The organism is Agrobacterium genomosp. 2 str. CFBP 5494 (genome assembly GCF_900013495.1).
Taxonomy (GTDB): Bacteria; Pseudomonadota; Alphaproteobacteria; order Rhizobiales; family Rhizobiaceae; genus Agrobacterium; species Agrobacterium pusense.
Genome location: NZ_LT009719.1, coordinates 571,016 through 662,846, shown reverse-complemented (window position 1 = coordinate 662,846; position 91,831 = coordinate 571,016). Strand labels below are relative to the sequence as shown.

77 protein-coding genes, 1 tRNA gene, 2 rRNA genes and 2 pseudogenes are annotated in these 91,831 nt (G+C 59.4%); 45 read left to right on the top strand and 37 right to left on the bottom strand.

Annotation, left to right across the window (positions count from 1 at the left end; translation table 11 throughout):
- Nucleotides 1-30 precede the first annotated feature (30 nt).
- From AGR2A_RS17860 to AGR2A_RS17850, 3 genes are all read left to right on the top strand, one after another.
- Nucleotides 31-2,829 (top strand): 23S ribosomal RNA (locus AGR2A_RS17860).
- A gap of 264 nt (nucleotides 2,830-3,093) precedes the next feature.
- Nucleotides 3,094-3,208 (top strand): 5S ribosomal RNA (gene rrf, locus AGR2A_RS17855).
- Nucleotides 3,209-3,427: 219 nt separating this feature from the next.
- Nucleotides 3,428-3,504, top strand: a tRNA-Met gene (locus tag AGR2A_RS17850).
- On the opposite strand, the gene AGR2A_RS29895 is transcribed toward AGR2A_RS17850, so the two are convergent.
- The 7 genes and pseudogenes from AGR2A_RS29895 to AGR2A_RS17815 form a co-directional block, all read right to left on the bottom strand.
- A complete protein-coding gene (locus tag AGR2A_RS29895; RefSeq protein WP_045535705.1) occupies nucleotides 3,483-3,680 on the bottom strand; it encodes a hypothetical protein in 198 nt (65 codons plus the stop codon). The two genes, AGR2A_RS17850 and AGR2A_RS29895, sit on opposite strands and share 22 nt — an antisense overlap.
- A gap of 25 nt (nucleotides 3,681-3,705) precedes the next feature.
- A pseudogene (locus AGR2A_RS29155) lies at nucleotides 3,706-4,731 on the bottom strand (IS3 family transposase); the annotation flags it as partial.
- Nucleotides 4,732-4,923: 192 nt separating this feature from the next.
- Nucleotides 4,924-5,974, bottom strand: a pseudogene (locus tag AGR2A_RS17835) (ABC transporter ATP-binding protein).
- Nucleotides 5,974-7,020, bottom strand: a complete 1,047-nt coding sequence (locus AGR2A_RS17830; protein WP_004438046.1) for an NAD(P)-dependent alcohol dehydrogenase — start codon at nucleotides 7,018-7,020, stop codon at nucleotides 5,974-5,976. The pseudogene AGR2A_RS17835 and the gene AGR2A_RS17830 overlap by 1 nt, the downstream one beginning before the upstream one ends.
- 7 nt (nucleotides 7,021-7,027) lie before the next feature.
- The gene (locus AGR2A_RS17825; RefSeq protein WP_072493662.1) at nucleotides 7,028-7,846 is read right to left on the bottom strand and encodes a carbohydrate ABC transporter permease; all 819 of its coding nucleotides are present in this window, start codon (nucleotides 7,844-7,846) and stop codon (nucleotides 7,028-7,030) included.
- Nucleotides 7,843-8,706: a carbohydrate ABC transporter permease gene (locus AGR2A_RS17820; protein ID WP_004438055.1), complete on the bottom strand. Its 864-nt coding sequence runs from the start codon at nucleotides 8,704-8,706 to the stop codon at nucleotides 7,843-7,845. Before AGR2A_RS17820 ends, AGR2A_RS17825 begins: the two co-directional genes overlap by 4 nt.
- A 67-nt stretch (nucleotides 8,707-8,773) precedes the next feature.
- Entirely contained in the window at nucleotides 8,774-10,024 is a 1,251-nt protein-coding gene (locus AGR2A_RS17815) for an ABC transporter substrate-binding protein (protein ID WP_004438056.1), read from the bottom strand.
- A 135-nt stretch (nucleotides 10,025-10,159) separates the two neighbouring features.
- Here AGR2A_RS17815 and AGR2A_RS17810 point away from each other — a divergent pair, with 135 nt between their 5' ends.
- The 3 genes from AGR2A_RS17810 to AGR2A_RS17800 all read left to right on the top strand — a co-directional run bounded on the left by AGR2A_RS17810 (nucleotide 10,160) and on the right by AGR2A_RS17800 (nucleotide 12,489).
- Nucleotides 10,160-11,092, top strand: coding sequence for an AraC family transcriptional regulator (locus AGR2A_RS17810; protein ID WP_072493661.1), 933 nt, complete (start codon nucleotides 10,160-10,162; stop codon nucleotides 11,090-11,092).
- Nucleotides 11,093-11,244: 152 nt separating this feature from the next.
- Nucleotides 11,245-11,775 carry a lipocalin family protein gene (locus tag AGR2A_RS17805; RefSeq protein ID WP_072493660.1) on the top strand — a complete coding sequence of 177 codons (531 nt, stop codon included), beginning with the start codon at nucleotides 11,245-11,247 and terminating at the stop codon, nucleotides 11,773-11,775.
- 12 nt (nucleotides 11,776-11,787) lie between these two features.
- Nucleotides 11,788-12,489, top strand: coding sequence for an SDR family NAD(P)-dependent oxidoreductase (locus AGR2A_RS17800; RefSeq protein ID WP_034498453.1), 702 nt, complete (start codon nucleotides 11,788-11,790; stop codon nucleotides 12,487-12,489).
- Nucleotides 12,490-12,593: 104 nt separating this feature from the next.
- On the opposite strand, the gene AGR2A_RS17795 is transcribed toward AGR2A_RS17800, so the two are convergent.
- Nucleotides 12,594-13,745, bottom strand: coding sequence for a glucoamylase family protein (locus AGR2A_RS17795; protein WP_072493692.1), 1,152 nt, complete (start codon nucleotides 13,743-13,745; stop codon nucleotides 12,594-12,596).
- A 325-nt stretch (nucleotides 13,746-14,070) separates the two neighbouring features.
- Here AGR2A_RS17795 and AGR2A_RS17790 point away from each other — a divergent pair, with 325 nt between their 5' ends.
- From AGR2A_RS17790 to AGR2A_RS17780, 3 genes are read left to right on the top strand one after another with little or no spacing between them, the layout of a single operon-like run.
- The gene (locus AGR2A_RS17790; protein ID WP_034498451.1) at nucleotides 14,071-14,730 is read left to right on the top strand and encodes an ABC transporter ATP-binding protein; all 660 of its coding nucleotides are present in this window, start codon (nucleotides 14,071-14,073) and stop codon (nucleotides 14,728-14,730) included.
- The gene (locus AGR2A_RS17785) at nucleotides 14,727-17,135 is read left to right on the top strand and encodes an ABC transporter permease (RefSeq protein ID WP_072493659.1); all 2,409 of its coding nucleotides are present in this window, start codon (nucleotides 14,727-14,729) and stop codon (nucleotides 17,133-17,135) included. The genes AGR2A_RS17790 and AGR2A_RS17785 overlap by 4 nt, the downstream gene beginning before the upstream one ends.
- Entirely contained in the window at nucleotides 17,125-18,192 is a 1,068-nt protein-coding gene (locus AGR2A_RS17780) for a lipocalin-like domain-containing protein (protein WP_072493658.1), read from the top strand. Before AGR2A_RS17785 ends, AGR2A_RS17780 begins: the two co-directional genes overlap by 11 nt.
- Nucleotides 18,193-18,259: 67 nt before the next feature.
- Here AGR2A_RS17780 and AGR2A_RS17775 read toward each other — a convergent pair whose 3' ends face one another.
- On the bottom strand, nucleotides 18,260-19,201 hold the full coding sequence (locus AGR2A_RS17775; protein ID WP_234797359.1) for a GlxA family transcriptional regulator: 942 nt from the start codon (nucleotides 19,199-19,201) through the stop codon (nucleotides 18,260-18,262).
- A 121-nt stretch (nucleotides 19,202-19,322) separates the two neighbouring features.
- Here AGR2A_RS17775 and AGR2A_RS17770 point away from each other — a divergent pair, with 121 nt between their 5' ends.
- On the top strand, nucleotides 19,323-20,117 hold the full coding sequence (locus AGR2A_RS17770) for an SDR family NAD(P)-dependent oxidoreductase (RefSeq protein WP_072493656.1): 795 nt from the start codon (nucleotides 19,323-19,325) through the stop codon (nucleotides 20,115-20,117).
- Between the two features lie 53 nt (nucleotides 20,118-20,170).
- Here AGR2A_RS17770 and AGR2A_RS17765 read toward each other — a convergent pair whose 3' ends face one another.
- From AGR2A_RS17765 to AGR2A_RS17740, 6 genes are all read right to left on the bottom strand, one after another.
- The gene (locus AGR2A_RS17765; protein WP_234825317.1) at nucleotides 20,171-20,683 is read right to left on the bottom strand and encodes a 2'-5' RNA ligase family protein; all 513 of its coding nucleotides are present in this window, start codon (nucleotides 20,681-20,683) and stop codon (nucleotides 20,171-20,173) included.
- Between the two features lie 71 nt (nucleotides 20,684-20,754).
- Entirely contained in the window at nucleotides 20,755-21,879 is a 1,125-nt protein-coding gene (locus AGR2A_RS17760) for a zinc-dependent alcohol dehydrogenase family protein (RefSeq protein ID WP_072493654.1), read from the bottom strand.
- A 458-nt stretch (nucleotides 21,880-22,337) separates the two neighbouring features.
- A complete protein-coding gene (locus AGR2A_RS17755) occupies nucleotides 22,338-23,942 on the bottom strand; it encodes a gamma-glutamyltransferase family protein (RefSeq protein ID WP_080823252.1) in 1,605 nt (534 codons plus the stop codon).
- 63 nt (nucleotides 23,943-24,005) lie between these two features.
- On the bottom strand, nucleotides 24,006-25,028 hold the full coding sequence (locus tag AGR2A_RS17750; protein WP_037090967.1) for an ABC transporter substrate-binding protein: 1,023 nt from the start codon (nucleotides 25,026-25,028) through the stop codon (nucleotides 24,006-24,008).
- 29 nt (nucleotides 25,029-25,057) lie between these two features.
- A complete protein-coding gene (locus AGR2A_RS17745) occupies nucleotides 25,058-25,831 on the bottom strand; it encodes an ABC transporter permease (RefSeq protein WP_006698710.1) in 774 nt (257 codons plus the stop codon).
- Nucleotides 25,832-25,834: 3 nt separating this feature from the next.
- Nucleotides 25,835-26,674, bottom strand: a complete 840-nt coding sequence (locus AGR2A_RS17740) for an ABC transporter ATP-binding protein (RefSeq protein WP_072493653.1) — start codon at nucleotides 26,672-26,674, stop codon at nucleotides 25,835-25,837.
- Nucleotides 26,675-26,906: 232 nt separating this feature from the next.
- Between AGR2A_RS17740 and AGR2A_RS17735 the strand changes: the two genes are divergently transcribed.
- Nucleotides 26,907-27,611 (top strand): GntR family transcriptional regulator, encoded by a 705-nt coding sequence (locus tag AGR2A_RS17735; protein WP_006698708.1) that lies wholly within the window; start codon nucleotides 26,907-26,909, stop codon nucleotides 27,609-27,611.
- 23 nt (nucleotides 27,612-27,634) lie between these two features.
- Here AGR2A_RS17735 and AGR2A_RS17730 read toward each other — a convergent pair whose 3' ends face one another.
- Nucleotides 27,635-28,033, bottom strand: coding sequence for a nuclear transport factor 2 family protein (locus AGR2A_RS17730; protein ID WP_072493652.1), 399 nt, complete (start codon nucleotides 28,031-28,033; stop codon nucleotides 27,635-27,637).
- An 81-nt stretch (nucleotides 28,034-28,114) separates the two neighbouring features.
- Here AGR2A_RS17730 and AGR2A_RS17725 point away from each other — a divergent pair, with 81 nt between their 5' ends.
- Nucleotides 28,115-29,353, top strand: coding sequence for an amidohydrolase family protein (locus AGR2A_RS17725; protein ID WP_072493651.1), 1,239 nt, complete (start codon nucleotides 28,115-28,117; stop codon nucleotides 29,351-29,353).
- A 110-nt stretch (nucleotides 29,354-29,463) separates the two neighbouring features.
- On the opposite strand, the gene glgX is transcribed toward AGR2A_RS17725, so the two are convergent.
- The 3 genes from glgX to AGR2A_RS17710 form a co-directional block, all read right to left on the bottom strand.
- Complete coding sequence (gene glgX / locus AGR2A_RS17720) at nucleotides 29,464-31,539, bottom strand: glycogen debranching protein GlgX (RefSeq protein ID WP_072493650.1); 2,076 nt, start codon at nucleotides 31,537-31,539, stop codon at nucleotides 29,464-29,466.
- Between the two features lie 280 nt (nucleotides 31,540-31,819).
- Nucleotides 31,820-32,008, bottom strand: a complete 189-nt coding sequence (locus AGR2A_RS17715) for a DUF2934 domain-containing protein (RefSeq protein ID WP_004438121.1) — start codon at nucleotides 32,006-32,008, stop codon at nucleotides 31,820-31,822.
- Between the two features lie 318 nt (nucleotides 32,009-32,326).
- Nucleotides 32,327-33,163 (bottom strand): helix-turn-helix domain-containing protein, encoded by an 837-nt coding sequence (locus tag AGR2A_RS17710; protein WP_006698704.1) that lies wholly within the window; start codon nucleotides 33,161-33,163, stop codon nucleotides 32,327-32,329.
- Between the two features lie 134 nt (nucleotides 33,164-33,297).
- On the opposite strand from AGR2A_RS17710, the gene AGR2A_RS17705 reads away from it, so the two are divergent.
- Both AGR2A_RS17705 and AGR2A_RS17700 read left to right on the top strand, forming a co-directional pair.
- Entirely contained in the window at nucleotides 33,298-34,332 is a 1,035-nt protein-coding gene (locus tag AGR2A_RS17705; protein WP_072493649.1) for a fatty acid desaturase, read from the top strand.
- Between the two features lie 20 nt (nucleotides 34,333-34,352).
- Nucleotides 34,353-35,099, top strand: a complete 747-nt coding sequence (locus AGR2A_RS17700) for a phosphate/phosphite/phosphonate ABC transporter substrate-binding protein (RefSeq protein ID WP_072493690.1) — start codon at nucleotides 34,353-34,355, stop codon at nucleotides 35,097-35,099.
- 64 nt (nucleotides 35,100-35,163) lie between these two features.
- Here AGR2A_RS17700 and AGR2A_RS17695 read toward each other — a convergent pair whose 3' ends face one another.
- The 7 genes from AGR2A_RS17695 to AGR2A_RS30450 all read right to left on the bottom strand — a co-directional run bounded on the left by AGR2A_RS17695 (nucleotide 35,164) and on the right by AGR2A_RS30450 (nucleotide 41,436).
- A complete protein-coding gene (locus AGR2A_RS17695) occupies nucleotides 35,164-36,651 on the bottom strand; it encodes an HAL/PAL/TAL family ammonia-lyase (RefSeq protein WP_072493648.1) in 1,488 nt (495 codons plus the stop codon).
- An 88-nt stretch (nucleotides 36,652-36,739) separates the two neighbouring features.
- The gene (hutC, locus tag AGR2A_RS17690) at nucleotides 36,740-37,480 is read right to left on the bottom strand and encodes a histidine utilization repressor (RefSeq protein ID WP_022563531.1); all 741 of its coding nucleotides are present in this window, start codon (nucleotides 37,478-37,480) and stop codon (nucleotides 36,740-36,742) included.
- A 100-nt stretch (nucleotides 37,481-37,580) separates the two neighbouring features.
- Nucleotides 37,581-38,495: an ABC transporter substrate-binding protein gene (locus tag AGR2A_RS17685; RefSeq protein WP_022563532.1), complete on the bottom strand. Its 915-nt coding sequence runs from the start codon at nucleotides 38,493-38,495 to the stop codon at nucleotides 37,581-37,583.
- A 61-nt stretch (nucleotides 38,496-38,556) separates the two neighbouring features.
- Nucleotides 38,557-39,228, bottom strand: a complete 672-nt coding sequence (locus AGR2A_RS17680) for an ABC transporter permease (RefSeq protein ID WP_034498423.1) — start codon at nucleotides 39,226-39,228, stop codon at nucleotides 38,557-38,559.
- On the bottom strand, nucleotides 39,225-39,875 hold the full coding sequence (locus AGR2A_RS17675) for an ABC transporter permease (RefSeq protein WP_006698697.1): 651 nt from the start codon (nucleotides 39,873-39,875) through the stop codon (nucleotides 39,225-39,227). Before AGR2A_RS17675 ends, AGR2A_RS17680 begins: the two co-directional genes overlap by 4 nt.
- Nucleotides 39,872-40,984 carry an ABC transporter ATP-binding protein gene (locus AGR2A_RS17670; protein WP_072493647.1) on the bottom strand — a complete coding sequence of 371 codons (1,113 nt, stop codon included), beginning with the start codon at nucleotides 40,982-40,984 and terminating at the stop codon, nucleotides 39,872-39,874. Before AGR2A_RS17670 ends, AGR2A_RS17675 begins: the two co-directional genes overlap by 4 nt.
- 314 nt (nucleotides 40,985-41,298) lie before the next feature.
- Complete coding sequence (locus AGR2A_RS30450; protein ID WP_157952767.1) at nucleotides 41,299-41,436, bottom strand: hypothetical protein; 138 nt, start codon at nucleotides 41,434-41,436, stop codon at nucleotides 41,299-41,301.
- A 195-nt stretch (nucleotides 41,437-41,631) separates the two neighbouring features.
- On the opposite strand from AGR2A_RS30450, the gene AGR2A_RS17665 reads away from it, so the two are divergent.
- The 4 genes from AGR2A_RS17665 (at nucleotide 41,632) to AGR2A_RS17650 (ending at nucleotide 46,441) form a co-directional block, all read left to right on the top strand.
- A complete protein-coding gene (locus tag AGR2A_RS17665; RefSeq protein WP_080823251.1) occupies nucleotides 41,632-43,251 on the top strand; it encodes an FAD-dependent oxidoreductase in 1,620 nt (539 codons plus the stop codon).
- 112 nt (nucleotides 43,252-43,363) lie between these two features.
- Nucleotides 43,364-43,543 carry a hypothetical protein gene (locus AGR2A_RS17660; RefSeq protein WP_004438143.1) on the top strand — a complete coding sequence of 60 codons (180 nt, stop codon included), beginning with the start codon at nucleotides 43,364-43,366 and terminating at the stop codon, nucleotides 43,541-43,543.
- A 78-nt stretch (nucleotides 43,544-43,621) separates the two neighbouring features.
- Entirely contained in the window at nucleotides 43,622-44,479 is an 858-nt protein-coding gene (locus tag AGR2A_RS17655; protein WP_034498416.1) for an SDR family oxidoreductase, read from the top strand.
- A 180-nt stretch (nucleotides 44,480-44,659) separates the two neighbouring features.
- A complete protein-coding gene (locus tag AGR2A_RS17650; protein WP_072493645.1) occupies nucleotides 44,660-46,441 on the top strand; it encodes a thiamine pyrophosphate-binding protein in 1,782 nt (593 codons plus the stop codon).
- Nucleotides 46,442-46,603: 162 nt separating this feature from the next.
- Here AGR2A_RS17650 and AGR2A_RS17645 read toward each other — a convergent pair whose 3' ends face one another.
- The 3 genes from AGR2A_RS17645 to AGR2A_RS17635 all read right to left on the bottom strand — a co-directional run bounded on the left by AGR2A_RS17645 (nucleotide 46,604) and on the right by AGR2A_RS17635 (nucleotide 50,165).
- Entirely contained in the window at nucleotides 46,604-46,918 is a 315-nt protein-coding gene (locus AGR2A_RS17645; protein ID WP_004438151.1) for a hypothetical protein, read from the bottom strand.
- 349 nt (nucleotides 46,919-47,267) lie between these two features.
- A complete protein-coding gene (locus AGR2A_RS17640; RefSeq protein ID WP_072493644.1) occupies nucleotides 47,268-48,863 on the bottom strand; it encodes an EAL domain-containing protein in 1,596 nt (531 codons plus the stop codon).
- A 453-nt stretch (nucleotides 48,864-49,316) separates the two neighbouring features.
- Nucleotides 49,317-50,165 (bottom strand): LysR family transcriptional regulator, encoded by an 849-nt coding sequence (locus AGR2A_RS17635; protein WP_072493643.1) that lies wholly within the window; start codon nucleotides 50,163-50,165, stop codon nucleotides 49,317-49,319.
- A 103-nt stretch (nucleotides 50,166-50,268) separates the two neighbouring features.
- Between AGR2A_RS17635 and AGR2A_RS17630 the strand changes: the two genes are divergently transcribed.
- Complete coding sequence (locus tag AGR2A_RS17630) at nucleotides 50,269-51,603, top strand: aspartate aminotransferase family protein (protein WP_072493642.1); 1,335 nt, start codon at nucleotides 50,269-50,271, stop codon at nucleotides 51,601-51,603.
- Between the two features lie 30 nt (nucleotides 51,604-51,633).
- Here the strand turns inward: AGR2A_RS17630 and AGR2A_RS17625 are convergent, their stop codons facing one another.
- Both AGR2A_RS17625 and AGR2A_RS17620 read right to left on the bottom strand, forming a co-directional pair.
- Nucleotides 51,634-52,260, bottom strand: a complete 627-nt coding sequence (locus AGR2A_RS17625) for a GDSL-type esterase/lipase family protein (protein ID WP_072493641.1) — start codon at nucleotides 52,258-52,260, stop codon at nucleotides 51,634-51,636.
- Between the two features lie 55 nt (nucleotides 52,261-52,315).
- The gene (locus AGR2A_RS17620; RefSeq protein WP_072493640.1) at nucleotides 52,316-53,227 is read right to left on the bottom strand and encodes a 2-dehydro-3-deoxygalactonokinase; all 912 of its coding nucleotides are present in this window, start codon (nucleotides 53,225-53,227) and stop codon (nucleotides 52,316-52,318) included.
- Nucleotides 53,228-53,343: 116 nt separating this feature from the next.
- On the opposite strand from AGR2A_RS17620, the gene AGR2A_RS17615 reads away from it, so the two are divergent.
- From AGR2A_RS17615 to AGR2A_RS17575, 9 genes are all read left to right on the top strand, one after another.
- Complete coding sequence (locus tag AGR2A_RS17615; protein WP_072493639.1) at nucleotides 53,344-54,252, top strand: dihydrodipicolinate synthase family protein; 909 nt, start codon at nucleotides 53,344-53,346, stop codon at nucleotides 54,250-54,252.
- Nucleotides 54,249-55,415, top strand: coding sequence for a mandelate racemase/muconate lactonizing enzyme family protein (locus tag AGR2A_RS17610; RefSeq protein WP_072493638.1), 1,167 nt, complete (start codon nucleotides 54,249-54,251; stop codon nucleotides 55,413-55,415). The genes AGR2A_RS17615 and AGR2A_RS17610 overlap by 4 nt, the downstream gene beginning before the upstream one ends.
- A 24-nt stretch (nucleotides 55,416-55,439) precedes the next feature.
- Nucleotides 55,440-56,711 carry an ABC transporter substrate-binding protein gene (locus AGR2A_RS17605; RefSeq protein WP_060942174.1) on the top strand — a complete coding sequence of 424 codons (1,272 nt, stop codon included), beginning with the start codon at nucleotides 55,440-55,442 and terminating at the stop codon, nucleotides 56,709-56,711.
- Nucleotides 56,712-56,777: 66 nt separating this feature from the next.
- Nucleotides 56,778-57,704 carry a carbohydrate ABC transporter permease gene (locus AGR2A_RS17600; RefSeq protein WP_006698684.1) on the top strand — a complete coding sequence of 309 codons (927 nt, stop codon included), beginning with the start codon at nucleotides 56,778-56,780 and terminating at the stop codon, nucleotides 57,702-57,704.
- Between the two features lie 10 nt (nucleotides 57,705-57,714).
- Entirely contained in the window at nucleotides 57,715-58,545 is an 831-nt protein-coding gene (locus AGR2A_RS17595; RefSeq protein ID WP_004438176.1) for a carbohydrate ABC transporter permease, read from the top strand.
- 2 nt (nucleotides 58,546-58,547) lie between these two features.
- Nucleotides 58,548-59,630, top strand: coding sequence for an ABC transporter ATP-binding protein (locus tag AGR2A_RS17590; RefSeq protein ID WP_072493637.1), 1,083 nt, complete (start codon nucleotides 58,548-58,550; stop codon nucleotides 59,628-59,630).
- Nucleotides 59,627-60,607, top strand: coding sequence for an NAD-dependent epimerase/dehydratase family protein (locus AGR2A_RS17585; protein WP_072493636.1), 981 nt, complete (start codon nucleotides 59,627-59,629; stop codon nucleotides 60,605-60,607). Before AGR2A_RS17590 ends, AGR2A_RS17585 begins: the two co-directional genes overlap by 4 nt.
- Complete coding sequence (locus AGR2A_RS17580; protein WP_172965675.1) at nucleotides 60,535-62,286, top strand: SMP-30/gluconolactonase/LRE family protein; 1,752 nt, start codon at nucleotides 60,535-60,537, stop codon at nucleotides 62,284-62,286. The genes AGR2A_RS17585 and AGR2A_RS17580 overlap by 73 nt, the downstream gene beginning before the upstream one ends.
- A gap of 3 nt (nucleotides 62,287-62,289) precedes the next feature.
- Nucleotides 62,290-63,051 carry an SDR family NAD(P)-dependent oxidoreductase gene (locus tag AGR2A_RS17575; RefSeq protein WP_004438185.1) on the top strand — a complete coding sequence of 254 codons (762 nt, stop codon included), beginning with the start codon at nucleotides 62,290-62,292 and terminating at the stop codon, nucleotides 63,049-63,051.
- A 93-nt stretch (nucleotides 63,052-63,144) separates the two neighbouring features.
- Here the strand turns inward: AGR2A_RS17575 and AGR2A_RS17570 are convergent, their stop codons facing one another.
- The gene (locus AGR2A_RS17570) at nucleotides 63,145-64,371 is read right to left on the bottom strand and encodes an MFS transporter (protein ID WP_006698679.1); all 1,227 of its coding nucleotides are present in this window, start codon (nucleotides 64,369-64,371) and stop codon (nucleotides 63,145-63,147) included.
- Nucleotides 64,372-64,491: 120 nt separating this feature from the next.
- Here AGR2A_RS17570 and AGR2A_RS17565 point away from each other — a divergent pair, with 120 nt between their 5' ends.
- Entirely contained in the window at nucleotides 64,492-65,085 is a 594-nt protein-coding gene (locus AGR2A_RS17565) for a TetR/AcrR family transcriptional regulator (protein ID WP_004438189.1), read from the top strand.
- A gap of 38 nt (nucleotides 65,086-65,123) precedes the next feature.
- Here the strand turns inward: AGR2A_RS17565 and AGR2A_RS17560 are convergent, their stop codons facing one another.
- Both AGR2A_RS17560 and AGR2A_RS17555 read right to left on the bottom strand, forming a co-directional pair.
- Nucleotides 65,124-67,232 (bottom strand): sensor histidine kinase, encoded by a 2,109-nt coding sequence (locus AGR2A_RS17560; protein ID WP_072493635.1) that lies wholly within the window; start codon nucleotides 67,230-67,232, stop codon nucleotides 65,124-65,126.
- Nucleotides 67,229-67,969, bottom strand: coding sequence for a response regulator transcription factor (locus AGR2A_RS17555; RefSeq protein ID WP_004438193.1), 741 nt, complete (start codon nucleotides 67,967-67,969; stop codon nucleotides 67,229-67,231). The genes AGR2A_RS17560 and AGR2A_RS17555 overlap by 4 nt, the downstream gene beginning before the upstream one ends.
- Before the next feature lie 239 nt (nucleotides 67,970-68,208).
- Between AGR2A_RS17555 and AGR2A_RS17550 the strand changes: the two genes are divergently transcribed.
- The 12 genes from AGR2A_RS17550 (at nucleotide 68,209) to AGR2A_RS17495 (ending at nucleotide 83,130) form a co-directional block, all read left to right on the top strand.
- Nucleotides 68,209-69,207, top strand: a complete 999-nt coding sequence (locus AGR2A_RS17550) for an ABC transporter substrate-binding protein (RefSeq protein ID WP_072493688.1) — start codon at nucleotides 68,209-68,211, stop codon at nucleotides 69,205-69,207.
- A 114-nt stretch (nucleotides 69,208-69,321) separates the two neighbouring features.
- Nucleotides 69,322-70,347, top strand: a complete 1,026-nt coding sequence (locus AGR2A_RS17545) for an ABC transporter substrate-binding protein (RefSeq protein WP_003503939.1) — start codon at nucleotides 69,322-69,324, stop codon at nucleotides 70,345-70,347.
- 85 nt (nucleotides 70,348-70,432) lie between these two features.
- The gene (locus tag AGR2A_RS17540; protein ID WP_072493633.1) at nucleotides 70,433-72,664 is read left to right on the top strand and encodes an ABC transporter permease; all 2,232 of its coding nucleotides are present in this window, start codon (nucleotides 70,433-70,435) and stop codon (nucleotides 72,662-72,664) included.
- Nucleotides 72,661-73,722 carry an ABC transporter ATP-binding protein gene (locus tag AGR2A_RS17535; protein WP_072493632.1) on the top strand — a complete coding sequence of 354 codons (1,062 nt, stop codon included), beginning with the start codon at nucleotides 72,661-72,663 and terminating at the stop codon, nucleotides 73,720-73,722. Before AGR2A_RS17540 ends, AGR2A_RS17535 begins: the two co-directional genes overlap by 4 nt.
- A gap of 306 nt (nucleotides 73,723-74,028) precedes the next feature.
- A complete protein-coding gene (locus AGR2A_RS17530; RefSeq protein ID WP_072493631.1) occupies nucleotides 74,029-75,066 on the top strand; it encodes an NAD(P)-dependent alcohol dehydrogenase in 1,038 nt (345 codons plus the stop codon).
- A 374-nt stretch (nucleotides 75,067-75,440) separates the two neighbouring features.
- Complete coding sequence (locus AGR2A_RS17525; RefSeq protein ID WP_004438205.1) at nucleotides 75,441-76,325, top strand: AraC family transcriptional regulator; 885 nt, start codon at nucleotides 75,441-75,443, stop codon at nucleotides 76,323-76,325.
- A gap of 97 nt (nucleotides 76,326-76,422) precedes the next feature.
- A complete protein-coding gene (locus AGR2A_RS17520; RefSeq protein ID WP_080823249.1) occupies nucleotides 76,423-77,334 on the top strand; it encodes an ABC transporter substrate-binding protein in 912 nt (303 codons plus the stop codon).
- 71 nt (nucleotides 77,335-77,405) lie between these two features.
- Entirely contained in the window at nucleotides 77,406-78,908 is a 1,503-nt protein-coding gene (locus AGR2A_RS17515) for a sugar ABC transporter ATP-binding protein (RefSeq protein WP_006698672.1), read from the top strand.
- Nucleotides 78,898-79,875 (top strand): ABC transporter permease, encoded by a 978-nt coding sequence (locus AGR2A_RS17510; RefSeq protein WP_004438211.1) that lies wholly within the window; start codon nucleotides 78,898-78,900, stop codon nucleotides 79,873-79,875. Before AGR2A_RS17515 ends, AGR2A_RS17510 begins: the two co-directional genes overlap by 11 nt.
- Before the next feature lie 39 nt (nucleotides 79,876-79,914).
- A complete protein-coding gene (locus AGR2A_RS17505) occupies nucleotides 79,915-80,646 on the top strand; it encodes an SDR family oxidoreductase (RefSeq protein WP_004438213.1) in 732 nt (243 codons plus the stop codon).
- An 88-nt stretch (nucleotides 80,647-80,734) separates the two neighbouring features.
- Complete coding sequence (locus AGR2A_RS17500; protein WP_072493630.1) at nucleotides 80,735-82,345, top strand: FGGY-family carbohydrate kinase; 1,611 nt, start codon at nucleotides 80,735-80,737, stop codon at nucleotides 82,343-82,345.
- Nucleotides 82,346-82,404: 59 nt separating this feature from the next.
- Nucleotides 82,405-83,130, top strand: a complete 726-nt coding sequence (locus AGR2A_RS17495) for an SDR family oxidoreductase (RefSeq protein ID WP_072493686.1) — start codon at nucleotides 82,405-82,407, stop codon at nucleotides 83,128-83,130.
- 104 nt (nucleotides 83,131-83,234) lie between these two features.
- Here the strand turns inward: AGR2A_RS17495 and proP are convergent, their stop codons facing one another.
- Together proP and AGR2A_RS17485 are read right to left on the bottom strand one after the other, a co-directional pair.
- Nucleotides 83,235-84,755, bottom strand: coding sequence for a glycine betaine/L-proline transporter ProP (proP, locus tag AGR2A_RS17490; protein ID WP_072493629.1), 1,521 nt, complete (start codon nucleotides 84,753-84,755; stop codon nucleotides 83,235-83,237).
- A 166-nt stretch (nucleotides 84,756-84,921) separates the two neighbouring features.
- Nucleotides 84,922-85,218 carry a PRC-barrel domain-containing protein gene (locus AGR2A_RS17485; protein ID WP_004438228.1) on the bottom strand — a complete coding sequence of 99 codons (297 nt, stop codon included), beginning with the start codon at nucleotides 85,216-85,218 and terminating at the stop codon, nucleotides 84,922-84,924.
- Between the two features lie 232 nt (nucleotides 85,219-85,450).
- On the opposite strand from AGR2A_RS17485, the gene AGR2A_RS17480 reads away from it, so the two are divergent.
- The 4 genes from AGR2A_RS17480 to AGR2A_RS17465 all read left to right on the top strand — a co-directional run bounded on the left by AGR2A_RS17480 (nucleotide 85,451) and on the right by AGR2A_RS17465 (nucleotide 90,355).
- Nucleotides 85,451-86,290 (top strand): inositol monophosphatase family protein, encoded by an 840-nt coding sequence (locus AGR2A_RS17480; RefSeq protein WP_072493685.1) that lies wholly within the window; start codon nucleotides 85,451-85,453, stop codon nucleotides 86,288-86,290.
- A 48-nt stretch (nucleotides 86,291-86,338) separates the two neighbouring features.
- On the top strand, nucleotides 86,339-86,947 hold the full coding sequence (locus AGR2A_RS17475; RefSeq protein WP_006698666.1) for a dual specificity protein phosphatase family protein: 609 nt from the start codon (nucleotides 86,339-86,341) through the stop codon (nucleotides 86,945-86,947).
- Nucleotides 86,941-88,626, top strand: coding sequence for a metallophosphoesterase family protein (locus tag AGR2A_RS17470; protein ID WP_072493628.1), 1,686 nt, complete (start codon nucleotides 86,941-86,943; stop codon nucleotides 88,624-88,626). The genes AGR2A_RS17475 and AGR2A_RS17470 overlap by 7 nt, the downstream gene beginning before the upstream one ends.
- Before the next feature lie 82 nt (nucleotides 88,627-88,708).
- Nucleotides 88,709-90,355, top strand: coding sequence for a Na/Pi cotransporter family protein (locus AGR2A_RS17465; RefSeq protein WP_072493627.1), 1,647 nt, complete (start codon nucleotides 88,709-88,711; stop codon nucleotides 90,353-90,355).
- Here AGR2A_RS17465 and AGR2A_RS17460 read toward each other — a convergent pair.
- Nucleotides 90,352-91,338, bottom strand: a complete 987-nt coding sequence (locus AGR2A_RS17460; protein WP_004438242.1) for a LacI family DNA-binding transcriptional regulator — start codon at nucleotides 91,336-91,338, stop codon at nucleotides 90,352-90,354. The genes AGR2A_RS17465 and AGR2A_RS17460 overlap by 4 nt on opposite strands.
- Nucleotides 91,339-91,831 lie beyond the last annotated feature (493 nt).

Here is a 91,831-nt window from a genome sequence, read left to right as displayed (position 1 = left end):
CGGCTATGGATGAGCATAGACAATGAGAACGAAGAAGTGAATTAAGGGCATTTGGTGGATGCCTTGGCATGCACAGGCGAAGAAGGACGTGATACGCTGCGAAAAGCCGTGGGGAGCTGCGAATAAGCTTTGATCCATGGATCTCCGAATGGGGCAACCCACCTTAAATGCTTGGAAAATCCAGTCTGTTTTAACGAACGGCCTTTTCCAAGCATTGTGATAAGGTATCTTACTTTCGAATACATAGGGGTAAGAAGCGAACGCAGGGAACTGAAACATTCTTAAGTACCTGCAGGAAAGGACATCAACCGAGACTCCGCAAGTAGTGGCGAGCGAACGCGGACCAGGCCAGTGGCAATGATGAATAAAGCGGAACGATTTGGAAAAGTCGGCCATAGAGGGTGATAGCCCCTTACGCGTAGAACAGTCATTGTCCTTGAGTAGGGCGGGACACGTGAAATCCTGTCTGAACATGGGGAGACCACTCTCCAAGCCTAAGTACTCGTGCATGACCGATAGCGAACAAGTACCGTGAGGGAAAGGTGAAAAGCACCCCGACGAGGGGAGTGAAATAGAACCTGAAACCGGATGCCTACAAACAGTCGGAGCCCGCAAGGGTGACGGCGTACCTTTTGTATAATGGGTCAACGACTTAGTGTAACTAGCAAGCTTAAGCCGGTAGGTGTAGGCGCAGCGAAAGCGAGTCTGAATAGGGCGATTGAGTTAGTTGCATTAGACCCGAAACCGAGTGATCTAGCCATGAGCAGGCTGAAGGTTGGGTAACACCAACTGGAGGGCCGAACCCATAACTGTTGCAATAGTTCGGGATGACTTGTGGCTAGGGGTGAAAGGCCAATCAAACTCGGAAATAGCTGGTTCTCCGCGAAATCTATTTAGGTAGAGCGTCGACCGAATACCCTCGGGGGTAGAGCACTGGATGGGCTATGGGGACTCACCGTCTTACTGATCCTAACCAAACTCCGAATACCGAGGAGTACTAGTCGGCAGACACACGGCGGGTGCTAACGTCCGTCGTGAAAAGGGCAACAACCCTGACCTCCAGCTAAGGTCCCCAAGTCATGGCTAAGTGGGAAAGGATGTGAGGATCCCAAAACAACCAGGATGTTGGCTTAGAAGCAGCCATCATTTAAAGAAAGCGTAACAGCTCACTGGTCTAAATAAGGGTCTTTGCGCCGAAAATGTAACGGGGCTAAAGCCATGCACCGAAGCTGAGGATTTGCAGCAATGCAAGTGGTAGCGGAGCGTTCCGTAAGTCTGTGAAGGCGGACCCGTGAGGGCTGCTGGAGATATCGGAAGTGCGAATGTTGACATGAGTAACGATAAAGGGAGTGAGAGACTCCCTCGCCGAAAGACCAAGGGTTCCTGCTTAAAGTTAATCTGAGCAGGGTTAGCCGGCCCCTAAGACGAGGCGGACACGCGTAGTCGATGGGAACCACGTTAATATTCGTGGGCCTGGTGGTAGTGACGGATCTCGTGTGTTGTTCAACCTTATTGGATTGGTTGGGCGGCGAAGAGGTTCCAGGAAATAGCTCCACCGTATAGACCGTACCCGAAACCGACACAGGTGGTCAGGTAGAGTATACCAAGGCGCTTGAGAGAACTATGTTGAAGGAACTCGGCAAATTGCACGCGTAACTTCGGAAGAAGCGTGACCCTTTTGTACGCAAGTATGATGGGGTGGCACAGACCAGGGGGTAGCGACTGTTTATCAAAAACACAGGGCTCTGCGAAGTAGCAATACGACGTATAGGGTCTGACGCCTGCCCGGTGCTGGAAGGTTAAAGGGAGGGGTGCAAGCTCTGAACTGAAGCCCCAGTAAACGGCGGCCGTAACTATAACGGTCCTAAGGTAGCGAAATTCCTTGTCGGGTAAGTTCCGACCTGCACGAATGGCGTAACGACTTCCCCGCTGTCTCCAACATAGACTCAGTGAAATTGAATTCCCCGTGAAGATGCGGGGTTCCTGCGGTCAGACGGAAAGACCCCCGTGCACCTTTACTATAGCTTTACACTGGCATTCGCCAAGGCATGTGTAGGATAGGTGGTAGGCTTTGAAGCAGGGACGCCAGTTTCTGTGGAGCCATCCTTGAAATACCACCCTTATCTTCGTGGATGTCTAACCGCGGTCCGTTATCCGGATCCGGGACAGTGTATGGTGGGTAGTTTGACTGGGGCGGTCGCCTCCGAAAGAGTAACGGAGGCGCGCGATGGTTAGCTCAGACCGGTCGGAAATCGGTCGTCGAGTGCAATGGCATAAGCTAGCCTGACTGCGAGACTGACAAGTCGAGCAGAGACGAAAGTCGGTCATAGTGATCCGGTGGTCCCGTGTGGAAGGGCCATCGCTCAACGGATAAAAGGTACGCCGGGGATAACAGGCTGATGACCCCCAAGAGTCCATATCGACGGGGTTGTTTGGCACCTCGATGTCGACTCATCGCATCCTGGGGCTGGAGCAGGTCCCAAGGGTATGGCTGTTCGCCATTTAAAGCGGTACGTGAGTTGGGTTCAGAACGTCGTGAGACAGTTCGGTCCCTATCTGCCGTGGGTGTAGGAATATTGACAGGATCTGTCCCTAGTACGAGAGGACCGGGATGGACGTATCTCTGGTGGATCTGTTGTCCTGCCAAGGGCATAGCAGAGTAGCTATATACGGAATGGATAACCGCTGAAGGCATCTAAGCGGGAAACCAACCTGAAAACGAGTGTTCCCTATCAGAGCCGTGGAAGACGACCACGTTGATAGGACGGGTGTGGAAGCACAGCAATGTGTGAAGCTTACCGTTACTAATAGCTCGATCGACTTCTTCGTTCCCATTGTTCATGCTCATCAAGCGAAGCTTGATGATCTGTTCTGTCTTCACGCTGACGTGGCCTTCGGCCACTACGCTGCAGACGGCGCGCCAAACGATTGGCGACGGACTAGCGTCCTGTATGGGCGCCACGCTCGACCTCGAGCAAGGCAACATACGGATAAGTCACAGAAACGACGTGTAAATTAAATAGAGCCTTGAGCTCTCCAGCTTCTCGAAAACAACGTTCATGTGAAAACATGAACAATGTTGCGTTTTGCCGACCTGGTGGTTATCGCGGGGCGGCTGCACCCGTTCCCATTCCGAACACGGCCGTGAAACGCCCCAGCGCCAATGGTACTTCGTCTCAAGACGCGGGAGAGTAGGTCGCTGCCAGGTCTGCAAAACGCATCAAAATCTTCTCATCACATCCCTCGGCCCAGCCGAAAAAAAAGGGCCGCCAAAAGCGGCCTTTTGCAGTTTAAGACAAAACTTAAGGAAAACGCCAAGTGCGTCCCTTACAGGAGATAAATTGCTCCGCAATTTACTCCGGCAAAGATCCGTCGTCGCTAAAGCAACGACGTAACCGCGACATTCGGCCTTGCCGAATGCGCTGGACGCGGGGTGGAGCAGCCCGGTAGCTCGTCAGGCTCATAACCTGAAGGCCGCAGGTTCAAATCCTGCCCCCGCAACCAATACAACAATCCAAAACAAAACAGATAAACCACACCCAAAGCCACCCTTCACGCACAAGCACCCGCACTGAAACTTGCAAATTCGCCCATTCAAGTCGCTTCTCAAAAAGCTCCTCCGCGTAGCCGTCGAGGAGCTTTTTTTGTTTTTGCTGCGTGTCGATCTCCCCAGCTTCCATGACCTTTGACCTTGCCCCCCAAATTTTATCCAGTGTTGGGTTTGCTCCAACGTTTTTGGGTTGCTGTATTCTGGGAGGTAGCGGCGGGTTGCGGTGCGGAGCCATTCCGGCTGCGCAGCACCGCATCACGTCGCGTCGCGGGTTGATTGTCTGAGCGAAGAACTCGGCGGGTGTCAGCCACACGAGTCCAGAGTTTAGTCGATGATCGTTGTAATCGCTGCGCCAGTTTGAAGACCCAGATCGGGCCTGGATCAGTGACGAGAAGAGCGTTTCATTCAAGAACTCGTCTCGCAGCCGCCCATTGAAGCTCACGGATGAAGGCGTACTGGATCGGTTTGCCTGGCGCGATATAGTGAGGCAGCCTTGGTCCGATCTGTCCATTGCAGGATCGCCTTGCCGGTGAACTCGCTGCCATTGTCGCTGACGATCATCTTCGGCTTGCCCCGTCCCTCGATTATCTGCTCCGCCTCACGAGCGACCCTCAAGCCGGAAAGAGAAGTATCGGCGATGAGTGTCAGGCACTCCCTGGTACAATCGTCGACGACGGTCAGCACCCGGGACCTGCGGCCATCGGTGAGTTGAGCCGAGACGAAGTCCAGCGACCAGCGATCATCGGCGGCAAACGGGATCAGCATCGGTGCACCTGCACCGATCGCGCGCTTGCGGCCACCGCGCTTGCGCACGGTCAGCTTCTCCCCCCGATAAAGCCGGAAGAGCCGCTTGCGGTTGACAAGGTACCCCTTCTGCCTGAGCAGCACATGAAGCCGCCGATACCCAAAACGGCGGCGTTCATTCGCCAGCGCCTTCGCTGCGCTTGGTTTCGAAACGGGTCGTCATTCGGCAGAAGCCCACGGCTTTACACGTCCGCCATTCACTCATCTCGTGGTGATCAATGAGATTTCAATAGCTTTCCGGCTCGCTGCGGGCGTCACACTTCTTTGCCAAAAGGTCTTTCAAAGCCGCATTGTCTAGCATCGCATCCGCCAGGAGCCGTTTCAGCTTCGTGTCCTCGTCTTACAGCGTCTTTAGCCTTGGCTTCGGATACATCCATGCGTTCCCTGTGCGCCCGGACGACGCTTTCGCTTTTCGCTCTTTCTGCGTCACTTCGTTGAAATCCGGGTGCTTTCCGGGTGATCGACCGACGGATGGATGGGAGAAAGTGGAACCCGATGGACCGCCTGAGCTGCATCACAGGCGTTCCATTGCGCGGCACGCCGCCATCCTGGGGCCAGTCTCACCACGGTTAATTCAGTCTCAGGCCCGATCCGGGATCAAAGACGTGAATATCAGAAGAGGCGACTTCGACTCCGATTATTTCGCCAATTGCTGGTCGTATCTCGGCGGGCACGGAAATGTTGATCTCGTGGCGATCATTCTTGAGGCAGATAAGGCGTGTCTCGCCGTGGAACTCATTGCGCTCAACGGTTCCACGAAACGCTTTGGCATCGTGGTTCAAGCGGAATGATCCCGGCCTGACCCCGACGGTGACCTCACCCGAGCGCAGACCGGCAGGGGCAGCAAACTTCACGAGATCGTCGCCGACGCCCTCCGGCGTCATCTGCAATTGCAGGAAATTCATGTTCGGAGTGCCAATGAAGCCTGCGGCAAAGATGGTTCGCGGTGTCTGGTAAAATCTCTTCAGGCGTGCCCATCTGCTCGATCCGTCCGTCTTTCATGAGGACGATACGATCGGCAAGCGTCATGGCTTCGAGCTGGTCATGAGTGACGTAGATGCTCGTCGTTTTCAGGTCCCTGTGGAGCCGTGCGATCTCAACACGCAGACTGCCCCGGAGCTTGGCGTCGAGGTTCGAAAGCGGCTCGTCGAAGAGAAAAACTTCCGGCGTCTTGATCATGGCGCGGGCAATCGCCACACGCTGTTGCTGTCCGCCCGACAGTTCCGTGGGCTTGCGCGCAAGGTAGACGCCAAGTCCCAGCGCATCGACCACGGGTGCAAGACGCTGATCGATTGCAGACTTTCCAATACCGGCCCTCTCGAGCCCGAAGGTGATGTTGTCCCGTACGCTCATATGAGGGTACAGCGCATAATTCTGAAACACCATGGCGATGCCCCGGTCGCCGGGGTCGCGGTCGTTCATCCGCTCGCCGCCGATGAGAAGATCTCCGCCGGAAATTTCCTCAAGCCCGGCAATCATTCGCAGCATGGTGGATTTCCCGCAGCCTGACGGTCCGAGAAAGACGACGAATTCGTGGTTATCGATCTTGAGGTCAAAATCCCGCATGACCTCCAGCGAACCATAGACTTTCCGGATTCCCCGGCATTCGACGGTGGCCATCAATGCGTCTCCCCATTCATCACGATCTGCAGCTTCACATCTTCCGGCCGGCCTTCGGCCGCCCTCTCGAAAGCGGCAATCGATTGATCGAAGGCATAGGTGCCGGAGACCAATGGTTTCAGGTCAACCTTGCCGGCGGCAATCAGCGCCAAAGCGCGATCGAATACGTTGGCGTAGCGGAAAACCGTCTCGATACGGCATTCGCGGAAGCAGGCTGCTGCAAGGTCCACGGCGACGGGTTCCGGCGGCAGGCCGACGATAACAACCGTTCCGCCTGGGCGGACGACCTTGAAGAGATCCCGGACCGCAGCCGGCGCGCCCGAGCATTCGAAGACTATGTCCGCTCCCCAACCTTCGGTTTCCTCATTGACCGTCTGAACGAGATCAACCTCCTTCAGGTTGACACCGGTTATGCCACCATAGCTTTCGGCAAGTTTGAGCTTGGTCGCGGAAATGTCCGAAATGAACACCCGAGAGCAGCCACCGGCCAGAGCGGCGAGCGCCACCATGATGCCGATCGTCCCGCAGCCGGTAACGACCGCGGTATCGCCAGGCGTGATGTTGGCCCGGGCGGCCGCCTGCATGCCCACGGCAAATGGTTCGACCATCGCCCCTTCGGCAAAGGAGACATTGTCCGGCAGCTTGTAGGTGAAACTCGCCGGATGAACCGTTTCGGGGCAAAGCACACCGTGCACCGGTGGCGTCGCCCAGAAGGTGACAGCGGGATCAACATTGTAGAGGCCGAGCCGCGACGCGCGAGATTTCGGATCGGGAATGCCGGGCTCCATGCAGACGCGGTCGCCGGGCTTCAAATGCGTTACATTGGCTCCGGTCTCGATGACAGTCCCCGCGGCCTCGTGGCCGAGCACCATTGGCTCATTGACGACGAAGTCACCGATGCGCCCGTGCGTATAATAATGCACGTCGCTGCCGCAGACACCGACGGTATGCAGACGAATGCGAACGTCATCCGGCCCCAATTGCTGCGGAATTTCGATGTCGCGCAGGGAGAGTTCGCCGACACGTTCGAGGACAAGTGCTTTCATGGGTCAGTCAACCTCGATCAGTTTTCTTGGAAAATGCGGCATTGAGGCCACCTGCAAGCACGCCGAGCAGGATCAGTGGCGGCAGCGACAAGAGGACGACGGCAGCGTTGAGGATACCCCACGGCACGTTCATGCCGAGCTGCGACATTTCGGACGCGATGATCGGCAGGGTTTTCGCCTTCGAGGTCGTGAGCATCATGGCAAGCAGGAACTCGTTCCATACAAGAACGAATGAGAAGGCGACCGCGCCAAAGACCTGGAAACGGGCAATTGGCAGGGCGATGCGGAAGAACGTCGCATAGGGACCAAGTCCATCCACCCGGGCAGCCTCTTCAACGTGAAGGCTGACGCGCTCAAAAGCCGGCACGGAAAGCCATATGGTTATTGAAGCGGTGACGATGAGATAGGTCACGATCAGCGACAGTCTCGTGTCGTAGAGATCAAGACCAAGCCAGATGACCAGCATGGGAATGGCGATTGCGACGGGCGGCAGGAAACGGAGCGACAGGACAAAAAACTGCGCCTCCGCCGTGATCCTGTTCTTGAATCGGGCAATCACATAGGCGGCGGGCACACCGAGTACTGCGCCGAGGACGACCGCACTCGAGCAGATGATCAACGAGTTGGTGAGCGCGCGCGCGACCGAACGGCGATTGAGCACATAGCTCATATTGTCGAGGACAGGCTGGAAGACGAGTTTGGGCGTCGATACCAGCAGGTCGGCATTGGTCTTGAAAGCGTTGAGCAGGGTCCAAAGCAGCGGCAGCACGACAAGTGCGGCGGCCAGAACCAGCAACACCCTGAGGAAGAAAGTGGAGACTTTCATCGGTTCAGCCTCTTCCACGTAAAGGTAAAAGTGACGATCGTCAGGACCATCATGATGACAGCCATGGAGGAGGCGTACGAAATCTTGCCGGCTTCGATGAAGCCCTGAGAATAGGCGTACATGTCCAGCGTCTCGGTAGAGATGCCGGGACCACCGCGCGTCATGACGTAGACGAGATCGAAGGAGCGCAGGCTCTCGATAGCCTTAACGAGGAGCAGGCTGATCAAGGGCGCTTTCAGCATCGGAAGCGTTACGAAACGATGGATTTCGAAGCGGCTCGCGCGATCGATACGTGCGGCTTCCAGCGGCTGCGGCGGCAGGGATTCCAGAAGCTTCAGGATGATGACTGCAAAGAACAAACCCCACTGCCAGACATCAACGAAGGCAACGGCAAGAAGGGCGCCGAGGGGTGTCGACAGAATATCGGGCGTAATGCCGGTGAGTTCCCTGACCGGCCAGGTCAAGGCGCCGTAGAGCGGATGAAAGGCGAATTTCCAGACGAAAGCGGCGCAAACCCGTGGCAAAAGAACGGGAATGATGAAAAGCACGCAGAGAACGTTTCGTACGCGAGGGCTTGCGGCCTCGAACATCGCAATCCCGAGAGCAAGCCCGGTCACCATGGTCATTGAGACGCTGATGACCTCCCACTTGAAGGACACCCAAAGCGCGTTCAGAAAACGTGCATCTGAAAACAGCGCGGCATAATTGGCAAACCAGACGTAGTCCGCGTCGGGCGCAGACAGCGTGCGGTTTTGCAGGGAGATGTTGATGGCGTAGACCGTCGGCACGAGCGCCAGAACGATCAGGATGCTGAGAGTGGGTCCAAGAAAGACGTAAGGCAGCGAGCGGCCGCGGCGCATGGCAGATCCTCGGGTGGGGAAAAGGGGGCGCGTCACTGGACGCGCCCGTCAGACGGCTTGGGAGGCGTCAGAGTTTGGCGGCGAAAGCTTCGAGTTCGTTGAGCGTCGCCTTGATATCGGTGCGGCTGCCGGTGATCAGCTCTTCGAGCATGATGCCCCACTGGTTGCCCAGTTCCTGCCAGCGCGCATCCTGCCAGAAGGTCACGGTGGTCTTTTCACCGGTCGCGGCCATGGCATCGGCAAGGTTCTGGCCGAAGGTCTTGGCATATTCCGGGCTCTGGTAGGTGCTGGTGCGCGTCAGTTCGCCCGGCTGGCCGGCGGCGAGGCGGCGTGCTTCCTGTTCCTTGGATGTCGCCCAGGCAACGAAGAGACCGGCGCAGGCCTTCTCCTCGTCAGTCTTGTTGGCCTTGGAAGCAATCGCAAAACCATGGGCGTAACCGGCGCCGGGCAGCGGCGACGGCGGAACCGAGAAAGCCACCTTGTCCGCAACCTGGCTCTGGGCCTTATCGACGGACATGCCGCCAAGAGGTGCGGATTCGATGATGATCGCCACCTTACCGGAGCGGAAAGCGCCGGTGGACTCGTCCCAGGAGCCGGTCTGCGTGCCCGGTGCGGAATATTTGAAGAGCTCGAGATAGGTCTCGGTCGCCTTTACGGCCGCATCGGAATTGAAGGCAGGCTTGCCATCCTTGAACCACTCGCCGCCATTTGCCTTGAAGAAGGGCATCCAGCGCCAGACATTGGCGCCTGAACCGCGCTGACCGCGCAGGGCAGTGCCGTAGACGCCATTGGCCGGGTCATGCAGCTTCTTCACGGCGGCAAAATATTCGTCCCATGTCTTTGGCGGGGCGATGCCCGCCTTTTCCAGAAGGTCGGTGCGATAGACCATCAGGTCGCCGCCGCCCTGTACCGGTGCAAACCACTCCTTGCCGTCGTAGGTCGCAGCGGCGCGCATGCCGGCGTCGAAGTCCTTGTAGTCGTATTCTGCCGGGTAAAAGCCTTCGAGCGGAACGATCCACTTTGACGAGGCAAAAAGCGCCAGATTGGCTTCGTCAACGTAATAGACGTTGAAGCTACCGACTGTCGAGGCGTCGGCCTGCGACTTTGCGCGGCGATCATTCTCGTTGAGATAGCTGATCTCGAAGCCTGCGCCGGATAGTTCTTCGAACTCGTCGACATATTTTTCGAGAAGGGTCAGTCCGTCGCGCGGCTGTGCCAGAACACGCACGTCGCTCGTGCATTGTGCGGCGGCAAACGCGCTGGACGCGGCAAATAGGGCAACAACCGCGCAGCCTGCGCGGAGAGCATTGAGTGTCATGATGTCCTCCCTTGGTGGCAACTCCCGTGCCATCGACGCGTCCAGATTTGCGCAAGCGACGGGCGCAAACTAGTTGGCGTCAGTCACAGAACTGGTATTATCTTGACATTTGTGCGCCATAACATGAGCAGATGAATGCGTATTGCATCAGACTTTCCTCAATCAGTATCTGAGACCTTCACCGCTACGCGCGAGCAGATCGTCTTGCCCCGAGGCGCTTCCTATCTGATCCGCCGGGACGACTATCCCAACCCGATCTGCATCTGGCACTATCATCCCGAATGGGAAATTCACTTCATACCTGATGCTACCGGCTTCGCTTATGTGGGAGACTACATCGGTTCGTTCCGTCCGGGGCATCTGGTGCTCACGGGGACAAACCTTCCCCATAACTGGATTACACCGGGCGCGCCGGCCTTGCCCGGCCGTGACATGGTCCTGCAGTTCGACGCGGATGCCTTGATTGGCGTCCGCTCGGTCTGTCCGGAGTTTGACGTGCTCTACCGACTGAAACCCCTGGCGCAACGCGGGATCGAGGTTCTGGGGGCAGACGCGTTTATTATTGGGGCGAAGATCCTCAGGCTGCATTCGGCAGGACACCGCGGCGGACTGGGCCTTTTTCTGGAAATCCTCGAGGATATCGAAACAGCCGCCGAGAAGCGGCTGCTCGCCAGCGAACACTTCATATCCGTTTATAATCAGGTGTCTGACCGCAGACATCGCAGGATCGATCAGGCGATCCAGATACTGCAATCGAATCCTGCCGCGCAAATGCAGGAAGTGGCAGAACTGGTCGGCTTCGAGCCCTCCGCATTTTCGCGTGCCTTCCGGCGCCTGACCGGCATGAACTTCTCCGACTATAGCCGTTCGGTGCGTGTGTGGCGCGCGAGAACCCTGCTTGCGGAGACCGAGACATCGATTACGGATGTCTGTTTCGAGGCGGGCTTCAACAACTTGTCGAACTTCAATCGTTACTTTCGGATGGAGATGGGGCTTACACCTCGAGCCTACAGAAAGGCCGCTCGCATCAGGGCGAAATCCGTTATCCCAGGACCATCAGCGAAATAGGGTTTGCCGATGGCCTGAACGGGCCTGCGTGTGCAACGCTTTCTGACGCGGATGCGTTCTATGCCGCCAGCGTTCGTCTTTCATCGCTGTGGGGTATGCCGCAAAGGCGGGCGGATACCTGGACCTATGGGCGCCATCAACAGGAGGAGTTCATGCACACAGGTGTCAAGCAGCTGATCGGAGCGCTAACGCTTGCGGTTGCGCTATCGGCGCAATCCGCTTCCGCCGCCAGCCCAAAGCCGGTGCCGGTTGGGAGCGATCATTACCGCGGCAAGTGGCTTGAGATTGGCCGTATGCCGATGCTGCTCACGGACGGCTGCGTCGCCGGCTATTCGACATACCGGCAGGGCAGGGCTGCAAACGAGGTTCTGGTGGAAGACGGCTGCCGGGTCGACACTCCGCAGGGCCGGCTGAAAACCATCAGGGGCGTCGGCAAGATAGAAGACTTCGGTTCTGCGAATGCAAAGATGCGGGTTCGCTATCCTCTCCTCATCACTTTCAACTATTGGGTCCTGTATAAATCCCCGGACAAATCGTGGTTCATCAGCGCCAATCCCTCCACGGATGACGTGTGGATCTACGCCAGAAGCGTTCCCTCCAAAAGCAAACTTCAAAGAATGATCGCAGAAACGCGCAAGCTGGGTTACGACGTCAACAAGCTTGAGTTTCCAGCTCAGCGCTAAAGGACCCTGACGATGCTGCATTCCCTCGCAAATGGTTACAGGGCGATCGTGATAGGGGCATCCGGCGGCATAGGAGGGGCTTTGCTGTCTCTTCTTCAGACAGATCCTCGTTGCGCGCTCGCCCTGCCACTCTCGCGCAGCGGAGGTGATCTTGATACCATCGACGAGGCGAGTGTCGCCGGGGCTGTCAGCCGTCTGTCAGATCAGCGCGGCTCGTTCGATCTGGTCTTTAATGCAACGGGTGCGCTGACGATCGATGGCGTCGGACCGGAAAAGACGATCAAGGCGATTGATCCTTCCCAAATGGCCAAACAGTTCGCTGTCAATTCGATCGGACCAGCCCTGCTGCTGAAGCATTTTGCGCCGCTTCTGAAACGGGAGGAACGGTGCGTTTTTGCCTCGCTGTCCGCACGCGTCGGATCGATAGGAGACAACAGACTGGGCGGCTGGATTTCCTACAGGGCATCGAAGGCCGCCCAGAACCAGATAATCCGAACGGCGGCGATCGAAATCGCGCGTACCCATCCGCAGTCCATCGTGGTGGCGCTCCATCCGGGCACGGTGGATACTGACCTCTCGCAGGCCTTTTCAAAGGGCCGGGAGCGCTTTTCACCGAAACACGCCGCAGAAAGTCTCCTGGCAACGATAGATGGACTTACGCCCGCCCAGACAGGGCAGTTCTTCGCCTATGACGGCCGCAGGATAGAGTGGTAGGGCCGTGACAGCGGCGAAGGGAGGCGCAAAACACCTCCGTCAAGTGATTAAACTCTACCTCCCGGGGTCCGCTGCAGCCGATCATAGGAACTGGCAGGTCTCCGTTACCGCGACGCCAGGAGATCATCTGTTTCCCGGTACCTGTCCGTGTGAAAGCCCAGCTTTATCAAGCCACGGCTGACCTCCGCCGCATTCATGAATAAATCCCAGATCAGGCCGCTGCGATAGTTTTCCATCATAGCAACCACAGGCCCCTGATCGATGGCGAGATGGGTTTTTGAAACCCAGCCGGTGGACGGCTGGAAGGAATCCATCAGGCCGAAACGACCCCTTAGTGCGCCGCCACGCCACTGCAGAAAGCGCACAGCCGCCCGTATCGATCGAACCGGCAGGAACGGCATGCTGGAGAGCGCAGCCGTCGTGGCAATGATGCCATGGTCATCGGTTGGAGAATTGACGGCATACCCCTTCGGCCCGTCGCAGGCCGATAGACCCCATCCGTCTTCCGGCGCATAACGGGTGCTGCAATACCGATAGTTGATGAGGCTATGGGCATGGACCTGCTCGAGATAATCACTGCAATAGGCATCACCCAAACCGCGCGGATCGAGAGTGCAGAATGAATATTGCGACAGGAAGAGCGGACCTCCATACGGCTCGCCGAGCGGCAGCCTGACGCCAAGATATCTCGCGCCGTTTCTGATCTCGCCATCGCGCGCCCAGCCGGAGTGGTAGGAGACCGGGTTTATTGCATGCGCGGCCGATCCTGCCGCAAGAACGTAAGTGACCAGAGCCTCGTTCCATCCCGCAATCGGCAGGTTCTTCGCCCAGCCGAAGCGGGGGCTCCAATGCCAGTAGAGAGGACCGGGCTTTCCCTGTGTAAACCAGTTCCACTCCACTGCCTCCACGATGTCGGTAACCGACCGGCGCAGATCCATTTCCGTTGATGTCGGCTCGTCAAAGAACTCGCGGGCGCAGATCAGTGCCTGAACCAGAAGTGCAGTCTCAACGAGATCGCCGCCGTCATCGAACTTCGCAAATGGAATTGTCTTTCCGCCGGAGCTGTGGACAAAATGCGGAAAAGCGCCGTGAAATCGCTTCACCGCGCCGAGAGATCGCAGCATAAGGTTCGCCCGATCGATCGCCTCCTGCCGCGTAATCCAGGACCGGTGAACGCCGACAATGAGCGCAAGAAATCCGAACCCCACCCCCGATATGGATGTGATTTCGTGGATCGTCTGACCATCTGATCCCATGCGGTCCCTCGGAAGTCCGCTCTCGGGATGGCTGCCGGACCAGAAGTAGTCGAAGGTAGTGCGATGCAAGTCATCAAGTTCAGCAGAAAATTCGTCCGTCACCTCAAACCTCGAATGATCCGCAGCAAATCGCAACCACATCCGCAAACAGGCTTATCCGACTTGGTCATTGATTCCAAATACCCGTGGAAGTGGTGGACATCGTATTGGTAGACAAAATCGGGGCCGGCTTCTGTCTCGCGCCAAGGGAACATCGTCGGGTCAGCTTGGTTGAAATCTGTGACCACATCCGATCATATAAGATCAGTTAGAGACCAAAGCTCCCATGATCCTATCAATTTCCGGCCTCAGAAAGACCTATCAGACCGCCGAAGGGACGATACCGGTTCTCAATGGCGTTGATCTGAGCGTTGACGCGGGAGAGAGCCTTGCATTGACGGGAGAATCCGGCAGCGGCAAAAGCACGCTCCTGCATCTTGTTGGCGGCCTTGATCTGCCCGACAGCGGCACCGTCAGGGTGAACGGCCGTACGATCACCGATCTTAACGACAGAGACCGCGCAACATTTCGCCGGCATGACGTCGGTTTGATTTTTCAGCAGTTCAATCTGATTCCGAGCCTCGATGTCGGCTCCAATGTCTCTTTCCACGCAAAGCTCGCGGGCCGTTTTGATCGGACGTGGGAAAAGACACTGGTCGAAGCCCTGGGAATTGCGGCGCTCCTCGACCGTTATCCCGAGCAGCTCTCGGGAGGGCAACAGCAGCGGGTTGCGATTGCAAGGACGCTTGCGGCCCGGCCGCCGCTGATCCTTGCCGACGAACCGACCGGCAATCTCGACGAGAACACCGCAGATATCGTTATCGACATCATGCTGCGACTGACGACGTCAGCGAAAATCGCGCTTCTGCTCGTCACCCATTCCAGCCGGCTCGCCGCAAAACTTGATCGGCGCATTGCCCTCAGCGGCGGAAAGGTGTCGCAATGAACGCGACCGCCTTCAGTGCGCTGCTCTCGCACTGGCGCTACAGACCACTGCAATTCTTGATGCTCGTCATGGGCGTGGCGCTCGCGACAGCGCTATGGTCTGCCGTACAGGCCATCAATTCCGAAGCGCGTGCCAGCTATGACAGGGCGGCCTCGCTATTGTCTCAAAACCAGCTGGATCAGCTGGTCGCCAAAGACGGCGGCATGATTGCCTTGGAAACCTACGCCAGACTTCGCCGGGCCGGCTTGGATGTCTCTCCGGTCATCGAAGGTCAACACCGGTTCGGGGCGACGCGTATCAGGCTGATCGGCATTGACCCGTTGACGATGCCCTCGGATGGTTCGTTACTTCCCCCTTCGGACCGATCCGGCCTTATAGACTTCATGACGGCGCCCGGCGTTATGATCGTCTCACCGGCGACGGCCAGCGCCTTAAAGGATACGGCGGGTCTTGCCGTCAGACCGACGGCCAATATTCCCGACGGGGCGGCTTTCGTCGACATTTCCACTGCCGCCCGCATCCTCGAACGCAAAGGAGATCTCAGCCGGATCGTCATTTCACCCTCACAAGCAGTGGATCGTCAGGCAATCGCGGTTGCCGCACCGGACCTGACAATAAGAGAAGCGGGCGGGCGATCGGAGGTTGCGCGGCTCACCGACAGTTTTCATCTCAACCTCACGGCATTCGGCTTCCTTGCTTTTGTCGTTGGTCTGTTTATCGCCTATTCCGCAACCGGTCTGTCATTCGAGCAGAGGCGAGGCACCTTCAGAACCTTGAGATCGCTCGGCATCTCGCTCGGCTCACTCACGGTGATGCTCGTTTTTGAAATTACGCTTTTTGCCCTCTTGTCCGGCGCCTTTGGCGTCGTTCTCGGCTATGTCATCGCTTCTGCACTTCTGCCAGGGGTTGCCGCGACGCTCAGTGGGCTTTACGGGGCGAGCGTTTCAGGCTCACTTTCCATCAGGCCTGAATGGTGGCTGGCTGGTCTAGGCATGGCGCTGATCGGGACGTGGCTTTCCTCGCTGCAACATCTATGGCGTGTCTGGCGGATGCCGATATTGTCCGCGGCGCATAGCCGGGCATGGACAATGGCATCGGTCAGGGGGCTGGTGCTACAGGCAACAATCGGCACATTTCTGATCGTGCTGTCCGGCCTGCTTGTCTGGACTGGCAGTGGGCTCCTATCCGGATTTGCGGTTCTGGCCGCGCTCCTGCTCGGCGCGGCGTTCATTCTTCCTCCTTTTCTCTCCTTTGCCATGAAGACAGGCGAACACGTTTCCCGACACATACTGGTGCGATGGTTCTTTGCAGATACGCGTCAGCAATTGCCCGGGCTCTCCCTTGCTTTGATGGCATTGCTGCTTGCGCTATCGGCCAATATCGGCGTCGGCACGATGGTCTCGAGCTTTCGAGAGACATTTCTGGGTTGGCTCGATCAGCGACTTGCAGCAGAGGTTTATGTGACAGCGCGAGACGAGATGGAAGCCGAGAAGCTACGCCAGTGGTTGCCTCAACATACACGCGCGGTTCTGCCCATCTGGAGCAGCCGTGGTGACGTCTCAGGCGAACAGGTCCAGATTTTTGGTGTCGCCGATGATCCTACCTACAGGGATCATTGGCCGTTGATCCTTCGCTCGCCCACGACCTGGGATGAAATTGCGAGCGGCCGGGGCGCAATCGTCAATGAGCAGTTGTGGCGGACCGGCAAGGCTTCACCTGGCCAGAAAGTCCAATTGCCAGGTGGCTGGAGCGCTACCGTCGTCGGCGTATTTTCGGATTACGGCAATCCGTCCGGACAGGTGATTATCGGCATTGATGCTCTTGTTGAGCACTATCCGGATGTCGAAAAACTGCGATATGGCCTTCGCCTTGCGCCGGAGGAGGTGGCGGATTTTCGACGCAGCCTGATGGACGAGTTCGGCCTGCCGGAAGCCAATATCGTTGACCAGACATCTCTTAAGCGGCAATCCGCAGCCATTTTCGAGCAGACCTTTGCGGTGACGGGCGCCCTGAACGTCCTGACGCTCGGCGTTGCCGGTTTTGCGATGTTTTCAAGCCTCTTGACGCTCGCCTCACTCCGGTTGCCGCAACTGGCCCCGGTCTGGGCGCTCGGACTTCGCCGTCGTGATCTGGCGTGGCTGGAGTTTATCCGCACACTCGCTTTGTGGTTCATAACTTTCGTGGCCGCCATTCCCGTCGGGCTTGCTTTGGCCTGGGTTCTCCTCGTGATCATCAATGTGGAAGCGTTCGGATGGCGGCTGCCGATGATCCTCTTCCCGATGGAATGGCTGAAACTGGGCCTTGTCGCCCTCGTGGCCGCCATCATGTCGGTTTTGATCCCGGTCCGGCGATTGGCGAAAACGACACCCACGGACCTTCTCAGGATATTTGCCAATGAACGCTAGGCCCATCATTCGTCTTTTTTTCGTCTGTTGTCTTCTCGCGCCGGCGGCATCGGTAGCGCAGGGTTTCGCCGGACTGGGGTCGAATGCGGAAGGCTTCAGCGTTCCACGACGAGGGGTGCCGCTTGTTTTTCCACGGGAGCATGGGCCGCATCCGGACTTCAGGATCGAATGGTGGTACGTCACCGCAAACCTCCAGACCGCCGATGGCGAGCAGCTAGGGGCTCAATGGACGCTTTTTCGTTCGGCGCTCCAGCCCGGCGAGAGCGCCGGATGGGCGGATCCGCAGATCTGGCTGGGCCACGCCGCCGTGACAACCGCCAGCCGCCATTATGCTGCCGAAAGACTGGCGCGCGGCGGCATTGGACAGGCGGGTGTCGGGGTCGCTCCTTTTAAGGCGTGGATAGATAATTGGGAGATGAAGACGGCAGTGACTGGACATGCCGACCCTCTCGATAAAATTGATTTGAACGCCAGCGGCAAAGGTTTTCATTATCAGCTCAAACTTCAGGCGAACGGCCCGTTGGTTCTGCAGGGGGACAGGGGCTTTTCGGTCAAATCAGCCGCCGGGCAGGCCAGCTATTATTATTCCCAGCCCTTCTACGAGGTCAGCGGCAACGTCGTTCTTGAGGGCCGGGTCCTGCAGGTGACAGGCAAAGCCTGGCTCGATCGTGAGTGGTCATCCCAGCCCCTCGCTTCCAATCAGACGGGGTGGGACTGGTTTTCCCTCCACCTCGCATCCGGCGAAAAGGTGATGGCGTTCCGGCTGAGAGATGACGAAGGAGCTTATACTTCTGCCAACTGGATTTCGGCCGATGGCACGACCTCGCCGGTCGATCCCCGGGAGATACAGATTTCGCCCTTGCGGACCGCAACGGTGAACGGCAAGGCGGTTCCGGTAGAATGGAACCTGAAGATTCCAAGCCGGGGTCTCGAGATCAAAACGATGGCGCTGAACGAGCAGGCATGGATGGCGACTTCGACCCCTTACTGGGAGGGACCAGTCGAATTTACGGGAACGGCCTCGGGACGAGGCTACCTGGAAATGACCGGTTATTGAACTCGGCTCTTAAGCGTCGGGGGTCTCACCCGGGGGAAAGGGCACCTATCTCTCTTCAGACTATTAATCAGACGGTCCTTGCAAGCCGCCTGATGGTTTGCGGCGGTTGTCCATACTGCCGCATGAAGGCATCGCGCATGCGCCGAAGATCGACAAAACCACTTTCGCGCGCGATCTGATCCATCGGGTGCCGGGTCTCCTCGATCATCAGGCGGGCTGCCTCAAGGCGGATTTGCTCCACGGCCTTGGCGGGTGTCTGGCCGGTTTCGGCATGAAACGCACGGCTGAACTGGCGGGGCGAGAGTGCCGCGACCTCAGCCAGTTCCTCGACGGTCAAAGGGTTGGCAAGATGTGTCTTTGCATGGATCAGCGTCTTCTGGATGCGGTCACTGCTGGGTGCAAGTTGGAGCAATTCAGAATGTTGCGACTGACCGCCGGCACGGCGATGATGCATTACAAGTCTTCGGGCTATCGCGCCTGCCACATCGCGTCCCAAATCTTTTTCGATCAGTGCCACTGCGAGATCCAGGCCGGCGGTCAGGCCGGCCGATGTCCAGACCGGTCCCTCGTTGATGAAGATGCGATCGTCTTCAACGCGCACCTTTGGGAAGGACCTGCGCATCTCCTGCGCATAGGACCAGTGGGTGGTTGCGCGCCGTCCGTCGAGAAATCCCATTTGCCCAAGCAGAAACGATCCGGTGCAGAGCCCTGCGACCCGCCGCGATGCCCTGGCCATTGCGCGCAAGGTGGCAAGCGTTGCTTCATCCTGCTGCGGAGGCGAAAGGAGGCCTGCCAGAAGAAGCAGTGTATCCACCTGTCCCACCTCATCGAGTTTTGTGGTCGGTACGGAAAAACCGCTGGACGACATGACAGGGCCACCTTCGACCGAGGTGATCGAGAGCGTATAATAGGCTTCATCCCTCAACACATTGGCCAACTCGAAAGCAGCTTGGACGCCCAGCGCGAGAAACTGGAAACCCGGCGTCAGCACCATGGAAATATGAGGCACCCGTTCCTCCTATCCTGTGTCTTAAAAACGTAGTTTATACGTCATATCGGACAAATGTCATCTGGTCCATAACGTCCGTGTCGAAAGCGATGGCGCTTTCCCCCGAACAAGGAACAGACCAATGACCACAAAGGGAACTGCACTTATCACCGGCGCCTCAACCGGCATCGGCGCGATCTACGCTGACCGTCTAGCCGCGCGCGGTTATGACCTGATCCTTGTAGCCCGAAACGGGGACAAGCTGCAGTCGCTCGCCTCTGAGATATCGAACAAGACGGATCGTGTGGTTGAAGTGCTTGCCGCCGATCTGGGCGATACGGCCGATCTTGCCCGCGTTGAAAAAGTGCTGCGTGAAGACGCCAACATCACGGCGCTGGTCAACAACGCCGGTATCGGCACCCACACGACGCTGCTGGAAAGCGATGTCGATCGCATGGAAGCCATGGTCCGGCTCAACGTGACCGCTTTGATGCGCCTGACATACGCGGCAGTGCCAGGCCTGGTGGCGCGCGGCGGCGGCACGGTGATCAATATCGCTTCGATCGTTGCGGTTGCGCCAGAACTGCTCAACGGCGTTTACGGTGGTACCAAGGCTTTTGTGCAGGCGTTTACCACATCGCTCAATCACGAACTCGCGGACCGTGGCATCCGGGCGCAGGCCGTCCTGCCCGGTGCCACCCGGACCGACTTCTGGGCAATCGGAGGCCTGCCGGTCGAACATCTTCCCGACGAGATCGTCATGCAGGCCGAGGATATGGTCGATGCCGCGTTGGCCGGGCTCGATCAGGGGGAAACCAGCACCATTCCCGCGCTCAGGGATATCGAGCTATGGCACGCCTATGAGGCGGCACGTCTCGCGCTCGGCCCTCAGCTTTCCGCCACCCGGCCGGCAACGCGTCTGATCGCGGCAGCCTGAAACGTCCGCGCCCTTTATGGTTTGAGACAATCGGAAATCTTCGCCGCAGCGTATCAATCGGCGAACGGCACGGTGGCCTCGCTTGCCCATGGACCACCGAGATATCTCCACAGGTCAAGCCCTACAATCGTGATGTCGTGGGGAGAGAAGCCATCTGCAAGCGTGCGATAAAGCTCGTTCGCCTTCGCTCGCGAAGCCTTGTTTTGAACCGTGATGTGCGGTCGCCACGCCTGCATGTCTTGGGAGCCAAGCCATTGGACGAAATCGCTCCGCATGGCACCACGAACCGAGTTCAGCGTCGCGCTTTCGATCGTGAACGCGACGCCAGCACCGAGGTGACGGACACCGCTGACTTGTGCCGAGATCACGCTGGTACCTTTCGCAATGGATCGTAGGCTCTCGCCAATTACGTCCACGTATTCGCCTGGCAGGCGGTGAAACATCGTCAGATGCGCCCGCAGGAAATTCCGGTCCTGGGGGAAATATTGCTGACGAAGCAGATCGAAGGGCATGAGATCGTGCTCTGCGATGCGGGCTGTCAGGATCATCGGATGGCGTGTCTTCAAATTAGCGGATCCGGGCTTGTCGCCCGGGTTTCCGAAGCGATCTCGGTGGCAGTGGCATCCCGTTGCAGCTCCTAGAACTCGATGACCTGGCGTACGGCGCTTCCGTCATGCAGGCGGTCGAAACCTTCGTTGATATCCTCGAGCTTGAGCCTTGCACTGAGCAAACGGTTCACCGGCAGCCGCCCATCACGGTAAAGCGCGATGAACCGCGGAATATCGCGGACGGGCACACAGGTGCCGATGTAGCTGCCTTTGAGTGTCCTCTCCTCGGCAACCAGTTGCACGATGTTCACCGGCAGGGTCGCGGACGGCGGCGGCAGGCCTGCGGTCACGGTCGTGCCGCCGCGTTTGGTCATCCTGAAGGCATTTTCGAGAGCGCGAATGGAACCGGCCATCTCGAATGCATAGTCAGCGCCGCCGGAGGTAAGCTGTCGAACCTGTTCGACGGCATCTTCATCGCGTCCGCTCACCACTGCTGTCGCGCCAAGTTCAACGGCAAGCGCCAGCTTTTCCTCTGAAAGATCGACGGCGACGATCTTGCTGGCGCCAGCCGCCCGGGCTCCCAGCACTGCGGCAAGACCGACGCCACCCAGCCCGATGACGACGGCAGTTGAGCCGGCCTTTATCTCGGCCGTATTCACGACTGCGCCCACGCCCGTCAGAACCGCGCAGCCGAAAAGCGCGGCTTCCACAAATGGCAGGTCGCGGTCGATCTTGATAAGCGAATTGCGCGAAACGACGGCATATTCGGCAAAAGCGGATACCCCGAGATGATGATGGACGGTTTGACCGTGATAATTCAGCCTCATCGCGCCGCCGACAAGTGTTCCTGCTGCGTTGGCCGCAGCACCCGGTTCGCAAAGCGCTGGCCGACCTTCCGCACAAGGCAGACAATGCCCGCAGCTCGGCATGAAGACCATTACGACGTGATCACCCGGTTCGAGGTCCCGGACCCCATCCCCAAGGGCCTCGACAACGCCGGCTGCCTCGTGCCCCAGCGCCATCGGCATTGGCCGGGGCCTGTCACCGTTGATGACGGAAAGATCGGAGTGACAAAGGCCGGCGGCGCGGATGCGAACGAGGACTTCGCCGGGGCCGGGCGGCGAAAGTTCGATTTCCTCAATCGCAAGAGGCCTGCTTTCGCGGTAAGGAGGAGACACATTCATCCTCTGCAACACAGCTGCTTTGACCCGCATTATTCCCTCCTTCACCGAGTTTCCCCAGAAATACAAGATATCCGTCCACCAGTAATGCAAGGAGTGGCATAAACTGTTTTGAATTGGATTGACCAACCCGTCCGGCGTGCAAAAACCGCCGAGGAGCGTCGTCTTGTCCCGTATAGCCAGCGCGGTTTGAACGCGATGGTGTCGACGGCGAAACGCGCTCCGCGCGGCCTTTGCGCGTGGACGCGACGGCGATGGCCAGATGCTACAGACCTGCCTTGGAGCAACCCTGTGAACACTCCGCTCGATATCGACGGATACGGCGGTAGAACTGGGTGCGCTCGATCCCGAAATGAGCGCCCGCTCAATCACGAGTTTCGACGAACAGTGGGAAGATCAGGATTTGCTCTTCACGAAAATCGCGCCGATGGCAGGAAAACCATTCGATACTCTTTGAGACCAAGGAGGACGCCATGAGAGCTGCTGCTTGATCACGGAAACCACGTTGCTGATTTTCGATCGGTGGAAACACACATGGCAACGCCTTCACCACGTGGATCGTGGGATCCGAGAATCGTTTCTTGATCCTGGATGCAGATGACGCCCGCCTGTCCGAAAATCGGCGACAGTGCCGGCAGTGGCAAGACGTCATGCCCAAGCGCAGTCAGTCCCCCGATAATGTTCGCGTCAGGCGACTGCTCGACTTTCAGGCTGTGATGCACGTCGGAAAATGTCTTGCCAAGCAGAAAACGAGGTTGTGCCAAAGCCTGTTCGGGCGTCATGCCGTAGTCGAGCAGGCCTGTGAGCACCAGCGACAATGTCTGCGGCTGGCCATCTGCCCCTTGCGTTCCGTAAAGCAAATAGGGGGATCCATCCTTGAACGCGATGCCCGGGTTGAGGGTATAGAAGGGCCGCTTTCCAGGCTTTATGGCGTTCGGATGGCCGCTTGCAACCGAAAACGCCGCGCCGCGGTTCTGCCAGATGACGCCGGTGTCGCCAACGACCACGCCGCTGCCCCAGTCGAAATATGTGCTCTGAAGCACGCTTGCACAGCGCCCCTGCTCGTCGGTTGCCGCGAAGAAGACCGTGTCACCATGCTGGTAAGCATGAGGCCATTCGAGCGCCCGTTCGTGGTCGATGGCCTGAGCTTTCTTCTCAAGCCGGGTTGGGTCAAGAAAGCCGGGAGAGTTGCCGTCGGCGAAATCCGGGTCGGCGATATGCTCGCGATCGAGGAACGCCTGTTTCACGGCTTCAACCAAAAGATGGTAACGCGCTGCGCTTGATGGCGGTAGTGACGCCAAATCCAGCCGGGACAGAATGCCAAGGATTGCAAGTGTGGAAAGCCCCTGCGTCGGCGGGGGCGGGGCGAAAAGCGCTACGCCGCGATAGTCCTGCGACATGGGTTCCGCATCGCGGGTGCGGGTGAGTTGCAAGTCGACAGCAGTGATCGGCGAGCCCAGCGAAGCCATCGCCTCTCCAAGGCGGCGCGCCAACTCTCCCTCATAAAAGGACCGATAGCCATGCTCGGCGATGTGCCGAAGGGTTCGAGCAAGCGGATGTTGCGTGAAAATGCCCATGCTTGCTGGATGATCAAACGCGGCTGCGAAACCCGGCCATTGGGCTATTTCGGGGCGTCTGAATTCAAGCCAGAAATCTTGTGTGTTGCCCGGCTGGTATCCGCTTTCCGCAAAAGCTATTGCGGGCATCAGAAGATCGGGAAGCTGCTCGCGGCCTTGCCAATGCTGCTGTCCAAACGCCAGGGCATGACCCCAGCTATCTACCGCGCAGGCGGTCGTTATCATGGAAGAGGGGCCGCGCAGCGGGATTGCCGTCTGATAGTCGGGAAGGACCGCCGCGGCCTGACCTATTCCCAGAAAGGACCGGCAGAGGCCCTGCTTGTCGGCGACCAGCCATACGGCATCGCCGCCCAGACCGCAAAAATGCGGCATCACCACCGCAAGTGTCGCAGCGATCGCAACGGCCGCCTCGATAGCATTGCCGCCACGTCTTAGTACCGCTGCGCCGGCTTCGCTTGCAAGGGGATGTGGACTGGTGACCATTCCCGGCAGGGCAGCTTCCGGCACAGGTAGCGACATGATATTTCCTCTCTTGACGGACTGGCCGGAAACTTCCGGCCAGGGATGCACATCGTGGCTCGCTCAGTCGATCTTGTAGGCGAGCTTGCGGTCGTCCAAGGACGGCAGGAACTGGCGGGTGAATACCTGGTCGGGCTTTGGCTTGGAAGGCAGCTGATAGCCTTCGGCCACGATATCGATCGAACGCGCAAGACGAGCGTCATCAACGTCGCCGAGGCCGAGCCTTTCGACTTCCGGCGAGATGATCAGGTTCTCGTACGAGAATTTCATGCGCGCAAGTTCGAGTTCTTCCTTGGCAAGATTGTCGTAGGCCAACACGGCCTCTATGCCTGCCCTGGAATTTTCGGCGATTTCCCTGGTGGCCTTGTTCACCGCGCGTACCAGTCCTTCCACCGCTTTCGGGTTTTCCTTGACGAGTTTCTGCGACACCATCATGCCGTTGGCGTAGAGATCAAGGCCATAATTGCCGAAGGACAGCCAGTTATAGTCCTTTGCCGGGTCCTGGCGATTATTGATGAGGTTGAACCAGCTGGTGATGTTGAACACGAGGGCGCCGTCGATATCGCCCTTGATGAGCATCGGCTCCTGCAGGTTGGGACCCATGTTCTCGATCGCGACCTTGGTCATGTCAACCTTGTTGATCGTACCCAGCACGTTGACGAGGCGGGTTGTAGGTGTGCCCTGCGCACCGCCCAGCTTCTTGCCTTCCAGATCGGCCGGCTTGGTGATGTTGGTTTCCTTCTTGCTGACGATGGCGAAGGGCGGCTTGCTCCAAAGCTGGTAGACCATGACGGGCACGTCGTTCGGCCGTGTGGCGGCATTCTGGATGATGGCATTGATATCGCCGAAGCCGGCATCGTAGACGCCCGACATGATACGCGTGACCGTTGCCGCCGAACCCTCGCCCTGATCGATGGTGACATTGAGGCCCTCGTCCTTGAAGTAGCCCTTCTGCAAGGCGAGCAGGAAGGGGGCGTCCGAGCCTTGCGTCTTCCAGCCGAGGGTGAACTTGATATCCGTGTCAGCTCGGGCGACACCGCCGAGGCAAAGGCTAAGTGCAAGAGTCGAGATCAGTTTCTTCAGCATGTCTGGCTCCATTTGTTTTGAGTAGATGTTCAGGCGGCAGTGAAATCCTGGCCGCGGGCGGCCCAGCCCGTGACGCGTGCCTCGATAAGGGAGAAGGCGACGTAGAGAAGCACACCCAGAAGGGCGAGGATGAAAAGGCCGGCAAAGACCAGCGGCACATCGAAATTGGACGAGGCCGACATCATGACATTGCCGATCCCGCGGTTGGAGGCCACGGTTTCCGACAGGACAGAGCCGACGAAGGCGAAGGTGACGGCGATCTTCAGCGAGGCGAAAAAGAAGGGCATCGTGCGCGGCAGTCCGACATTCCAGAGGATGTCGAGCTTGCTTGCGCCCAGCGATTTAAGCACGTCCTCCAGCTCCGGCTCGGTCGTTGCAAGGCCGGTAGCGATGTTAACGACGATCGGGAAGAAGCACATGGCGAGCGCAGTGAGAATTGCCGGCACGGAGCCGGAGCCGAACCACAGAACGAAGATTGGCACAACCGCTACCTTGGGGATCGACGAAAAACCGATCAACAGGGGGTAAGCCGTATCGTAAGCCACGCGCGACACGCCGATTGCAGCCCCGATGGCAACGCCGACCGCCACTCCGAGGACAAAGCCAACCATCGTCGTCCAGAGTGTCTGTATTATATGTGGCACGAGGATCGGAAAGCGCTCGACAAGCGTCTGGAAGACCTGGCTTGGACGAGGCACGACGAGATCGGACACCTGCAAGGCGATACAGAGGATTTCCCAAAGGACGAAGAACGCGAGGATGAGAGCGGCGGCCCAGAAGCGGCGGCGCAATTCGTAGGTCATGGGTCAGGCTCCCTGGATAGCGGTGTCAGACCGGGCATCGATGATGAGTTCGCGCAGGCGCTGGTTGAGCGCGACGAAATCGTGCTCGAAGGTCATTTCGATTGTGCGGGGACGCCGGAAATCGACGGGGCTATCATCGATAATGCGACCGGGCCGCGCACTCATGACGCAGATGCGGGATGCCAGGAAACCTGCTTCCTTCAGGTCATGGGTGATGAGCAGGACGGTCGGCTTGCGCTTCATCCAGAGCGACTGCATCGTGCCCCATAGTTCTTCGCGGGTAAATTGATCGAGCGCGCCAAAGGGTTCGTCGAGCAGAAGCAGGCTGGGTTCGTGAACGAGCGCTCGGCAGAGATTGGCGCGCTGGAGCATTCCACCGGAGAGCTGCCATGGGTAATGGCTGGCGAACTTGTCCAGGCCGACATCTGCAAGCAAGACGCGGACCCGGTCGCGGAATTCACCGTTTTTCTTCGCTCGGTATTCGGCACGGAACGGCTTCACGATCTTGAGTGGCAACATCACGTTGCGCTCTATCGTCAGCCAGGGAAGCATGGTCGGGTTCTGGAAGGCCATGCCGATGCGCAGCGCCTTGGCGCCAACTTCTCGCCCGCCAACGATGACCGCGCCCCTGGTCGGCTGCAGCAGGCCGGCGGTAAGCCGCATGATCGTTGACTTGCCGCAGCCGGAGGGGCCGACGAGTGCCACAAATTCCCCGTCGGCAATGCGCAGATTCGTCTCTTGCAGCGCAACGACTGCCTGTTCCTTGCGGCCGAAGGAAACCGCGGCTTGCGAGAGCTCCACGGCGGGAGCGGCGGATGTCGTCAGTTGAGGCATAGTCAGCATTAGGTCACCGTGAAAAGCGTTTCGATAACTGTATGCAATCTACGTGCCAAAATACATGCATGCTCAATTGTCTTGTTCTGCATTCGATATCTCCGGCGTGTAAAATGAATGCACTAATTGTATGCATGTGTTTTGGGCATTTTTGATTTGCCTTGCATTTAAATGCGGCAGCGCGCCGAGTTGATTTTCCCCGTCGCCTCGCTTATCGATTGGCCGGAGAAGAGGGTTGGCAATGACCGGCAGTAAACGTTCGGTAAGAGGTGAAGGGGATCGCGTCGCAGCGATTTGTACGGCTCTGCGCCGTGCCATCATCGAGCGGGCGCTGCAGCCGGGTGACCGGCTGCCGGAGGATGCGCTCGGTGAGCGATTCGGTGTCAGTCGCACTATTGCCCGTCACGCGCTCGGCCAGCTTGCGGCCGAAGGTCTCGTCGACCTTCGGCGAAACCGTATCGCCGTGGTCGCTACGCCATCCTTCGAGGATGCCCGGGATATTTTTGACATCCGCCTTGATCTGGAAAAGCAGGTGGTGAGACGTCTCGCGGGCAAGTTGACGGACGCGCAGGCCAAGCAGCTGAAGGCAATCGTCGAGGCCGAGCATGAGGCCCGGCACGGGCCTGAAGGCGCTTCGATCCGCCTCGCCACAGACTTCCACGTGCTTCTGGCAGAGATGACCGGCAAGCCTATCCTGATCCGATATGTCACGGAAATCTGTTATCGTGCAGGCCTGTCGCTTGCTGCCTTCGGGCGGCCACACTCCTCCGACTGCGCGGTCAGCGAGCATCTTGACCTGATCGAGGTGATCCGCACCGGGCCGGCGGAGAAGGCTGAGGCGATGATGGTCGAGCATCTCGAGGCGGTTGCCTCGCGGGCGCTGTTGCAAAGCTCAGGCGCCAAGCCACGCGACCTGATGGATATCCTGGCGCCTTATGCAGACTGAAAGGAGCCGGGCTCCTCTGACGTTTAGCGGGCGATGGATGGGTCGAGTATCCATTCGGCGCTGTCGTTCCAGACGTCCGTATCCAGGATCAGGCCGTCACGCACGGTGAATCGGTCGATATATCGGTTGTTGTCGAAAGGGGTGCCGTCCGGCCATTCGCCGTAGAGATAGCCGAGGCTATAGATGATGGTTTCCGTTTCGCCAGGCACGACGTCGTAACGCTCGATACGCTTCTTCACCCATTTATAGCGAGCCGCGTTGAAGTCGGTTGGGCCGCTCGGTGTGTCAAAAAGCCGATTGCCGGTAAAGCGGCAGATGAAGCCCGGGGCGACATAGGTCGCGGCGCGAGCAGGATCGCGCGCCATTGAGGCATCGAGATAGTCCTTCACCGATTGCAGATCGCGTTCTGTTGCCTCGTTCATGGGAATCTCCAAATCTGTTGCGAATGTTTCGTCAAAAGTGCATACATTTATTGTTACGCAAACTACCCATCGAGTTGCAATATGTCATTTCAAGAATCCTTCGATCTTGTGCTGCGCGATGCACGCGTGAAAGGATGCGCCGCGCTGCAGGATATAGGCGTCACCAATGGCCGCATTGCCGCTATTGGTCAGATCGCGACGGGAGCAGGCCGGAAGGATGAGGCAGTCGGTGGGAGGCTGGTGCTGCCGGGTTTCGTCGATACCCATGTTCATCTCGACAAGTCGTGCCTCTTGTGCCGTTGCAGCGATGCAGGAGGCGGGCTGAAGGGCGCGATTGCCGCGGTTGCCCGTCTGAAGCGGGACTATACGGTCGAGGACGTCTATGCCCGCGGAGCCCGGACGATAGAGATGGCAATTGGCAAGGGTACGATGCACATGCGCACCCATGTGGAGGTTGATCCGCGGGTGGGCTTGCGCAGTTTCGAGGCGATGAAGCGGTTGAGACAGGATTATGCTTTTGCACTTGATCTTTCCATCTGCGTGTTTCCGCAGGAAGGGCTGACCAATGATCCGGGCACGGAGGAATTGCTCGAACAGGCGCTTGCCGAAGGTGCGGACCTTCTCGGCGGCTGCCCCTATACAGACAGCGATCCGTCTGGCCAGATGGAACGTCTTTTCGCCTTGGCCACGCGACATGACGTGGACCTGGATTTCCATCTGGACTTTGACCTCGATCCAAGCTGGGGGCATCTTGAGGAGATTTGCGACCGGACGGAAAAGGCCGGTTGGGGCGGGCGGGTGGCTGTCGGCCACGTGACCAAACTTGCAACCATGAACGAAGCAATATTTGAACGTCGGGTCGCGCGGTTGTCCCAAGCGGGCGTCGCGGTAACGGCGCTGCCTTCGACCGATCTCTATCTGAACGGTCGGGAAGCCGGTTTTCGCGCCGTGCGAGGCATAGCACCCGTGCATATCCTCAAGGATCGGGGTGTCACGGCATCGATCGCCAGCAACAACATACTCAACCCGTTCACGCCCTTTGGCGACTGTTCACTTCTGCGCATGGCCAATCTCTACGCCAATGTGATGCATCTCGGGCCGGAGGATTTCGCGGCCTGCCTGGATCTCGTCTCGGAGGATGCAGCCCGGCTGATGCGGATCGACGGTTACGGGCTGGATGTCGGCGCGATGGCCGACATCCTCGTAATGGAAGGCGAAGACGAGACCGAGGTCTTCGGCGGGTTGGGCGAGCCCGTCATGGGTTTCAAGCGGGGGCGCAAGAGTTTTGTCAGGCCAGCCGCTACGGTGCTCCGGCCTTGACATTTTTGGAGCACCGCTGCGTCGTTCTGGTTCTCCTCCGACCTGCGGTCCCGGTGGGCCGGCGCCGGCCCCGAACAGGATACTATCCTGCGAAGCGCTCTTATTCCGCTTTAAGGTTGTTTTCCCGCACGCAATAGCACGAGGCTACGGTCGATCAGAACATATTCGGCGGCTTCGATTTTTCGGTCAGTCGCTTCGGGATCGACTGTCGTGAGGACTTCCACCCATCCTCCGCTTACCTCCGGAAGAGCGAATGGAACGGACCCGTCATGGGGATTGAACAGGATGAGGATATCATCCCAACCTTCTTCCTCATCGTGATCGCGGCCAACACGCAGCCCGATGGTGGTGGCGCCGGGATCATCCCATTGCTCCCGGGTCTGCTCGCTGGCCGCCGGATTGTACCACGTTATGACCATTCCGTCGCGCCAGTCGTCGCGCCTCAAAATCGAATGTTCATGACGCAGCGAAATCAATCTGCGGGTGAAATCGCGCAGTTGTGCGGCGCTTGCGGGTAGATCCTCCCAATGCACCCAGCTCAGTTCGTTATCCTGGCAGTAGGCATTGTTGTTGCCCATCTGGCTGCGGCCAAACTCGTCGCCAGCCAGAAGCATCGGTGTTCCATGAGAAAGAAAAAGCGTCGCAAGAAAATTTCGCTTCTGACGGTCGCGGAGAGTAATTACTCCCTCGTCATCGGATGGTCCTTCCACGCCAAAATTAAAGCTTCGGTTGTCGCCATGACCGTCCTTGTTATCCTCGCCGTTCGCCTCATTGTGCTTGTCGTTGTATGAAACGAGGTCGTTGAGCGTGAAGCCGTCATGCGCTGTCAGGAAATTTACGCCGGACCAGGGACGACGGCCGCGCAAGTCATAAACATCGCCGGAGCCGAGGATACGGGCCGCGAAATCCCTGGTCGTGCCATCCCTGTTTCTCCAGTAATCCCGCACGGTATCGCGGTACTTGTCGTTCCACTCTGCCCACCCTGGCGGAAACCCGCCGACTTGATAGCCGCCTGGCCCAATGTCCCATGGTTCTCCAACAAGCTTCAGACGTGACAGCACGGGATCCTGCCCGACGGCATCGAAGAATCCGCCGCGCTGGTCGAACCCTTCCGGCTCGCGTCCCAGGATCGTGCCGAGATCAAATCGGAACCCGTCGATCTCCATCTCCTGCGCCCAGTAGCGCAACGAGTCCGTAACCATCTGCAAAACGCGCGGGTGGGAAGTGTTTACCGTGTTTCCGGTGCCGGTGTCGTTGATGTAGTAGCGCGGCTCGTCCGGCATTGTGCGGTAATAGGAGAAGTTGTCGATGCCTCTGAAAGAGAGGGTTGGTCCCATCTCATTGCCTTCGGCGGTGTGATTGTAGACGACGTCCAGGATGACCTCGATCCCGGCGCCATGGAAAGCGCGAACCATGTCCCGAAAGCCCTGGATGCCCCGCGGACCCATGTAGCGGTTCGCCGGAGCGAAGAAGGCAAGCGTATTATATCCCCAATAGTTTTTCAGACCTTTTTCCAGCAAATGGGCGTCGTCCGGAAACCAATGTACCGGAAGCAGCTCAATGGAGGTAACCCCCAAACTTTTGACGTAGTCGACGATCTCTTTCTCCCCAAGGCCCTCAAATGTGCCTCGGAGAGCTTCCGGAACAGCGGGGTGAAGCTGCGTGAAACCCTTGACGTGGGTCTCATAAAATATTGTCTTCGACCAGGGAACGTCGGGGCGCTGTTGACCCCTTGGCGCGTCGGACCTGGCGACCACGCGAGCCTTTGGCACAAACGGCGCGCTGTCAGTGTCGTCGAAGGACAAGTCCTTGTCCGGACTGTCTGTCACGTAAGCAAATTGCGGCTGGCCCCACTCTATGTCGCCCACGACTTCGCGCGCATAGGGATCGAGCAGAAGCTTGTTAGGGTTGAACCGGTGCCCGCTTTCGGGTTCGAACGGCCCGTAAACGCGGTAACCGTAAAGTGCGCCTTCTTTCAGGCCCGGTACATAGCCGTGCCATACCTCGTTGGTGTATTCCGGAAGCTCGAGGCGTTCGATCTCCGCGGTCCCATCGCTTGAAAACAGGCAGAGTTCCACCCGCTCCGCATGGGCGCTGAACAGCGCGAAATTTACGCCATCTCGGTCCACAGTCGCGCCGAGTTGACGGTGGTCACCGGCGAGAATACGGGAGTTTCTGCTGATCATGGATGCCTCTGGAAAACGGGTGGGATCTTGCGGGTGAGTGGAGACGCGGTGTTTTCGTCGCATGAGAAACACGGATGCGTCAGGAACGTTCCCTCCCGTATGGCGACAATCTTGCAGCCAGAGGCATGGGCCATTCGGTTTCGCGAGTGAGTTCTCCGATGTCGGCCGGAACAGACAAAGACCTACGGGCGCTAATATTAGCCCCGGCGATGAGCGACTGTTCAGGACGTTGCGCCGCTCCTGAACAGTCTGGCAGTTTTGTGGTGAAATCGAGCTTCTGTTACGTTTGCGGTGACAGGTTTTCCTCCGCTGCGCCGTCCGGGACCGGGGCGTCGACCGGACCGAATTCACTTTCCCACTCGGCACTTGCGGCATGCCACTGCTCTTCGTCCTGACCTTCCGGACGACCGGCCTGCTCCCACAGTTCGTAAGCGCGCTTCGAAATCCATTCCTCGCGATCGGTGCCCATTTCATTCTCCCTTTGAGGTGTGAAGCAATATTGTCCTGCCCCAACCTTCGCCACCAACGAAAGTTCCGGTGGCGCCGCGTGGGCATCAGGCAACCGTCACCATTGTTGTCCGCGAACATGGCGATCTCACTGAGGCGGACGGCGCGCCCGGTATTTTGGGAACAGGGCGAGCCCGGAACGGCGGAAGCAGCCGGAGTGTGTGAGGATGATCCCAAAGGCGGGCATAGCGTGAACGACGCGGCGGCTCAGTCCGGATTTAGACGGCGTTGCAGGCCTTGTGTCGGATGATTTCTGGACGGCGGATGCCGAGGGCTCGCTTCACGAAACTTCGAGCGTTCTGACGAAGTCGGCAGTCTGATGTGCGTGAACACGCGTGAAGCGGATTAACTCATCGAAGTGCCGCTGCATCTTTCGGATGGATTCAGCATTGTTCAGCACCAGATACATGCCGCCGACGAAAATCGCAGCGCGTTGCGATCCAAAGATCGTATAGGGCACAGAAAACCGTTCTTTCTCATTAAACAGGAACAATCTGAACGACGGATAGAGTTCATTGATCAGGTTTGACATGTACTGAAGCTGCTCGGCACGTATTTCCCTTTTCAGTCCCCGCCACATGCCGCTCCCCTGGGCAAAGGCCTCAAGTGTCTCGCGTGGCATGCACACTTCCATGTCCGTGCCGGGTTGACGATTGTAATCGAGCCTGAATGCCGTTTCGCTTGCTTGCGCCTTGACGCTTTGATGCGCGGATCTCGCCTCGAATGCGATGATCTGTGGCGTGCGGAGCAGGTCGGGAATACGGGCCGGCACGTAGCGTATCTTGGAGCCCGCGGCCTCTGCATGCCATTTCATCAGGAGGGTATCGGTGTAGTCTTCGCCACCTTCCTCTATCTCGAAGCTCGGGCGCAGTTCGCCCATCAGCCCCGGATCGTGCGAAATGCCAAGCAGCCAGTCCAGTGAAACGGAATGACGTTCGGCAATATTCAGAAGCGTTTCAACGCGCGGCAGCCGCGCCGAATCGCTTGATAGAAGCTGCGACAGAGCCGATCGGTCGATCCCGATCTCGGCTGCAAAGGCCGAATGACTTAATCCGGAGCGGGAAACCAGCTCCGTCAGCCTGATGCGAAACAGGTTGGAAAGCGCGCGCTTGTCCACTTTTCACCTCGTTGTTTACAATTATCACCATATTCTACTTTTTGTGATCAAAATCAACGGTTGGTAACCATAATCCCGTTGTGTACCGCGCCCTGGGGTGAAAATCTCTCATTACATTCTAATCGAGGGATATTATGAGTGACATTGCCAGTGAATCCAACGCAGTAGGCCGGCCTCGCCCGAAGTCGCTCAGGATCGAGTGGCCGACGATAGGATTGCTGATCGTCTGTTATGGTCTCTGGGCCGGCGCTGGTTACGCCCTCTATCCGCTTTATCCGTTTGCAGCGCTTGTCGTGATGGGCATCGCTATCGCGTTGCATTCATCACTTCAGCACGAGGTGCTGCATGGGCATCCGACCCGCAACGCAAGGCTCAATGAAGCGCTGGTGTTTGCCCCGCTTGGGATTTTCTATCCCTACCGCAGCTACAAGCGGACACATCTGCAGCACCATGCGGATGAGCGGCTGACGGACCCGTTCGATGACCCGGAAAGCTATTACCGCGCCATGGGCGACTGGGAGACTTTGCCTGGATTTTTAAAGACATTGCTCGGATGGAACAACACGCTTATTGGACGCCTTCTGATCGGTCCGCCGCTGATGGTCGTCGGATTCACGATATCGGAGTGGCGAAAGATCGCCAAAGGTGACCGGCGGGTCATCTATGCCTGGGTTCTGCATATGGCTGGTCTCATTCCCACGTTGCTGGCCATATCCCTGATGTTCGGTATTCCGCTCTGGCAATATATCGGTGTCGCTGCCTATCTCGGCATTTCCATCATCGCCATCCGCTCCTATTGTGAGCACCAGTGGGCCGAGCGGCCGGACGGGCGGACGATCATCGTCGAGAACTCCGTTCTGGCCCCCCTGTTTCTCTACAACAACCTGCATTTCGTGCATCACAAGCTGCCGACTGCGGCGTGGTATAAGCTGCCATCGCTTTATAAAGCCAGACGCGCCGAATGGCAGACGATGAACGAGGGCTATGTTTTTGCCAATTACTTCGAGGTTTTCCGCGCTTTTGCATTCCGTGCGAAAGAGCCGGTAGTGCATCCCGTATTGGGACGGCCCGAATTGGTTCCCGCAACAACGGCCGTGACCTATGTGCCAACTGATTTCGTAGCCTACGTGATGCCCGATAATTCCTTGAGATCGGACGCCTCGACGTGACCTTGATAGCGGCGCTGCCGATGTATGACTGGCCAGAATTGCGTGCTGAGACCGATGCCGTGTGGGCGGGAATGCGCGTAAGATTTCTTGCGCAAGGCATCGATGCTCCCGAGCGCCTTGTCCGGCGCAACGCAGATATGCCGCCCGTTCCCGGTGGCATTCGTGATGAGGCAGGATCCGTCATCGCTCCGGATCCTGCCACGCTTGATCCTTTCTCCCTCGATCTTGCAGTCTTGTGGCGCCATCCAAACCTTCTCGTTTCCCAGACATGCTGGGGTCCTATGGAGCTTGGCCTCGAAGATCACGTCGAGGTCATCGGTCAGGGCAATTATGACGGGATCACAGGCGGCGCGGGTGCATTTTACTCAAGTGCCCTCATCGCCCGCATTGGTGAAGGCGGCGGCGACGTCGCCCCGTCCGAGGAAGGCGAGGCAATTCTGCCGCTCGGATTTTTCAGTCAGAAAAGGCTGGCGTTTAATGAGCACCGGTCCTTGTCCGGTTATCTCAGCCTCAAACGCGATTTACAGGCGGCCGGTCAAGGCCTCGATATGTTCCGGGAACTGGTTGAGACTGGCTCGCACCGCGCTTCGGTGATTGCCGTTGCCCACGGTGATGCCGATATTGCCGCGATTGATTGCAAATCCTGGATGATTGCCCAACGATATGAGCCGGCAGCAGCAGGCCTTCACGTTGTCGGCTGGACCGCGCGGCGCAGAGGCCTTCCCTTCATCCGCGCTAAGGGTATGGATATTAAACTCGCGATGTGACGGAGAAGCTGGAAACAGTGTGGCCGTCAATCGGTTTTGCATGTGCCTGTAGCGCCGCCTGATATCAGTTTGGCGGCGTGTTTTGCGACATAAGGGATCGGATAGCCTCGATGTCCGCCGAGGGCGGCCGGTCATCCGAGTAAGGGGCGACATGGGTGCGGAGCAGGCCGTAGAGCGCGTCGGTACCGGGCGCCCTTGCCGCAACGGATTGAATGAAATCATGCGCCTGTGTCGCCGCCATCCATTCTATCGACAGGATATATTCGGCATTTTCGATAATTGCGAGGAGCTTGTTGGCGGCGGCGGTTGGATGGGCCAGGAAGTCTTCCTGCAGAGCGGAGGTCAGCCCGCCATCGGTGGAAGCGGGCGCCGCAAGGCGCCGGTTTTCGTTGGACAGCGCAGCTGCGGTATATTGCGCGATCATGAAACCGGAATGGCTGCCGGGATCGGAAGCGAGAAATGGAGGAAGCCCGCTCACGAGAGGGTTGACGAGCCTGTCAATCCGTCGTTCGCTCATCGCCGCGATCTGGGAGAGTGCGATGGCAAGACTATCGGCTGCCTGTCCAAGGGCCGGGGCCACCGCGTGAGCCTGCGACCATACGATGGGCTCTTCCGGTGACCCGGCGAGCGCCGGATTGTCTGTCACGGAGGCCAGTTCTCGGTCAATGATGGTCGCGCAGCTATCGAACACATCGCGTGCCGCGCCATGCGCGTGGGGAATGGCGCGCAGGCTGAGGGCATCCTGTGTACGCTTGCCAAACGACGCTTCGATGAGACCGCTGCCTTCAAGACGCGTCCTGAGGGCTTTTCCCACCGTTGCCATGCCCAGTGAGGAGCGTAGCGAGAGCACGGCTTCTTCGAAGGCCGACATCTGGCAGCCGACCGCTTCCAGCGTCAGCGCGGCAATGGCATCCGCCCAATCAAGCAGCCGTGCTGCGCGTGCCAGAGCGACACTGGAGAGGCCCGTCGCACATGACGTGCCATTGACGAGGCTCAAACCTTCCTTGGCGCCAAGAACGAGCGGTTGAAGGCCCATTTCCGCCAAAGCGTCCCGACCGCTGAATGATTTGCCACCGAGCTTTGCCCTGCCTTCGCCAATCAACACGAGCGCAATATGGGCATTATGTATCAAATATCCGGCTGACCCTTTTGAGGGCACATCAGGGATACAGTCGCATTCCAGGAACCTCGTCAGATGGGCAACGATCTCCCTGCGGACACCGGAGTAACCATGGGCGAAGTTGGCTATTTGTGAGGCAATGATTGCGCGTACCTCGTGACGGCCAAGCAATGGGCCGACGCCGCAGGCGTGACTGAGAACGATACTGCGGGAAAGCTTTCCCTGGGCAGCGCGATCGACCACCGTGTCAGCCAGAGCGCCAACACCTGTGTTGACGCCATAGGCACGGATACCGTTTTCAACGATGCCGTCGACAATTCGGCTTGCCCTTTCGATCCGCCGGTAGGCTTCGTCCGAAAGGACGAGATGATCGCCTTGGCTCACAAGGGCGACATCGTGCCAGCTCAGGGCCTTGTCCAGCATGACCGTCATGAGGTTCTCCTCGAGGAACGCCGTCTAGACGGAAGACGACGACATTGTGTTGCCATTGACTGATCCGGTTTGTACGCCTGCCTGTGTATCAGGTGCTGTAAAGGCGGTAGCGGCTTCCGGGATAGAGCAGGCGCACCGACGAGATGACGCCAACGTCAGACCATGTCCGGCGTCGCACCAGAAGGCAGGGCTCTGCTTTGGAGATCGCCAAAAGCTTGCATTCCCACGGCTGCGCCGTAACGGCCTCGATATGTTGTTCAGCCCTGATGATCGGTGCCACGGCGGTGAGATAGCCGTTCGGCGTTCTGGTGCTGAAGTCCTGATTGACGTAATCCGGAACGATCCCGTGGTTTACGAAACGATCTTCGATCTGCATCGGGACGGAATCTTCCGCGTGGACGATAATCGAATGAGCAACCGTCGCGCCCACATCGACAGAGAGCGCTTCGGCGAGTTCGGCATCGCATGTCTCCGTGCGAAGCAGAACGATCTTTGCCGTGTGAATGCCGCCATTCTGGTTGATCTCGTCGGCAATATTGGGAACACTTTGGAATTGGGACGTTCGCTTTTTACTTGCAACGAACGAGCCTTTGCCTCGGACACGAACCAGAAATCCTTCGTCCGCCAGTTCGCGCAGCGCCCGGTTGGCGGTCATGCGGCTGACACCGAGCATGTCCACCAGTTCATTCTCCGATGGTACACGCTGGCCGATCGACCATTCGCCCGTTTCGACGCGGCTGCGAACGTAGTCCTTGAGTTTGACGTAAAGCGGCGGGGAAATTGCCGCTTCATCCTGCCGATTTTCGACCTGTTTCTTTACCGTGTGCATGGGTTCCAAGTCGCTTGGTCGTCACAGCCCGAAATCTCGGCGTCTGACATAGTGAAATGCATGTATGCGGGTATGGGTGTGCCATACCCGCAAATGATGATCAGTTCAACTTGTGAGCCGTGAGCCACTCTTCGGCGACGACGTCGAAGCTGTCATGATTGGCCAGTCGACCGTTCATGACGATGAGATCCTTGGTGGTCAAGGCTGCGGATACGGCGTTGAGCGTCGTTGTCACGACATCGCTGACCTTTGGTGTCGCGATAACCGGGACGATGTTCTGTGCCGGGAAGAGGTTCTTCACATCTTCAAGAATGATGAGATCATTGGCGGCAATGGCGGGATCCGTCGAGAAAAGGTTTGCCGCCTGCACCTGATCGTTCACCAGCGCAGACAGCGTCAAGGGACCGCCGACATCGAGCGACTTGAAGGACTTGAACTCCAGGCCGTAAATGTCCTTGAGGCCGATGATGCCTTCTTTACGGGTTTTCCATTCCGGCGGACCGCCGAGCACCAATTCTGAGGCGACCGGTGCCAGATCGGCAATTGTCTTCAGCTTGTATTTCTCGGCGGTTGCGCGTGTCACGGCGACGCCGTCCGAGTCCTGTGCTTCAGATGGCGTCAGCATCGACACGCCCTTTGGCAGAGCGGCCTTGAGCGCAGCCGCCACGTCCGCCGGTGCGTGCGCCGTGGCGTTTTTGTCGAGATAGCTCAGCGTCGCACCCGCATATTCGGGCAGGAGATCGATCGAGCCGTCGAGCAGGGCGGGGATGTAGACCTCACGGCTGCCGATGCTGAGTTTCGTCTCCACCTTGATGCCCTTTGCAGCAAGCGCCTTGGCGTAGATGGTCGCCAGAAGCTGGCTTTCGGGGAAGTCGGCAGAGCCGACGATGATGGTCGAGGTGTCCGTTCGCGCCGCCGGGGCCGCGCCCAGCGGGTCGGTCTGGCCAAACGATGTGGTCGCCGAAAGCGCCATGAAGGCCAATGCGCCAGCGGCTTTTAAAATCCTGAATGCCATGCAGCTGCTCCTCTTGTTTTTTACTGGGTGAAAATGCGTCGGTCTTTCGGGCATGTCGCGCCTAATGGCGGCGCGACAGTCCGGGTGAGATCGTCAGCTTCGAGATGATGCCTATCGTCAGGTCGACGGCCAGCGCCAGAGCGCCAACAAGCACGGCGCCCGCTGCCATCTGATAATAATCGTTTTGCGCCCGCCCATCGATGATCAAGCGGCCCAGTCCGCCGAGTGACACATAAGCGGCGATCGTTGCGGTTGAAATGATTTGCAATGTGGCGCTGCGCAGGCCGGAAAAGATCAGCGGCAGTGCGCATGGCAGTTCCACGTCGAAGAGAATGTCGAGCGGGCGTTTGCCCATGCCGCGCGCCGCATCAACCGCGGCCGGATCAACCGCCGCCACGCCGGCATATGTGCCATTCATGATGGGCGGCACCGCCAGAAGCACCAGAACGACGATGCTGGGGAGAATAAAGGCCATGTCTGACGAAAAGACGGGTCCGAACAGGATTACCAGCAGAACGATCAGGCCAAGGCTCGGAAGTGCGCGTAAGGCATTGGCGAGACCGGCAATCAGGAAAACGCCACGGCCGGTGTGTCCGACATAGAGGCCGACCGGCAGGCCGATCAGGCACGCAAAAAAGAGGGCGATGGAACTATACACCAGGTGCTGCACAATAAGCGCGAAGACACCGTCATTGCCGGTCCAGTGTGCCGGGTTTGAAAACCAGTCGATCATCTTTCAGCACCTCCAGCCTGCCACGGTGTGAGACGACGCGCGATGAAAAGCACAATGCCATCCAGAAGGACCGCCAGAACAATACACAGGATAATGCCTGCAATGATCGGTGTCAGAAAGCGCAGTTGCAGTCCCTGTGTGAAAAGCAGGCCGAGCTGGGGTGTCCCCACGAGCGCCGCGACCGAGACGATGCTGACATTCGAAACCACGGCTACGCGCAGGCCCGCTGCAATCACGGGAACGGCGAGGGGAAGCTCGACGAAGAGCAGACGGTGCATGGGGCGATACCCCATGGCATTCGCGGCCTGGACAACATCCGGCGACACCGACTCCAGTCCGTCGCTGACGGTTCGCACCAGAAGAGCCAGCGCATAGATCGTCAGCGCGACGACGACGTTCAGAGGATCGAGGATGCGTGTACCCAATACGAGCGGCAGAAGGACGAAGAGCGCCAGCGAAGGAATGGTGTAAAGCAGCCCGGCTGCGCCGAGCATTGCAGAGCGAAAAAGACCTGCCCGCTGCGCGAGCCATCCGAGGGGCAGCGCCAGGATGAGTCCGATCACAACGGGGATGACGGAAAGCCATACGTGCCAGGCGAACAGTTCGGCGATGCGGCCGGATTCGCGGTATAACCAGTCGAACCTCATGACCTCGTCCCCTGACGGCCGTTGCGCGCGGCCTCAATCGCGGCCACAACATCAGGCAAGGTCACAGTGCCAACGAGTTCGCCGGACGGCCTCACAATCACGCCCCGGCCTGAAGGTGAACTGAGCGCCGCGTCGAGGACGTGGCGCAGGCTGCTTCCCTCGACAGCAAGGGTTCCGCTGAGATTAAGGTCGCCTTCGCGCACGGTATTTCCGGTGCTTTCAACGTCCACCCAGCCGAGCGGACGATTTGCGGCGTCGGTTATCAGGACCCAACCGTCTGTGGCAATCTGACGGAGTGACTCGGGACTGGTGCCGAGGGGCGCCGTCGGCTCCTTACCAAGAGAAATGCCTTCCTTGAACTCGGCGAAACCGAGGATCCGGTAGCCGCGATCGCGGCCGATGAAGTCTGCGACGAATTCATCCGCCGGCCGCGCAAGCAACTCCCGTGGCGTGGCAATTTGCGCCAGCGTACCGCCGGTGCGCAGCACCGCCACCTGGTCCCCAAGCTTCAGTGCCTCGTCGATATCATGTGTCACCATGATGATGGTTTTGCCGATTTCGCGCTGAAGACGCAGGAATTCATCCTGTAACTGCGCGCGAACGACCGGATCGACCGCACTGAAGGGCTCGTCCATCAACATGAATTTCGGATCCGACGCCAAAGCCCGGGCAACGCCGACACGCTGTTGCTGTCCACCGGATAGCTGCCACGGATACCGATCGGCAAAGGCAGCCGACAGTCCTACGCGCTCCAGCAGATCGTGCGCGGTGCGAAGCGCCTGCTGCTTGGGGGTGCCGTTCAGGCGCGCTGTCGTCGCTATATTCTGCACCACCGTTCGATGGGGAAAGAGGCCAGCGTTCTGGATGACGTACCCTATCCGACGCCGCAGCAGCGCTACGTCCATCTTGTCCGTGGGTTCGCCGTCAAGAAGGATCGACCCGGACGAAGGCGTGATCAGCTGGTTGATCATGCGCAGTGATGTGGTCTTGCCGCAGCCTGAGGGGCCAACGAAAATGGTCAATTTCCCTGTCGGCGCGGTGAGCGACAACCTGTCTACAGCCGTTGTCGCGCCACGATAATGCTTGCTGACCTGATCGAACGTTATCACGCACACAATCCTCTGTAGCCGGGGTTTTTGACCACCCTCTATTGCTGCCCTCAAGTTGTCTATACAATCACGAAGTTTTCGATTTCGCAAGCGGGTGTGCCTAAAGATTTCGCGTGTCGCGATTTTGATAATTCTTTGGGCGATTTGCGTGGGGTGTGGGGAATGTGACCGTTTGAAATTGAAAGAGAAATCGCCCCGCACTGTCTTTCGCCCAAGTCGGTGGAAAGGGGGGGCTGCCCCAGTTAGCAATCACGATGTCGAGAAAAAATTCTGCGCGGGCTGAGCGCGGGGCGATGGTTAACGCTGGCTTCGTTTCAGAAACTCAGCGGCAGACATGTGTGTTGCCGGTGAATGATGCCGCTCGCACCGTTCCCGTAGATAAGCCGCTGGAAGCTCGCGCCCGGGTCGTGGCCCGTTGGCTGGAACGGCGAGGCTTTGAAATTGCTCTTCATCTGCATGGTTCCGAAGCCGCTGCCGCATAAGCTCTTCTCTTGCACTCGGGTCTGAGTCCGGCGAGCTCTCTGGCTAACCTGTACGGCGCTCCCGCCCGGGGGGGCGAGTGGCGCGAAGTGAACGGTGAAAACTTGGCGTTGCAAGGCACCCCCCACCATCCGTTAGTGTGAAATGATCCGTGGAAGCGAGGGGTGATGGTCGAATACAATCCGGGCGCGTCTTCGATATCGTTTCAGGTTTGCGTTATTGGGGCGGGGCCGGTCGGGCTCGCGCTTGCCTTTGCCCTCGAAAGACAGGGTGTAAGTGTTCTGCTGGTGGAGGCGGGCCGAAATGGCCATGATGGACGGCTTGCCAGCATTACAAACCACCACCATGCGCCTCTGGCTTCTTCGACGGCAGGAGGGCTTGGCGGGACCACGTCACTGTGGGGCGGGCGTTGCGTGCCGTTCGATGACATTGACTTTCTCGAGCGTGCGCATGTTCCCAATTCCGGGTGGCCGATCGGTCATGAGAGTATAAGCCGCTATTATGCCGATGCCCTGCACTTTCTGAATGTCAGGGCTTCGGCTCTGTCGCCGGGCGTCGGTGCTTCACCGGCAGGAGATGTCCATCTTGACTCTATCGAGTGGTGGAGCAGCCAGCCGGACCTTGGCGTGACATGCCGGGAGCGAATTGAAAAATCCCGTTTGATACATTTTCTTTCGGATACATCCGCAACGACAATCGATGTCGACGCCACGGGGGCGGTTACGGATGTCCGGCTCAGCAACGGGCATGGCGACATGCGCGTTCCGGTAACGACGCTTGTGCTGGCCTGCGGCGGCGTGGGCAATGTCCGCTTGCTTCACGAACTACGCAAGAAACAGCCCGAGCGTATTTCTCCGACGCTCGGGCATTATTATCAAGGCCATCTTACCGGTTATATTGCCGTGATCGAGCTTGAGAATGACGCCACGGTGGAACAGCTGTCTTTTCAAAGAGCGCCTTCCGGCGGAATTTTCCGTCGAAGGTTCCAGCTTTCAGGCGATGTCCAGCGGCGTCTGGGTCTGCTCAATTCCGTCTTCTGGCTCGATACCATCTCCATATCGAACGCGATTCACCATTCTGCCGGTCTTTCCGCCCTCTTTCTCGCCCTGCAATTAACCGGACTTTATGGTCTGCTGGCCAAGGGCAAGGCCGCAGGGTCCCGCCTGAGCACAGGCGTTCGTTATCGCGAGCATTTCCGGAATCTGGTCCCTACATTGTCGGCTTTTCGCGATCTGCAGACCACAGTCGGCCAGCTCCTCCGCCGCCGCGATCGCAATAAACCGCTCGTGAATCCGGCACGGCGCTATCTCCTGCGTTATCACGCAGAGCAGATACCTGATCACGCCAGCACGGTTCTGCCGCCTTCCGCCGGCGTGGAGGATCGGCCCGCCGCTGTTGCGATAGACTATCGGGTCAGCGAGGAAGATCTGGAGTCGATCGAAAAATCCCATGCTTTTCTGGATCAGTGGCTGCGGGAAAATGGGGTAGGGAAGCTCGACTTTCTACACCCCTCTTCGAAGCGGCGGCAGGCTCTTCGTGTTCAGGCCTATGACGGGTTCCATCAGATCGGCTTGACCCGGATGGCCGCAACAGCCGATGCGGGCGTGGTCGATAGTGACTGCAAGGTCCACGGTATCGCCAATCTCTATGTCGCCGGGAGCTGCGTGTTCCCGACGGGCGGGCACGCCAATCCCACCTTGCCGGCCGTGGCGCTTGCCATGCGGCTTGCCGACCATCTGGGCCAAAAGCTCAAGGGCCACGAGCCAGCGTTCCACGCCGGTCCCTGAAATACGTCCTCACGAAATGTTAAATCTCGGAACTCGTTTCGGGCCGCGCAGTTCGACTGGTGCGGGCCATGAGGCGCGCGAGTGATAAATCACCAACATGAGGAGACATACCATGGCAAATCAGGGTGGTACGCACGAACAGCACGTGAAAGCAGGCCAGCAGAGCCATAAAGGCAGCGATAAGCGTTCGCAGTCTGCATCGGCCTCCGGCGGCGGTGACAACGGCAAAACCCGCGGCGGCACGCATGAGCAGCATGTAAAGGCCGGCCAGCAGAGCCATAAAAACTCCTAGTGACTACCGATAGCCGAAAGATCCCCGCGCGCGCCGCGGGGATTTCTTTGTTTATTTTGTGAAAGACAGGAAAGCTCCATGACCGGTTACCCGCAGCCCCCTTTTCCAGAACAGCAACAGAAAATCCCAGGCCGTACCAATGAGATGTCACCTGTTCCTGATCACGGTGAAAAGACCTATGTAGGGTCTGGCCGACTGGAGGGAAAAAAGGCGATCATTACCGGCGGCGATAGCGGTATCGGGCGGGCAGTCGCCATCGCTTATGCGCGCGAGGGCGCCGATATATTGATAGCGTATCTCGACGAACACGATGACGCTGAAGAAACGAGGCGTCTGGTAGAGGAAGCCGGACGCAGGGCGGTTCTGGTGGCGGGCGACATCCAGTCATCCTCCCATTGCCGCCAGATTGTCGAGAAGGCCCGTACGGAACTGGGCGGCATCGACATCCTCGTCAACAACGCGGCCCATCAGAACACCTTCACCGAAATAGAAGACATCAGTGACGACGAGTGGGAGATGACTTTTGCCGTCAATATCCACGCAATGTTCTATCTGACGAAGGCAGCCGTTCCACATATGAAGGCCGGAGCGGCAATCATTAACACCGCCTCCGTCAATTCCGACAGTCCCAATCCGACTCTCCTTGCTTATGCGACCACGAAGGGCGCGATCCAGAATTTTACGGCTGGCCTGGCGCAGCTGCTGGCGGAAAAAGGCATCCGGGCGAATGCGGTCGCGCCCGGTCCGATCTGGACACCCCTTATACCTTCCACCATGCCCGCGGAAAAAGTAGCCGAGTTTGGCAAGCAGGTGCCGATGAAGCGCCCAGGACAGCCAGCCGAATTGGCGACAACCTATGTCATGCTGGCTGATCCTCTTTCGAGCTATGTGTCCGGCGCAACCATAGCCGTGACCGGCGGCAAGCCGATCATCTGAACCCGGTGGGCAAGCCGTGTGGGGGGCGCGTGCCTGGGCGACGGGTCAGCTGCCTTGGGGCTTGCTTCGGCCGCGGCGATGACCCCGACAGCGTCGTATCGTGGAGCCGAGTACGACTCCCTTGGAAAATGAGCATCCCGACGGCAATCGGTGGAGTGCGACAGGAGCGAGGAACGGACAATGACCACAGCAGCCGATATTCTGGTGGAGACATTGATCGAATGGAACGTCGATACCGTCTTCGGTCTTCCGGGCGATGGTATCAATGGCGTGATGGAAGCGCTGCGCAAGCGTCAGGACGCCGTAAGGTTTATCCAGACCCGGCATGAGCAGTCTGCGGCCTTCATGGCGACGGCCTACGCCAAATGGACGGGAAAGCTGGGGGTCTGTCTCGCTACCTCGGGACCCGGCGGCACCAATCTGCTGACAGGCCTCTATGATGCCAAACTCGATCAGGTTCCTGTCCTTGCGATCACCGGGATGCAATATCATGACCTAGTCGAAACCTTTACGCAGCAGGATGTTGACCTGACACGGGTCTTTGAAGATGTCAGCGTCTACAATACTGCTGTCAGCGACGCGGCACATATGGAAAATGTCGCCAGCCTTGCCTGCCGTACCGCTCTCGCCCGCCGCGGTGTGGCGCATCTTTCGGTCGCCAACGACACGCAGGAAAAGCCGGCAGAAGAGGAAGGCCGATCCCGGCGAAACCTGCCGAGGCACGTTCCGAATGAATGGTTCTCTTACCGCCACGAACCCACTGACAATCTTGTCCGAGAGGCCGCTGGCTTGCTCAACGACGGAAAAAGGGTGGCTATCCTGGCCGGGCGCGGTGCTATCGAAGCGCGCGACCAGCTGAAGCAAAGCGCGGAACTGCTGGGCGCACCGGTGGCGAAGGCGCTTCTCGGCAAGGCGGCCTTGGATGATGACGACCCATACACCACCGGCGGTATCGGTATCCTGGGCACTGCACCATCCCAGGAAATCATGAAAAACTGCGACACGTTGCTGATTGTCGGATCGACTTTTCCCTATATCGAATTTTACCCTGATCCCCGGGCAGTCAAGGCAGTCCAGATCGATCTCGACCCGCAACGCATTGGGCTTCGTCATCCCGTGCAGTGTGGCCTTGTGGGCGATGCGGGCGACATATTGCGCCGCCTGAACGCCATGCTGGACAAAAAGGGCGACCGGTCTTTTCTTGAAGCCGCACAGGACCAGATGCGCGGGTGGCGTGATCAGATGGCGCTTCTCACCTCGGACCGCTCGCACCCATTGAAGCCACAGCCGGTGGCTCATGCCTTCGGGCGACGCATGGGTTCGGACGCAATGCTCGTGACCGACTCAGGCCAGAATACCGAGTTGGCGGCGCGCCACATCGATCTTAGGACCACAAACGCCTTTTCCGTTTCGGGTGCACTCGCCTCGATGGCCTCCGGTTTGCCCTATGCCATTGCCGCAGGGCTGGCGTGTCCCGGCCGACATGTGCATGCGGTTGTGGGCGACGGCGGCCTTGCAATGCAACTGGGCGAATTTTCCACCGCCGTGCGGCATCGCCTGCCGCTCAGGATCCTGGTCATATGCAATGGAATGTTGAACCAGATCGCCTGGGAGCAGATGATGTTCCTCGGCCACCCGCAATTCGCCTGCGAACTCGCGCCGATCGACTTTGCCGCGGCGGCAGATGCAATGGGGGGAAGAGGTTTCACGATCTCCACATTTGATGAGATCGAGCGGGTTCTTGACGAGGCGTTCGCGGTGGAGGGACCGGTCATTATCCAGGCCAATGTCGATAGATACGAACCGATGATGCCACCGAAAATGCCGAAGGATTACGCAGCAAACTTCAAGAAGGCTCTACCGGAAACCTCTGGCCATCAGCGGATCGAAGAAAACATCGCGCGCGAACCGCTGCTGACGATGATGCGGGGCGGAGAGAACGCTGAAACCGACGGGGACTGATCGGTGCCGGTTGGGAAGGCAGGTGACCGCCCTTGGCTGATTGTTCAGCCACGCAAGCCTCCTGAACGGTTTCCCCGGCATTCATGTTGCACGCATCGGATGTCATGACGTCATGGACGACATCAGCGCCTCTGGTTGGCGAACACACGATCGGTTTACGGTTCAATGCTGTGCATGCTGTTCATTGCGCTTGCGGGTGGCCGCAGCTTTCTTGGCGGAGGTGGACCGTTCGGTCTTGGGTCTCGCAGCCGCGGCCTCGCCGCCCTTGCGGCCACCCTTTTTCGATGGCGCGTGGTTTTCCGCGTGTCCGCGGCCGGCGCCGGATTTCTTGCCACCGCCGCTCTCCTTGTTCACCGTGGCCCAGGCCCTGCGTTCGGCCTCTTTTTCGGGTACGCCACGATCCTCATATCCTTCTTCGATATGTTCGGCCTTGCGCTTCTGCTTGTCCGTATAGGACGATTTGTCGCCGCGGGGCATCGCGTTTCTCCTGTTGTTGAACCGCCCCTAACTCGCCTCGCCAGATGATGTTCCCGCCGGCTGAGGTTCGCGCTTTTCTCTCAGGGGTATCAATTGCTGCCCCTGGGATGCGCATGAAGTCAAAAAACGCCTGTCAGGGAACAATTGTCGCAGTGCCCGGTTCGAGGGCGGCCCGTGCGATGGGCTGTGTGGCCAAGCGCTCCGAAACTGCACCTGGCTTGGTCACCGTGGACGACCTCCCCAACTGGCCTCCTCCAAGATGCTTTTGGGGAGGTCTCTTTTTGAGATATCGCAGTTTCAACCTGTGTTGCCTGCCAGCCCGGGATTCGACCTCGCACACGACCATGTCCTATTTGCCCGCCGCCTTGATGATTTCGGGAGAGGCGCCGTATTTCTGCTTCGTGAGACGGTGGTAGGCAAGGAATTCGCTGGCGGGAAGCGCTTTCGCAAACAGCCATCCTTGACCGAAATCCACACCCTGACCTTCCAGATAGTCCCGCTGGTCTTCCGCCTCGATACCTTCTGCCACGGTGAACAGGCCAAGCGCTTTCGCCATGCCGATGATGTGTGATGTGACCGAACTCGTTGCGGTATCTTTGCCCACCGTGTCGACAAAGGATTTGTCTATCTTCAACGCGTCCAGAGGCAGGCCCTGCAAATATTGAAGGCTGGAGTAGCCGGTTCCGAAATCGTCGATCGCCACCGAATGGCCGTGCTGGCGCGCCTCGGCAAGGGTGACCTTTGCCGCGTTGATGTCGATGAAGCCACGCTCGGTGGCCTCAAGCCAAATCTGCTCGGGCCGGATGTCCGTATGCTGAAGCTTGCTGGCGATGACCGCGAGAACACGCCCAGACTTGATGTCGTCCGCGCAGAGATTAATGGCGATGTGCAGGGTTCGGTCCTCGACAAGCACCTTGCGAAGATCGGCAATGACGGCGTCGATGACCTGATCGGTGATCGGCATGATCAGGCCGCTTTCTTCCGCCAGGGGGACAAACAGGTCGGGGCGGACAAGCGTACCGTCCGGCCGCCTCCATCGCACCAGCGCTTCCGCCCCCACGCAGATGCCCGTCTTCAATTCCACGATCGGCTGGTAATGAACGATGAATTCCCGTTTGCGAACGGCGATCTCGAGCTCCGCGAGTGGCGACAGGCGCCTCTTCGACAACCATGCCACGATGCCGACCACTAAGGCCGCGACGATTGCCCCGGCGGGAAGAAACAAGATCCGTTCACGCCGCACCTGCTCTGCGACGTTGGAACGTGGCTCCATCGCAATCGCCACCAGATCGTCACGGCGGCTGACAGCATAGATGGTGTCTTCCGTCATGCCCTTTTCGGACTTGCCGAGCGGTGCCGGCACGAGGGCGCGGTCAGGTGCATTCAGTTCATTTATCAAAATGCCCCGGTCGTTCGTAAGAGCGAGGGACATGCTGTCGTCCATGAGGATGTCGACAAAACGCGAGGGTTTGACAAGTGCGCCGTGCGCGCCGCGGTGAAGGGCGATCATCCGTGTGCCGCGACTGGCGCTTGGCTCCACGCGAATAGCCACCTCTAATCCCTGACCGGTCGTAAAATCGATCGGCGATTGGCGTATCGTTTCCTGGGTGGCTCCCCAGGAGGTGCATTTTAGAATGCCGTTTTCGAAATATCCGATTTCTTCCACTGACGGTGCATTTATCGTCAGTCTGCGCATCAGTTCTATGTGGTCGTTGGAACAGGAAGGCAAGCGGCCAGCTTCCACATCATCGAGCGCATTCTCTGCGTCCCTGAACGTGTCCGACGCCCGTTGAGTAGCCTGATCGGCAAGCGTCTTCAAAATGTCCTGATCCTTCCTGACCGCGATGATCCATGATGCGTAGGCCATGGTGGCGATCGGTATCATCGCGCCGAGAAGCCCCAGAATTATTCCAGTCGTGATGACGCGGTTTCGTCTTGTTTCCATCACCGGTCCCTCGGCATGTGCAATGCTGGCCCCATAGCCATCAACCCCATGAGATATTCCTGCCGCAGATGGTCGCCTGCCGATGTGCACCCGGAAGGGGCGTCCGAAGGTTTGACCAAATGGCTGCCCTGATCGCTGCATACACGTTTTCGTTGAGCGGGTCTTGATCCGAACTGATCCCTCGACGCAATTCCAAGCTCTGTCGGAATTATCTCAACGATCCGGCCTGCCGTTACGCCGGATTCTTACGGGTGTTTTCTCGGGCTTTGTTAAGGGTCGCTGTTCATCTGAGGTTCATGTGCAGGAGGCGAATTTGTCTCCGGTCGCTCCGCCAAGCGGCACGATAGAGGCTCGTTGTTTGAAAAGAACAACGGGCCTCTTTTGGTTCTGGGGCAAAACTGTATTGCGTTCATCCAAAAGCCGCGCGAATGCGGTGGCCTTGGGTGGAATGTTTCAAGGGGTCAACCCTGGAAGAACGGCACGGATGTGGTCACCCAAGGCCCTGGCCGCCGGGGAGCTCTGCGGGCCGGAGCATTCGATTGCTATGCCGATTGTCGGCAGCGGAGGCAGCCAGCTTTTAACGACGTGCAGATCCGGTGGAACAGCGGTTCTCGTGAGCACGCTGATGGCATGGCCGGATCGCGCAATTGCGATGAGACCCGCTAGGCTGTTGCTGGCAAAGGCGATCCTGTAGCGGCGATTGGCGGTTTCCATGGCGTTGCACGCCGCGCGATGATCCAGCGTCGCCGGTGCCGAAAGAGCGAGCGGCAGCACATCCTTGGCAAGAAGTTCCGTGTCCGGCCTGTCCGCCACCCAGACGAAGCTTTCCCTTCGAAGAACCTCGGAGTGATCCGGTTCCGAGCGCGAAACCAGCGCCATGTCGATCTGACGGCGCTGAAGGAGAGGGCGCAGCTCTATCGTCGGCGCGCAGACCATACGCAAATCCACTTCCGGATAGGTGGCGCAGAAGCCCCTGAGCAATTCGGGAAGAAAGGCGATGGAATAATCTTCGGGACATCCGAGGCTAACCGTGCCTTGGACCGTGGCGCCGTTCATGTCGGCGAGGATTTCGTCATGACGGGCAAGCAGGGTGCTGGCTTGGGCCAGCAGTTTTTCGCCCGCCGCCGTCACCCGTACGCCCGCACCGGTTCGTTGCAGCAACGGTTGCCCCACCTGTTCTTCCAGCCGCTGCATCTGTGTGCTGAGCGCCGATTGCGTGCGCCCCACCTGCGTCGCTGCGGTGCTGATGGAGCCTGCGCGGGCAACGGTGACAAAGTTCTTCAGAAGTGTGAGATCAAGCATGGCGATATCAAAATTATCTATATCCGCTTGAAATACTATCAATTGGACTGCCGCTGCAAGAGCCTGTTATCGTCCGGCAAAATCAGACACAGGGAACCTCGGCATGGACGATCTTTCGAAGAACTTCACATCGTTGAATGCGGAGCCGGCCTTCTGGGCGGCGGCCAACAGACATCTCACCCGTTATGGGCCGGCCTTCGAGGAGATCATTGTTGAGCGGGCCGAGGGGAGTTTCGTTTATGATGCGGATGACCGTGCCATCCTCGATTTCACCTCCGGCCAGATGAGCGCCCTGCTCGGGCACACCCATCCCGACATCGTCGCCACCGTCAACCGGCAGATGGCGTCGGTTGCGCATCTGTTTTCCGGGATGTTGTCCCGTCCCGTGGTCGAGCTCGCGGCGAGGCTGGCAGCTCTCGCGCCGGGTCTCGACCGGGTACAATTGCTGACTACGGGCGCCGAATCCAACGAGGCGGCCATCCGTATGGCGAAGCTCGTCACCGGTGGTCACGAGATCGTCGCTTTCGCCCAGAGCTGGCACGGAATGACCGGCGCAGCGGCTTCCGCGACCTATAGCGCCGGCCGCAGGGGCTATGGCCCTGCAACGGCTGGCTCGCTCGTCATCCCCGCACCGAATGCCTATCGTCCGCGATTCAGGAATTCTGATGGATCGAATGACTGGAAGGCGGAGCTTGATGACGCCTTCGAACTGATCGACCGCCAGTCCACCGGCAATCTTGCCGCCTTCATTGCCGAACCAATTCTGTCGAGCGGTGGCATCCTCGAATTGCCCGTCGGCTATCTTGCCGCGCTCAAGAAGAAGTGCGTCGAGCGCGGCATGCTGCTCATCCTCGATGAAGCCCAGACCGGGGTCGGAAGGACCGGGCACATGTTCGCCTTTCAGCGGGATGGCGTTACACCCGACATCATGACGCTGTCAAAAACGCTGGGGGCCGGCCTCCCGCTCGCCGCGGTAATGACCAGCGAGGAGGTGGAGCAAAAAGCCTTTGAGAGAGGTTTTCTCTTCTATACGACCCACGTGTCGGATCCGTTGCCTGCCGCTGTCGGCGTTACGGTTCTCGACGTGGTGGCCCGCGATGGTCTTGTCGAGCAGGCAATCGCCCGTGGCAACCGCCTGAAGGAAGGCCTTCTTTCACTTCAACAGCGGTTCGAATGTGTCGGCGACGTGCGCGGCCGCGGGCTTCTGCTGGGGCTTGAGGTCGTGGCCGACAGGCATACGAAAGCGCCCGGTTTCGAGCTCGGCGCCCGCATCATGCAGGAGGCGATGCTGCGAGGGCTCAGCATGAACATCGTCAAACTGCCCGGCATGGGCGGTGTTTTCCGCATTGCGCCGGCGCTCACCGTATCCGATGCCGAGATCGACCTCGGGCTGGAAATACTGGCGGACTCAATCGAATCCGCCCAGGCGACGCGGTAGCATGTCGATGCCGGGCTTCTTTCCTGAAAATCAGGCGAGAAGCGCCGGCGTCTTCCGAAGTGCTTCCGCCCAGACCGCGTAACCTGCGGTGTTAAGGTGAACCAGGTCGGGAAGATAATAGCGGAACATCGGCAGGCCGTTTTCCCCCATAAGGCCGGCATTCGGGTCCAGCCAGACGGCGTCGTTGGAGTTTTCGCACCAGTCCTGCGCCATGCGGTTGAAAAGGTCGAATTCGCCACGATAAATCCAGCGCGCGGGGCTGTGCTTGATGGCCAGAACAAAAACCTGCGTCTGCGGCAGCGCCTGCAGGATGCGATGCCTGAGCCCCTGCAGATGTTGCAGCGCCGTGGCCGCCTTTAAGCCATCGCTGGCTATGTCGTTCTCGCCGAAATAGAGCGCCACTCTCCGGGGTCTCAGCGGCAGCAGGAGTTTTTCCATGTAGTGAACGGCCGAGAGGCAGGTGCCGCCCCCAAAGCCGAGATTGACGATGTCGAGCGTGCCCAGATCCTCGGCGATGGAGTTCCATATCCGGAAAGATGAGGAGCCATAAAAGGCAATCGGGTCCTCCGGCAGCCCGAGTCGCTGAAGGCGCGTCAGGATGGTGAGGATATCGTTTTCGTGGCGGCTGGTGCCGATGCTGGGCGGGTAATCGTACATGTTGGTCCCTGGTATTGTGAAGGCCGGACACCAGGTGTCCAGCCGGCGTTTCCATTCAGGAAAGCGTCTTCTGCAGAACCGCCAGGGCTCCCTTCGTCAACGCGTCGTCATCGCCCATTGATATTCTGAGGCCAAATACGCCAGCGGCAATCAGATAGAGATCGTTGAGCCCATCATTGCCCACAATCGCCGCATCGTCTCCCTCTGCGTACCATCCCGCATCGCGGGCCTGCCGAAATTCCTGTCCGATGACCAGCCCACGGACATAAGACCGCAGCTGCTGTGCCGACAGTTTGCCGGCGAGCCCGCCGGTGCGTGCGGAAAACAGCAGCGACAGCATGGCTGCGGATTTTTTGGCCTCTTTCAAACCCCACAGGTATGCCTCCGGATCGTCGACCGGCGGCTGTGCGGAACCGCGCGCGATGAAGGAGTGATTGATGAGGAGGTTGAAGATTTCACCGGTCACGAATGTCTGGAAACCGTCGATCCGCCCTGCCTTCACCCGTGCCCATTTGCTGTGTGTTCCGGGGATGATGAGGGTGACGTCTTCCGTAAGGCCGTGGCCGACGATCTGGGTTTCCTCGCCGCGCATGACATCCGGAAACGGCTGGCGGCCGGGGTCGTTCAGGCCTGGCAGGAATACAAGGTCGGACCCATTGGGCAACGTCCTGCGCACCGTGCCGGCGGCAAGTTCCGCCGGTCCCGCCGGGCAGGGCACATAGGCCACCTCGACCCAGCCGTTGCGGCTGGTGATCATGCCGAGCGCGGCCACGGGCAGAGCGCCGTTTTTTGAAAACCAGGGGGCGAGTGCGCTCATGAGGGCAGGCTCATGTTGCCCTTCGGCAAGGCTCGAAATGCCGTCGGCGGTTTCCAGATGTTCAAGTTCCACCCCGTCGTTACCGACAAGCGCCGCTCGCAATGATGTCGTTCCCCAATCGACGATGATCGATGTCGCCCGTGCTGCCATTTCCCTGAACCTCCTCGTTCATTTCATCTGGGGGCTTGTCATAGGGCTCAAGTCTATGTAGTGTCAATTAGTGAATTCAAGGTATCAATATATGATACTTAATTGGGAGGAGTAAGATGGTGGCTGGCCTGAAGGGAATTTTGCCCGTTTTGCCAACGCCTTTTCTGGCGGATGGCGGTATTGACCAAGCGGGTATGGAGCGACTGGTGATCTTCGCGCTCGAAAAAGGCGTGGATGGTGTGGTGTTCCCGGGTTTTGCCAGTGAGGTTGAGACTTTGGATGCTGCAGAGCGTGCGTCGCTGCTGAAGATCGTTGTTGATGCTGTTGCTGGCCGGGTGCCGGTCGTGGCGGGCGCGAGCGCGGCAGACTGGAGAGACGTGGTTGAACATGGCCGCGCCGCATCTGATCTCGGTATTCGCCACCTGATGGTTCAGCCGCCAAAACCGGTCGGGACGGATGCGCCGGCGCTGATCGAGTTTCTGGGTAAGGTTGTCGAGGCGCTGCCCGGTGTCGAAATCATCCTGCAGAACGCGCCTGCGCCGCGCGGGTCTGATCTGTCGCCGGAGGCGATTGTCGAGATCGTCCGGTCTCTGCCGCAGGTCACCTACGTCAAGGAAGAAACGCTGCCGGCCGGTCCCGCCATCAGCCATATCATCGCCCATGCGCCCTCAACATTGAAGGGTATCATCGGCGGCGGCGGCGCCCGTTACATTCTGGATGAATATGCGCGTGGCGCGACCGCTGCCATGCCGGCGCTGGAGATCGTCGAGGAACACGTGGCAATAGATCGCGCTCTCCGCGCAGGCCGTCAGGATGAGGCCCGGAAAATCTATGTCCGCACTCTTCCGCTTCTGGTTCTGCAGGCGGTTTATCGCATGCGGCTGACCAAGTACGTGCTGGCCCGCCGTGGGGTGATCGAGGGTCTCGGTGTCCGCGCGCCCACCCCGGAACTCGACAAGGCGGCGATTGCCGATATCGACGCCAACCTCGTCGAGCTCGGCCTTGTCGCCCCGGAGGCCGCATGAACAGCCCCGTTGCAACAATCGAAGTCTTCACGCTGACCCAGCCACGCAAGGTTCCCTATCTCGGAGCGCTGCGGGAAGGTGAAGTGGTCAACCCCAATGGATACATCGTCAGAAAGGGCAACCGCACGGTCTATCCAACCTTCGACCGCAGCGTGCTTCTGCGAATGACGACGGAAGCCGGCACCGTCGGCTGGGGTGAGACCTATGGCATCGTTGCGCCCGGTGCGGTGGCGGCTCTCATCAACGACCTGCTGGCCGGTTTCGTGATCGGCCGCGATGCATCCGATCCATCGGCGATCTACGACGATCTTTACGATATGATGCGCGTGCGCGGTTATACCGGTGGCTTTTACGTGGATGCGCTTGCTGCAATCGATATCGCCCTCTGGGATATTGCCGGACAGGAAGCCGGAAAATCCATTCGAGACCTGCTGGGTGGCGGCGTGGACAATTTTTCGGCCTATGTTTCCGGCCTGCCGGAGAAGACGCTGAAGGCGCGCGGAGAGCTGGCGAAATACTGGCAGGATCGTGGCTTCGACGCCTTTAAATTCGCCACGCCCGTTGCCGATGATGGGCCGGCGGCGGAACTTGCCAATCTCCGGCAGGTGCTCGGCCCGCAGGCGAAGATCGCCGCCGATATGCACTGGAACCAGACACCGGAGCGAGCGCTGGAGCTCATCGCAGAAATGCAGCCATTCGATCCATGGTTCGCCGAGGCGCCCGTCTGGACGGAGGACATTGCCGGGCTGGAAAAGGTTTCGAAGAATACCGACGTGCCGATCGCGGTGGGCGAGGAATGGCGCACCCATTGGGATATGCGCGCCCGCATCGAACGCTGCCGTATCGCGATCGTGCAGCCGGAAATGGGCCATAAGGGTATCACCAATTTCATCCGTATCGGCGCTCTCGCAGCCGAACACGGCATCGACGTTATACCGCACGCTACCATTGGCGCCGGCATATTCCTTGCCGCCAGCCTGCAGGCATCGTCGACGTTGCCGACGCTGAAGGGGCACGAATTCCAGCATTCGATCTTCGAGCCGAACCGCCGCCTGCTGGAGGGCGACATGGATTGCCGCGAAGGCAAGTATCACCTGCCGTCGGGTCCGGGACTGGGCGTAAGACCGTCGGAGGCGGCGCTCGCCCTTATTGAACGTATCTGATTTGGTTCTTTGGAGGAGGAAACCATGACCAAAAGAATGAAGAAGCTGGCGCTGGGTACGGCGACCGCCGTTTTGATGACGATGAGCGCCGTTGCCCCTGCCATGGCCGATACCGTCCTGAAATTCATTTCCTGGCAAACGGATGACGCGGGAACGGGTGAATGGTGGCGTTCGGCAATCGCCGCCTTCGAGAAGCAGCATCCCGGCGTGAAGATCGAGTTCACCAAGGCGGAACGCAGCTCCTACGCGGATACGATGACCACGCTTTTCGCTGCCAACCAGCCGCCGCAGATCGTGCATCTCGCATCCTTCGAGTTCCAGATGTTCGCCGACAGCGGCTGGCTGGAGCCGCTCGACCCGTGGCTTAAGAAGGACGGCATCGACATGACCGGCTGGGCCGGTCAGCAGAAATGCGAATGGAACGGTGAGACCGTGTGTATTATGACGAACTACTTCGGCTTCGTCATGGCTTATAACAAGAAGATACTGGATGAGGCGGGCATCGCGGTTCCGAAGACCTATGACGAGTTTCTGGCGGCAGCAAAAGCCACCACCAAGGATTTGAACGGTGACGGTATCATCGACCAGTTCGGGACCGGCCACGAGACCAAGGGCGGTCCCGGGCAATATCTGACGGAGATGCTGAACTACATCCTCGACGCCGGCGCCTACTGGACCGACAAGGACGGCAATATCACCATCGATACGCCGCAGATGGTGGAGGGTCTTTCACGCTGGAAAACCGTCATGAAGAGCGGGATCAGCCCGGTCGACATGAGCGCCAGCGACGTGCGCAAGCTTTTTGCCGATGGCAAGATGGCGATGCGTCTCGACGGGCCTTGGCTTTACGGCACCACCGAGAAGGGTTCAGCCAAGGCTGACATCGTTTACGCGGCACCCCCGCTTCATCCGCCGCTGGGTGGATCGTCCAACGTGCTCGCCATGCCGGCCGATATTCCCGACGACCAGAAGGCGCTCGTCTGGGATTTCATCAAGCTGACGATGTCGCCGGAGTTCCAACGCAGCTATGCCACCCTTGGCGGCAACACCCCGCCAAGCCCCAAGGCCGACGTGTCGGGTGTCGAAAAGACCATCCCGCATTTTCCGGTACTGATCGAGACGATGAAGGCCGCATCCGAGGCGGGTATCGACCGCATTCCGACCGGGCTTGAGCTCTTCTACAATGAATTCAGCAAGATGGTGATGGAAGAAAGCCAGCGGATGATCATTCAGGACCTCGATCCCGCGGAGGTGGCAAAGACCATGCAGGCGAAGGCCGAGGCCATCAAGGGCTGATCCCGTTTTGCCATGGCCCGGCTGGCGGGCCGTGGTTACCATCCGCATCCGGCAGGAGGACCATCCATGACCGCACCCGCTCGGGCCGGGCGCCGCAAGTTCTTTGATCTTGCGCGTCCCAGCCGGCAACATCTCCTCGGCTATATTCTGATCGCACCCGCGGTCCTGATGGTTGCCGCCATCATCGTCTGGCCGCTTGTGCTGGCCATCGACCTGTCTTTCCAGCAGGTCAAGATACCGCGGCTCGGTGGCGCAAGCCGGCCGTTTTCACTCAGCAATTACACCTGGCTTTTCTCATCGCCGGAATTCTGGCTCGCCTGCTGGGTGACGCTGAAGCTGGTTGTCGTCGTCACCGCGGGCAGCGTGGCCGTTGGCCTCAGCACGGCGCTTCTGGCCAATAACCGCTTCAAGGGCCGAACCGTTGCGCGGCTGGGAATGGCGCTGCCCTGGGCAGTGCCGGAAATCATCGCGGTCGTCATCTTCGCGTGGATGTTTGATACGTCCTTCGGGCTGTTCGGATGGCTGGCGATAAAGCTCGGTTTCACCGACCAGATGATCCCGTGGGTGAGCAGTTCGACGGCCGCCTTCTGGGCAGTCGCTATCACCATGGTCTGGAAGGGTTTTCCTTTCGTGTCGATCATGTGCCTCGCTGGTCTGCAATCCATTCCGGCCGATTATTATGCGGCCGCCAAGGTGGATGGCGCGAGCGTCTGGCAGCGCTTCCGCTGGATCACTATGCCGCTTTTGATGCCGGTGCTGGGCGTGACGCTGGTGCTGACGCTTCTGTGGGTGTTCCGCGACTTTTCCATCATCAAGGTTCTGACCGGTGGCGGACCGCTGAGGTCGACCCAGACCCTGTCGATCATGACCTATGACCAGGCCTTCCAGTATCACAATTTCGGCCGCGCCGCCGCCGTCGGCGTGCTGACACTGGTGATCTGTATCGTCGCGAGCCTTCTGATGCTCGGCCGGCGTTCGAAATCGATCTATTGAGGAGGCTTTGATGAAACGGACATTTTTACAGAGCCTTGCCCTTTACGCGACTGTCATCTTCACGCTGGTGATGATCCTGTTCCCGGTCTACTGGCTTCTGGTCACGGCGCTCTCCACCACCGATGAACTGTACCGCCTGCCGCCGACCTTCTGGCCGGATGATGCGCAATGGGACATTTTCGCCAGGGTCTGGGCGGCGAAGCCGATCCTGCTATGGCTGTGGAACTCGATGCTTGCGGCCGTCGGCTCGGTGGCGCTGTCGATGCTCGTCTCCGTCAGCGCCGGTTATGCGCTGTCGCGTTATTCCATGCGGGGCGGCGCGACCATGGGTCTCTTCGTCCTGACGGCGAAGATGCTTCCTGCAACGCTGCTCGTCATTCCGCTGTTTTCGATCTTTTCCAGCTTCGGTCTGATCGGTAGCCTCTGGACACTGGTGCTGGCGCATTCGACCATGATCATTCCTTTCGCCACATGGATGCTGAAAGGCTATTTCGACACCATTCCGAAGGAACTGGAGCAGGCCGCGATGGTCGACGGTTGCTCGCCGATCGGTGCAATGGTCCGGGTCGTGCTTCCGATCGCCACACCCGGTCTTGCTGCCACGGCACTTTATGCCTTCGTGCTCAGCTGGGCGGATTACGCCTATGCCCGCACCTTCCTCGTCAACTCGCCGGACAACTGGACGGCCAATCTCGGCATCACCACGATGCAGGGCGAATACGTCACCTACTGGAACGACATTTCCGCCGCATCCGTGTTCATCGCGCTGCCGATCATCGCAATCTACCTGTTTCTGGAACGTTATTTGGTCGGCGGACTCACCGCTGGCGCGGAGAAATAAGCATGGCCAATATTTCCATTCGCAATGTCAGCAAGTCCTATGGCGCCCTCAACGTGCTCAGGCCCTTTTCGCTCGAGATCGAAAACGGCGAGTTCGTGGTGCTGGTCGGGCCTTCCGGCTGCGGCAAGTCGACGATGCTGAAAATCCTTGCGGGCCTTGAACCGGCAAGCGAAGGGCAGATCTTCATCGGCGAAAACGAAGTCACGGATCTGGCGCCGGGTGACCGCGACATCGCCATGGTGTTTCAGAATTACGCGCTTTATCCGCACCTGACGGTCCGGCAGAACATCGGCTTCGGCCTGAAGATGCGCGGCACGGACAAGACGGAGATTGATCGCCGGGTGGATGACGCGGCGCGCATTCTCGAGGTAACGCCCTATCTCGATCGCAAACCAAAGGATCTTTCGGGCGGACAGCGGCAGCGCGTGGCGCTCGGCCGCGCCATCGTGCGTCAGCCGCAGGCCTTTCTGATGGACGAACCGCTGTCCAACCTCGATGCCAAGCTGCGCGTCCACATGCGTGCCGAAATCGGCGCCCTGCACAAGCGTATCGGTGTCACCACCGTTTATGTGACGCATGACCAGGTGGAAGCCATGACCATGGCGGACCGGGTGGTTATCATGCAGGGCGGCATCATCCAGCAGATCGCGGCGCCCGATGAGCTTTTCAACAATCCGGCCAACCTCTTTGTCGCCGGTTTCATCGGATCGCCCGGCATGAATTTCCTCAACGCGGAACTGCGTGACGGCGCACTGACTGTTTTCGGACAGAAGGTAAAGCTGCCGGCGGCATCTGCCAGGCAGGGTAGCGTGATCGTGGGCTTGCGGCCAGAGCATCTCGTTCTGGGCGATGGGCCGGTGACCTTCAGCGTTCGCCCGACGCTGGTGGAAAGTCTGGGATCGGAAAAATACGTCTATTTCGATGCGGAAGGCGCAAGGGTCGCAGATGGCGAGGAGGGCAGATCCAAGGGGCTGATCGCCCGTGTCTCGCATAGCGGCAACCTTCGGGCTGACGAAGCGCTTCAGCTCGGCTTTGATCCGGCACAGCTTTATCTCTTCGACGCAAAGACCGGAGCACGGCTATGATCCTCGTCACCGGATCGGCAGGCCGTGTGGGTCGTGCTGTCGCCGCTGCCTTGCGTATGGACGCTCGGGCGGTCCGCGGCTTTGACCTTCGTCCGTCGGGTACGGGCGGTGAGGAGGTCGTCGGATCGCTGGAGGACGGGCAGGCGCTGTCCAAAGCCATGGAAGGTGTGAGCGCCGTTCTGCATCTCGGGGCCTTTATGTCATGGGCGCCGGAGGACCGGGACCGCATGTTTGCGGTCAATGTCGAAGGCACGCGCCGTCTTCTGGATGCGGCCGCAGCCGCAGGCGTGCAGCGGTTCGTCTTCGCCTCTTCAGGAGAAGTCTATCCGGAAAACCGCCCCGAATTCCTGCCGGTCACCGAGGATCATCCGCTTCGCCCCAATTCGCCCTATGGCCTGACCAAGCTTCTGGGCGAGGAACTGGTTCGCTTTCACCAGCGGACTGGCAGCATGAAAACCGTGATCCTGCGCTTTTCTCATACGCAGGATGCGGCTGAGCTGCTGGATGAAGACAGCTTCTTCTCTGGCCCGCGTTTTTTCCTGCGGCCGCGCATTCGACAGCAGCAGAATTTCGGGAACGTTGCGATTGCCGAACTGCTACAGTCCCGGGATATCGGCGAAGCGTCGCATATATTGGCGCGCAATGAAAACGGCCGGCCATACCGCATGCACATAACCGATACACGCGATATGGTGGCGGGGATCCTGCTCGCCCTCGATCACCCTGACGCGGCGGGCTGCATCTTCAATCTCGGCGCGGATGAGCCCTCCGATTTCGCCGAGCTTCTGCCGAAAATTGCCGCGGTGACCGGCCTCCCCATCGTGACTGTCGATTTTCCCGGCGACGGCGTTTATTACCATACGTCCAACGCGCGGATCAAAAACACTCTGGGGTTTGAGGCACAATGGACGATGGACCGGATGCTGGAAGAGGCGGCCGCCGCAAGGCGGCAGCGTCTCGCGAAGGAGACGCGATGAAACCCGAGACACCGGGCGGCACCGCTGCGCTGGCGAAGGGGTTGACCCTTCTCGACATGGTGGCCGATGCGCCGGAGCCGCCGCGTTTTGCAGAACTGTTGCGGGCCTCCGGCCTGCCCAAGCCGACTTTTGCCCGTATCCTGCGCACCCTCATAGCCTATGGGCTCGTCCGTCAGGATGAGGCGCGTGGAACCTATGTTCTGGGCCAGCGCTTTCTCGAAATGTCCCACAAAGTCTGGGAGAGCTTCGATCTGGTATCGGCCGCGACACCCGAACTCGAGAGGTTGGCTGCCGAACTGGGCGAGACCGTAGCGCTCTGCCGGCTGGACGGTATCATGACGCAATATCTCGCGGAACGTTCTCCAAACGGTCTCTCCGTGCGGGTGGAAGTGGGACGCCGGGTTCCTTTGCATTGTACCGCGCCGGGCAAGGCGCTGCTTGCCTTTCAGGACCCCGCTGTCGGCCGTTCCCTGCTCGATCGGCTGACGCTCGATGCGCAGACGCCGCGGACGATTACCACACTCGATGCACTTCAGGCCGATCTGACGCTGACGCGGGCGAGGGGTTACTCGATCTCCTATGAGGAGCACCTGCCAGGGGTGAATTCCGTTGCCGCACCCGTCATGGGCCGTGACAATACGCCGATGGGTGTGCTTGTCGCGCTCGGGCCGTCGTCGCGGCTCGATGCGTCCAACATTCATCCTGCCGGGCGTGAACTGATTGCCGCTGCACGCCGGATTACCGGCGCCGCCGGGGCTGTCGCCATCAGCTCGCGGCCACGACCGCGTTCGGCAACAGGACGCCCCAGCGCCGAACTCAGCTGCATTCTTCCCTGGGGGGCGCAGCTTGGGGAAAGCCCGGTCTGGCATGAAGGCGAAAACGCGCTCTACTGGGTGGATATTCTGCACCCCGCCGTCCATCGTTTCGATCCCGCCACCGGCCGTAACGAAACCTGCGAGACAGGTAAGCTGGTCAGTGCCGTCATTCCAGTCTCCGGAGGGCGATTGCTGGTGGCGTCGCAGGATGGCGTCGAATGGCTGGACTTCACTTCGGGCCGGCTGACACCCTTCGTCAGCCCGGAGGCTGGCATTGGCGATAACCGCTTGAACGATGCCAAATGCGGGCCGGACGGCGCCATCTGGGTCGGGTCGATGCGCATCGATGCCTCCAAGCCCACCGGCGCGCTTTATCGGATCAATGCCGATGGGGCATTCGAACGCAAGGAAGGCGGCATCGTCGTCTCCAACGGTCTCGGCTGGAGCCCCGATGGCAGGACGTTCTATTTCGTCGATACGGTGCCCGGCCTTATCCATGCCTATGATTGTGATCCGACGACCGGCGCCCTGTCGCAGCGCCGCGAATTTGCCCGTATTCCCGTGGCCGACGGCCGTCCGGACGGCCTCGCCGTGGATGCGGAAGGCGGGGTGTGGTGTGCGATCTGGGACGGCTGGTGCGTGCGCCGCTATCTTCCGAACGGCAAGCTGGATCAGGTGATCGAGATGCCGGTGCCGCGCCCGTCGAGTGTGGCCTTCGGCGGGCCGGACCTGTCGACGCTCTTCATCACCAGTGCCCGCACGCGCCTGCCGGCATCCACGCTCGCCGACGCCCCGCTGTCTGGTGGCCTGTTCTCCTGCCGCCCCGGAATTGCCGGCGCGCGCATTTCACTGTTCGAAGGATAAATTATGCGTCTTGAAAGCGTCTTTGGTTTGAAAGGCCGCACGGCGCTCGTCACCGGTTCCAGCCGCGGCATAGGGGCAGCCATAGCGGAAGGGCTGGCGGGGGCCGGCGCGCATGTCATCCTGCATGGCGTGAAGCCGGGTGCGACAACCGCCGTGCGGCAACGCATCGCGGACGGCGGTGGCTTGGCCCAAGAGCTGGCGGGTGATCTCTCCGAACCGGGCGCCGGGCGCGATCTTGTCGAGCGCGCCGAGACGGTCGCACCGGTTGATATTCTCGTCATCAATGCGAGCGCCCAGATCAATGCGGTACTGTCGGAGCTGAAGCCCGATGATCTGGCGTTTCAGCTGGCTGTCAATCTCGGGTCGACAGTGGACATGCTGCAGACGATCCTGCCGCGCATGGCGTCGCGAAAATGGGGAAGGGTGGTTTCCATCGGCTCGGTCAACCAGTTGCGGCCGAAGGGCATCGTCACCGCCTATGCCGCCACCAAGGCTGCGCAGCATAATCTGATCCAGAGTCAGGCGCGCGACTATGCGAAGGACAATGTTCTCCTCAACACTCTAGCGCCCGGTCTGGTCGATACGGATCGCAATGCCCATCGCCGGGACGAAGACCCCGAAGGCTGGGCTGAATATGTCCGGACCCTGAACTGGATGGGGCGAGCCGGTCAGCCGGAGGAAATGGTGGGGGCCGCCATCTTCCTGTCTTCGCAGGCCTGCAGCTTTATGACCGGCGAGAGTATTTTCCTGACGGGCGGTTATTGACTTCTCCGCATATCCTGCGCGGAGAAGCGTTTTTGAAGCGTCTACTCATGAGAAGCGGTGCGGTCCGTCCGTTTCAGTGTCTGCCAGCCCGGATCATTCGGCGGGCTGCGCTGCCGGAGACCCACCCGGATGCCTTCGCTCCGCCGAGAGGCTGCGCTGACCAAGCCCAATGATCGTCACCGTTGAAAGGCTTGCGGCGACCGACACCCAGAAGCCATTGTCCGGGCCGAAATTGTCGATCACCCATCCCGAGACGAAAGCGCCCAGTGCCATGCCGATACCGATACCGGTCATGACCCAGGTCACGCCTTCCGTCAGCATCGATTCCGGCACCCGGCGTTCAATCAGGCCGAAAGCGGTGATGAAAATGGGAGAGATTGCCACACCGCTGAGGAACACGGCAAAGGCAAGCAGGGCGACACTGGATGCCGCGACGAGGAGCGGCAGCGCCGTCAGGGCAAGAACGCTGACAGCGATCAGCAATTGCCGGTGCAGCGGCGTTTTCGGGTTGAGCGCACCAAGAAGCAGGCCGACGACGAAAGAGCCAATGGCATAGACGCCGATGACGAGGCTGGCTGCTTCCGGCTGGCCGAGTTCCTTGGTGATGGCGACGGCGCTCACCTCGGCGGTGGCGAAAGTCGAGCCGACGAAGATCAGCGCGACCGTGATGATCTGTACCGGACGCAGCCATATTGCAGAACGCTGCCGACGGCCGCCCTCGACCGGACGCACTTTGGGTTCTGTGGATCGCTGCAGAAGAAAGGCAAATGTTCCGACCGCCAGAAATGCCGTGCTGATCATCATGCCCGCTTCTGGAAAAAGCGAAACCGCAAGCCCGACGGAAAGCGATGCACCCGCAATGTAGACAAGTTCGTCAGCCGCGGATTCGAAGGCAAAGGCCGTATTCAGTTCCGGCCGGTCCCGAAAGAGTTCCGTCCAGCGGGCCCGCATCATGGCGGGGATGCTTGGCATGGCGGCGGCGAGGAAAGCGGAAAGAAACAGCGTCCAAGCCGGCCATCGCTGATTGGTGGCGATGATCAACGCCGCAAAGGCGAGGACGGATAGAATGGTCGCGGGGATGAGAACGCTGCTTTGGCCCCGGCGGTCCACCAGCCGCGAGATTTGCGGCGCGACGGCGGCATTGGTCAGCGCGAAGGTTGCTGATACGGCGCCTGCCAGCCAATATTCGCCATGCGTTTGCGACAACATGGCCACGATGCCGATCGGCGCCATGGCGATGGGGAGGCGGGCAAAGAAACCTGCAGCTGAAAAGCCTTTGGCGCCTGGAACCCGGAAAATTTCTCTGTATGGATTAGACATCGGATGCACCTTGTTTAGGGAGTATCCACCACACACATACGTGGCGTATGTGAATGAAATAATTGCATACGCGGCGTATGTCAACTAATATACGCGACGTATGTAGATGCTGGAGCAAAAATGCGCAAACCTCGCAGTGAAATGATTGCTGAAACGCGGGCAAAGCTGCTGGCTGCCGGACGCAGGGCGTTTGGCAGTATTGGTTATGCTGAGGCCTCCATGGATGATTTTACCGCCGAGGCAGGGTTGACCCGTGGTGCGCTCTATCATCATTTCGGGGACAAAAAGGGTTTGTTGCTGGCGGTGGTGGCCGAGATCGACGCGGAGATGACAAAAAGGCTTTGCGAGATTTCTTCGAGAGCCTCGACGCGTTGGGAAGGGTTTGTCGAGGAGAATGTCGGCTATGTCCGTATGGCGCTTGAACCGGAAATCCAGAGGATCATGTTTCGCGATGGACCGGCCGTCCTTGGCGATCCATCCCGCTGGCCAAATGCCAATGGCTGTATCTCCGCTGTTTCGCGCAGTCTCGATGCGCTCAAGCAGGAGGGAACGATCGCCGATATCGATTCCGAGGCGTGTGCCCGTTTCATCAATGCGGCAAGCAGCAGCGCAGCCCAGTGGATTGCCAATTCTGACGATCCGGAAACAACGTCGGAACGGGCCGTGAGGAGTTTCCGGACCTTTCTGGATGGATTGCGCATCAGCAAGGGCTGATCCCCGGGCGCCAGTGCCCGACACCCGATCCTGCAATGTTATCTCGCCTGCCCGGCATGAATCGGGAAAAGCAGCTGCACCCTTGCGCCCTCACCGGGCTTTGAATGGATGTGGGCTTCGCCACCGCTCTGGCGCACGAAACCATAGACCATGGCAAGTCCCAGGCCTGCGCCTCCATGGTCCCCCCGGGTGGTGAAATAGGGTTCGAAGGCCTTGTCCACGGCCTCCGGCGTCATGCCGATGCCCTCGTCCGAGACGGTTATCGCCAGAGTATCCTTCTCGCAGGCCGCCTCGATTGAAATCAGGCCGCCCTCCGGCATGGCGGCCGCGGCGTTGAGGCAGAGATTGAGGATGGATTGCTCGAAGAGGGCGGGGTCGAGCGGGATGGCGGGAAGATCATCATCGAGATCGAGTGCAATACGGCATTTGGGGCCAACCGCGATCTCGAGAATATCGGCCATGCCGCGCAGTAGATTGGCCACGTTAATGCAGCTTGGATGGATGGGCTGCTGGCTGCCGATGGTCAGCATGCTGCTGGCCAGGGAGCGGCCGCGATCAGCTGCCTTGCGAATGCGGGCAATATGCCGGTTCTGGCGGTCATTGAAACCGGCCTCTCGCTCCAGAAGGCCGAGGCTGCCGGTGATGATGCCGATCATGTTGCCCACCTCGTGGCTGACCTGGTGGGTCATGCGCATGATGCCGTCCAGCCGCTGGGCCTTGACTGCTTCCGCCTCCTGCCGGTCTAGCGCGGTCACATCGCGGGCAAGCAGCACGATGCCGCCATCCGGCTGGCGCGACATCGATATTTCTATAACCCGCTGGTCGGCGGTTCGATGCCGCACCACGGCGCGCTCCAGCAGCTTCCCATGCCCACCATCGAAGGGCAGCAGCGTCGAATCGATTTCGGGAATGGGCTCGACGAACCGGCGGATCGGCAGCTTTCGGGACGAGCCGGAGCGCCCGACAAGTTCGATGATGCGGCGGTTCATGGTGATAGGCCGCCCGGCCGGATCGAACAGCGCTATTCCCTCATTCATGTTGCGGAATGTGGAGCGAATGGTGCGGGCTGCGGCTTCGGCCGTACGCCTGAGGCGAGAGACGCGGTCGACGCTGTCGTGGAAGGCGCGAAACGCGTCGAGCAGGCGGATGAGCTCCGTCTCGGGACCCGTATAGGAGGGCGGCCCGACATCCGTTTCCCCCTTGGCGAGGGCATTCATGCCGTTGGAGAGCGTCACGATCCCGCGCGAGACACGCATCACCGACCGGATCGAAAAGATCGCCACGATGAGAACCAACAGCGAGGCAACGGCGACAATGATCAGCAGCCGGTTGAGAGCATCGGAGGTGGAGATAAGGTCTTCGTTCAGACTGCGCGCGACCGCGTCGCCCTGCGTTTCGGTCACATGCGAAAGATCGCGCGAGACGGTGTGAAGGCGCGAGACCGAGGCGCGGATCGCAAACATCTCCAGAAGGTAACGGCTCTGGGCCTCGAAAACCCGCTCATAGGGCTGAAGCTCGGCGATGGGCAGGCGCTCGCCCGGATAACCCTGCTGACGCGCCGTTGTTTCCGCCACATAGCGGCGGCGCAGTTCGCCAAGCTGAAAAAGACTGTCGGACGCGGACGCGGCCTGTACGATGCCGTTCATCCGCCGGCGCAGCTCCGGATCGAGGATACCCTGACCGGTGGCGATTTCGCCAAGCGCGGCTGCCGCCTCCGCCTTGTGGCCCTGCGCGGCATCGGCATCCTTAGCGAGATCGAGTGTCTGCGCTCGGATACGCTGCAGCAGTTCAACGATACGCTCACTCGCAAAGCCGCGTGCTGCCCGCTCGCCGCTGCCCGGCTCTGTCATCTGCAGAAGCAGATCGACCTGCTGGACAACGGAGCGGCTTTCGCTGGAAACGCGATAGGGCGAGGCGGCATTCATCAGGAAAGGTGCACTGGAGACGAGATCGGAGACCTGCCGCGAGACCAGCGAGGCCTTGGCGAGACTGGAGAAGGCCTGCAATCCATAGGCCGCCATTTCATCGCGGGCGCGCTGCAATCCGTAAATCGCGATGGCGGACAGGCTGAATACGAGGACGCAGGTAAAGACGATCGCAAAGGGCAGGCGAAAGGCGATGGAGGAAAGGAAGGAGCGGCTGATCACGGGTAGGGCTCGCCCTCATCGGTGTGGAGCACGTAACCCTTGCCGCGCCGGGTCTTGATATGGCGCGGCAGATCGGGGTTTATCTCGATCTTGCGCCTCAGCCGCAGCACCAGCACGTCGACGTTTCTGTCGATATAACGGTCGCTCTCCGAACCCAGCCTGTCGAGAATCTGGGAACGGCTGACGGGCTGGTTGGGCGTCTCGGCAAGAATTTCCAGAAGCGCGAATTCGGCGCTCGTCAGTGTCCGGCTGCGGTCCGCGAGGCAGACAGCGCGGCGTGCATCAAGATCAATCGCCCAGTCCCCAAGCCGCAGCGCCGCGCGCCCGTGGTCACGCTCGCTGTCCTTCTCCTGTTTTAGCGAGGGAATTGTCCGGCGCAGGACGGCCTTGATCCGCGCCGTGAGCTCGATTGGTTCGAAGGGTTTGACCACGTAGTCGTCGGCGGCGGTTTCCAAGCCGAGCACCCGGTCGGCGGCACTTCCGGCGGCGGTAACCATGACGATGCCGATGTCGATCTGGCTGCGCAGCCGCTGGGCGAAGGTGCGCCCGGACGTGCCAGGCAGATTGTGATCGACGAGGACGAGCTGCATCCTGTCCTTTGCCAATATCTCGTCGGCCTCCTCTGCGGAGCGCGCACAGGTGGGCAGCCAGCCCTCGGCCTCGACGAGATCCGAGATAAGCTCGGCCATATCCGGATCGTCCTCGACGATCAGAATGCGAACCTTCTGATTAAGCACTGCAACTTCCTCCCGCCACCATCATAGGCATGGTGGCGGCTATCTTCAAAGGCTCGCTGGTTATCTCTCCTGTCATAATTGTAATATCTGTAATCTTGTTCGGCAGTGCGGTGAAAGATTGGTAACCATTCTTCGATTGCGGTGCGGACAGGATGTGACATGCTGTTGATGGAGACGGAAACGGGGAGGTTCCAGGCAGGGAGGCTTAATTGAAAGCACTGACCGCACTTGCGGCGAGCATGGTCCTTTGGCTGTGCGGCGCAGAGTATGGCATGGCCGAACCGAAGTTGAACGTCCTGTGCGGCGTCGATGAGGCCTGGTGCGTGACCATGCAGCGGGCATTCGAAGCCAAGACCGGACTTGAAATTTCGATGGTTCGCAAAAGCACCGGCGAAATTCTCGACCAGATTCGCGCCGAGCGATCCCATCCGACAGTCGACGTGTGGTGGGGCGGCACCGGCGATACACATTTGCAGGCAGGTTCCGAAGACCTGCTGGACGAATATCGGCCCGCCAATCAACAGGATCTGTTGCCCTGGGCGCAGAACTTCAATGCGATGTCCGGGTCGAAATCGGCTGGAATTTATGCTGGCGCGCTTGGTTTTGCCTATAATTCGGAACTGCTTGCCAAAAACAGCTTACCCGCTCCCACCTGCTGGAAGGATTTGGCCAAGGACGTCTATCGCGGCCATATCCTGACCGGCAATCCGAACTATTCCGGCACGGCCTTCACCATGCTCGCCACGCTGGTGCAGCTGTTCGGCGAGGAAGAAGCCTTTGGTTTCATGACGAAGCTGAACCTCAATGTCGTGGGTTATACCAAGGTCGGTTCGGCACCCGTCAAGGCGGCGGCGCGGGGTGAGGTTCTTATCGGGATTTCCTTCATGCATGATGCCGTGACCCAGAAGATCGAGGGTTTCCCGCTGGTCATCGTCGCGCCCTGCGAGGGCACCGGCTACGAGATCGGGGCGGTCAGCATTGTCAAGGGCAACCACAATACGGCGCTTGCGCAGACCTTCGTGGAATTTGCGCTGAGCCCTGAAGGACAGGAAACCGGCGCCATCGCCGGCCAGAACCAGGTGCCGTCCAACGCCCGGGCGACATTGCCGCTGACGGCACCTGATATATCGATGATCAAGATGGTGGATTACGACTTTGCCACCTTCGGCCAGCCGGAAGAGCGAAGTCGATTATTGAGCCGCTTCGACAGCGAGATTCACCCGAGCCAGACCCAGTAGGGCCAAATACCAAAAACCCCGAAACGACAGCACGCGCGCCACAAGGTGCCGCGACCGGCAGCGCCATGTCTGCGCGCGCCCCGAAATTCAGACGCAAGCTACAGGAGGATAACCATGCGACTGACGATACTTTCCACTCTGCTTTTTGCCGGTACGGCACTGAGCGCCGTTTCCGCGCAGGCGGCCGGCGAACTGAACCTGATCTGCTCGGCCGATGTCGTCATCTGCGAACAGATGAAGGGCGATTTTGAAAAATCTCATGACATCAAGGTCAATATGGTGCGCCTGTCTTCGGGCGAGACCTATGCCAAGGTGCGCGCGGAAGCCCGCAACCCGAAAACCGATATCTGGTGGGCCGGCACGGGCGACCCGCACATGCAGGCAGCCTCGGAAAACCTGACGCTCGAATACAAGTCGCCGATGCTGGACCAGTTGCAGGACTGGGCGGTCAAGCAGGCGGAGAGCACGGGTTACCGGACTGTCGGCGTTTATGCCGGTGCCCTGGGCTGGGGTTACAACACCGAGATATTCAAGTCCAAGGGTTACAAGGAGCCAAAGTGCTGGGCCGACCTTCTGGCGCCGGAACTCAAGGGCGAAATCCAGATCGCCAATCCGAACTCTTCGGGTACCGCCTATACCGCGCTTGCCTCACTTGTGCAGATCATGGGCGAGGATCAGGCCATCGATTACCTGAAGAAGCTCAACGCCAATATCTCGCAATATACCAAGTCCGGCTCCGCACCGGTCAAGGCGGCGGCGCGCGGCGAGACGGCGCTCGGCATCGTCTTCATGCATGATGCGGTGGCCCAGACTGCGGAAGGTTTCCCGGTCAAGTCAATCGCTCCGTGCGAGGGCACGGGTTACGAGATCGGCTCCATGTCGATCATCAAGGGCGCCCGCAACCTCGACAATGCCAAGACCTGGTACGACTGGGCGCTGAAGCCGGAGGTCCAGTCGCGCATGAAGGACGCCAAGTCCTTCCAGCTGCCGTCCAACAAAACGGCGGAAGTGCCGAAAGAGGCACCGAAGTTCGAGGACATCAAGCTCATCGACTACGACTTCAAGACCTATGGCGATCCTGCCAAGCGCAAGGCGCTGCTGGAACGCTGGGATCGCGAAGTTGGTGCGGTCGCCAACTGATCTGAACTCCGGCGATCGGCATCCCGGCTTTTGAAGCCGGGGTGTCCGCCACGCTTTCATCGGCATGAAACAAGCGAGGTCGGCCATGACACGTGGCAATCGCAGGCTGGACATCGTCCTGGCGTTCGGGGCTTTCGCCCTCATTCTTCTTCCCTGGTATCGCATCGAAGGCGGCTTTTACAGCTTCCGCTGGCTGTCCGGGTTTTTCTCCTCCGCCAGCAATGCGCCAGGTGTGTTGCAGATACTGTCTTATGGAAAACCATGGCTGGTCGGCATTGTCATTTTCTTCCTTGCCGCATGCCTTGTCCGGCCGATCCGTGATCCGATGCGCCGGGGCGGTTTGCTTGCATTCATTGGCGCTGCTGGTCTCGTCTTCCTCGCCTTGCAAGGGCTGGCCATCGGCTTTACCGGCTGGGCCTGGACAATCAGCGAAAATCTCTTCGGCATGCTCGCCGATGGCCAGCCGTCCATGGGGGCGGGGGCCGTCGTCATGTCGTTCGTCTTCGTGCTTCTTTTTGCCTTCGGGCTTGCCGAACGTGGTGTCATGAAGGGCGATGCCTTTGTCGTCGGCGCCATTTCCGTTCTGGTTTTCCTCGTTACGGTTTTTGTCTTCTATCCGATCGGGAGTATGCTGGTTGCGTCCGTTCAGGATTTCGACGGCTCCTTTAATGCCGATGGATTCATTCGCAATATCAAGGATCCCGGCATATGGAGCCTTGGCTGCGTCGTGGGTGAGGAGCGCTGCGGTGTTGCCTGGCGCACGCTCTTCCTCGCGCTGATGACCGCCTTCGGTTCGACCGTGCTCGGCCTTGGCTTTGCCCTGATCGCCACCCGTACGCGCTTTCCCTTCAAGAAGGGACTGCGGCTCCTGACGGTGCTGCCAATCATAACGCCGCCTTTCGTTATCGGTCTTGCCCTGACGCTGCTCTTCGGCCGCGCCGGCGTCGTCACCGAATGGCTTTCCTATCTCTTCGGCATTGAGCCGGGTCGCTGGCTTTATGGCATGACCGGCATCTGGATCGCGCAGGTTCTTTCGTTCACGCCCATCTCGTTTCTGGTGCTGATCGGTGTAGTCGAAGGGGTGAGCCCCTCCATGGAAGAAGCCTCTCAGACGCTGCGCGCCGACCGCTGGCGCACTATCTGGCGGGTTTCCCTGCCGCTGATGAAGCCCGGTCTCGCCAATGCCTTTCTCATCGGCTTCATCGAAAGCATGGCGGATTTCGGCAACCCGCTGGTGCTTGGCGGCACACACGGCGTCCTGTCGACGGAAATCTTCTTTGCTGTCGTTGGTTCGCAGAACGATCCGTCGCGCGCCGCGGTCCTGGCGATCATCCTGCTGTGTTTCACGCTTTCGGCCTTCCTTGCCCAACGCTTCTGGCTGGCAGGCAAGAATTTCGCCACGGTGACGGGAAAGGGCGACAGCGGCGCGCATATCGCGCTTCCGCGTGGCCTGTCCATCGGCGTTCATGCCGTTGTCGTGCCGTGGATGGTCTTCACAATCGTCGTTTATGGCATGATCCTTGTGGGCGGTTTCGTGAAGACCTGGGGTCTCGACAATTCCCTCACCTTCGACCATTACCTCCGCGCATTTTCCGTGAGTTTCTCCAACGGCTCCATCGCGTGGACCGGCGTTGCCTGGAACTCGTTCTGGACGACCATGAAGATCGCGCTGATTTCCGCTCCGCTCACCGCCGCAGTCGGTCTCCTGACGGCCTATATCATCGTGCGGCAGAAATTTGCCGGGCGGAACCTGTTTGAATTTGCGCTGATGATGAGCTTTGCCATTCCCGGCACGGTCATAGGCGTCAGCCACATCATGGCCTTCAACCTGCCTCCGGTGGAAATGACCGGCTCGGCGCTGATCCTGATCGCCTGCTTTGTGTTCCGTAACATGCCGGTCGGTGTGCGCGGCGGCATTGCGGCGATGAGCCAGCTGGACAAGAGCCTCGACGAGGCCTCGCTGACGCTGCGGGCCAACAGTTTCCGCACCATTCGCAAGGTCATCCTGCCGCTCCTGAGGCCCGCGATCACGGCCGCACTGGTCTATTCCTTCGTGCGCGCCATCACCTCGATCAGCGCCGTCATCTTCCTCGTCAGCGCCGAATACAACATGGCGACGTCCTACATCGTCGGCCTCGTCGAAAACGGCGAATATGGGGTTGCGATTGCCTATTCCTCCATGCTGATCGTGGTGATGATCACCGTCATTGCCGGCTTCCAGTTCCTCGTTGGCGAGCGTCGGCTGCGGCGCGAAAACCGCGTCGCTGGCCTACCATCCGCTTCCCCCGTTCCTCTTGCCCAGGAGAAAACCGCATGATTTCCGTTAAGCCCGGCTCCGTTACCTTCAAGAATGTCCGCAAGACCTTCGGTGCTTTCACCGCCATACCGGACCTGTCGCTCACCATCGAACCAGGCACGCTGGTAACTCTGCTCGGCCCATCCGGCTGCGGCAAGACGACGACGTTGCGCATGCTGGCGGGCCTCGAACACCCGACGTCCGGCCGCATTCTCATCGGCGATCAGGATGTCACGATGCTGCCAGCCAACGAGCGCGATGTCTCGATGGTCTTCCAGTCGTATGCGCTGTTCCCGCACATGACGGCGCTCGACAATGTTGCCTATGGCCTGCAATCCTCCGGGCTACGCAAGGCGGAAGCGCGGGAAAAGGCGGAAGAGGGGCTGAAGCTTGTCGGCCTTGCCGGCATGGGGCATCGCCTGCCTGCCGAACTTTCCGGTGGGCAGCAGCAGCGTGTCGCGGTTGCCCGTGCTCTGGTGCTGGAGCCGCAGGTGCTGCTGCTGGACGAACCTCTTTCGAACCTCGATGCCCGCCTTCGCCGCCGGGTCCGCACCGAAATCCGTGAATTGCAGCAAAGACTTGGCTTCACTGCGGTTTACGTGACGCATGATCAGGATGAGGCGCTCGCCGTCTCCGACCGCATCATCGTGATGAAGGATGGAGAGATCGCCCAGTCTGGCGCCCCGCGCGAGCTGTATGAGGCTCCAGCCTCCGCCTTCATTGCCGATTTCATGGGTGAGGCGAATGTCGTGGGCTGCGAAGTGGTAAGGCTGGATGGACCGGACGCAATGGTCCGCGTTGGGGGCATCGATTATCGGCTTTCCGCAGGCAACGCCAGGCTGGGGCCGGCGAAGCTTGCGGTTCGCCCGGGCTCGATTTCAATCGGTCAGCCCGGCGGGCAGGGGGTTGCCGGGCGGGTGCTGCACTGCGCGTATCTGGGCGGCCACGTGGAATACGAGGTGGAAACCGAGATCGGCACGCTTTTCATCATCGATCATATGGCGGAAACCGGCCTGCCGCCGGCAAGCGACGTCACACTCGGCTTCAGGAACCGCGGGATCGCTTTGATCCAGGCCTGATCCCCAAGCAAGCCAGATGCGGTTCCGGCCCGCTTCTGGCTGTCGACGCGCGGTCAGCACGCGGCATTCCAGATCGCCGCCGTGCCGGGCGAATAGCTCCGGCAGACGAATCAGTCCTCATGTCCGGCTCCGGAAAGGACACGACATCGCGCCAGTGATGAGAAATTGCAGGCTCCTCGATACAGTTTTTCCTGTGTGAAGAAAAACCGGTTGTTCCGGCGGATTTCTGTTTACTTTTGCCGAGGTTGCGCGCCATCACGCTGACTGAATTCGCTGCCAGGCGTATCGTAAACCATGGAGGATGAGATGAAGGCACTGGTGCTGGAAGAAAAAGGGAAGCTCGCGCTCAGGGACTTTGACATTCTCGGTAAACTCGGACCGAAGGATGTGCGTATCCGCACCCACACGGTCGGCATTTGCGGCTCCGACGTCCATTATTATACACATGGCAAAATCGGACATTTCGTCGTCAACGCCCCAATGGTGCTCGGGCACGAAGCCTCTGGAACGGTGATCGAAACCGGCGCCGAGGTAACGCATCTCAAGGCTGGCGACCGTGTTTGCATGGAGCCGGGTATTCCCGACGCAACGTCGCGCGCGTCGAAGCTCGGCATCTACAATGTGGATCCGGCCGTCCGTTTCTGGGCGACGCCCCCTGTGCATGGTTGCCTGACGCCGGAGGTCATTCATCCCGCTGCTTTCACGTACAAGCTGCCGGACAATGTGTCCTTTGCGGAAGGCGCCATGGTGGAGCCCTTTGCCATCGGCATGCAGGCGGCGCTGCGTGCCCGCATCCAGCCGGGCGATGTCGCCGTGGTAACAGGCGCCGGTCCGATCGGCATGATGGTGGCGCTTGCCGCGCTCGCGGGCGGCTGCGCGAAAGTCATCGTCGCCGATCTTGCCCAGCCCAAGCTCGATATCATCGCCTCTTACGATGGCATCGAGACCGTCAATATCCGCGAGCGCAACCTCGCTGAAGCGATCGCTGAGGCGACGGACGGCTGGGGCTGCGATATCGTCTTTGAATGCTCGGGCGCCGCCCCCGCCATTCTTGGCGTTGCCGCCCTCGCACGACCGGGCGGCGCAATCGTGCTCGTCGGTATGCCGGTCGATCCGGTTCCGGTCGATATTGTCGGCCTTCAGGCCAAGGAACTTCGGGTCGAAACGGTTTTCCGCTACGCCAATGTCTATGATCGCGCCGTAGCGCTCATCGCATCCGGCAAGGTCGATCTGAAGCCGCTGATTTCTGCGACCATTCCCTTCGAAGACAGTATTGCCGGTTTCGACCGTGCGGTGGAAGCGCGGGAAACGGACGTCAAACTGCAGATAGTGATGCCGCAATAAGTGCCAGACATTCGCTCGCTGATGCATAAGCGGTGAAAGGTGCGCGGAAAAGTATAAGTAGCGCCTGCCTGTGGTAGGCAGGCCCTACTCCAAAAATTCATCACAGATCGCCTCCTGATGAGAATTGTTTGGGCGCATCACGGCAAATTGAGCAAAAAAAACAGGCTCTCCGCAACGTTGACTGTCAATCACGTTGAGGCACTATTCAATTTCTGGCAAAAAACAGTCAAAAAAGTATCGGTAATTTCTCCGGCGTGATGTGGATGTTTAGCCGCGGCCCGCCCTATGCTCCTCATCAACGCCTGGGACGAGCCATAAAGAGGAATGGCTTCGCTTCGCAAATGCGGCGGACGTGACTGATGGGAGGAACCATGATGCAGCCCGATCTGGAACTGGTGCACATCCGCAAGGGCGAATCTTTCGCTGCCTGGCGGCATGGCTATCCATTCCGTACCGTGCGCTGGCATTATCATCCCGAATATGAAATTCATCTGGTCGTCGCGACGTCAGGCACCTTCTATATCGGTGATTTCGTCGGCCGTTTCGGCCCCGGTCAGCTCATCATGACCGGCCCCAATCTCCCCCAGAACTGGATCAGCGAGATCGAGCCGGACGAAATCGTGCCGACGCGTTCCCTCGTGATCCAGTTTCCGGAGAGTTTTATCGAGGATGCCTGCGCCTCCATGTCCGAGATGGAAGTGGTGCGCGGCCTGCTGGACCGCAGCCGTCGCGGTATTCTCTTTGACGACGAGACGAGCGATCGGGTCCGCCCGCTGATCCTTCGGCTTATCGAGGCGCAGGGCCTGACGCGTCTGGCACTTTTCTGGGAAATTCTCGATCTCTTGGTCAATGCGCCGACATCCGAGGTGCTGGCAAGCCTCAGCTACGAACTGGATCTGACCGGGATTGGCGACAGCGGCATCAATCGCGCCCTCTCTCATCTGCGCGAGCATCTGACCGAACAGGTGGAGGAAATCGATCTCGCCGACATGGTGGGCCAGAGCCCGAGCGCCTTCTCCCGGGCCTTCAAGCGCCATACCGGCACGACGCTGGTGCGCTATCGCAATCAGTTAAGGATCGATCTTGCCTGCCAGATGTTGCTGGCGGATCAGGATGTGAAGGTGGCCGAGGTCTGCTACGATGTTGGCTTTTCCAATCTTTCCAATTTCAACCGGCATTTCCTGAAACTCAAGGGAATGTCACCGTCGAGGTTCCGAACCATTTTTGCGGCCCAGAAGGCAGCTGTTATGGCGGAGTAAACCAGCGACACATCGCCGATTTTTACCAATTCGGGCAGAGGTCTGTCCGGAAACGGGCACTTGTTGCCCCAACTTTCCTAATGGGAGGAAGAGTGAGATGAAAATGAAATCCAAGTTTCTGATGGCGACAGCCGCAATTGCAATGATGGCCGCTCCGGCGCTGGCGCAGGAAAAGCTGAAGATCGGCATGACCTTCCAGGAGCTGAACAACCCCTATTTCGTGTCGATGCAGGAAGCGCTGAAGGAAGCTGCGGCAAGCATCGGCGCTGACGTTGTCGTGACCGATGCCGGCCACGATGTGGCAAAGCAGATTTCCGACGTTGAAGACATGCTTCAGCAGAAGATCGACATCCTGCTTCTCAACCCAACCGACAGCGCCGGCATCGAAGCCGCCGTGCACGCTGCCAAGGCTGCCGGCGCAATCGTCGTTGCGGTTGACGCCAACGCCAATGGCCCGGTCGATACCTTCGTCGGCTCGAAGAACCGTGACGCGGGCTACAAGTCGTGCAAGCATCTCGGTGACGCGCTCGGCGGCAAGGGTGAAGTCGCGATCCTCGACGGTATCCCGGTCGTGCCGATCCTTCAGCGCGTCGAAGGTTGCAAGGCCGCACTCGCCGAATTCCCCGAGATCAAGCTGGTCGATACACAGAACGGCCGTCAGGACCGCTCCGTCGCTCTGGGCGTCGTTGAAAACATGATCCAGTCGCGTCCGAACCTCGCCGGCATCTTTTCGGTGAATGATGGCGGTGCGATGGGCGCTCTGGCTGCTATTCAGGGTTCCGGTAAGGACATCAAGCTGACCTCGGTCGACGGTGCTCCGGAAGCTGTGAAGGCGATTTCTGAGGGTGGTCCTTTCATCGAAACCACCGCGCAGTTCCCGCGTGACCAGGTGCGTGTCGGCCTCGCCATGGCGCTCGCCCAGAAGTGGGGCGCTCGCGTCGTGCCGAAGGAAGTCCCGATCGACGTTATGGTCGTCGACAGCAAGAACGCCGGCGAGTTCAGCTGGTAAGAACTCCTCCCAGGCTCCGTCCCCGCTTTATGCGGGGGCGGGGTTAAATCCCGACCATTGAGGAGGGTGAAATGCTGGAACTGAATGGAATAAGAAAAAGCTTTGGCAAGATCGAAGTCCTGCGCGGCGTCGACCTTGAGGCGCGCGCCGGCGAGGTGCATGCGCTTCTGGGCGAAAACGGCGCCGGCAAATCGACTCTTATGAAGATCCTGAGCGGCATCCTGCAGCCCTCGGAAGGAACGATCCGCATTGACGGCATGGATCGCCGCTTCGCCAATTACGATGAGGCGATTGCCGCCGGTGTCGGCATCGTGTTTCAGGAATTCAGCCTGATCCCTTATCTCAACGCCGTTGAAAACATGTTCCTTGCCCGCGAAATCCGCGGGCCGCTGCGCCTTCTGAACAAGGGCGCGATGCGCAAGCGCGCAGCCGAAATCATGGGCCGGCTCGCCGTGGATGTACCGCTCGACGTGCCGGTGCACCGCCTTTCCGTCGCCCAGCAGCAATTTGTCGAAATCGCCAAGGCCTTGTCACTGGATGCCCGCATTCTCGTGCTCGACGAGCCGACCGCCACGTTGACGCCTTCCGAGACCGAACATCTGTTCAAGGTCATGCGCGAACTGCGACGTCAGGGTGTCGCGATCATCTTCATTTCGCACCACCTCGAGGAAATATTCGAGATCTGCGACCGCATCACCGTCCTGCGCGATGGCGAGCTGATCGGCTCTTGCCTGACGTCGGAGGTCGACAATGACCGCCTGGTTGAAATGATGGTCGGCCGGCGCATCGAAGCCAGCTTCCCGCCGAAGCCGCAACTCGATCCTTCCGCCGCGAAGGTGATCGAAGTCGAGGAGCTGCAACTGAAGAAGGGCGGCCCTGTCTCGCGTTTCGCGCTGCGCAAGGGCGAAATTCTTGGTTTTGCCGGGCTCGTTGGCTCAGGCCGCACGGAAACAGTTCTCGCCATGCTCGGCGCGCATTCCGCGACGCGCCGCAAGATCAAGCTCGATGGTGTGGAGACGCGTTTTTCCGGCCCCGATGATGCGCTGATGCGCGGCATTGGCCTGCTGCCGGAAAGCCGCAAGGAAGAGGGCCTGATCACCAGCTTCTCCATCCTGCAGAATATCTCGCTCAACAATTACGGCAAATACCGCAAGGCGCACTGGTTCCTCGATCTCAAGAAGGAACTGGAGTACACGACAAAGGCCATGGCGCAGGTGCAGGTGAAGGCACAAGGGCCTTACGCCCGCGTCGACACGCTGTCCGGCGGCAACCAGCAGAAGATCGTTATCGCGCGCTGGCTGAACCACGACATGCGCGTGCTGATCTTCGATGAACCGACACGTGGCATCGATGTCGGAGCGAAGGCAGAAATCTATTCGCTGATGCGCGAATTTGCTGCCAGGGGCCATTCGATCATCATGATCTCCTCGGAACTGCCGGAAGTCATCGGCATGTCCGACAGGGTCTGCGTCTTCCGGTCCGGCGGCATCGTTGCCACGGTCGAGGGAGACGACATCAATTCAGAAACAATAATGACAAACGCCACCACCGGGAGAGTTGAACATGTCGCTTGATGCAAACACCGGCGTTGCCGCGAAAACGGGCGGTTTCAGTCTCAGTGCCATGCTGCGCTCGCCGCTCGCCCTGCCGCTGGCGGGTCTGATTGTCGTATCCATCCTGATGGGGCTTGCGAGCGACAATTTCTTCAGCCTCAACAACATCATGAACGTGTTGCGGCAGGTTTCCGTCGTTGGCATTCTGGCCGTCGGCATGACTTTCGTCATTCTGACCGGCGGTATCGACCTGTCGGTCGGCGCTGTCATGGCGCTTATCGGAACGCTTTCCGCTGGCCTGATGGTGAACACCGGCCTCTCGCCTGCAATTGCGCTGCCGGCCGGCCTGTTCATCGGTCTCGGCATCGGCATCTTCAACGGGGCGCTTGTCGCCTGGGGCAAGATGCCCGCCATCATCGTCACGCTCGCCACCATGGGCATGGCCCGTGGCCTTGGCCTTATCTATTCCGGCGGCTACCCCGTCAGCGGTATTCCGAGCTGGATTTCCTGGTTTGGTGTCGGCCGTATCGGTGTGGTTCCCGTCCCAGTCGTCATCATGGTGGTGATCTACGCCATCGCCTGGGTGCTGTTGCAGCGCACCGCTTTCGGCCGCCACGTCTATGCGCTCGGCGGAAACGAGCTGGCAGCCCGTCTTTCGGGCGTGAAGACCCAGCGCGTCAAGCTTGCCGTCTATGGCATCTCGGGCGTCACGGCAGCATTTGCGGCACTGATCCTCACCGGTCGCCTGATGAGCGGTCAGCCCAATGCCGGTGTCGGCTTCGAACTCGATGCCATCGCGGCCGTTGTTCTTGGCGGCACGGCGATTGCAGGCGGCAGGGGCCTCATTCTCGGCACGCTCATCGGCGCGGTGCTGCTCGGCATTCTCAATAACGGCCTCAACCTGATGGGCATCAACCCCTATCTGCAGGATGTCATCAAGGGCGGCATCATCCTGCTGGCCATCTATATCGGACGGGAATGGCGCTAAGCCGGCCCGGAAATATCTTCATAAACGCAGGAGAATTAAATGTCTGAATCGCTGCAAGGCAAGATTGCGGTCATCACCGGCGCCGCATCCGGCATCGGGCTTGCCACCACAGAAGCGCTGTTGGAACAGGGCGCGACCGTGGTCATGGTGGACTGGAACGAGAAGGCCCTCAATGATCTGGTTGCCAAGCTTGGCGACCGCGCCATCCCGCAGGTCACCAATCTGCTCGATGCCGACAGCTGCAACGCAATGATCCCTGAGATCCTCAAGAAGGTCGATCATATCGACATTCTCTATTGCAATGCCGGCACCTATATCGGCGGCGATCTCACCGAGACGACGCCGGAAGCCATCGACAAGATGCTCAATCTCAATGTCAACGCCGTCATGAAGAATGTTCATGCCGTCGTGCCGCACATGTCGGAGCGCAAGACGGGTGACATCATCGTCACCTGCTCGATTGCCGGCCACTTCCCGACCTATTGGGAACCGGTCTATTCGGGTTCGAAATGGGCGATCACCAGCTTCGTGCAGGGCATGCGCCGCCAGATGATCCCGCACGGCGTGCGCGTTGCGCAGGTCTCCCCTGGCCCGGTCGTTTCCGCACTGCTGGCCGATTGGCCGGAGGAAAACCTCCGAAAGGCCAAGGAATCCGGCAGCCTGATCGATGCGAGCGAAGTGGCCGATGCCGTCGTCTACATGCTGACACGCAAGCGCACCGTCACCATCCGCGACATGCTGGTCTTGCCGACCAACTTCGACCGCGTTTAAAAAATCCCTGGGCGGCGGAAAGACCGGACACGGTCCCGCCGCCCAACCCTTTCCAGCATCGGATGATCCCCTCCGAGGAGTATCGCAAATGGCTTCCTATCTTGTTGGCGTCGATGTCGGGACCGGCTCGGCGCGGGCCGGTGTCTTCGACGTCTCGGGCAAGCTCCTCGCCACCGCCAAGCGTCCGATCAGCATGCATCGCGAAGATGGCGGCATTGCCGAGCAATCGAGCGCGGAAGTGTGGCAGGCGGTTTGCGACAGCGTCCGGGAGAGCGTCTCACGCGCTGGTATCGATCCTGTCGATGTTGCCGGGATCGGTTTCGATGCCACCTGCTCACTCGTCGTTCGCGGGCCGGACGATAAGACCCTGCCGGTTGGCGCTGCCGATCATCCCGAACGCGATATCATCGTCTGGATGGATCACCGTGCCGTTGAACAGGCGGAGCGCATCAATGCCGGAGAACATGCGGTTCTTAAATATGTCGGTGGCCGCATCTCTCCCGAAATGCAGACGCCGAAGCTTTTGTGGCTTCGGGAAAATCTACCGGATGTCTATGCCCGTGCCGAACACTTCTTTGACCTGACGGATTTCCTCACTTGGAAAGCCTCCAGTGCACTTGATCGATCCGCCTGCACGGTCACCTGCAAATGGACCTATCTCGCCCACGAGAACCGATGGGATTCGGAATATTTCAACAATATTGGCCTTGGCGATCTGGCGGAACAGGGCTTCCGCCGCATCGGTGAAAGCGTCGTCCATCCGGGCACGGCGCTCGGCACCGGTCTGACGGAAGACGCCGCAAAGGCGATGGGGCTGGTGGCAGGCACCGCCGTTGCTGCGGGCCTGATTGATGCCCACGCCGGCGGCGTCGGTACGGTTGCTGCGGGTGGCGATGCTTCGAAATGCCTTGGTTATGTTTTCGGGACCTCGTCCTGTACCATGACGACGACAGCCGAACCCGCCTTCGTGCCTGGCGTCTGGGGGCCTTATTATTCGGCCATGGTTCCCGGTGCGTGGCTGAATGAGGGCGGCCAGTCTGCTGCCGGTGCGGCCATCGATTATCTGGTTCAGCTACATCCGGCAGTCCCCGAAGCGAAGGTGCTTGCCGAGAAGGATGGCAAAGCCTTGCCGGTCTGGCTTGCCGACCGCGCCCTCGGCCTTGCCGAATCCGCTTCCGCCGCAGCAAAGCTTGCAGAGGATTTTCATGTGGTGCCGGAATTTCTCGGCAACCGCGCACCCTTCGCCGATCCCCATGCCCGCGCGGTGGTTGCCGGGTATGGTATGGAAACCGGCGTGGATTCCCTTGTCGCGCTTTATGTGGCCGGGCTTCTCGGCCTTGGTTACGGGCTTCGTCAGATCATCGAAACGCAGGCCCGCAACGGCGCGCCGGTGGAAACCATCAGTGTCAGCGGCGGTGCGGGTGCCCACCCGCTTGCACGGCAGTTGCTGGCCGATGCGACCGGGCTTCCCGTCGAATTAACCGAATGCGAGGAGCCGGTCCTTCTCGGCTCCGCCATGTTGGGCGCCGTCGCCGCAGGTACTTATCCGGACCTGATGGCGGCGATGTCGGCAATGTCGCGTATTGGCAGCAGTGCAACGCCCGATCCTGATTTTCAGAGGGTTCACCAAGCGCGTTACGACGCGTTTCTGACGCTGCAGAATGCGGCCCGCGCCATTCGTTCCGCCAGCCATTCCTGAGCGCCGTCAAAAATAACTTAGATCATCCGGCCGCATTGGCCGCAAATAACGAGGATTCCATGCAGTTTTCCGGAAAATCCGTCATCATCACCGGCGCAGGCAAAGGCATCGGCCGCGCCTGCGCGCAGCTGATGGCCGCACGCGGTGCGGAGGTCGTGGCGATCAGCCGCACGCAGTCCGATCTCGACAGCCTCAGAAGCGAAATCGGCGGACGTTCGATCCGTGCCGATCTTGCCGACGTAGCCGCCACCCGCGCCGCCATGGCCGAAGCCGGCACCTGCGATTTCCTGATCAACAGCGCCGGCATCAACGTGCTGGAAAGTGTGCTTGACATGAGCGATGCAGGCTACGAGGCCGTGCTGGGCATCAATCTGCGCGCAGCCATCATCACTTGCCAGGAATTCGCCCGCGCCCGTGTTGTAAGGGGCGGCGGCGGCGCCATCGTCAACATCACCTCGATTGCAGGGCATCGCGGCTTTCAGGATCACCTGTGTTATGCGGCGTCCAAGGCCGGGCTTGAGGGCGCAACCCGCGTGCTTGCCAAGGAACTTGGCCCGCATGGTATTCGCGTCAATGCCGTCGCGCCCACCATCACACTCACTGAACTGGCTGCGGAAGCGTGGAACGATCCGGTCAAAAGCCAGCCTATGATGGTGCGTCATCCGCTCAACCGCTTCGCAGAAGCCGAAGAGGTGGCGCAGAGCATCGCGCTGCTGCTTTCCGATGACAGCAAGATGATTTCAGGCGCCGTATTGCCAGTGGACGGCGGCTTCCTCGCCGTTTGAGCGAAACAACAGCTGCTCTCGGCGCAGGCCGATTGAAACCTGAAAAAATCGATGCGCGGGGTGCGATACGCATTGCCCGCGCATTTCATCTATGGCGGATGGAGTTAGTTCAGGTCCGGGTGCCGGCCGACGAGCTGACTGCGTTTCGTCTGCAGAATTTCTTTCTGCTGTTCCAGTTTGAGAAGCTCTTCGTCAATCTCTTCAACGCTTTTTTCGATGTGCAGATATTGCGCGGCGAGAAGCGATTTCGCCTCCTTGCGGCTGGAGGCGTTGGGCGTATCGCCATAAAGAGGCCGGTTCGCCGTCTCTTTCAGGAAGAAAGTGGTGACAATGCCGAAGACAGCGGCGACCATGAGGTAATAGGCCGGCATATAGATGTTGTCGGTCGCTTCCACCAGCCAGGCCGTGGCCGTTGGAGTCAGGCCGGCGACGATGATCGAGATGTTGAACGCGATCGCCAGGGCGCTATAGCGTATGCGCGCCGGAAACAGAGCGGGCAAGGTCGAGGCCATGATTCCGATCAGGCAGTTCAGCGCGACGGCAAGAATAAGCAAGCCGAAGAAAATCTGGACCACCTGCCCGCTGGCGATGAGATGGAAAGCCGGTAGCGAGAGAAAAAAGATCGCCGTGCTACCGACAGCGAGGAAAGGTTTGCGGCCTATCCGGTCGCTCAAAAGCCCGATGGCCGGCTGGACGAACAGCATACCCACCATGACGGCGATGATGATGAGGACGCCGTGATCCTCGCTGTAATCCAGCGTCTTTGACAGGTATGTGGGCATGTAAGTCAGCAGCATGTAGTAGGTGACATTGGTGACGAGAACCATGCCGATGCAGATTGCCAGCGAACGGAGATGTTTGCTGGTGATCTCCGCGATGGGGACCATGGGCCGTTCCTTCAGCGACTGACGGTCCTCCTCTTCAGCGCGGTGAAGGCGTTCGGTGAAAGCCGGCGTCTCCTCCGCGGCGTGGCGAAGATAAAGGCCGATCAGTCCGAGCGGAGCGGCAAGGAAGAACGGAATGCGCCAGCCCCAGTCGAGAAATTTCGCCTCGCCCATGGCGGTGCTGAGCAGCACCACCAGTCCCGCGCCAAGCACAAAACCGGCAATCGAGCCGAAATCGAGCCAGCTGCCGAGATAACCGCGTTTGCGGTCGGGCGCATATTCCGCCACGAAGATGGCCGCACCGGTATATTCTCCGCCCACGGAAAAGCCCTGAACGAGCTTGCAGAGCAGCAAGAGGATAGGGGCCCAGATGCCGATGGTCGCATAACCCGGAATAAGGCCGATGCAGAAGGTGCTGGCCGCCATAATGATAATGGTGAGAGAGAGGACTTTCTGCCTCCCGAACCTGTCGCCCATCGCCCCGAAGAAAACGCCACCTAGCGGACGAATGAGAAACGGAACCGAAAATGTCGCAAGTGCCGCCACTGTCTGAACGGCGGGGGCAGCCTCCGGAAAGAAGACCTTGCCAACGGCGTAAGCGACAAAGCCGTAAACACCGAAATCGAACCACTCCATGGCATTTCCGAGGGCGGCTGCCGTCACGGCTTTTTTGACCTTCTCGTCATCGATGACGGTCACGTCGTCAATGCTCAGCGGGCTGGCCTGAATCTGACTGTTCAATTGTTGTCCCCTTGAATGCCTTGCAACCATTTATTGCGCGACGTGAAAATGCGTGACATGCGCATGTGTTCCATTTGCAGGCGGAAGCGGTGCGGGGGGCGGGGTGTGCCCCAAAAAACGAACGCCCGGCAATGGCCGGGCGCTTGTGAAGTCTGGTGGGATGTATTCAGTGACGATGCTCGGGCATGTCCTTCAACTGATCCTTCGTCCATGAGGTCACCGCGTGGACATCACCGTCCTCATCGCGCATGAAATCGAGATCGCTGAGCGGAACTGCGACGGGCTTTGCGCCGATGCCGAGAAAGCCGCCGACATCGATGATCGCCGTGCTGCCGGCGCCGACGCCGTGTACGTGGTCAACCTTCCCGACCTTGTGGTCATCGGCGCCATAGACGGTCGCGCCTTCTAGAACCGACGGCGTCAGTTCGGTTTCAACCAGACGTACGTGATTGCTATGATCCATTTTTTCCTCCTGTCGTGGTTTACAGGAACAGAACTCCCGCGTTGCAGAACCGTTCCATTGGCTGTTGCTCGCAGTCATTGCGCTGCCTTGCGAACAGACCTGCAAGCTTCCGGAATGAACATGCCGATACTTTGTCATTCGATAGTCATGTTTGACCGAGAAAACCCTCTTGAAATTAATGAACGCGTGTGCAATATGAACACGCGTTCACTCAAAAGAAATGGTTTTGCGCATGGACTCGATGCCCTATCCGGATACATTGGCAGCTCGCGCGGAACTGTGCCGCAGCGTTATTTTATCCGCCGGCGAACTGGTGCTCAAAGGTTTTCAGGGTGAGGCGACACGAAGCTTCTCCATGAAGGGGCCGCAGGATTTTCTGACTGTGACCGATGCGGCTTCCGAGGCGCATATTCGCGGGGCGATCTCGGCTTGTTTCCCAGACGATAGTTTCTTTGGTGAAGAAGGCGGCGGTGAGATCGGCGATCGGGTTTGGGTCGTCGATCCCGTGGACGGCACCGCGAATTTCGCGCGTGGCATCCCGCATTTCTGCATCTCCATTGCTTATGTCGAAAAAGGGCGGACCGAAATCGGTGCGATCTATAATCCTGCGCTTGACGAGCTTTATTTCGCGCGTCGCGGTGAAGGAGCAACGCGCAACGGGCAGCCGATTCAAACCGCGGAAACGACGCGCTTTGATGCGTCATCGATCGAGATGGGCTGGTCGACCCGGATCGCGAATTCCACATATCTCGATATCGTCAGGAACCTGCTCGATATGGGCAGCAATGTTCGTCGTGCAGGCTCAGGAGCGCTGGCGCTTGCCTATGTGGCCGACGGTCGTTCCGACGCCTATCTCGAATTGCATATGAATTCATGGGATTGTCTTGCAGGCTTGCTACTCGTCAGCGAAGCTGGCGGCGATGTCTGCCCATTTCTGGAGATTGGCAGTCTTCGGGACGGCGGGCCTGTTCTGGCTGCGGCCCGCGGTGTTGCCAGAGGCGTCAGCCAGGCAGCGAATATACCCCTTGCCGAAAGGACGCCGTCGGACCGGCAGCGCGCCGCCTCGGCCTGATTTCAGGCGAACACCTGTTCGGGGTGTTCGCGCATGTGGAGGAATGAAATGGATGGACCCGTTTATGCCCGCCCGGCAATCAGCCTGATTGCGGAAGGGCTCGGTCCGCATAATGCCGCCCTTTACATCGGCGGCAGCGATGGTGCTGGCGACCGGGAGCTTCTGCGCCGGCACGGCATTACGACCGTCGTTAATTGCGCCGTCAATCTTGATATCAATCTCGTGCAGACGATGGCCGAAGAAGGCGACCGGCGGGCTGTGGGTTATGGTGACATCCGCTATTACAAGCTTGGCCTGATCGACGGCGATGGCAGCCCTGACACCATGATGCTGGGCGCTTATTACATACTCGATGGCGCACTTCGCCAGACCATGCCGAAGCGGGAGACTTATCCCTTTGTCGATGGCGGCAATGTGCTTGTCAACTGCCGCAGCGGCCGCAGCCGTTCCGTCTCGCTGGTGGCGCTTTTCCTGCACAAGCAGCAGCCCGACCTCTATCCGACCCTCGACGATGCGCTGGCCGTGATCCGCACGAAACGGGAATTGCGGCCTGACGAATGGTTCGAGACGCCGAAACCGATGCTTTATGCCGCCGCCCGCCGTGCTTCCGAATGGATCGACTTGGTTGAGGGCAGAAAGATCGCGCAATCATGCTGACACATATGCTGCCTTCCGTTGCCGTCATTGCCGATGCGCATTTTCATGATACTTCAGCGGATTTCGGGTTTCCCGGCATCGAAATCGAAGGCGAGCGCATCACCATGCGCAGCTGGTCGGAAACGCGTGAATCCACCCGGGTTTTCAACGAGAGCGCGGATGCATTGCATGCGGCGCTGGAAGAGGTGCGCCAGCGTGGCATTCGCCATGTGGTGCTGCTCGGCGATTATACCGATGACGGCCAGCGGGTGACGACCGAAACGCTGAAGGGCATTCTGGAACGCCATCGCGATACCCATGGCACCGCTTTTTATGCGCTGCCCGGGAACCATGACATTTTCGGCCCTTGCGGCCGAAATCACACCAAGGAATTCCTGACGGAGAACGGCAAAGGCGTCCTGGTTTCCAGCGATGCGCGCCGCACCGGGGAAGGGGTCGTCATAACCGACCGCATGTACTGCGAAGGTTATCCCGCCGGCCTCGATCCGATGGGGGCTTTCGGTTATTTCCGCCAGCCGGATTATCTGCATTGGGAGACGCCCTTCGGCGCGTCCGACGCGCCGGAAGACCGGCTCTACGACGTGCGCTCTCCCGATGGGCGGAATATCTATCGCTTGATGGACGCCTCCTATCTTGTCGAGCCGGAAGAGGGCCTCTGGCTCCTGATGATCGATGCGAATATTTTCGAGCCGCGCGACGGTGTCTTTCAGCGAGGTGAGGAAGCCGCCTTTACCGACAGCACTTCGGGTGGCTGGAACGCGCTCCTGCGTTGCAAGCCCTTCATCATTGACTGGATTGCCGACGTGCGCCAAAGGGCGGAGCTGCTCGGCAAGACCTTGCTGGGCTTTTCCCATTATCCGGTGCTCGATCCCTTCGACGGAGCAAGCCGTGCCGAAGGTGCCCTGTTCGGTGAAACCAATGCCGTGCGCCGTACGCCACGCAAAGCGGTGGAAGACGCGCTGGTACGGGCTGGGTTAACCGTCCATTTCAGCGGGCACCTGCATGTCGAGGGCGTGACGCAGGGTGGGAAGGGTGATAGGTCGCTCACCAATATTGCCGTCCCTTCGCTCGTCGCCTTTCCTCCCGGATTCAAGGTCATCCATCCAGCCCGGCAGGACATCAGCGTGGAAACGGTGGAAATGACCGCTCTGCCGGTCAATGACCGTATTTGCCAGGGTTACGCGCAGGAGACGGTACTGGCAGGTGAAGAGGACGACCCGTCTTTTGCAGCCGGTGATTATGGTGGGTTCCTGCTTGGCCACAAGCGGGCGCTGATCAGACATCGCTATTTCAGCAAGGAATGGCCGACAGAGGTCGTTGCGGCAATCTCCGACAAAACCGTGCAGGAGGTTCTCCTCCTGCTTGGGCAGGATGGCCACGAACTGTCTGATGGACTTGCGCTGTCATTCGAATTGCCCATGTTCGAGCTGATTGCCGACTGGTATTGCCTGCGACAGGCGGCGGGTCTAGCCCTGCCGCATATCCCGCATGAGCGGCTCTGTCTCTATCGGAAATTGGCGCAGCGTTTCGGCCGCGCGCCGGATCGTCACGACCGGTCCGTCAGGAGTTTTATCGAAATCTTCCTCGGAGCGCTCGGCCTGTTTCTTGAGCGTGCAGAAAGCAGCCCGCGTGACATTACGCTTCGGCTCGGGTCGCAGCGTGACCGCGTTGCAGTTTGATCCGACGATTTGCGGAAGGGGCGGTCTATCATGGCTGGGTTGATTGCTGTCCGACCACCGGGACGGCAGGCGGGGTGATTGAATGGAATCGGTCGTTGTCGGCATCAACCTGTTCGGCGCCGTGGCTTTGCTGCTTTTCGGGCTTGCGCAGATAAAGGATGGCATGTCACGCGCCTTTGGTGCGAGGCTCCGCATCGGTCTGGCCGCCGGCACGCGCGGCCAGTATCGCTCCTTCTTCGCTGGTCTCGTGGCGACAATCGCCTTGCAGAGTTCCACTGCCACCGCGCTGATGGTCGCCTCTTTCGTCGAGAAGGACCTCATCGCGCCGGCCATGGCGCAGATCGTCCTGCTCGGCGCCAATGTCGGAACTGCGATGACGGCGTGGATTGTCGCTCTCGGGCTTGGCTGGCTGTCACCGTTGCTCATCCTTGCCGGTGTCATCCTGTCGCGTGGCAAATCGGTGCAGCGGCAGGGAGGCGGGGCGGCGGTGGCAGGTGTCGGTCTCATGCTGCTGTCCCTTCATCTTCTCTCGGCTGCAACTGATCCCATCAGGCAGTCGCCAGCACTGGGTCTCTTTATCGGCATGCTCGGTGATGCCTGGCCTGTGGCGCTGATCTTCTCCGCCGTCCTTGCTGTTCTTGCCTCCTCCAGTCTCGCCATCGTCGTTCTGATCCTGTCACTTGCCGCCAGCGGCGGCATGGAAACGAGCCTCGTGATCGTTCTGGTGCTCGGCGCCAATCTCGGTGGCGCGGTGCCGCCGGTACTGGCGACGCTGAAAGCCCCGATCGCGGCACGCCGGGTGACGGTGGGAAATCTCGTCGTCAGGGCCATCGGCTGCCTCGCTGCGCTGCCGCTCGCCGGATATGCCGCGGCCCTGCTGGACATGTCACCCTTTTCGCATGCGAATCTTGCTGTGGATGCGCATCTCGCCTTCAATTTTGCTGTTGCCGCCTTCGCGTGGCCGCTCTCGCCAGTGCTTCTGCGAGTAACGACGATGCTGCTGCCAGACAGAGAGAGCACCGAAAACAATCACAGCTATCTCGACAGTCACGATCTCGATCAACCGGTTGCGGCGCTTGCCGGTGCAAGCCGCGAGGTGCTGCTGGTCGGCGACCTGATCGAGCTTATGCTGCGGCAGGCGAGTGAGGCCATGCGGGACAGCGATGCCGCAAAACTCAACGATATCAGTAGCCTGGAGGGCCGGGTCGACCGCCTGCAGCATGAAATGAAGGTTTATGTCTCGAAGGTCGGACAGAATGGCCTGGCCCGCAAGGACCAGCGTCGTGCGATGGATATTGTCGAATATGCCATCAATCTCGAACATATCGGCGATATCATCGAAAAAGGTATCCGTCCGGAGATTGCCAAGAAGATCGATCTCGGCCTCCGCTTTTCCGATGATGGGAAAAGTGAACTTGAGCGCCTTTTTGCCGTCACGCTCGATAATATCCGCATGGCACAGTCCGTTTTCGCCACTCGCAACGCCGATCTTGCCCGTCGGTTGGTGGAAGTGAAGGAAGATGTGCGGCGGCTGGAAAAACAATCGTCGGAAAGCCATCTCCAGCGCCTGCGCGACGGCCGGGTTGACAGCATTCAGACCAGTTCGGTGCATCTGGACATGTTGCGCGATCTCAAGCGCATCAACGCCCATCTTGCAGCCGTCGCCCACCCGATCCTCGATGAGAGCGGGCTGCTGATCGAAAGCCGGATCCGGCAGGCGGCGGGTTAGCGTGCGGTAATGCGCTCCACCATGGAAACGGGCACGACCTGGAGCCGCGTTTCCGGCTCGTCGCTGTCAAGAGCGGTCAGGACCTTCTCCGTCAACGCGTCGAAGGACTGGGCAACGGTCGTCAGCTGGTAGCTTTTCCAGCCCGCCTGCGGAATGTCGTCGAAGCCGACGATCGAGATGTCTTCCGGCACCCGGCGGTCCATTTCGAGACGAGCGGCGTCCATGAAGCCGAGCGCGAGCAGATCGGTCACGCAGAAGGCGCCATCGATGGACTTGTCCGCCAGCAATTCGCAGCCGGCCTGATAGCCGCTGTCATAGCTGGTTGGACCACCGGACCAGGGCACGACCTCGATGCCTTCAACCGTCATGCGCTGGGTGAAGGCACCGGCGCGGCGCAGCTGAGCCGGCGTCTGGCTACCGCTGGAAACGACCGCGACTTTCCTGCATTTCGCCGCCACAAGCCGCATGGCGGCAAGATCGGCGCCATGGGAATCGTCGCTCAACACCATATTCGTGTCGGTGCGATCAAGACGCTGATTTATGAGAATGAGGCGCACGCCATTGGCGATGCATTCATCGACGATCGAAGCCGGCGGTTCGCCGGAAAGGACCACGATGGCCTGCGCGCGGAATTCGAAGAGAAGCTCGATCAGCGGCGCAATGTCCTTGCGGGCATCTGCCGCATTCAGCAACAGGCATTGCAAGCCCCGGCGCAGGAGGCCGATGCTGAGGAGATCGAGCTGTTTTGAAATAAATGGGGAGCTGAGATTGGCACCGACGACCCCGATGAGATTGGAGCGGTCGTTGTTGAGACCCTGCGCCAGACGGTTGACGCGGTAGCCGAGTTCCTGTGCGGCTTTCAGCACCTTGCGCCGGACGGCCTTCGATACGCTGCCGCCGGGTGTGAAGGTACGAGAGACGGCGGAGCGTGAAACCCCGGCCTTTTTCGCCACCTCTTCGGCCGTCACGAACCCTCTTGCCATCCGACTCCCCCGGTTCCGAAATCCAATGCCTGATATCACAGGCTACGGGATGTCGGCTATTCCAATTTCACCAGCACCCCGTCACCCTTGAGAAAAGCTCTCTGGCGTTTCAGGAAATATCCAATCCGTTCCACAGGCGTCGGGACAGGAAAAACATTTCCTGCCCGGCGCCGTTCAAAAATTACAGTTTTGTGACAAAAACACGTTTGAAAACAAATAAATAACTTAATGATCACGTGTGCATTTTTTCATTGACAAAACGTCTTTTAAGACGGATCATGCATTCCAAGGTAGAGCGAGATATGGAATTTTTATTCCATAATTGCTTTGCCCGCGATGTTTTCGGGAGGAGCTGGGATCATCGTTGTCAGCGGGTGAAACACCCGCTTCTGAAGCATTGATGCATTGCTGAAGGTTACGCACGCGCCGCCTGTTCTGCGGGTCGCGCGAAGGCAGGTGTTTGCCGGCGCGTGAGGGCAAAGCGTGGCCATAT

Coding starts and splice junctions, on each gene's coding strand:
- AGR2A_RS29895 (WP_045535705.1), bottom strand. CDS start 3,680: ATGGAAGCTGGGGAGATCGACACGCAGCAAAAACAAAAAAAGCTCCTC.
- AGR2A_RS17830 (WP_004438046.1), bottom strand. CDS start 7,020: ATGAAAGCACTTGTCCTCGAACGTGTCGGCGAACTCTCCCTGCGCGAC.
- AGR2A_RS17825 (WP_072493662.1), bottom strand. CDS start 7,846: ATGAAAGTCTCCACTTTCTTCCTCAGGGTGTTGCTGGTTCTGGCCGCC.
- AGR2A_RS17820 (WP_004438055.1), bottom strand. CDS start 8,706: ATGCGCCGCGGCCGCTCGCTGCCTTACGTCTTTCTTGGACCCACTCTC.
- AGR2A_RS17815 (WP_004438056.1), bottom strand. CDS start 10,024: ATGACACTCAATGCTCTCCGCGCAGGCTGCGCGGTTGTTGCCCTATTT.
- AGR2A_RS17810 (WP_072493661.1), top strand. CDS start 10,160: ATGCGTATTGCATCAGACTTTCCTCAATCAGTATCTGAGACCTTCACC.
- AGR2A_RS17805 (WP_072493660.1), top strand. CDS start 11,245: ATGCACACAGGTGTCAAGCAGCTGATCGGAGCGCTAACGCTTGCGGTT.
- AGR2A_RS17800 (WP_034498453.1), top strand. CDS start 11,788: ATGCTGCATTCCCTCGCAAATGGTTACAGGGCGATCGTGATAGGGGCA.
- AGR2A_RS17795 (WP_072493692.1), bottom strand. CDS start 13,745: ATGGGATCAGATGGTCAGACGATCCACGAAATCACATCCATATCGGGG.
- AGR2A_RS17790 (WP_034498451.1), top strand. CDS start 14,071: ATGATCCTATCAATTTCCGGCCTCAGAAAGACCTATCAGACCGCCGAA.
- AGR2A_RS17785 (WP_072493659.1), top strand. CDS start 14,727: ATGAACGCGACCGCCTTCAGTGCGCTGCTCTCGCACTGGCGCTACAGA.
- AGR2A_RS17780 (WP_072493658.1), top strand. CDS start 17,125: ATGAACGCTAGGCCCATCATTCGTCTTTTTTTCGTCTGTTGTCTTCTC.
- AGR2A_RS17770 (WP_072493656.1), top strand. CDS start 19,323: ATGACCACAAAGGGAACTGCACTTATCACCGGCGCCTCAACCGGCATC.
- AGR2A_RS17760 (WP_072493654.1), bottom strand. CDS start 21,879: ATGCGGGTCAAAGCAGCTGTGTTGCAGAGGATGAATGTGTCTCCTCCT.
- AGR2A_RS17755 (WP_080823252.1), bottom strand. CDS start 23,942: ATGTCGCTACCTGTGCCGGAAGCTGCCCTGCCGGGAATGGTCACCAGT.
- AGR2A_RS17750 (WP_037090967.1), bottom strand. CDS start 25,028: ATGCTGAAGAAACTGATCTCGACTCTTGCACTTAGCCTTTGCCTCGGC.
- AGR2A_RS17745 (WP_006698710.1), bottom strand. CDS start 25,831: ATGACCTACGAATTGCGCCGCCGCTTCTGGGCCGCCGCTCTCATCCTC.
- AGR2A_RS17740 (WP_072493653.1), bottom strand. CDS start 26,674: ATGCTGACTATGCCTCAACTGACGACATCCGCCGCTCCCGCCGTGGAG.
- AGR2A_RS17735 (WP_006698708.1), top strand. CDS start 26,907: ATGACCGGCAGTAAACGTTCGGTAAGAGGTGAAGGGGATCGCGTCGCA.
- AGR2A_RS17730 (WP_072493652.1), bottom strand. CDS start 28,033: ATGAACGAGGCAACAGAACGCGATCTGCAATCGGTGAAGGACTATCTC.
- AGR2A_RS17725 (WP_072493651.1), top strand. CDS start 28,115: ATGTCATTTCAAGAATCCTTCGATCTTGTGCTGCGCGATGCACGCGTG.
- glgX (WP_072493650.1), bottom strand. CDS start 31,539: ATGATCAGCAGAAACTCCCGTATTCTCGCCGGTGACCACCGTCAACTC.
- AGR2A_RS17715 (WP_004438121.1), bottom strand. CDS start 32,008: ATGGGCACCGATCGCGAGGAATGGATTTCGAAGCGCGCTTACGAACTG.
- AGR2A_RS17705 (WP_072493649.1), top strand. CDS start 33,298: ATGAGTGACATTGCCAGTGAATCCAACGCAGTAGGCCGGCCTCGCCCG.
- AGR2A_RS17700 (WP_072493690.1), top strand. CDS start 34,353: ATGTATGACTGGCCAGAATTGCGTGCTGAGACCGATGCCGTGTGGGCG.
- AGR2A_RS17695 (WP_072493648.1), bottom strand. CDS start 36,651: ATGACGGTCATGCTGGACAAGGCCCTGAGCTGGCACGATGTCGCCCTT.
- hutC (WP_022563531.1), bottom strand. CDS start 37,480: ATGCACACGGTAAAGAAACAGGTCGAAAATCGGCAGGATGAAGCGGCA.
- AGR2A_RS17685 (WP_022563532.1), bottom strand. CDS start 38,495: ATGGCATTCAGGATTTTAAAAGCCGCTGGCGCATTGGCCTTCATGGCG.
- AGR2A_RS17680 (WP_034498423.1), bottom strand. CDS start 39,228: ATGATCGACTGGTTTTCAAACCCGGCACACTGGACCGGCAATGACGGT.
- AGR2A_RS17675 (WP_006698697.1), bottom strand. CDS start 39,875: ATGAGGTTCGACTGGTTATACCGCGAATCCGGCCGCATCGCCGAACTG.
- AGR2A_RS30450 (WP_157952767.1), bottom strand. CDS start 41,436: ATGAAGAGCAATTTCAAAGCCTCGCCGTTCCAGCCAACGGGCCACGAC.
- AGR2A_RS17665 (WP_080823251.1), top strand. CDS start 41,632: ATGGTCGAATACAATCCGGGCGCGTCTTCGATATCGTTTCAGGTTTGC.
- AGR2A_RS17660 (WP_004438143.1), top strand. CDS start 43,364: ATGGCAAATCAGGGTGGTACGCACGAACAGCACGTGAAAGCAGGCCAG.
- AGR2A_RS17655 (WP_034498416.1), top strand. CDS start 43,622: ATGACCGGTTACCCGCAGCCCCCTTTTCCAGAACAGCAACAGAAAATC.
- AGR2A_RS17650 (WP_072493645.1), top strand. CDS start 44,660: ATGACCACAGCAGCCGATATTCTGGTGGAGACATTGATCGAATGGAAC.
- AGR2A_RS17645 (WP_004438151.1), bottom strand. CDS start 46,918: ATGCCCCGCGGCGACAAATCGTCCTATACGGACAAGCAGAAGCGCAAG.
- AGR2A_RS17640 (WP_072493644.1), bottom strand. CDS start 48,863: ATGGAAACAAGACGAAACCGCGTCATCACGACTGGAATAATTCTGGGG.
- AGR2A_RS17635 (WP_072493643.1), bottom strand. CDS start 50,165: ATGCTTGATCTCACACTTCTGAAGAACTTTGTCACCGTTGCCCGCGCA.
- AGR2A_RS17630 (WP_072493642.1), top strand. CDS start 50,269: ATGGACGATCTTTCGAAGAACTTCACATCGTTGAATGCGGAGCCGGCC.
- AGR2A_RS17625 (WP_072493641.1), bottom strand. CDS start 52,260: ATGTACGATTACCCGCCCAGCATCGGCACCAGCCGCCACGAAAACGAT.
- AGR2A_RS17620 (WP_072493640.1), bottom strand. CDS start 53,227: ATGGCAGCACGGGCGACATCGATCATCGTCGATTGGGGAACGACATCA.
- AGR2A_RS17615 (WP_072493639.1), top strand. CDS start 53,344: ATGGTGGCTGGCCTGAAGGGAATTTTGCCCGTTTTGCCAACGCCTTTT.
- AGR2A_RS17610 (WP_072493638.1), top strand. CDS start 54,249: ATGAACAGCCCCGTTGCAACAATCGAAGTCTTCACGCTGACCCAGCCA.
- AGR2A_RS17605 (WP_060942174.1), top strand. CDS start 55,440: ATGACCAAAAGAATGAAGAAGCTGGCGCTGGGTACGGCGACCGCCGTT.
- AGR2A_RS17600 (WP_006698684.1), top strand. CDS start 56,778: ATGACCGCACCCGCTCGGGCCGGGCGCCGCAAGTTCTTTGATCTTGCG.
- AGR2A_RS17595 (WP_004438176.1), top strand. CDS start 57,715: ATGAAACGGACATTTTTACAGAGCCTTGCCCTTTACGCGACTGTCATC.
- AGR2A_RS17590 (WP_072493637.1), top strand. CDS start 58,548: ATGGCCAATATTTCCATTCGCAATGTCAGCAAGTCCTATGGCGCCCTC.
- AGR2A_RS17585 (WP_072493636.1), top strand. CDS start 59,627: ATGATCCTCGTCACCGGATCGGCAGGCCGTGTGGGTCGTGCTGTCGCC.
- AGR2A_RS17580 (WP_172965675.1), top strand. CDS start 60,535: ATGGACGATGGACCGGATGCTGGAAGAGGCGGCCGCCGCAAGGCGGCA.
- AGR2A_RS17575 (WP_004438185.1), top strand. CDS start 62,290: ATGCGTCTTGAAAGCGTCTTTGGTTTGAAAGGCCGCACGGCGCTCGTC.
- AGR2A_RS17570 (WP_006698679.1), bottom strand. CDS start 64,371: ATGTCTAATCCATACAGAGAAATTTTCCGGGTTCCAGGCGCCAAAGGC.
- AGR2A_RS17565 (WP_004438189.1), top strand. CDS start 64,492: ATGCGCAAACCTCGCAGTGAAATGATTGCTGAAACGCGGGCAAAGCTG.
- AGR2A_RS17550 (WP_072493688.1), top strand. CDS start 68,209: ATGGTCCTTTGGCTGTGCGGCGCAGAGTATGGCATGGCCGAACCGAAG.
- AGR2A_RS17545 (WP_003503939.1), top strand. CDS start 69,322: ATGCGACTGACGATACTTTCCACTCTGCTTTTTGCCGGTACGGCACTG.
- AGR2A_RS17540 (WP_072493633.1), top strand. CDS start 70,433: ATGACACGTGGCAATCGCAGGCTGGACATCGTCCTGGCGTTCGGGGCT.
- AGR2A_RS17535 (WP_072493632.1), top strand. CDS start 72,661: ATGATTTCCGTTAAGCCCGGCTCCGTTACCTTCAAGAATGTCCGCAAG.
- AGR2A_RS17530 (WP_072493631.1), top strand. CDS start 74,029: ATGAAGGCACTGGTGCTGGAAGAAAAAGGGAAGCTCGCGCTCAGGGAC.
- AGR2A_RS17525 (WP_004438205.1), top strand. CDS start 75,441: ATGCAGCCCGATCTGGAACTGGTGCACATCCGCAAGGGCGAATCTTTC.
- AGR2A_RS17520 (WP_080823249.1), top strand. CDS start 76,423: ATGAAAATGAAATCCAAGTTTCTGATGGCGACAGCCGCAATTGCAATG.
- AGR2A_RS17515 (WP_006698672.1), top strand. CDS start 77,406: ATGCTGGAACTGAATGGAATAAGAAAAAGCTTTGGCAAGATCGAAGTC.
- AGR2A_RS17510 (WP_004438211.1), top strand. CDS start 78,898: ATGTCGCTTGATGCAAACACCGGCGTTGCCGCGAAAACGGGCGGTTTC.
- AGR2A_RS17505 (WP_004438213.1), top strand. CDS start 79,915: ATGTCTGAATCGCTGCAAGGCAAGATTGCGGTCATCACCGGCGCCGCA.
- AGR2A_RS17500 (WP_072493630.1), top strand. CDS start 80,735: ATGGCTTCCTATCTTGTTGGCGTCGATGTCGGGACCGGCTCGGCGCGG.
- AGR2A_RS17495 (WP_072493686.1), top strand. CDS start 82,405: ATGCAGTTTTCCGGAAAATCCGTCATCATCACCGGCGCAGGCAAAGGC.
- AGR2A_RS17485 (WP_004438228.1), bottom strand. CDS start 85,218: ATGGATCATAGCAATCACGTACGTCTGGTTGAAACCGAACTGACGCCG.
- AGR2A_RS17480 (WP_072493685.1), top strand. CDS start 85,451: ATGGACTCGATGCCCTATCCGGATACATTGGCAGCTCGCGCGGAACTG.
- AGR2A_RS17475 (WP_006698666.1), top strand. CDS start 86,339: ATGGATGGACCCGTTTATGCCCGCCCGGCAATCAGCCTGATTGCGGAA.
- AGR2A_RS17470 (WP_072493628.1), top strand. CDS start 86,941: ATGCTGACACATATGCTGCCTTCCGTTGCCGTCATTGCCGATGCGCAT.
- AGR2A_RS17465 (WP_072493627.1), top strand. CDS start 88,709: ATGGAATCGGTCGTTGTCGGCATCAACCTGTTCGGCGCCGTGGCTTTG.
- AGR2A_RS17460 (WP_004438242.1), bottom strand. CDS start 91,338: ATGGCAAGAGGGTTCGTGACGGCCGAAGAGGTGGCGAAAAAGGCCGGG.